The following is a 115,343-nucleotide window of genomic DNA, read 5'->3' as shown; positions in this document are numbered from 1 at the left end:
ATCCGGAAACCGGAGTATTGATTACTTTTCCATCTGGTGTTAGTAATACATAATGTGGTTGAGAATTATTATTGAAATTCACCTGTTGGAATAAACTCCATCTGTCTCCAATAGTTTTCACTTTTTTTACCTGTCCGTCACCCAAATCAATTTTAGTCTTTTGTTCTTCAGGTAATTCTTCTTTGTCATCAACGTATAGAGAAGCAAGAACGATATCATTCTGAAGAATTGGTAAAATGTCTGGTTCGCTCCAAACAAATTCTTCCATTTTTCTACAATTTTCGCAGCCGTATCCTGTGAAATCTATCAAAATAGGTTTGTTCTCTTTTTTAGCTAATTCAACAGCTTTGAAGAAATCATGTTCAGGGTGCATTCCTAAAATTCCGTCTTTTTCATCATGTAAATAGCTTACATTCAAAGGAGGTAAAATACCACTTAATAGTTGAAGTTTAGGACGCTCAGAAGGAATTAATCCTTGCACTAAATAAACCACAAAACCAATTCCAAGGACTCCTAAAGCTTTTCTGGTTAATGAAATTTTAGGTTTTTTATCATCATGCGGAAATCTGATTAATCCGAAAAGATATAACACCAATCCGATAGTAATGATAATCCAAATAACAATGAAAAGCTCTCTTTTTAAGAAGAAAGTTTTAGAAACTAAGTCGGCTTTTGATAAGAATTTTAACGCTAGAGCCAATTCTATAAAACCTAAAACTACTTTCACCGTGTTCATCCAGCCTCCGGATTTAGGAAGACTTTGTAATGCTTGAGGGAATAATGCCAACAAACCAAAAATTATAGCCCAAGCTAAACCAAAACCTGCCAAAGCAAAAGTTAATAACATCGGAACGTTCGCTGAACCTGTTACTGCACTTCCTAATAAACTTCCTAAAATTGGTCCTGTACAAGAGAATGAAACAATCACCAATGTCAGAGCCATAAAGAAAATACCGATAATTCCTCCTGCTTCTTCTGCCTTTGAAGATTTGTTGGCAATTGAACTTGGTAAAGTAATATCGTAATATCCGAAGAAACTTCCGGCAAAGAAAATGAATATGATAAAGAAAGCAATATTCAACCAGACGCTTGTCGAGATTTCATTGAAAATATTTCCTGCAATTCCATCAATAATATGGAAAGGAACACTTAATAAAATGAATATCAGAAGAATGAAAAATCCGTATATTAATGCATCTCTTTTTCCTTTTGCTTTATTTTTGCTTCCTTTTGTAAAGAACGAAACGGTTAACGGAATCATTGGGAAAACACAAGGTGTCAATAAAGCAATCAAACCACCAATGAAGCCTAAGAATAAATATGTCCAATAATTTTCGTCGACTTTAGTAGAAGCAGTTCCACAATCTGTCAACGGTTTTTGAAAATCGATTGACTCAATTTTCAATTGTTTTGGGTCTAATGATGAAGTTTCTGTAATAGTGATCTCTCCTTTTTCAGGGTTTTTAACAACAGTTTCAACCTTAATAGGAGTTACAATAGAATCTTTTGCTGTTTCCGCGTCGGCTGCTGGTTTATCTGGAGTAATAACTCCTTTTGGAGTAACAATTTTATTGAACTCTAATGTATTTGGAGCTAAACAAACCCTGTCATCACATGTTTGATAGGTAATTTCAGCAACTACATCTCCGGGTTTTGTAGCATCTTTTAGTTTGAATTTTTGTTTAAATCCTGCGGAATTGGAGTAATAAACGATTGTTCCTCCAAAAGCTTCAGAAAATTCTTCATGTTTTTTACCAACTTCGGTAAATTTTCCAATCAGTTCGATATTTTTCCCGGAAACTTTATATTCCGTAGGAATTCCTGTATCTTCAGGGATATCTTTGGAATAAATATGCCAACCGCTTTCCATGGTTGCATTCAACACGGCTTCATATTGATTGTTTCCTAATTCGTTGATGGTAAACTTAAACTTTACAGGATTTTTGATTTGGGCATTAATTCCTGTGGCTAAAAATAGCAGAATTAATAAAAACCAATTTTTGAACTTCACTTTACTTTTCATAAAAAATTTTGAGAATTTTGTTTGTTTTCTCATCCTTTGCATTTCTTCTGTCTTGTCTGTATGGTATAATTCCAAGTACGGAATCTTTATTATCGGTCAGAATCCAAACTTTTTGTCTTGCTAAAATAGATAATTTTTCGTCCCTAAAAAACTTACCTACTTTCTTTTTCCCTGAAAAACCTGAAGGATAAAACTCATCACCATCTTTTTGCTTTCTTAATTTCAATGGAAACCGAATTTTTTCAGCATCGAAATCCCATTCAAAGTTTTTATTGATTTCTTCAATGTTTTCGATAGTGTCTTTAAGATTAATTGAAATCTGATTTTCGGAAAAGTTAAAATTTTCAATCAGTAAAACTTCAGTTTGACTTTCTTTTTCTTCATTTTTATTAATAAAAATTAATTCTTCACGATTGATAATTAGTTGATAATCTTTAGAAAAAAAAGAACTTCCGTTTTCTGCCCTGAAAATTTTCGGGATTTCTTCCTCCTGATTAAAACCGTATTTTTTTAAAATTTCAAACTTTACAAAATCACTTTCCTCATTGAGCCCTTGTTTTGATAAGATTTTATGCTCTTTGTTAAATATGGTGAGGCGATTTTCTGTCTTTTCAATCTGTTTTTGAACAAAATCTTTGGTTTGATTCAAGTATGATGTACTTTTTTTAAAGTTTTCAAGAAAGTGCTCATTGGTTTCCAAGAGTTTCGGGACAATTTCAAGTCTTATTTTGTTTCTTAAATAATCACTTTTTTTATTGGAAAGATCCTCACGATATTCAATATTGTTTTCTTTTGCAAACTGATAAATTTCTTGTTTTGTAAAATTAAGAAGCGGACGAAGTGTCTTGTTTTCGTTTACCGGAATTCCGCTCAATCCGTTAATCCCAGCTGCTTTGGAAAGATTAATAATGAATGTTTCCAATTGGTCATTCAGGTGGTGTGCGGTAACTAAAAATTCCAGATTTTCTTTCTCTTGAACTTGTTTGAAAAAATTATATCTTAATTCTCTCGCCCAAAGCTGAATTGAGTTTTCGGGTTTGTTATCTTTTTCCGAAACCTGATACAAATGAAACCTGATGTGGTTTTTCTCGCAAAAATCCTGCACAACTTTTTGATCTGCTTCAGAGTCTTTTCCTCTAAGTTTATAGTTGATATGTGCAACCTCAAATTTATAATCAAAATATAGAAATAATTCTGCCAAAACCATAGAATCAGCACCTCCGCTCACGGCTAATAAGTAGGTGTGATTTTCAGGTAAATGGACTAGGTTTTCTAATTGGTTTTTGAAACTTGACTTCTTCAACATATGTGTTGATAATTTCTTTTATGCAAAGATACTCCATATAATTCAATTGAATTTTGCTACCTTTGGCTCGTCTAAAAATGATTATTTATGAAAATTTTTAAAATCTTAGCAGTTTCTGCAATGGTGTTGGGGATGACATCTTGTGTAAGCAAAAAGCAATATGATGCTTTAAGTTCAAACTATAAGCAATGTATTGAAAATATTGGAGAAAGACAGAGAGAAATCCAAGATTTGAAATCTCAAAATTCTACATTGACGGGAGAAAATAACTTATTGAAAAGTCAGCATGATGCCTTAAAATCATCTTTGGATGCTTGTTTATCAAATACAGGAAAAAGCTCTGCAAATATTGATAAATTGGTTAGTGAAATCAACGCTTCAAATTCTTATATCAAACAATTGATTTCTAGTAATGCTAAAAACGACAGTTTAAACCTGGCTTTATCTAATAAACTAAAAAGATCTTTGGACAATGTAGCAGATGATGATGTACAAGTGAAAGTGTTGAAAGGTGTTGTAATGATTTCATTGTCGGATAAAATGTTATATAAAACAGGTGATTATAATGTATTGCCTGCTGCTCAGGAAGTTTTGGGTAAAGTGGCTAAAGTTATCAATGATTATGATAAATATTCGGTACTGATTGAAGGTAATACTGATAACGCTCCTCTGAATTCTGCAAATTTACCAAAAGATAACTGGGATTTATCTGCTCTTAGAGGTACTGCTGTTGCGAAAGTTTTACAAACTCAGTTTGGAGTTGATCCTGCAAGAATTACAGCAGGTGGACGTTCTGAGTATAATCCTAAGGCTACAAATATGAGTGTTTCCGGAAGAGCGGAAAACAGAAGAACGGAAATTATCATTATGCCTAAACTTGATGAGTTTATGAAATTAATGGATATAGCTCCAAAGAAATAATTTCATTCTGAAATAAAAAACAAAATCCCGGAGAAATTCGGGATTTTGTTTTTTTGATCAAATTAATTCTTCTTTTTTCAATAAGGAAATAATTCGTTGTAAAAATGAATTGGATATTTGGGGATTAGTTTTTTTTGAGGTCGAAATCTCTGTACTTTTTGAGTTTTTTGATTTCTGTGTAACAATCATTTTTTTCATCGTTTATTGTTTTTACCCTCTTAATGTTCAAATTCCTTGTTACAAAGATAGAAGCATTAAAGAAAAAAAACATCCGTATTTTTACGGTATTTCGAGTGGGGATTTTACGGATTTGATTATATTTAAGTAAATTTGAATAACAAAAAAATGTAGAATGAGCTTTTTTGAAGAAAAAAATCCTGAAATGGATAGATACTTGGAAAATCATGCGTCTTCCGAGCCTGAGATTCTAAAAAAACTGAGAAGAGAAACTTATCAGAAAACAACGCAGCCTCACATGATTTCGGGATACCAGCAAGGAAGGTTATTAACGATGGTCTCTCAAATGATTCAGCCTAAAAATATACTCGAAATAGGAACTTTTACAGGATATGCCACACTTTGTCTTACGGCAGGTCTTGCAAAAGAAGGTAAAATAACCACTTTGGATGTAAATGAGGATTTAGCATATTTGCCTAGAAAATATTTTGCTGAAAGTGAATATTCTGAGCAGATTGATTTTAAACTTCAGGATGCAAAGGAGTTTTTGAAGAATACGGATGAGTTTTTCGATTTGGTTTTCATTGATGCGGATAAAGAAAATTATGTTGAGTATTTTAAACTTATAAAGCCAAGAACACAGTCAGGTGCTATAGTGATGTTTGATAACGTTTTATGGTACGGAAAAGTTTTGGAAGAAAATCCGAAGCAAAAATCTACACAAATTATTAAGGAATTGAATGATTTGGTGGCAAAAGATGAGGATTTTGAAAATCTTATTTTACCTTTGCGTGACGGAGTAAACCTGCTTCGTAGAAAATAGCTCAAATACTAAAAGGTTTTGAGATTTAGAAATTTAAGAAGCAAACACTTAAATTTCTTACTACCTAAATTGATAACATGAATAAAGGAATTTGTATTGTTACGGTTGCGCCGGTTCGTGCCGAGTCTTCTGATAAAGCAGAAATCGTTACAGAAATATTGTTTGGTGAAAGTGCGGATATTTTGGAAGTGAATAAAAACTGGACCAAAATAAAAATGCATTACGACGGATATGAAGGTTGGATGGATACAAAACAACTAAAACCTGTAACAGATGAAGAACTGGAAAAAAGAAAAGTTACTATCATTACTGAAGATTTTTCTTCTGTCTTGATGAATGACGGTAAAACTTTGCTTTCAATGGGCTCTGAAGTTGAGTTTCCTGTTGTGGCATCAAGAAGAAGCCATGATGTGAGAGAAAGCATTGCTTTAACGGCTAAAGAGTTTCTAAACGTACCTTATTTGTGGGGCGGAAAAAGTTTTTTTGCAGTAGATTGTTCTGGTTTTACGCAATTGGTTTATAAAGTTCATGGGATAAAATTACCAAGAGATACTTATCAACAAGCTGAAGTGGGGGAGCCTTTGACGTTTGTTGAAGAAAGTCAGCTAGGAGATTTGGCTTTTTTTGAAAATGAAGACGGAAAAATTATTCATGTCGGAATTATGCTTGAAAATCAGAAAATCATTCATGCTTCTGGTAAAGTGAGAATTGATACCCTTGATTCTACAGGAATTTTTAATAAGGAATTAAATAAACATACTCATAAACTAAGAGTGATAAAAAGTATTATTTAATGAAAACGTCCGGCATTTTATTAATTGTAAATACCGTTTTACTTATCGTAATTTGGGCTTTTATAGGGATAAAGTATACTGAATTGCCGGAGATTATTCCTACTCATTTTGATTTTAGAGGAAATGTAGACGGAGAATCTGGGAAATCTTCAATATGGATTTTACCATGTATTGCAACATTTATTTCTTTGCTTTTTTCAATCCTTTCTAAAAATCCGGATTCACCTCTTCTGAATGTTCCTCAAAGTTTTCGAAATAAGAAAACTATTGATTTGTATATGCAGTCTTTATTGTTTCCAATCATGTTACTGTTTTTAGACATTACTGTAGAAAGTATTCTTGTAGCACAAGGAAAACAGAAAGAGTTGAGTAATGCCGTATTTTATATTCTGGGATTATTGTTTATTGTAATAGGAGTTGCTTTTGTAAAAGGATTCCAGCAGGGAAAAACTCAAAAATCTGATAAATAATCAATATTTTTTTAGGTCAAAATTGAAATTACTATACAACATATTTGTAAATCTTCTCATTTTCGGAATGAAAGTTTTTTCCTTATTTAATGCTAAAGCTAAGAAAGGCGTTGAAGGAAGAAGGCAATCTTTGTATTTAGTAAAATCAAAATTCACAAAATCTGATAAGGTAATTTGGATGCACGCCGCAAGTTTAGGCGAGTATGAACAAGGACTGCCCGTGTTGGAACAATTGAAAAAGGAATTTCCTTTACATAAAATTTTAGTGACATTTTTTTCTCCTTCAGGATATGAAAATGTGGTTAAAAAGAATCATATTGCAGATGTTATATGCTATTTGCCGTTTGATAGAAAGAAATTGGTGAAAGAATTTGTTTCTCAATTCTCGACAGAGTTATTTTTTACGGTAAAGTATGATTATTGGTATAATCTTTTGAGAGAATTAAAAAATCAGGGAGCAAAAACGTATGTCATTTCTGCTTTGTTTTATGAAAGTCAGTCTTTCTTTACATCTTACGGAAAGTGGTTTGTAAAACAGTTAAATAAAAATATTGATTGGTTTTTTCATCAGACGCAATTCTCTTATGTTCTTGCAAAAAGTATAGGTTTGGTTAATTCTTCCGTTACCGGAGACACAAGATTTGACAGAGTGAAGCAGTTGCGAGAAAGAGACAATCATGTAGATTTGGTTGAAGATTTTATTGGCGAAGAAAAAGTAATTGTTTTTGGGAGTTCTTGGCAGGCAGAAGAAAAAATCGCGGAAGAAATTTCGGAGAAAAACCAATCTGTAAAGCTGATAATTGCGCCTCACGATTTGAAAAGGGTTCAGAATTTGAAAATGATGTTTCCTGGTGCAATTTTATACAGTGAAATCAGTTATTCGTTATTGATAGATTCCCCATCGAATGTTTTGATTATTGACAGTATTGGTTTGCTTTCAAAATTGTATTCTTATGCAGATATTGCAGTTGTAGGAGGAGGTTTTCATGATGCCGGACTTCACAATATTCTGGAAGCTGCTACTTTTGGAGTTCCTGTAATTTTCGGAAACAAATACAAAAAAAATCCTGAAGCAGATGAGCTTATTTCTGTGGAAGGAGGAAAGGCTTTTGAAGATGGTAATTTAGCCTCAAATTTTGCGCTTTTTCTTCTAAATGACAGTGAAACATTAAAAATGATGTCTGAAAATGCTAAAAAGTTTGTTGATGACAAGCCCAATTCTACTGAGCTTATTGTAAAGAAAATTTTATCTTAAAAATCCTTGGTTTTTAATGTCTTTGATGATTAAATCAATATTGTCCGGAATATTTTCGCATTTCAACCAATTGAAGTCAAGACCGTTATTGATGCAAAGTTTTTGTAAATAATGATTACTTTCAGTTTTTTTATGAAATTCAGAAAGAAACTCATCAATTTCCATCCAATAGTCTACATCTAGTTTTTTTACTAATACTAAAGTCTTGAAAACCTTATTGATGATATAAATATATAGCTTGTAAACATTATCTAATCTTTGAGTACGAAGGTCTTCGTTGTAATCTAAAATTTTATTTATCAATAATAAATTTAAAGTTACATCTCCGAATTTATCTGTGGTGATTTTCACGTGTTCCGTAATCTCTGCACTTATTTTACGGATGATACCCAGAAAATATTTTTGATTTCCTATGTATTTTGAAGCCAAAAGAACTTTTTCCGAAATAATCTCTTCCATTGCCTCTCTTTTATCATCTGTTGTTTCTTCGTCGATGAGTTCAAAATATAGTTTTTTAGATAAAAGTTTGTCTTTTTTTAATAATCTGAAAATCAGACGGTCTTTTTCTATGGAAGAAAAATTACTAAGGGCTGTTTTAAATTCTTTTGAGTACTCCATCAGTTGAATAGTTTGGAATATTTTAAAAAGCCGTTCATTGCCCAATTTGCTGTATAATACAAAGATTTTAAGGTAGAAAATCCCATGAAGTCTTTATATACCAAATATTGATCAACAATAATATTCTTCTTTTTTCTGGAGACACTGTTCTCTCGCATTCTATATTTTGCAAGAGTTTGTTTTACGGGATGTCCTTCCGGAATTTCTTTCAATAAGTTGAGCCACATTACATGATCTTCACGTTTGCTTTTCACAGGAAAGAAAAATTTACCGACTCTTTTGGTGTCGTACATGGTAGAAACCGGAGCTAGTCTGCAGGTTTTCAAAAGATTTGAAAAAGTTACGATTTTATCCGCTTGAAAATCTTTCAGGATAGGTTCCATTGTATGCTCATCACATCTGGAGTAGTTGCTGTAAACAAGTTCTACATTATGATTTTGCATATAGTTGGTCATTGTTTCTAAATATTCTGGATACCAAAAATCATCGGAATCTAAAAAGGCAATATATCTTCCTGTGGCTCTTTCCAGACTTTTATTTCTTGCATTTCCCGCTCCTCCGTTGGTTTCAAGAACTTCTAATTTTATTCTAGGATCGTTATATTTTCGGATGATTTCTACAGTGTTATCTTTAGATAAATCATCAGTAATAAGCCACTCCCAATTTTCATACGTTTGATTAAGAACAGATTGTATGGTCTCTTCTATAAATTCAGCGGAGTTGTAGCAGGGTGTAATAATGGAAACAAGGTCTTTCATTTGTGATGCTAAATTATAAAAATTTCTTTTCGTATAAATGCCAAGATGCGATTCCTACTCCTATTACGACAAGCATACATATTAATCCCATAAAATAAGGATTGTAATTGACGAAAAGTCCTAAAGTTGCAAATACTCTGATGATTGGGAAATGGAAAATGTATATTCCGTAGGTGAAATCACCATATTTTCCGAAATTATTCAGGAATTTGAAAGAGTAAGCAATATAAAGAACAATGATGCTTATCATGATTGGTGAGAATAGTTTAATTTTAAAAATCAAATCAAACCAAACAGTTATAAGCGCAATAACGATAAGGATATTTTTATATTTTATGAATTTTTCAAAATTAAAATAGATAAGCATTCCACCAATAAAATAACATAATGCTCCAGGAATTTGCCTTGAAATTTCTACCTTTCCGCTCATCTCAAAATAATTAAGATATAGTAAAGAAAAGAAATAGAATATAATTAAGCTTATGTTTCTGTATTTATTGTTTTTTCCGAAAAAGAGAAAAAGAACAGGGACTAAAAAATAAAAACACATCTCTATTTTTAATGTCCAAAGTGCACCATTCACAGCACCATTTCCAAAGACTCCTGGGAGATTCGGAGCCATAAAGTTCATAAATATGGAGTTCCAGAAAAGATATTTGTAAGTTTGAGGGCTGCTAAAATATTCTGCAAAAGAAACGGTGCTTACCAAACTTAGTAATAATGTACATAAAATTACAACCAATAAATAGGCGGGAACAATTCTGTTTATTCTTTTTTTTATGTATCTCTTTAAAGAAGTTGTTCTTTCATAGCTTCGCGCAATAAGAAAACCACTGACAACGAAAAAGCCAAAGACAGCAACTTCTACAGGGCTGTGCTTGAGGATAGCTAAACTTTCAACATTACTCAAATAGCCCAAATGGCCAACGAAAACAATGAAAGCGAGGAGAACACGAAGGAAATCAAAATTATTTTTCGTTATGTCTTGCATTTGTATTTGTATATTTTCAGCAAAAATAGCTTTTTTTACGGAAGTTTTCAGTAGGTCTGCAAAAGCAAAAGGATTTTATCGTAATTCTTAGGAGTAAATTTTTTTTATTAGAGTATAACTTTTTTGAATATCTTTGAAAATGTAAATTACTGCAACATTTTTTATAAAAAACTATTAAATAAAATAAATTAATTATAATTTTAAGGCCTGAAAAATTTGATATGAAGAAATTAGCATTATTATTTGCAGGAGTATCGTTATTAGCAATGAGCGGATGTAAAAACGATGATAACACAGAAACTGTATTTCCATTGGTGGGAAAATGGCAGCCAATAAAAGAAGTAAGAACAGTTGTGGAAATTGGTGAAGATCCTTATTCTGATACAATTGATTATACTGACTGTCAGAAATCTTCAAGATGGGATTTCTTCGAAGCAGGAAACGGAAAAAGAACAGATAGAGAAGAAGTAGGTACTCCGGCAACTTGTTCTGCTGTAGCTGATTATAATTTTAGCTATATATATGATAAAGGAACTAAAGCGATCCAGATAAAATATCAGGGAATCGTAGAACCTGAAAAAGGTAAGGTGACCTATCTTGATGCTAATACATTAAATCTTACAATCGAAGATACTACAGATCCTACCACATATGAGTCTAAAACATATACATTCAAAAGAATTCCGCAATAATTAGCAAAGAATTAAATAATATAAATATAAAAGTCTCATCTTAGGGTGAGATTTTTTTGTTAGGATTATTGTTATAATTAATGAGAATTTAAATTTCTATTTCTTTTAAATTCATTAATTTTGTCAATCTTGTTCTTAAAATCAAGAATCTAACATCTAATATCTATAAAAAAGTGTTTTACGATCATCAGCAGATAGAAAAAAAGTGGCAAAAATACTGGGAAGACAATCAAACGTATAAAACTTCCAATAACACTGACAAACCTAAATTTTATGTTCTTGATATGTTTCCGTATCCATCAGGAGCGGGGCTTCATGTTGGTCATCCGCTTGGGTATATTGCGTCAGATATTTATGCGAGATATAAAAGACATCAGGGGTTCAATGTTCTCCACCCGGTTGGTTATGATAGTTTCGGACTTCCTGCTGAACAATATGCAATTCAGACAGGGCTGCATCCTGCGATTACAACGGAACAAAATATTTATAGATATGAGGAGCAATTAAGAAAAATTGGTTTTTCTTTCGATTGGAGTAGGGAGGTAAGGACTTCAGACTCTTCATATTATAAATGGACACAGTGGATTTTTATTCAATTGTTTCATTCTTGGTATAATAAAAATACAAATAAGGCAGAATCTATAGAAACCTTAATCAAACATTTTGAAGAAAAAGGGACAGATGGATTAAATGCCAATCAAAACGATGAATTAAATTTTACAGCAGAAGAATGGAATTCTGCTTCTGAAATTGATAAAGAAGATATTTTATTGAATTATCGTTTAGCGTACAGAGCAGAAACTACGGTTAACTGGTGCCCTGCATTGGGAACTGTTTTAGCTAATGATGAGGTAAAAGACGGAAAGTCTGAAAGAGGAGGTTTCCTTGTTTTTCAAAAGAAAATGATGCAGTGGAGTATGAGAATTTCTGCATATTCTGAAAGATTGTTGCAGGGCTTAAAAACTTTGGACTGGCCGCAACCTCTTAAAGATTCTCAGGAATATTGGATCGGAAAATCTCAGGGTGCGCAAGTTAGATTTAATGTGGAAGGTCATGATGAGGTTGTTGAAGTGTTTACAACAAGACCTGATACAATTTTCGGAGCAACTTTTATGGTTCTAGCTCCTGAAAATCCTTTAGTAGAAACTATCACTACGGATGCTCAAAAAGCAGAAGTAGATACCTATATTGAAGATACTTCCAAAAAAACTGAACGTGATAGAATGGCTGACGTGAAAAACGTGAGTGGAGCTTTTACTGGAAGCTATGCGATCAATCCGTTCAGCGGAGAAAAAATGCCAATCTATATTTCAGATTACGTTTTAATGGGCTACGGAACAGGAGCTGTAATGGCTGTTCCTGCACATGACGAGCGTGATCACAGATTTGCAAAGAAATTTAATCTTGAAATTAAAAAAGTTGTAGAAACTGAAGAAGATGTTCAGGAAGCTTCTTTTGATTCTAAAGATTCGGTTTGTGTAAACTCAGATTTCCTGAATGGATTAAATTATAATGATGCAAAATCAAAAATAATTTCTGAAATCGAAAATAAAGGAATTGGTCACGGAACTACCAATTATAGACAACGTGATGCAATTTTCTCAAGACAACGTTATTGGGGAGAACCTGTTCCTATATATTATAAGGATGGGATGCCTTACACGTTGCCAACTTCTGTGTTGCCTTTAGAACTTCCGGAAGTTGAAAAATATTTACCGACAGAAGATGGAGATCCGCCGTTAGGAAATGCAAAAGCTTTTGCTTGGGATGAAGCAAATCAAAAAGTGGTAGATACTGATTTGATTGACGAAAAAACTGTTTTCCCTCTAGAATTATCTACAATGCCTGGTTGGGCGGGAAGTTCTTGGTATTTCCTTAGATATATGGATCCTAATAATGATGAGGTTTTTGCTAAAAAAGAGGTTGCAGATTATTGGGGACAAGTAGATTTGTACATAGGAGGTAGCGAGCACGCAACAGGACACTTGTTGTATTCTCGTTTCTGGAATATGTTCTTAAAAGATAGAGGATATATTAATCAGGACGAGCCATTCCAAAAGTTAATCAACCAAGGAATGATTTTGGGAATGAGTGCTTTTGCGTATAGGATAGATGGAACAAATAAATTTGTATCTAAAAATTTAGCGAAAGATTATCAAACTCAACAGATTCACGTTGATGTGTCTTTACTAAAAGGAACTTCTGACGAATTAGATACGGAAGCATTCAAAGCTTGGAGACCAGATTATGCAGATGCAGAATTTATTTTAGAAGATGGAAAATACATCACAGGTCGTGAGGTAGAAAAAATGTCTAAGTCTAAATACAATGTTGTAAATCCTGACGATATCTGTGAAGAATATGGAGCAGATGGATTAAGATTGTACGAGATGTTCTTAGGCCCTCTTGAACAATCAAAACCATGGAACACACAAGGTCTAAGTGGTGTTTACGGATTTTTGAAGAAATTCTGGAATCTTTATTTTAATGGCGAGATTTTTGAAGTTTCAGATGAAGAACCTACAAAAGCAGAATATAAAGTTTTACATACATTAATAAAGAAGGTTGTTTACGATATAGAAAATTTCTCTTTCAATACTTCTGTATCTTCATTTATGATAGCTGTAAATGAACTACAAAAAATAAAATGTAACAAACGCAATATTTTAGAACCATTAGCCGTTATCATCTCTCCTTATGCTCCACATATCTGTGAAGAACTTTGGAGTTTATTGGGGCATAATGAATCTATAGAATTTGAAAAATTCCCGGTTTTGAATGAGGATTATCTGGTAGAAGACGAAATTGAATATCCGGTAAGCGTAAATGGTAAAATGAAGTTTAAAATTTCACTTTCTGCTCAGCTTTCAGCTAAAGAAGTGGAAGATTTGGTGCTTCAAGACCCAAAAATGCAACAAATTTTGGAGGATAAATCACCTAAAAAAATCATTGTTGTGCCTCACAGGATTGTGAATATAGTAATTTAAAAAAAAATTAACATTGGTAAATTGAAAAAAATGAAGGCTTAATTTTTTTGATTTTTTAATGTAATTGTTAAAATTGAAAAAATTAGATAATATTTCTAAAAATAATTATAATATCGGAATTGTATTAAAATTTGGTTGTCAAAAAAAAATAAAATGTTTATTTCAGACTCTTGCATTTTAATTAATTTTGCCTTTAATTTACACCCTGTAAAAAATTTAAAACAATATAATTTAGTTAAATATGGAAATGAATGTTTCAAAAAATGATGAGCAATTAGTTGCTAGAAAGACGGGAGGGTTAAACCCAGCTATTATTATTCCTATTTTATTAGTAATAGGTATTTGTATTTGGTTATTCGTTTTAGGTAACCCAGGTAATTTCAAAGCAGATCCAAGGTTGGCAGGAGCTTCAGTAGCTTTTTCTGATGTTGAATCAAAAGAAATGCATCCTGAAGGTTTCTTAGGAATGATTTATATGGGAGGGGTTATTGTACCGTTGCTTATAACATTCATGATTACGGTTATCGTTTTCTCTTTTGAGAGATATTTCGTTCTTAGCAAAGCTTCAGGTTCAGGAAACGTTGATGCTTTTGTATTAAAAGTTAGAAGTTTATTAAACGAAAACAGAGTTGATGAAGCTTTAGAAGAGTGTGACAGACAACAAGGATCTGTAGGTAACGTAGTAAAAGAAGGTCTTACTACTTACAAGGCTTTAGCTCACGATACAACTCTTAATAAAGAGCAAAAAATGGTAGCTCTTAATAAAGCTATTGAGGAGGCTACAACTCTTGAGATGCCAATGTTAGAAAAAAACATGATGATTCTTTCTACTTTAGGTACTGTTGCAACGTTAGTAGCACTTTTAGGTACAGTAATTGGTATGATTAGAGCGTTCTTCGCGTTAGGAGCTGGAGGAGGTACTCCGGATGCTGCTGCGCTTTCAATTGGTATTTCTGAAGCCTTGATTAATACTGCTTTAGGTATTGGTACGTCTGCTGTAGCGATTATTCTTTATAACTTCTTTACTTCTAAAATTGACGGATTAACTTATAAGATTGACGAAATCGCAATGAGTATCCAACAGTCTTTTGCTGAGTTCCACTAAGAGTTTTTCAATAAACTTTGCGTGATTTTTTAGAAGTTTTATTATAATTATTATATAAATTAATGGCGAAAATTAAACCAAAAAGACACGGGGTAATTACGGATATGACGGCAATGTGTGACGTTACATTCTTACTACTTACGTTCTTTATTATGACCACTCAGTTTAAAAAACCTGATGTGGAGCAGATCAAACCGCCATCTTCAATATCAGAGAAGTTGCTTCCTGATGCAAGTTTGATGACTATCAATGCTACACCAGACGGAAAGTTTTATTTCCAGCCTGTAGAAAATGCGTCAGAAAGACTACAGCTTTTAGATAATATGGGTAGAAAGTACGGCGTTACTTTTGACAACAATCAAAAAGCTGCATTCCAAAAAGTACAAGCAATTGGAGTTCCTATGAACCAATTAAAAAGCTTCTTGGATTTGCCAGAAGATGAGCAGAAAAGTTACAAGAGTCCTGTAGGGATTCCTATGGATAGTACAAATAAACAATTAGTAGATTGGGTAAAAGAAAGTTTGAACGTTAATCCTGAATACAAATTAGCTATTAAAGGTGACGTTACTACTAAATATCCTAAAGTTAAAAGTTTATTTGAGGGTTTAAGAGATATCGATTTTCTTAAATTTTGGTTGATTACATCACAAGAAGGTAAACCTAATGAATAATATCATTTAGAAATGGCAGAAGTACAAGTACAGGATAAGAGTGCCAAAGGTGGCAAAGTCCGATCTAAAAAAAATAATCCCCGAGTTGATATGACTCCAATGGTGGATTTGAATTTCTTACTATTGATGTTCTTTATGTTTACTTCAACTTTTAGTAAACCTAATGTGATGGATTTGGGCCTTCCGGCAAAACCGAAAGATGAAGATAAGAAACCACCTCCAACAGAAATTAAACTTTCCAACTCTATTTCTTTGTTATTAGGTAAAGACAATAAGGTTTTTTGGCATCAGCAAGATAATACATCTTTAACTGACCAAAACCTTAATGAAACTACTTTCGATAGAGAAGGAATTAGGAAAGTAATTGAGCAGGCAAAAGCAAATGCGGCAGATAAAACTAAATTTACTGTTATTATCAAGCCGACTGACGATGCTGTATATAAAAACTTTGTAGATATTCTTGACGAAATGGCAATTACTAAGAGTGAGCAGTACGGTGTTACTGATTTAAAACCTTGGGAGAAAGCTATTTATGATAGAAAAGTAGGTAACTCAGGTGCTGTGGCTCCTACAAAGTAATTTAAACCATAAAATTGTAGATCTATGGCAGATGAAAATGCATACAATTCGACTCCTACTTTAGATGAGATTGTATTTGAAAATAGAAATAAGGAATATGGTGCGTACGATTTAAGAAGTCAATACCCTAAATTATTGACAAAATCTTTTATCATTGGGACATCTTTATTTTTAGTGGCTGCATTATCTCCTTTTATCTATCTCACAATTAAAAATCTGAATGCTGCAGACAAGAAAGAAGTAAAAGCAGATTTAGTTGAGATTATTCAGGAAGATAAAATTATTGAGACGCCAAAAGAAGAAGAACCACCACCACCTCCACCACCACCAAAAGAAGAGGAAAAAATTGAAATTATTCAGAATGTGGTTCCGGAGCCTGTAAAAGCTCCAAAAATTGAAACACCACCACCACCAATTTCTAAGCAATTGGAAACAACGACTGGTCTGGTGAATCAAGAAGGTGTAAAAGCTCCGGCTTATACGCCACCACCACCACCACCTTCTACAGGAACTAAGACTTCAACAGTTGAAGTTAAGCCTCAGGTGAGTGATACTCAGGTTTATACCGAAGTAGAGCAAACTGCGGAATTCCCAGGAGGTATTAATGCTTTCAGAAACAAAGTTTCTAGTAATTTTGATACTTCTTCTATGAACGGAGATGAAGGAACAGTGAAAACTGAAATTACCTTCGTTGTTGAAAGAGACGGTAGTATTACTGACGTTAAAGCTAGTGGCGGAAACTCAGACTTCAATGCTGAAGCTGTGAGAACGATTAAGTCAATTAAAAATAAATGGACTCCTGCCAAAATTAATGGTCAATCTGTGCGTTATAGATTCAGATTACCATTAACAATGAATTTTGAAGGATAAGATTTATCTTTAAATAATTAAAAAAGAGAAGCATTTGCTTCTCTTTTTATTTTTTTTGGTATTTTTGTTAAATGATGTTCAACTGGTTATCCCTAGTTACGGGATTTTTTTATATCGTTTTAGGAGTTGTAGTTATTATCTACAAATTCTTTTTCACAATTTTAGAGCCTATGGTTGCTTATGCCTTGGGAGGACTTCTTATTTTGTATGGGGTTTTCAGAATTTATAGAGCAATTTTGAAAATTAAAAATTCTGGTAATGAGGAATAGTATTAAATTGATAATACTATCTTTCATTAGTATTATTGTCATAGGTTGTAAAAAAGAAAATCCGTCTGTTTCCTATAATAAAGGGAAGCTTACAATTCTTACGGATGAATCTTTTAAAAGTGTTACAGAAGCTTTAGCGGAGGGATATATGATTAATTATCCTGAAACCAAAATTGATGTAGTTACTAAAAAGGAAGATTTAGGTTTTCTAGATATTTTGAATAATAAAGCTAAAATAGCTGTAATGTCTAAGGAGCTTAATCCTAAAGAAATTAAAGCCTATGAAGATGGAGTAGAATTAAAATTTTTACCAGCTAAATTTGCTGCAGATGCTGTGGTTTTTGTAGTTCCTAAAGATTCTCCCAAAAACTTTATTACTTTAGATGAGATTAAAAAAGGGTTAGAATCTGAAAATAAAGAATTCATTTTTGATGGAGCTAATTCCAGTAATCTAAACTTTGTTGCTCAAAAGCTTAAAAAAGAACCCAAAGAACTTAAATTTTCTGTTATTCCAGGAAGTAAAAATATTATTGAGGAGCTTGGTAAATACCCGAATAGAATTGGAGTTATTGGTTTGAATACCTTTAGTCGCCCATACGATAAAGAATCAGAGCGATTAAGAGGTATGGTGAAAATATTGCCTGTCCAAAACAATGGGAAACTATACAATCCTGATTTTGAAAATTTACGTGAAATGAAATATCCATTCACCAGAGTACTTTATTTTTTAGTAAATGAAGGGAATTTCAATATAGCAAACGGCTTCATAAGATTTTCATGCACACAATTAGGGCAAATGATTGTTCAAAAAGAAGGGTTGCAGCCCTATAATCTCTATAAAAGAGAGGTTCAAATGCGTTAAAAAATATTAATTTAATATTTTTACCCTAATAATTATACTATTTTGGTCTGAAAATTGTCTATTGTATAAAACTTAATTTAGATTTAGAAATATAAAATGAAAGATATAATGAATATGAATGTAAAGAAGATTGCTTTTGGAGCAGCTGTAGTGTTTTTTGCCAACTTTGCCTCTGCGCAAACCCTACAAGATGGTATCAACAGTATTGATAGTGATAAATTTGCTCAAGCAAAAACTAATTTTACTAATATGATTGCTACGGCACCTACTGCTGAAAACTATTTTTATTTAGGAAATACTTTTTTAAGACAAGGGGAGCCTGATTTTGCTAAAGCTACAGAAAACTTTAATAAAGGTTTAGCTGCCGATTCTAAAAGTAATTTAAATAAAATTGGTTTAGCTGCTGTAAAACTAGGAAAAGGAGATAAGTCTGCAATCGCTGAAATTCAGAAAATTGTAACTGATTCAAAAGAGAAAGATGCGGATGTACTTTTCAGAGCGGCAGAAGCTTTAACTTTATTTGAAAAAAATAATTCTCCCGATCTTGCTATTCAGTATCTGAATAAAGCTATTGAAAGAGCTCAGAAGAAAGAAGTTCCAGCATATTATTATTATACTTTAGGTGATGCTTACAGACTAAAAAGACTTCCAGGAGATGCAATGTCTGCATATGATAAAGCTTTGCCTTTAGCTAAAAATAAAGCGTCTGTATATACAAGAATTGGTACCTTATGGATGGCTGCTCAGCAATGGCAACAGGCAAAAACAAGTATAGAAAAAGCAATCGCAACTGATGCTACTTATGCACCTGCATATAAAGCTTTAGCAGCTTATGATATCAAGTATCAGCAAAATGCTAAAGCAACGCAAGATTTAATTAATTATACTAAATATGCTGATGAAGATCCGTATACTCAATTAGAAATTTCTAAATTGTACTTCACAAACGAAGATTATGCGAACTCTAAAACAGTATTGGATAAAATCTTTGATAAAGTAGATGACCCTATTAAGTTCAAACTAAGAGCTTATCAATTATATTCAGAAGGAAAATATTCTGATGCTAAACAATCTATGGATACTTTCGTTTCTCAGGCAGATAAGTCTAGAGTACAACCTGCTGACCAAGGCTTACAGGGGCTTATTGCAGCTGGTTTAGCTAAAGACGAAAAAGATGCTGCTAAAAAATCAGCTTTAATGTCTGAGGCTCAACAGAAAATTGCTTTGGCTAAAGCGGCTAAAGATGAAACAATGAAATGGGATATGGAACTTGCTAACATCGCTGGAGGTGGAGCTTCTCAGTCTGCAGCAGATTCAGGACCAACTAACCCAGCTATTGAGGCATTAAAAAAACAAGTTGCTGCAAATGCTCAGGATTCTGATGCTTTATATAAGTTGGCGAGTGCTTATCAAGATGTTAAAAACTGGAACGGAGCAATACTTACTTGGCAAAAAATGATAAACGTACTTCCTGATTGGGCACCTGCATACTACAGTCAAGGATATGCTTATCAGCAAGCTGGTAATAATGATGCGGCTAAAGTTTCTTACGAAAAATATATTAGCACTGTAAAACCTACGGAAATTGAAGCTAATAAGCAAACTTTATCTTATGCTTATTTTGCGGTAGCTTACTTGTCTAAAGATTCTGATATTGCGAAAGCAAAAGATTATGTGGCTAAATCTTTACAGCTGGATCCTTCTTATCAGGATGCTGTAAAATTAAATGCAGAGATTAATAAATAATTTAGAATTTAAATTATAAATATAAAACTTCCCATTCTTAATGTTTGGGGAGTTTTTGTTTTAATAACTATCTTTGATATATGAAAACAGATATACTTGCTTTTGGAGCACATCCTGATGATGTAGAATTAGGTTGTGGAGGAACAATTGCTAAATTGGTTTCTGAAGGAAAAAAATGTGTTATTGTTGACTTGACGAGAGGTGAGTTAGGAACAAGAGGTACTGACGAAACAAGAAAGATTGAAGCAGGAAATTCAGCGAAAATTTTGGGAGTTTCTGCTAGGGAAAATTTAGGTATGAAAGATGGATTTCTTGTGAATTCTGAAGAGTACCAAACGAGAATCGTGAAGATGATCCGCAAATACCGTCCGGAAATTGTATTAGCCAATGCAATTGATGATAGACATCCAGATCATGCAAAAGGAGCTAAATTAGTATCCGATGCTTGTTTTTTAGCGGGTCTTAGAAAGATTGAAACAGTACTGGAAGGTGAAAACCAAGATGTATGGAGACCAAAACATATTTTTCATTATATCCAATGGAAAGATATAAAACCCGAATTTGTTGTTGATATCTCTGAATATCTTGACCAAAAAATTGAGGCGTGTATGGCATTTAAAACTCAGTTTTATGATCCAACTTCTAAAGAGCCGGAGACTCCGATTACTACTAAAGACTTTTTTGAGAGCTTAACTTACCGAGCACAAGATTTAGGAAGGCTTTCGGGAGTGACTTATGCTGAGGGATTTACGTCTGAGAAGTTAATTGCAATGAAAAATTTTGATGGAATAGTTTGGTAATTAAAAATTCTTTGCTATATTTGCACACGCAAAACGGTGGTTGTAGCTCAGTTGGTTAGAGCGTCAGATTGTGGTCCTGAAGGTCGCCGGTTCGATCCCGGTCATCCACCCTAAAAAGTACACTGTAAAAGTGTACTTTTTTTGTTTATTATATTATTAATTTGAACTTTTTATTGTAATGTGAACTTAAGTTTAAGGCACAAAAAAAGCATCATTTTTCAGATGCTTGTGTTTTTAAGATATTTTTGGCTTAAACTTCGTCGTCAGAATCTATTGTATAAGATTTGCTTTTGAAGTCTTTATCATGTTTTTCTGATATTACATCCTCACCCTTTTCGTTAATGATGAAATCTGTGGACTCATTAAACATCTCCTGAAAACTTTTGAAATCTTCCTTATAAAGGTAAATTTTATGTTTCTCAAATGTAGCCTCTCCATTCTCTCCGAAGTTCTTTTTGCTTTCGGTAATTGTAAGATAGTAATCTCCTGCTTTCGTCTCGCGCACATCAAAGAAATAAGTTCTTCTTCCTGCTTTTAACACCTTGGTGAAAATTTCATTTTCATGGCGTTCCTTGTATTCACTCATTGTTAGATATTTTTTAATCTTGTTAAGAACAAATATAAAAGTTTTCTTTTAATCACAAAATTTTTTTTATGATTTATTTAACAATTGGGAATGAAACAGCTAAGCAGTTACGGAATTGGTAATTTCTGTAAGGTTGAGTATTTTGTCTGCTTTTTGTGCGCTAGACTCTCTGTGTGTGATAATTATGGATGTTGCGTTATGGATTTTTTTATCAATATTTTCTAAAATATTTTGCTCTGTTTCGGTATCTAAAGCGGATAAAGAATCATCAAAAATGATGATGTTTGGGTCTTTAATCAGTGCTCTTGCGATACAAATTCGTTGTTTTTGACCCCCCGAAAGCATCACACCTCGTTCACCAACTAGAGTTTTGTATTGTTCTTTAAATTCGACTATATTTTTGTCAACGTCAGCAATTTTTGCATACTCAACTACTTTTTCGTGCGAAGGATTGTCAATAGCAAAACCAATGTTATTTTCGATAGAGTCAGAGAAAAGATAACTTTCCTGTGGAATATATCCAATAAAGTTTCTGTAATTTTCTAAGTTGTGTTCTTTTAGATTTTTTCCGTCAATTAATATCTCTCCTTCTGTAGGGTCAATTAAACGGCATAAAAGAAGAGCAATGGTAGATTTTCCGCTTCCTGTTTTACCCATAATTGCTAGAGATTCTCCTGCCTTGATTTTAAAACTTAAATTATCTAAAGCTTTAATTCCTGTATTAGGATATACATAAGAAACGTTTCTGAATTCGATATCACCTTTAATTGGGTAGTTTTCAAAATTTGTATTAACGATTTCAGATTTTTTATCCATAAATTCATTAATTCTCTGCATAGAAGCTTCAGCTCTTTGATTAACGGATGTTACCCAGCCAACCATTGAGAAGGGGAAAATTAAGGTATTTATATACATGAAAAAGTCTGCGATTTTACCAATACTTAGTTCTCCATTAATGTATTTTTGACCGCCAATTAAAATAATAGCAACATTTAATAATCCTATTACAAATAAAATAATGGTGAAAAAATAAGCTTCCGTTTTCGCTAAATCTAAAGCCTTATCTTGATAATCATTGACTTTTATTCCGTAATTTTTTTTGATATAATTTTCCCTTGCAAAGAATTTTATAACCCTGATTCCGGAAAAACTGTCTTGTACGAAAGTTGAAATCGCAGATTGGCTTTTCTGCATAACTTTCGATTTTTTATTGATAACAGAACTTACTTTATAAATTAAATATGATAAAACGGGAAGAGGGAGCAACGTCCACAATGTCATTGATGAATCTGTTTTTATCATATAAATACTTGTGATAAGAACTAGAACAATTAAATTGACAACATACATTACACCTGGTCCCAGATACATTCTCACAGCAACTACATCTTCGCTTAATCTGTTCATTAAATCTCCAATCGTAGTTTTCTTGTAATCGGTAAGAGATAGTTCCTGATAATGTCTGTAGATTTTATTCTTTAATTCATATTCAATTCTTCTTGATGCTACAATAATGGTTTGTCTCATCATAAAAGTAAAGAATCCCGTAAGTAAAGAACATCCTACAATAATTCCGACATAGAATAATACTTGTTGATTAAATCCCAGTTGCCCACCTTTTGTGAGCTCATCAACAGATTTTCCTACAAACTGAACTTTATATGTATTAAAGAAATTACTGGCAATAATAAATAGCAACCCCCAAAATAATAGTATTTTGTGCTTCCAAAAATAAGGGTTTAAGGTTTTTAGTGCTTTCATAAAGTTTTGCGAAATTACGAAAATGTCATCACACTACGAATTTCATAAATTTTAAATTTTGTATCTTTGCACTCATTAAAAGCTCTTTGAATGTTAGGAAGAAGACAAATCCGTGAAAAAGTGGTGCAAAGTGTGTATTCATACTACCAGAATCCTGTTAAATTTGATGTTTTAGAAAAAAACATGTTTGCTGGAATAGAGAAAATCTATCATCTCTATATCTATCAGCTTAACTTTTTGGTTGCGTTAAAAGAATTAGCTGAAAACCAAATAGAAATCGGGAAAAATAAGTACATTAAAACCGATGCTGATATCAATCCAAATCAAAAATTTATCAATAACCAAGTATTAATTAAGCTTGAAGAAAATCCTGAGAGATTATTTTTTACTGGTCAACACAAACAATTGAAGTGGGATTTGCATGATGATTTATTGGTGAAAACTTTTCAAAGAATTACTTCTGGGAAACGTTATCAGGATTTTATGAAGGAGGACGGATATTCTTTTGAAAGTGACCAAAAATTCATAGGTAAGTTATTTTTAAGATATATTGCTGAAAATGAAGATTTTCATGATTATCTGGGAGATAAAGAGCTTTCTTGGTATGATGATATTCATATTGCCAACTCAATGGTTCAAAAAACCATTGGTTTTCTGAAAGAAAATGAAGAAAGCAGAACTCTGATCAAGATGATTAAAGATGAGGATGATAAGACTTTCGCTATGAAGCTTTTAAGAAATACATTAGATAGTTGGGAAAGTAATGAAAAGAAACTAGAAGAAAGGCTGGAAAACTGGGATTTGGAAAGAGTTTCTTTAATGGATAAAGTAATTTTAGCCACTGCGTTATCGGAACTTGATAATTTTCCTTTTACACCTTCAAGAGTTATTATTAATGAATATATCGAGATTGCGAAAGTATTTGCAACCGATCGTTCAAATATCTTCATTAACGGAATTTTAGATAAATATTGTAAAGATCAAAATAGAATTTAACATGAAAAAGACGCTATCAATTATCGCTTTGTCAATCATAGGTTTGGGTTTGGTTTCTTGTAAAAAAGAAAATAAAGAAACTCAAAATGCAGAAGCTTCTGTTATAGATTCTGCTTCTACAGCAACTCCTATTGATTCTGCAAGTGCGCCGGTTTCAGAAGATACTACGCCTGCAGCTCCAGTTTCTAATCAGCCAACAACATCTGTTGCTTTATCTGAAAGCAATTTCGATTTTGGAAATATTAAAAAAGGAGATAAAGTAGAGCATGTTTATGAAGTTACAAATACAGGGACTAATCCGCTTGTAATTTCTGAAGTAAAGCCAGGATGCGGATGTACAGCACCTGATTTTACAAAAGAGCCAATTATGCCAGGCAAAAAAGGAAAAATTACTTTGCATTTTGATTCTACAAACTTTGACGGAAACGTTCAAAAATATGCTGATGTCTATGCTAATGTAGATAAAGCTCCTATTAAATTAACATTCACAGCGAATATTCAACCATAATTTAAATGAATATGTTAACAATTTTTTTACAAGCACAGCCTCAAGGTGGTTCTTCATCGATGATGTTGATAATGATGGGTGTGATGTTTGTCGGGTTTTATTTTTTAATGATAAGACCTCAAATGAGAAAACAAAAGCAGGAAAAAAACTTCCAGGAAAATTTGAAAGTAGGTACTAGAGTCGTTCTTACTTCTGGTCTTCACGGAAGAATTGCTCAGGTTCAGGATGATGGTTTCGTAATTGAAACATTATCAGGAAAGTTGAAGTTTGAAAAAGCTGCCGTTTCCAGAGAGTTTACAGAGGCTCGTTTTGGAGATAAAGCAAAAGCTGCTGACAAGAAAGAAACAGAAACTGAAAGTAAATAATTTTAGTTTTTAAAATATTATTGGCTTCGGCGGTGAACTTTGTTCACCGCCGAAGTTTTTTATTATCATGAAAGTTGGAGGGTTTCTGTTATCTTTGTGAAATGAATCAAAATTTAAGCAAAACCGTACTTATTTTAGGTGCTAATTCTGATGTAGCAAAGCAATGTATCAAACAATACGCTAAAAAAGGATTTTCAGTTTTAGCAGCATCTAGAGACATAAAATCATTGGAGTTATTTGTAAATGAAAACAATTTAGCTTCAAAAGTAAATGTTTTATTTTTTGATTCTGTAGATTTTGATTCTCATCAAGAATTTTATAATAGACTTTCTACAAAACCCAGTATTGTTGTTTATGCAGCAGGTTTTTTAGTTCAAAATGAACAGGCGTTTGTGGATTTTAAGTCAACTCAACAGATGATGATGGTAAATTATATGGGTGCCGTTTCTATTTTGAACATCATTGCGATGGATAAAACAAACAGAAATTTAGAAAGAATTATTGGTCTTTCATCACTTTCGGGGGTGAGAGGAAGGAAAAGTAATTTCGTTTATGGAAGTACAAAGGCTGCTTTTACAACTTATTTGGCAGGTTTGAGACAGGAATTAGCTTCAAGAAATATTAAAATAAATGCTTTGGTAATCGGCTATATCCGTACAAAAATCAATGAAGGTTTACAATTGAATGAGAACCTAATCATGGAACCAGATTATGTTGCAAAATATATTGTTAACGCTGGAAATTCTTTTACCATTGTTCCGAATTTTAAATGGAAAATTATTTATTGGATTTTGAAACTTTCTCCAGAATTTTTAGTGGCAAAGTTGCCATAATAGAAATAAAAAAGCGGAGAAAAATCTCCGCTTCTAATTTATGATTTTAAATTCAATTGTAATTCCAATTCATCAAGTTGCTCATCTGCAATCGGAGCAGGAGCATCAATCATTACATCACGTCCCGAATTATTTTTAGGGAAAGCGATATAATCTCTAATCACTTCATTTCCGTCTAAAATAGCAACCAATCTATCAAAACCGAACGCTAATCCTCCATGTGGTGGTGCTCCGTATTTAAAGGCGTTCATTAAGAACCCGAACTGAGCTTCTGCTTCTTCCGGAGTAAATCCTAGCAAATCAAACATTTTTGATTGTAAATCTTTATCAAAAATTCTGATAGAACCTCCACCGATTTCGTTTCCGTTCAATACCATGTCGTAAGCATTAGCTCTGGCTTTTCCTGGATCAGTTTCCAATAAATGAATATCTTCTGGTTTTGGAGAGGTGAAAGGGTGGTGCATTGCGTGATAACGTCCGCTTTCTTCATCAAATTCCAATAACGGGAAGTCAACTACCCAAAGTGGTGCAAATTCGTTTCCTTTTCTCAATCCTAAACGGTTTCCAAGCTCCATTCTTAAAGCAGAAAGTTGAGTTCTAACTTTGTTTTCGTTTCCTGAAAGAATCAACATCAAATCTCCTTCTTTAGCCCCGAATTTTTCGATAATTTTTGCTAAATCCTCCTCGTTGTAGAATTTATTTACAGAAGAAGTTTTTACTCCATCTTGCTGGAATTTAACCCATACCATTCCTGAAGCTCCGATTTGAGGTCGTTTAACCCAATCTACAAGCTCGTCTATTTGTTTTCTTGTATAATCTGCACATCCTTCAACATTAATTCCTACAACTAATTCTGCCTCATCAAATATTTTAAAATCTTTTCCTTTTACTAATTCGTTCAGTTCAACGAACTCCATTCCGAAACGGATATCCGGTTTATCGTTTCCGTATTTCTGCATCGCATCAGCAAAAGTCATTCTTGGGAAGTCTCCAAATTCCTGACCAGTAATATCTTTCAATAAAGTTTTAGTCATTCCTTCAAAAACATTCATGACATCTTCCTGCTCTACGAAAGCCATTTCGCAATCGATTTGAGTAAATTCAGGCTGTCTGTCTGCTCTTAAATCTTCATCACGGAAACATTTTACAATCTGGAAATATTTATCCATTCCTCCAACCATCAATAGTTGTTTGAAAGTCTGTGGAGATTGTGGTAATGCATAAAATTGTCCAGGACTCATTCTGCTTGGAACCACGAAATCTCTTGCACCTTCCGGAGTCGATTTAATTAAAACTGGAGTTTCAACTTCAATAAATCCGTTGTCAGAAAGATAATTTCTAACTTTCTGAGCCATTTTGTGACGGAAGATCAATTTATCTTTTACAGGGTTTCTTCTAATGTCAAGATAACGGTATTTCATTCTTAATTCTTCACCACCGTCTGTTTCATCTTCAATAGTAAAAGGCGGAAGTTGAGATTCATTAAGAACTGTAAGTTTTTCAACTAAAATTTCGATTTCTCCGGTTGGTATATTGGGGTTTTTGCTTACTCTTTCAATTACTTTTCCCGTAACCTGAATGACAAATTCACGCCCCAGTTTTTTAGCATTTTCCATCAATTCCGCTGTAGAACGGTCTTGGTCGAAAACCAACTGTGTAATTCCGTAACGATCTCGAAGATCTATCCAAATCATAAATCCTTTATCACGAATGGTTTGTACCCATCCTGAAAGTGTAACTTCTTCATTAAGATTTTTTAGAGATAATTCTCCGTTTGTGTGCGATCGAAACATAATTATTTATTTAAAGTTCAATGTTTAAAGTTCAAATCTGAACTTTAGATTTTTCGTTTGCAAAGATAGGATTTTTGCAGATTTTGGGCACAAAAAAACTTCCAATAAGGAAGTTTTTGATTTATTTTTAGTTTAAAATTATTTTAAAACTGCAGCAAATTCAGGATGTTTGTATTTCGCTGAAAAATCTTTTGCTGTTTCTCCGCTATTGTTTTTAGTATTTTTATTAGCTCCTTTTTTTATTAGTGCTTTGCCTAATTCTACCTTACCGTATCTGGCTGCAACCATTAAAGGAGTTTGATTGTCACATGATTTATTTATATCAACACCACTGTTTAGTAAATGGTTAAAAATATTTTTCCTCTCATATTTTATACTATAAGAAAGAAGACTGTAAGAATTTTCTTTTACGGCAAAACATTTGTCGTAATCTTCTTTTGAAAAGGCAGTTTTGAAAGATTCTACTTTATCAGATTGAAAAGCCAGCATTTGTTCTTTTGAAATTTCCTGCGCAAAAAGGGAGTTGGCGAAAAGAAAAAATCCAAATACTAAAGTTGTAGAGATTATTTTTTTCATAAAACATTATTTTTAAGAATATACAAAGCTAATTTATTTTTTTGATAGTTTTTGCCAAGTTTTGATCAGATTTTATTTTTTTTTCTGCTTTAAAGTTAGTAAAAGTGTTACTTTTTATGAAAAATAGGATAATAAGTTTATGAAAATTTTAATAACCATATTTTGTGATTTTAATACATCTTTTTTAAATTCGTAGAAACAACAAATACTTAATACTTAATTATTATGGGAAAAGGAGACAAAAAATCAAGACGAGGAAAGATTAATTCAGGAAGTTATGGTAAAAGAAGGCCTAGAAAGAAGTCAAAATTAATTGTAGCTTCAGAAGAAAAATCTAAAAAGTAACTAAAATAAAAAAGACCGAAGATTTCTCCTCGGTCTTTTTTATGGGCATAAATTATTTTTATTTTCCTCCTAAAAGATTTCCAAGGATGCTTCCTAATCCTCCTCCTTGTTGTTGGTTTCCACCACCGCCAAGTACGCTTCCTAGAATGTCATTCAAAGGATTTCCTGAAGATTGAGATTGGCCTCCTCCAAGAACGCTTCCTAAAATGTCATTTAGAGGGTTTGATTGTTGAGCTTGAGCTTGGTTTGAAGCATTTCCAAGAATTCCGCCCAGTAAATCTCCTAAACCTCCTGCTCCAACATTACTTTGTTGTTTTTCTTTTCCGATATATCCCATGATTACCGGAGCCAACATTGCTAAAATAGGTCCGATTTTATCAATTGATATTCCTGTATTTTGTGAAAGTTGATTTTCTACAGTTTGTTTTTCTCCACCAAAAATGTGACTTAAAATAGAACCACCTTCAGCTTGTCTTGCTTCTAGTTGTGAAGAATCATTAAGAATACTTCCGTCGTGGTCTCTATCTAGGGCATTATTTAAAGCTTCAGCTTCGTTAGAATCTTGAGATTTTTTTCTAAGATAAGAAATAATTAGTGGTGCAGCTACAGCGAGTAAGGCAAGAACCTGATTTCTGCTGATACCAAATTTGTTTTCTGCTTGTTGTGCAACTTCGTTACCAGTGTTTCCTGTAAGCAAGTCGATTAAACTCATAGTTTGTGTTTATTAAATTGTTAAGAAATTCAAAGTTATCAAAAAATATACCCAAAATGTTTTTTTTAAATCAGAAATTAATGTTAAAGTTTTCGGATTTCTTCAGGTGATTGATATTTAGATTTAATCATTATTAATTCTTTAGCTGCTTTTGTCATCCATTCCATTCTGTCGGGGGATTTTCTATTGTCAATTGTGAACTCTAAAATCCCTACATTGTTGTTCATCCAAGGGAGTAAATAGTAATTTAGCCCTCCTTTATAGTTTTTGGTTTCATTAAGTTTTAATCCTTGCGGTGTATGGAAGGCTATTTTGAAACTTAATAAATAAAAGAGAGGAATTAGAATGCATGAGTAGGAAAGTGTTTTTACATATTTTTTTAGACTTAAGCTATAAAAGCCAAATGCTATAAAAATAGTCACTATAAAATTGAATGGAATGAAATAAACATAATTGTCAGATACTGCAAAAACACCTGCGAACCCAAAAATAGGTAATGAGGCTAAGCTAAGGAATATGAATAAATTGAGATTGTATTTATAGATTTTTATTAATCCAATAATGAAAAATATTATAAAATACCAAAAGTTATAAATAAGATAGCCAATTCCTACAAAAACGTTTTTTAAAATGCTTTTTAATTCAATATGTTGAGCAATGGTTCCTGATGAAAATATGCTTGTTAAGGGGTGTTTATTAGCAATAGCCAAGATGAAAAGTCCGAAAAATAAGGTTCCTAGGACTAAGGAAGATAAAATTTTAATTTTTAAGTTTTTTGATTTATAAACTAAAAATAAAAAAGAAGGAATCATTAGTATATCCTGAATGTGAACCCAACAGCCAAGACCTAAAAAGAGTGCTGAATAAATTAAATTTTTTGTGTTACCATCAATTAAAAATTTTATGCAAAACCAAATAAATAAACTTACAAATAATAGATTATATGTATAGACTTCTAAACCTTCAGTGTTTCTCCAAAAAGAGAAACTAAAACCAAAAATTATTGTACCAATAATAGAGTAGAAGTGGTTATTAATGATTTTAAAAATAATATTATAAAGAACAGAAAGTGAAAGGCTTGCTGATATGATTGTTAAAAACCTTCCGATTTCAACACTTTCAATATCAGGGGCAATTTTTTTCAAAAAAATCAATGTGTTAATAAAAAGAAAGTGAGTATGTGTAGTAGATGAGGGAATGAATTCCATCTTTTCAGTTTCTAATACAAAGCCTATAGAGTCTCCAAATGGGATTTTTGAAAAACTTCCTAAATAGTATATTATGGTAAAGGAAATAAATAAAAGTAAAGCAATATAATATTTATTCATGCTTAATTTTTCAAAATAGGAACATTTGAACATGCTTCACCGAACATTAAGGATTTTACTATTGGTTTTAATTGCTCTACCAATTCAATATAAGCGTTTTCTGGAATTTCCTTATCTGAACAGCCTTTTACCAAAACTCGTTTTCCTCTCATATTATCAAAATCATGGCTTTGGATAGCATTGTGCATTAAAATGACTTCCAAATCTTCATGGTTTCCAAAAACTATTTTTTTAGTAACATCTGTAAGTTTTGCTGTAATTAAAAAGTATGCCCAAAGAGGAACAATTGTGTCTGCAGAATTATAAATATAAACATAAGAGTCCTTATATTCATCGACATTAATAGCGGCAACTTTTTCTCTGAAGTCTTTTTCCTTCAAGACCATTTCCATGAAAAGAAATTCTTTAAGATCAATCCCTTTTCGTTCTCCTTTGGGAATCAAACTAGAAAGGTCAAAATTTATCAAACCACTTTCTGCAACTTTATTTTTTATTTCAAATTCTTCTGACATATTTTTATCATTATCTTTGAGCAAATTTACAAATTAAGATTAACAAGATTTTAATTTGTTCTCTATCCTTAACATAGAAATGAAATATTATATTATCGCAGGTGAGGCTTCTGGAGATTTACACGGAAGTAATTTGATGAAAGCTTTGAAACAGAAAGATTCAAACGCGGAATTTAGATTTTGGGGAGGTGACTTGATGCAGGCACAAGGCGGAACATTGGTGAAACATTACCGAGATTTAGCGTTCATGGGTTTCATAGAGGTAGTGATGAACCTTAAAACGATTCTGAATAATATTAAATTTTGTAAAGAGGATATAAAAAATAATAAACCCGATGTTTTGATTTTGGTAGATTATCCCGGTTTTAATTTAAGGATTGCAAAATTTGCCAAAGAATTAGGAATTAAAGTCGTTTACTATATTTCTCCTCAACTTTGGGCCTGGAAAGAGGGAAGAGTCGAGATTATTAAAAAATATGTGGATGAAATGATGGTGATTCTTCCGTTTGAGGAAGATTTTTATAAAAAACATGGAGTTCATTCTCATTTTGTAGGGCATCCTTTGTTAGATGCCATTTCTACGCTTCAGGATATCAATGTTGAAAATTTCAAATCAGAAAACGGGTTAAACGAAAAGGAAATCATTGCACTTTTGCCAGGTTCCAGAAAACAGGAAGTTGAAAAGATGCTGGAATTAATGCTTTCTGTAAGACCATATTTTAAAGATTACCAGTTTGTGATTGCAGGTGCGCCAAGTCTTCCGAAAGAGTTTTATGAAAAATATGTAGATGAGAATGTTCACTTTGTTTCTAATAAAACTTACGATTTGTTAAGATGTTCAAAAGCAGCTTTGGTTACTTCCGGAACGGCGACTTTAGAAACAGCATTGTTGAATATTCCTGAAGTTGTTTGCTACAGAGGTAGCAAAATTTCTTATGCTATTGCGAAAAGATTGGTGAAAAACATAAAATACATCTCTTTGGTCAATCTGATTATGGATAGAGAAGTGGTGAAAGAATTGATTCAGGATGAGCTTAATACCAATAATTTGGTTGAGGAGTTGAATAAAATTCTTGAATCTGAAAAAAGAACTGAAGTTTTGAAAGATTATGAACTTCTAAGACATAAGCTTGGTGGAAAAGGAGCTAGTGAAAAAGCAGCAGAAGTTATCTTGAAAGTTTAAATGAAATTTTTAATTTTTTAGTAAAAAATCACGCTCTTTATTTAAGCTTTAGTTCAATAATATTTCGAAAAATTGTAAAATTTGTGTTAGTGAAATGTCTGATTATTTGATATTTTGGTGACATAAAAACACAATTGAACAAACAACCTCTATTTATCCTTGCGATTTGTTTTATTCTTGGAATTTTCTTTCAGGATTATTTTGTATTAGATGAAAATTACATCTATGATGTAATTGTTCTGTGTTTTTGTGTTTTAATTTTTACATTTCTTAAATCTTTCTTTTTCTATAAAATAAGACCATATTTACTTGGTTTGATGTTCTTTGGAGTGGGTGTTGTTTTACATTTTTACAACACTTTTTCAAGTCAAAATACTTTGATTTCTCAAAATGAAACAATTGTTTTTAAACTATCAAAAAAACTGAATTCAAATGAGAAGAATAGGAAGTATGAAATTATTTCTCAGTTGAGAAAAGAAACTTTTGATGCTGTTTTGTATGTTTCTAAAAATGAAAAAGAGTTAGATTTTAAACATTATTATAAAGCAAAAGTTTATATAACGAAGCCAAAATCTCCAGAATATGATTTTCAGTTTGATTATGCAAAATATCTCAAACGAAAAGGTATTGAATACCAATGTTATTTGTCAGGCGAACTTTATTCTGCTAAAAGAGATGATTTAAATCTAAACGAAAAATTTTCCCAAAAGAGGTTAGATGTTCTTCAGAATATTGATGAATCTACGATGTCATCCAAAACAAGAGAGTTTTTAAAGGGAATTATTTTGGCCGACCGAACAGAAATTGATTCTCAAACCGTTCAGGATTTTAATAAATCTGGATTGGTGCATTTTTTGGCGATTTCAGGGACACATATTGTTGTGATTTTCGGGATGATGTATTTTTTATTGATGAAAATATTTCCTGTTAGATTTAGGAAGTATGCAATCGTTTCCAGTTTGATTTTTATTTGGCTTTTTACTGTGTTCATTGGTTTTGGAAGTTCTGTAGTTCGTTCCAGTATTATGTTGAGTGTTTACTTTATCTATGTATTGTTGCAAAGAAAGCCAGATTTGTTACATTCTTTGGCTTTGTCTGCTTTTATTATTTTGATTTTTGATACTCATCAACTTTTTGATGTGGGTTTTCAGTTAAGTTTTCTGGCTGTTCTTGGAATTTTTTGGTTGAATCAGCCTATTTTAAAATGTTTTCCCAAACAGGATAATAGGTTGAAAAAGATAATTTTTAATACCGTTTCGATTTCCATTTCCGCCCAGTTGGCAACACTTCCTTTAGTATTGTATTATTTTCATCAGTTTTCTTTTATTTCGATAGTCGCTAATTTTTTTATCGTTCCTTTTTCGGAAATAATTATTGTTTTTTCATTTGCAGTGACAGGCTTAATGGCTTTTAAAGTTGATTTTGATTTCATTAATGCTGTTTATGATTTTATAATTCAGGTTTTACTGAAAGTTATTCACTGGTTTGCAGATTTTGAGATATTGTTTTTTGATCGAATTCCGATGAACCTTACAGAAGTTTTCTCATTACTTTTGATTGTTTATGTTTTAAGGTTTGTAATTTTAAAAGTAGATATTAGGAACACTACAGGACTAGTAATTTCAATTTTTGTTTTTTTTATTTTAAGAATTGGCTTCGACTGGTATGCTCATCAAAAGTCGGAAGTTTTAATTCATAATTTTAACAAAACCCAATTGTTTTCTGTGAAAGAAGGAGGTGCAGCTTGTTTTTGGATTAATAAAAACACAGACATAAACAGGATTAAGCAATTTATTATTAATCCGTATAGCTCTACAAAACGTCTTGATAAAGTGGAAATCAAGATTCTTCCTCCATTGACTCAAAAAATTGTTTATAACGGAAAGGTTTACGAAATAAATTAATCTTGATATTTTTTTCTTTCTTTTATTTACAATGTTTAAAAATGTTATTTAGAAAGATTACAAACTGACTAATTGTGAGATTTCTCACTTTTTGATTTTGTTAACATTTCTTAATTTTGTGGGAAATTCAAATTTAAACTTATATGGCAGGTTTAACGAGTTCTACGATAGGTAGAAAATATGCGATGGCATTATCAGCTATGTTTTTGCTGGTTTTTCTTATACTGCATTTAACAACAAACTTATTATCTGTATTGCCTAACCGCGATATTTTTAATACAGCCTCTACTTTTATGGGCTATAATCCGTTTGTTCAGATTTTAATGCAGCCTATTCTTGGTTTTGCTGTGATTTTCCATTTTGTAATGGGATTCGTATTAGAAATTAAGAATAATAAGGCGCGTCCTGTAAAGTACGCTGCAAACAATGCTGCTGTGAATTCTACATGGATGTCTAGAAATATGATTATTTCTGGAGCGGTTGTGTTAGCATTCTTAGCTTTACACTTATATGATTTCTGGTTACATGAAATGAATTATAAGTATGTTGAAGGAATTGCTCCTGATTCAGAACGTTTTTGGCCTGAGCTTCATGAGAAGTTTGCTGATCTTTGGAGAGTGGTAATCTATGTGATTGCTTTTGTTCTGTTAGGATTACACTTGGCTCATGGTTTCCAGTCTTCATTCCAGTCAATTGGGGCTAGACACCCAAAATACACTCCAGTAATCAAAGCTATTGGAAAGTGGTATTCTATCCTTATTCCGGCAGGTTTTATTTTTATCGCAATTTTTCATTTTGTAACTCAATAATATCAATATACTAATTATGAGTAAATTAGATTCTAAAATTCCAGCAGGTCCTCTTAAGGATAAATGGAAAAATCATAAAGATCATATGAACCTTGTTGCACCAAACAACAGAGATAAGATTGATATTATTGTTGTAGGTACAGGTTTGGCAGGAGGTTCCGCTGCAGCAACTTTAGCAGAACAAGGATATAATGTAAAAGCATTCTGCTATCAAGATTCTCCGAGAAGAGCTCACTCTATTGCAGCTCAGGGAGGAATTAATGCTGCTAAAAATTATCAAGGTGATGGTGACTCTACCTACAGATTGTTCTATGATACAATCAAAGGTGGGGATTACCGTGCAAGAGAAGCTAACGTTTACAGACTAGCTGAAGTTTCTGCAAATATTATCGACCAATGTGTTGCTCAAGGTGTTCCTTTCGGGCGTGAGTACGGAGGTCAATTAGATAACCGTTCGTTTGGTGGAGTTCAGGTAAAAAGAACTTTCTATGCAAAAGGACAAACTGGTCAGCAATTATTATTAGGTGCATATTCTGCAATGAGCCGTCAAATTGGTAAAGGTAGAATCAAAATGTACAACCGTCATGAAATGATGGATCTTGTAATCGTTGACGGAAAAGCAAGAGGTATTATCGCAAGAAATCTTGTAACAGGTGAAATCGAAAGACATTCTGCTCACGCAGTTGTAATTGCTTCAGGGGGGTACGGAAACGTATATTTCCTATCTACAAATGCAATGGGGTCAAATGTTTCTGCGGCTTGGAAAATCCATAAAAAAGGAGCTTACTTCGCTAACCCTTGTTATGTGCAGATTCACCCGACTTGTATTCCTGTTCATGGTACTCAACAATCTAAGCTTACCTTAATGTCTGAATCACTTAGAAACTCAGGAAGAATTTGGGTCCCTAAGAAAATTGAAGATTCAGTTGCAATCAGAGAGGGTAAATTAAGACCTGAAAATATTAAAGAAGAAGACAGAGATTATTATTTAGAGAGAAGATATCCTGCATTTGGTAACTTGGTTCCAAGAGACGTTGCTTCTAGAGCAGCTAAGGAAAGATGTGATGCTGGTTTCGGTATCGAAAATAATGATACTAAAGAAGGAGTTTACCTAGATTTCTCTACAGAGATTATGAAAAAAGGAAGAGAAGCTGCTATTGAAAAGCATATTCATAATCCTACAGATCAGCAAATTTATGATTTAGGTAAAAAATGGGTAGAGGAGAAGTATGGTAACTTATTCGTAATGTACGAAAAGATTACCGCTGATGATCCTTATAAAACTCCAATGAAGATTTATCCTGCAGTTCACTACACAATGGGAGGTGTTTGGGTTGATTATAACCTTCAATCTACTATTCCGGGATGTTTTGTAATCGGGGAGGCTAACTTCTCTGACCACGGAGCAAACAGATTGGGAGCTTCAGCATTGATGCAAGGTTTGGCAGATGGATATTTCGTACTTCCTTATACAATTGCAGATTATCTTTCTGCAGATATTAGAACAGGAGCAATTCCTACAAATTCAGGTGCGTTTGATGAGGCTGAAAAAGGAATTAAAGATAAGATTGATTTCTTCTTAAATAATAAAGGAACCCATTCAGTTGATTATTTCCATAAAAAATTAGGACACATTATGTGGAATAAAGTAGGTATGGGAAGAACTCCTGAAGGTCTAAAAGAAGCTATCAAGGAAATTGAAGAAGTAAGAAACGATTTCTGGAAGAATGTAAAAGTTCCGGGAGATAATGATGGAATGAATACTGAACTTGAAAAAGCATTCAGAGTTGCTGACTTCTTAGAGTTGGGGCAGTTAATGGCTATCGATGCATTACATAGAGAAGAGTCTTGTGGTGGGCATTTCCGTTGGGATCATGCAACTCCGGATGGAGAAGCGGAAAGAGATGACGTTAATTACAAATACGTCGGAGCTTGGGAATATCAGGGAGGTGATATCAACGCGGAAGTGTTGCATAAAGAAGAGCTGATATATGAAAACATCGAGGTTAAAACTAGAAGTTACAAATAATCTCCAACCTATAAATATAACATTATGAGTGCAAAAAAAGGCTTACATCTTACGCTGAAAATTTGGAGACAAAAAAATAATAAATCTAAAGGTCAGTTTGAGACCTATAAAATATCGGATGTTTCTACAGATTCTTCATTCTTAGAAATGTTAGACATCCTTAACGAAAATCTTATTAACGAAGGAAAAGAGCCGATCGCTTTTGATCACGACTGTCGTGAGGGTATTTGTGGTATGTGTTCTCTTTACATCAATGGTAGAGCACATGGTCCGGATACAGGTATTACAACTTGTCAACTTCACATGAGAATGTTCAAAGACGGTGAAACTATCGTTATTGAACCTTGGAGAAGTGCTGCTTTCCCGGTTATTAAAGATTTAATGGTAGACAGAAGCGCATTTGATAGAGTAATGGCTGCAGGAGGTTTCGTTTCGGTTAACACTTCAGGAAATACTTTGGATGCGAATGCAATTCCGGTTCCTAAAGAAGATGCAGACAAAGCAATGGATGCTGCTGCTTGTATCGGATGTGGAGCTTGTGTAGCTACTTGTAAAAATGGTTCTGCAATGTTATTTGTAGGAGCTAAAGTTTCTCAATTTGCTCTTTTACCTCAGGGTAGAGTAGAAGCTAAGAGAAGAGTTCTGAACATGGTAAAAGCAATGGATGAAGAGGGATTCGGAAACTGTTCAAATACTGGTGCTTGCGAAGTAGAATGCCCGAAAGGAATTTCTCTTGAAAACATTGCCAGAATGAATAGAGAGTATATGTCAGCTTTTGTTGATCAGGGATAAAATTGATTTAATATATCAGAAAAAATCGTCTCCTCTTAGGATGGCGATTTTTTTTAGTTAAATCTTTCTTAAAAGTACTATTTATTTGTATTTAGTATATTGAAAAACTTATTTTTGTTTAATTATAAAATTCAAAATGAAAAAATATCTTTTATTGTTTATCATCGCGGTTTTTGCGATGTCTTGCTCTAAAAAAGTAGAAGTAAAAGGAAAAATTACTAACGGATCTCCATTAGAGAGAATCGAATTTATTGAAGCTTCGGGGGTTGCTACGTTACCGCTAGCTAATATTGGTGTTAAAAATGACGGAACTTTTTCTGGAAGTTTTGAAGCGCCAAAAAGCGGAATGTATATGATTTCTTATGGAGGCAAGAACAACTTAATTTATTTAAAAGCAGGTCAAAATCTGGAAATTTCTGGAAATGGAGCTACATTCCCAACGGAATATGTAATTACAGGTGATGCTAAGAAAAATAATGATTTCTTTACTGCTTCTCAGAAATATCTTGCCAACTATGCTCAGACAGTGAATATGAATGAGCTGATGACAAAAGATGAAGCTACATTTATAAAAGGTATTCAGAAAGTTGAGGCTGATGTTAATAAAAATATTGATGAAAATGCCAAAAAGTTTAATCCTGATAATGAAGTGATTAAATGGAAGCAAAATGATATTAAAGCGACTTTACTTTCAATAATGTCTCAATTCGAAATGATGAAGAAGCAGATGTCTGGTAATCCGTCTTTCAAAGTTGCTAAAGTTTTTACTGATTATGAAAATAAACTTCAGGAGAATAAAGACGCATTGCTAAAAGAACACCCGGTATATAGACAGTTTCTTTTATCAAAAATGAGTCCTGATTTCCAAAAATATGCTGAAGCAAAAAGTAAAGGAAAAACAGATGTTACTACTTCAGAATTATTCAACGAATATTTGAAAGGGAAAAAAGATGTTTCTCAGATAACTAAAGATTATCTTTTAGCATTTGTAATGGCTCAGTCTGATATTCACCCAGGTTCTCCTGTTAAAACGATTGATAAAATCAAAAAAATCATTGACGAGGATATCAAAGATGCTACGATTAAAAAAGATTTAAGCCAAATTCAATTAGCTGTAAATGGTTTGAAAATAGGTGAAGTTGCACCAGATGCGTCATTAACTAAAGCAGATGGAAAAGCATACAAACTTTCTGAAAATAAAGGAAAACCTTATATGATTGCTTTTTATGCTTCTTGGAATCCATATATTGGTGAAGCTACAGTTCCTGTATTAAAAGAAGTTGTGAATTTTTATAAATCTAAAATGAACTTTGTTTTTGTAAATGTTGATGATACTAAAGATCAATTCGTTAAAACAAGCAATTCTTTATTAAAAGGAATCACAGGAACGAATGTTTATGCAGAAGGCGGATTAAATTCTGATATTGCTAAAAAATATGCAGTATACGGATTCAAACTTCCTAACTTTATTATTGTTGATAAGGATGGTAAAATTGCTTCAAGATCTTATGTAAACTTAGGAGAACAAGAGCTAGTTGAGATTTTAGATAAACAAACAGGGCTTTCAGCGCCTAAAGTAAATCCAAATGTACAAATGCAGGCAGGATTCGGTCCAGATCCGGCAGTTCAGCCTGCTCCGCAAGAGCCAGCAAAAGCTCAACCGGCTCAGACGAAATAATAAACTTTAACATATATAGAAAACCTTATCTTCGGATAAGGTTTTTTTTATTGTATTTTTGCAAAATGTAACCTGGAGGTTATTCATATAGAAAAAATAGAATTTGCTTAATGAGAAAGAAGAAAAATAAAAATATTATTCTTGAAAATATAAAATTAGTAACTGCGGGAGCTAAAGGTGTTGCAATCGGAAAAACTGAAGAAGGGAAAACTGTCTTGGTCTCTGGTGCAATTCCTGGTGATGTTGTTAATGCAAGAGTGAAAAAGTCTAAGTCTAAATATTATGAAGCCGATGTTTTAGAGCTTGTTCAAAAATCTCCTTACAGAGTAGATCCAAAATGTGTTCATTTTGGAGTTTGTGGAGGTTGCAAATGGCAAAATATGAGCTATGAAAAGCAGTTGGATTTCAAACAGGAAGAAGTTTATAATAATATTAAAAGAATTGGTGGGATTGATGATTTTGAAACCGTTCCGATTTTAGGTTCTGAAGAACAATATTTTTATAGAAATAAAATGGAGTTTTCATTTTCAAATTCTAGATGGCTTACTCAATATGAGATTAGTTCTGAAGAGAATTTTGGAAGCAGAGACGCTTTAGGATTTCATATTCCGGGAATGTGGAGCAAAATTCTTGACCTTAAAGAATGTTTTCTGCAAGAAGAACCTTCTAATTCTATAAGACTTGCCGTAAAAGAATATGCTGTTAAAAAGGGATTAGAATTTTTTGATGTAAGAAATCATGAAGGCTTTCTAAGAACCTTGATGATGAGACAGAATTCTAAAGGTGAATGGATGGTACTTTTCCAGCTTTACAGAGAAGAAAAAGAAAATAGAGAAGAGCTTTTTGAGTTTTTATTAGGTAAGTTTCCTCAAATTAAGACTTTGGTGTATGCTATCAACCCGAAACAAAACGATTCAATCTACGACTTAGATATCAATACTTATTTCGGGGAAGGTTTTTTAATGGAAGAAATGGATGGCTTGAAGTTTAAAATAGGACCGAAATCTTTCTTTCAAACCAATTATAAACAAGCGTTGGAACTGTATAGAAAAACCCTAGAATTTGCTGATTTGAAAGGTGATGAAGTGGTTTATGATTTGTATACAGGAACAGGAACAATCGCTCAATATGTGGCAAGAAATGCAAAACAAGTAATAGGTATTGAATCTGTTCAGGAAGCAATAGATGCAGCAATTGAGCATGCCGAATTGAATGGACTTACCAATACAACGTTCTATTGCGGAGATATGAAAGATATATTCAATGATGAATTTTTGGCAAATCATCCAAAAGCAGATGTTTTGATTACTGACCCGCCAAGAGACGGAATGCATCAAAAAGTCGTGGAGCAAATTTTAAAACTTTCTCCGGAAAAAGTAGTGTATGTAAGCTGTAATTCTGCTACTCAGGCAAGAGATTTGGCTTTGATGAAAGAACATTATACTTTGGTGAAAATCTTACCGGTAGATATGTTTCCGCAAACCCACCATGTGGAAAATATTGCATTATTAATTAAAAAATAAATTTAATTAAGTTTGATCTCCAAATCTTAGATTGAAAGATTAGTTTCAGTCTGATTGAATACAAAATAAAAATATGTAAATGAAATATTTTAAATTTTTCTTTTTAATAGGCTTTTTAAGTTTTCTTGCATCCTGTGGTGGAGATGATGATATCTGTGAAAGTGGGGAAGGTACACCGAGAATGAAAGTTTCTTTTAAAAATATAGATAATAAAGAAGTTACCTTAGATTCGATATATGTAGCAGTAGATTATGGTTCCGGAAAAGTACAGCTTGGAGGAAGCAAAAGCTCAACTTCAAGATTGATTCCTTTAAGAGTAGATGATTCTCCTTACACAGATGTTTATTTTAGATTGACAAAAGACGGTAAAGAATCTCATGTTAAAGTAAATTACACAACTAAATCTATCTATGTTTCGCCAGGTTGTGGTGTGAAAAAGACTTACGAAAACTTAAATTCAGAATTAATAATTCCTAATCCTGTTCTATCGGTTGAGAACGGACAAAACTTTATAGAGAATGAAGACAAGACTAATCTATACCTTATTTTTCAGTCTTTGTAGTTTGTTGAGTTTAGCTCAGGAAAACAAAGAAGAAATCAAAAAAGAAAAATGGAAATATGAACCCAATTTTATGGTTGGTGTTGATGTTCTTAATTTAGGAGTTTCATTCTTTTCGGATAGAATGTTGTACCAAGGATTTATTTCATCAAAAGTTAAAGGAAATATTCATGGTGTCATTGAAGCCGGGTTTGAGAAAAATGTTTATCAGAAAAATGGCTATGATGCAAAAGTAAATGGTCCTTTTCTGAAATTAGGAGCTTTTTATATGCTTGCAAAAGATTCTGAGAATGAGTTCAACGGATTTTATGCAGGAGGAAAAATAGCAGGTTCTTTTTATAATCAGGAATATATGTCTGTTCCTGTTCGAGGCTTTGGAGGAAGTAATTCATCAGTAGCTTTTCCTTCTTCCTCACAATCATCTTATTGGGTAGAAGGTGTAATTGGAGGAAGAGTGCAGCTTTTTGAATCTAATTTCTTTATTGATGTAAATCTTCAGCCAAAATATCTTCTCTTTACAACAAAACAAGAAGATATTCAGCCCATGATTGTTCCGGGATTTGGAAGAAGCTCTTCTAAATTTAATATGGGCTTTTCATGGAATATCGCTTATAAGTTTTAAAAATTAATTTATTGCATTAGATAATTATATATATTATAATTGTTTTTTTTGCTTTGAAATGATATTTATTTAAAATATTGAGTTTTTTTTTGTTATAGTATTTATGTTTATTGTGTTTATTGTAATAAAGATGATTTAAAATGATTATATTTGGTGGAAATTATAATTAGTTTATATTTATGAGAAGACTACTTACCACTTTAATGTGTACTTTAGTAGGGGGGGCTGTATTCGGACAATGGACGCAAACCTCTTTTAAAAAAGTAGACAGTAACAAAAAAGGGACTACTCTTACATCACAACTTTCTGGTGTGAGAGATAATGGGTATTATAAATTGGACTTAAATTTATTAAGGTCTCAGTTAAAAAATGCCCAAGAAATGGGAGCAAATTCAAAACCGGTTGTTATTTCTATTCCAACTATAGATGGAAAGATTGAAAAATTTAATGTATATAGTTTTCCGGTAGTTGTAAAATCTCTGGCAGAACAATATCAACTAGGTTCCTATATTGGAGCAGGGATCGACGATCCTACTAAGACTGTGAGATTCTCACTATCTCCAAAAGGCTTTAATTCAATGGTTATTAAAGATGGAGTATATGAATTTATTGATCCGCAGGCTAGTGATAGAAGTATTTATGGTGTTCATCTTAAAACTGTAAATACAGGTAATAAAAGCTTTGTATGTAGTACAATTGAGAGTCCTTCTGCTGTAAAAGATATTGAAAGATTATTAAAAAATGGAAAATCTTTTACAAATCAGCCAAATGTATATTCTAAATCTTCAGATAAGAAGTATAGAACAATGCGATTGGTAATATCAGTTACTGGTGAATATACTCAATATCATGGAGGAACTATAGCAGGTGCTCTTAGTGCAATTAATGCTACAATGTCGAGAGTAAACGGGGTTTTTGAAAAAGACTTTGCATTACATTTAAATGTACAGGATTTCCAGAATGTAATTTATACTAATGCTGCAACAGATCCATATTCTGATGCTGTTAATATGGATAACTGGAATGTAGAATTACAGCAAACACTAACAGCAAATGTTCAAAATACTAATTATGATATTGGTCATTTATTTGGAGCTTCGGGAGGAGGTGGAAATGCGGGGTGTATTGGATGTGTTTGTATAAACCCTGCTTCTGCAACAGATACAGCAAAAGGTTCTGGATATACTTCACCAGGCGATGGTATTCCTGAGGGGGATAATTTTGATATTGATTATGTGGCACATGAAATGGGACATCAATTGGGAGCAAATCATACATTCTCTCATAAATTAGAGGGTTCGGGTGTTAATATGGAACCTGGTTCCGGTTCTACCATTATGGGATATGCCGGTATTACAGGTGCAAATAATGATGTTCAGCCTCACTCAAATGCGTATTTTCATATTGCAAGTATTGACCAAGTTCAAGAGAATTTAGGATTAAAAACTTGTGATGTTGAAATACCTATTGTAAATAACCCTCCTGTTATTTCGGATTTGCCAACATATAATATACCTAAAGGAACTGCGTTCGTATTAACTGCCTCAGCTACAGATCCTGAGAATGATCCTATTACTTATGCTTGGGAAGAAGTGGATAATGCAAAAGTAACTATCAATAAAAATAATTTAGGTAATACTACTTCAGGTGCATCATTTAGATCAATGGTGCCTTCAACAAATCCAACAAGGTATTTTCCTCGTTTCACATCTGTAATGAATGGTGTTCTAAATAATGCAAACAATAATTGGGAAGCAGTAAGTACAAGACCAAGAACTACAAATTTTGCAGTAACCGTGAGAGACAATAATCCAAATATTTATGAACAGCAGTCTAATTACAAAATACAGACAGTTATAGTTGGTGATAATGGACCGTTTAGATTAGCTAACCAATATGTCAATGTAAACACACCCTCTCCAATTCAATGGATTGTAGCAAATACAAATGTAGCACCTTATAATGTTACAAATGTTAAAATTGATTATACTACTGACGAGGGAGCGACTTGGAATGTATTAGCGGCTTCTACCCCTAATGATGGTTCTGAAGATTTTACTTTCCCTTCTTCTTTAAATGGTCAGGTTATTAAAGTAAGAATTTCTTCAATAGGAAATATTTTTTATGCAGTGGGGAGTGTAACTGTAGCGCCTATTGCTCCTTGTAGTAGTGCTGCGCCTACAAATATTGTGGTAAGTAATATTTCAAATTTCTCTGCAAGTGTTTCTTGGATGTCTTATACAGGAGCTACTTATAAAGTTCGATATAAAAAAGTAGCAGCGAGTGTATGGACTGAGATTGATACAAATGTACCATCGGTCAATTTAAATAATTTATCTGATGGTACACCATATGAGGTGCAAGTTGCTTTAGTATGTGGTACTAGTGTAGGAACGTATTCAGCATCGACTAATTTTACAACACCGGCAGTAAGCTATTGTGCAGCATATACAATAGATGCAAGCTATGAATATATTTCAAATGTTACATTGGCAAATGTAAATAACAGTTCTGGTGGAACTCCTTACTCTAACTTTACTACATCTACTGGTCTCCAGATTAATTTAACTAAAGGAACAACTTACCCAATTTCTGTTAGCATTGCTAATCCAGACTATGATGCGGTAGCCGCATATATAGACTTTAATAAAGATGGTATGTTTGATGATAGTGAAGTTGTTTTAAACTATCCTGTAGGTATTCCTAGTGCTCCTATTACAGGTTCAGTTGTTATCCCGAGTAATGCGGTTGAGGGAACTCCGTTAAGAATGAGAGTGGTTGTGTTTTATGCAGGAAGTACAAATGCAGGTTTATACTTACCTTCAGATTACATGTGTGGCTTAAACTTCCAATATGGGGAGGTAGAAGATTATAATGTTGTGATTTCTCCAGCTGTTTTAGCTACTAATGAAAATACTAAAAAAGACAACTTTGGTATTTATCCAAATCCGGTAACAGATGTTTTAAATGTTACTAAAGTTTCAAATAAAGCAACGTATGAAATTCATAATACTGTAGGGCAGATTGTGAAGAAAGGTGTTATAGAAAATAATAAAGTAAATGTTGCAGAGCTGTTAAGAGGTAATTATATTATCTCAATAAAAGATAATAATATTTCTGAAAACTTTAAGTTTATTAAGAAATAAAGAAAATAGATTTTTATATTAGTAAATCCTCATGTTTTTCATGGGGATTTTTTTTTATTTATGATCGATTAAGTTGAATATTGTGATGTTTTTATAAAAAATGGCAAATATTAATAAATTAAAAACTGAAAATGATTAGATTTGTATTGTTAATATAATATATAGAGAAGCGTATGAAGAAAATTTTTACTTCTTTCTTTCTCATTTGTTTGTTTGTGATTACCAGTGCACAATGGAATCCTACAAAATTCAATGGAGAGAAAATTAGAGAAAGTTCTGAGATTAAGAACTATTATTCTCTGGATATTTCCCTATTAAAGTCTCAATTGGCTAGAGCGCAAGAAACAGGACCCACTTCAAAACCTGTCACGATTTCTTTGCCAACTTTGGATGGGAAAATTGAAAAATTTGCCGTTTATAGTTACCCTGTTGTGGTAAAAGAACTGGCAGAGGAATATCAACTAGGCTCTTATGTAGGCGTAGGGATTGATGATCCCGGCAAGTATTTAAGATTCAGTTTGGCTCCCAATGACTTTCAGTCAATGATTGTTAAAAACGGGAAATCTGAATTTATCGAGCCTGTTGATAAAGATAAAACAGTTTATGGAGTGCACCCAAAAACTGATAAAAGCAAAGATGGCTTTTTATGTTCTATGAATGAAGGAACGCTATCTAAACAAGAGATAGCTAACCTTTATGATCATGGTAAATCATTTGTAAATCAGCCAACCAACTTTGCAAAGTCTTCAGATAAGAAACACAGGACATTGAGATTGGCTATGTCGGTAACAGGTGAATATACTCAGTATTTCGGAGGAACTGTTGCAAATGCGTTGACTGCAATTAATGCTACCTTAACAAGAGTAAACGGTGTTTTTGAAAAGGATTTTGCAATGCATTTAATTTTGCAGAACTATCCTGCTGTAATTTATACAAATCCTGCGACAGATCCTTACTCACCTGCTGCTACTGGTGCTGCTGGAGCTTGGAATCTTGAATTGCAGCAAACACTTACAGCCAATGTAGGTAATGCAAATTATGATATAGGGCACCTTTTTGGAGCTTCTGGAGGTGGAGGTAATGCAGGATGTATTGGTTGCGTTTGTATAAATCCGGCTAATGCGAATGACCAACAAAAAGGCTCTGGATATACTTCTCCTGGAGATGCAATACCTCAGGGAGATAATTTTGATATAGATTATGTTGCTCACGAAATAGGGCACCAATTAGGAGCAAACCACACATTTTCTCATTCATTGACGGGGCAGTTTGCTGCAGCTTTGATAGAGCCAGGTTCTGGATCTAGTATTATGGGATATGCAGGTATTACAGGTGCAAATACAGATGTTCAGCCACATTCGGATGCTTATTTTAATGCTTATAATATTAAGCAGGTACAAACAAACTTAATAAGTAAAACTTGTGATGTTGAAACTACAACTACAAATAATCCTCCTGTAATTGCAGCTTTACCAACTTATAATATCCCTAAAAGTACAGCTTTTGTACTTACAGCTTCAGCTACAGACCCTGAAAATGATCCTTTGACTTATACTTGGGAGCAACAAGATGCTGCTACAGTTATAGTTAATAAGACTAATCTAGGAAATACAACTTCAGGTGCGACATTTAGATCAATGCCACCCACGACAAGTCCTTCAAGATATTTTCCAAGATTATCATCAGTTTTATCTGGGGTTCTAAATAATTCAAACAATTTATGGGAAGCGGTTTCTACTATTGCCAGAACAACAAAATTTGCTGTAACGGTAAGAGATAATAGCCCTGTAGCTCATGAGCAGCAGACTCAGACAGCAGAACAAACTATTATTGTTGGAAACGATGGACCTTTTAAGGTTAATACGACTTCTGTATATAATAATGGCCCAACAACTGTAACTTGGGATGTTGTAAATACTACGGCAGCACCATATAATGTTGCAAATGTAAAAATTGATTATACTGCAGATAATGGAGCTACTTGGAATACAGTTTCTGCAAGTACTGCAAATGATGGTACAGAAGCTGTAGACTTTGGAGCTTTAACTGTTGGTGCAACAATTAAAATCAGGGTAAGTGCAATAGGAAATGTATTCTATGCTGTTAGTACAGCAACTGTAGCAACATTAACAGTTTGTACAAGTGCACCACCAACAGGTATTGTAGTCTCTGGTATTACTCAAACACAGGCTGTTATTACATGGAATGCTGTGGCTAATGCAACGTATGTTGTACAATATCGCCCAGTAGGAAGTGCAACTTGGCAAACTATTCCTGCTACAACGAATACAGTTACACTTATTAATCTCACTGATGGAGTTCAATATGAGGTTCAGGTTGCTAATGTGTGCTCAGGAACTCAAGGTAATTTCTCGGGTTCTGTAACCTTTACAACATTAGGACTTACTTACTGTACAATGCAGTCTAGTGATTTCTCAGATGAATATATTTCTAACGTTACCGTAACTCCTACCGGAGCTGCTGTTATGAGTAATACTTCTGTAGGAAGTACTTATACAGATTATTCTAATACTCCAAGTGCTTTGGTAAATTTGGTTATTGGCTCTGCTAATAATACGATTTCAGTTTCTAAATTCTGGACTGGGACTACCTTTAGTGAAGCAGTGGGTGTTTGGATTGACTTTAATAGAAATGGAACTTTTGAGGCGAACGAGCAGATTATGAACTCTGCAGCGAGTACAACAACTCCGGTTACTGCAACATTTACTGTTCCTGCTACAGCTTATAACGGACCTGCAACGACCAGAATGAGAGTTGCATTGAGGTTTAGCTCCTCACCTGTAATGTGTACAAGTTATACATTTGGAGAGGTTGAAGATTATGCGGTAAAATTAATTCAGCCAATTCCTTGTACAAGTAATGCTCCTTTAAATCTTACGGTGACTAACATTACAGCTACTTCAGCTTATGTAATGTGGGATCCTGCAAGTGGTGCTACTTATGTATTACAATATAGAAAAGTAGGAGATCCTACATGGCAAAACGTACCGTTAACAACAAATGCTTATACAATAAACAATTTAACTGAACAGACTCAGTATGAAGTACGTGTAGCTTATGTTTGTTCTGGTACTCAAGGAACATTTACTAACCCGTATCAATTTACTACTCCTGCTGTTACATACTGTAATATTACAGGAACTAGTAGCAACGGACATATTTCAAATGTTACTATTTTACCTACTAACTCATATGTAATGAGTAATACTACGACAGGAAATGGATATACAGATTATTCTGCTGATCCTGCCAAATTAGTAACATTAGTACGTAGCTCAACAAATAATAGTATTTCAGTTTCTAAGTCTTGGACAGGAACTTCGGCTAGCTTAGCAGTGGGAGCTTGGATTGATTTTAACAGAAATGGTGTTTTTGAAACAACGGAAAGAGTAATTAATACTACAGCGAGTACAACTACTCCTATTACGGCAACATTTACTGTTCCTGCAACTTCATATAGCGGTCCTCTTACTCTTAGAATGAGAGTAATTGTTTCGTCATCAACTATTAGTGACCCTTGTGTGAATATTGCTAATGGTGAAGTTGAAGATTATGCAGTTAAAATTATTGATTTGCAACCTTGTGCAACGGCAGCTCCATCTCCAATAATTGTTTCAAATGTTACGGGATCTACAGCTTTAGTTTCTTGGATAAATTCAACAGGTGCTACATATGCTTTAAGATATAAAGCAACAGCTTCTGCTACATGGATTACAGTAAATCCAGCAACAAATCCTTACACAATTATTAATTTAAATGCTTTAACTCAATATGAGGTACAGGTAGCTACAATTTGTGGAGGAACTCAGGGAGCATGGTCTGCTTCAGTAAACTTTACAACACCTGCACTTACATATTGTAACTCAGGCACAGCTACTGTTACAGAAGCTTGGATTAGTAATATAACAATGACGCCTACAAGTTCTTCTGTAATGAGTAATAATTCTGCTGCAAGTACTTATACAGATTATTCTACAGATCCAACCAAGTTGATTACCATGGCGCGTAATACTACTGGTAATGTACTTTCTGTAGGAAGAACATTTACAGGAACCGGTACGTATTCTACATATGCGTGGATTGATTTTAATGGAGATGGAGTTTTCAATAACACTCCGTCTACTACAGCTGGAGGAGAAAGAATTATGAATTTATCATATTCTCAAACATCTCCGGTTACTGCAACTTTTGCTGTTCCTGCAAATGCTTATTCGGGAACAAATAATGTGAAAATGCGTGTTATAGTATATTTCCTTACTCCTACAGATGCATGTTCTGTACTTACAAGTAATGGAGAAGTTGAAGATTATGCAATTAAATTTGTAGATATTCAGCCTTGTACTACTGCAGCACCTTCAAACATTACAGTTTCGAATATTACAGCTACTACGGCTAATGTTTCATGGCTTGCAGCTACGGGAGCAACTTATGTATTAAGATACAGACAAGTAGGAACTCCTACATGGACTACAGTAGATCCGGTTCCAGCTCCAGGAAATAGTTATACAATCCCAGGTCTTACGGAACAAACTCAATATGAAGTTCAAGTGGCAACAAGATGTAGTGGAACTCTGGGAGCTTTCTCTCCATCTACAATATTTACAACTACACCTATTACGTATTGTAATATGACAGGTACAGGTACGAATGATCATATTGCTAATGTAACGATGACTTCTGCAAATGCAGGTATTCCTCCAATGAGTAATACATCTGTGCAGACAAATTATATTAGTTATACAACTCCTGCTACGTTAGTTAACCTAGAAATTGGTTCTACAGGAAATAAAATTTCTGTTACTAAAGGATGGACTGGTACTACTCAAAGTGATGCGGTAAGTGCTTGGATTGACTTCAATAGAAATGGAGTCTTTGAAGCTAATGAGCAAATATTATCGTCTGCAGCAAGTACAACTGCTACTGTTTCTAATACATTTACTGTACCAACAACAGCTTATAGTGGGCCATTGACAACAACAATGAGAGTTGTTTTGAAACGTACAAGTGCTCCTGTAATGTGCCAAAATGCGGCGAATGGAGAAGTTGAAGATTATGCAGTAAAATTAAGACCTTGTGCAACGACTACACCAACTAATGTTGTAATCAATACAATTACTCATAATTCGGCTTCTGTTAACTGGACAGCTGCAACAAATAACGTGAGTTATATTGTACAATATAGAGTTTTGGGTAGTACAGCTTGGACTTCGGTGGTTGCATCAACGCTCATCGGTAATATTCCATTACCATTAACGAACCTTACGCCAGCAACTACTTATGAAGTTCAGGTTGCGGCAGTTTGTGGTAATACTCCAGGAACGTTTACGCCGATTAAAACGTTTACAACAAGATGCGATCCTACCCCTCCTAATGTTGCTGTTAGTAATGTTACAACAAATTCTGCATTGATAACATGGACTCCTTTAGCGGCAAACTCTACATATGTAATGAGATATAGAGTAGTAGGTACTACAGCTTGGATTACGGTAAACTTACCAAACCCACCAGCAAATACTTACACATTACCAGGTCTTGATCCTTACACAACTTATGAGGTTCAGATAGCAAATATTTGTACAGGTGAAACAACTCCTAATCCATGGTCTAATCCTAAAGTATTTACAACGGAAAGAACATGTGAATTGCCTCCTCCGGGATTAACGATAACTAATCTTACTCCAACAACGGCGGTGGTTGTTTGGGATCCTTTCCCTGGAGCAACTTATATTCTGAGATATAGAAAAGTAGGTATTCCAAGCTGGACAAATGTTCCTGTTTCTACAAATACTTATACTATAACAGGATTGTTAGAGTTAACGAAATATGAAATGCAGGTAGTAAATGTGTGTAACGGAACACCGGGAACTTATAGTCCACCTTACTACTTTACAACACCTACAGTTATTTACTGTCATATGCAGTCTCAAAACGGAACTTCAACTTACATTTCAAATGTAAAAGTGAAGCCTAACGGTAAACCAGAAATGAATAATACTTCTGTAGGTTCAACGTATTCAGACTACACAGGAAATCCTGCTAAGTTTATTGAATTAATTCAAGGTTCCACAGGAAATCAGATTTCTATTGAAAAGAAACTGTTAGGAGCAAATGGAGATGCAGGATTAGCAGTTTGGATTGACTTCGACAGAAGTGGAACATTTGATATTAATGAAAGAATTCTTGCAGTGGCACCAAATCAGACGACGCCTATTACAGGAACGTTTGATGTACCTGCAGATGCATTTGTAAGTTTGTCAGACTACAAATATGTAGTGATGAGAGTAGCATTACAGAAAGGAGGAATTCCTGTGAATTGTACAAGTTTTACAGATGGAGAGGTTGAAGATTATACTGTAAGAATTTCAAAAAATCCTGTGGTAAACACAATCAACCAGACAGACATCATGATTTACCCTAACCCGGTAAGTACAGTATTGTATGTTAAGAATATCAGCAAGAAAGCAAATTATAAGATTTATAATGCAGCAGGACAGGTTGTTTCAAGCGGATTAATCTTAAACAATGCGATTGACGTAAGAAACTTGATAAATGGAGTTTATGTGATAGACATTGACGATGTTCAAGGTAAGGCACAGAAGAAATTTATCAAAGAATAACAATCAATTATTTACTTTACATAGAATAAGCTCTCAGAAATGAGAGCTTATTTTTTTGAAATAAAAAACTCGTTGGAAACTGTTTCCAACGAGTTTTTGTTTTATTCGATATCAAAAATTATTTTTTCTGTTTGTTCTTTTAAATCTTCCAGATTGGTGTTATTGTAGATAATGTAATCTGCTAGTTTTATTTTATCTTTTTCAGGCATTTGCTTTTCCATAACAGCTTCTACTTCACGATATGTTTTGCCATCTCTATCCATCACCCTTTTTGCCCGAATATTATCTTCGGCGGTTACTAAAAGAGATTTATAGCATTGTCTGTTTAATTTTAATTCAAATAGCAAAGCTGTTTCCTTAAAAATCAGGTATTTTGTTTGTTTTTTTACCCAATTTTCAAAATCAATGCGAACAGCAGGGTGTATAATTTCGTTTAGTTGCTGAAGTAAATCTTTGTTATTAAAAACTTTCTGAGCAACAAATTTTCTATCATAAATACCATCTGTGCTGTATGCTTTTTCTCCTAAAAGAGCTTTGATTCTTATTTTTAAATCTTCGTCGTCATTAACAATCGTTTTTGCTCTGTCATCTGAATAATAAACAGGAAATCCGAACTCTTCGATGAATTTCGCAACTGTACTTTTTCCTGATCCAATTCCACCCGTTAAACCAATGATTTTAGGTGTCGATAAAGGTTCTGGTTCTGCTTTTGGGGTTTCTGAATGCAATTCTTCCATATTTAAAAATTAATATCCAAAAACATCATTAAAACTAAACGTTTCATCAAGTCTCACACCTTTTTCTGTCATTTTAAGACTTGCCAATTCATGGTGAGCATCGTGTTCAAAGAATAATAGATATTCATTATCGATACATTGTTTCAAAAATTTGCCTTTTTCTTCCAATGTTAAAAGCGGACGGGTATCGTATCCCATTACATAAACTTGATTGATGTGTCCTGCGGTTGGTATCAAATCAGCGGCAAAAACAATTGTTTTTTCCTGATACTGAATAACCGGTAACATTTGCTTTTCGGTATGTCCGTCAACAAAAATTACATCCATTTTCAAGTCAGGTGCAAAGCCATAATTTCCGGTTGTAGGAAGTGGTAAAAAGTTTAATTGTCCGCTTTCCTGCATCGGGATAATATTTTCTTTTAAAAAACTTGCTTTTTCCCTTGCGTTAGGTTCTGTTGCCCATTGCCAATGATTTTCGTTGGTCCAGAATTGAGCATTTTTGAAAGCAGGTCTGTACCCTGTTCTGTCATCATTCCATTCAATAGCTCCTCCGCAATGGTCGAAATGAAGGTGAGTAAGAAATACATCGGTGATGTCTTCTCTTACAAAACCATATTTTTTTAAGTTTTTGTCTAAATTATCATCTCCCCAAAGAGAGTAGTGTCCGAAAAATTTCTCGTCTTGTTTATTTCCAAGTCCGCAATCAATTAAGATTAGTTTTTTTCCGTCTTCTACGAGAAGGGAACGTGTTCCCAGTTCTATCAGATTTCTTTCGTCTGCAGGATTAGTCTTTTCCCACAGACTCTTTGGGACGACTCCAAACATGGCTCCACCATCTAGTTTGAATTTCCCACATTGTATTGGATATAGCTTCATATAATATTAAGTTTTATAATGTATTATTTTTCTTTAATAATTTCATTTTATCAGCAATTTTTCTTCCATTTTCATCTCCATTTTCAAGGTTTGAAATGATATTTAGGAAGTCATGCTCTTTTCTGTTTTGCGAAAGCTTTTGTTTAATAAATATTTCCGTTGGGATAATTTTCAATCCCAAAGCCCCTTTCATTTCCTTTTCGACAAAGTCTTTTCCCATATCTTTCACCATCACAGGGCATTTTTGAAACTTTTCATATTTGTAAGTCAATTTCTCTAAATGATTATATAATTCTTCAGAATTCATCAACTCGACTTTTCCATAAATCTGAACAGCTTCATAGTTCCAGGTTGAAACATTGATATGGTCATACCAACTACTTGAAATATAAGTATGTGCACCCAAAAAATCACAAAGAACTTCATCTCCGTTTTTCAAAACTTTTGCTTGTGGATTCGCTCTGGAAATATGTGTTTCAATATAAGCATTTTCAGAATTATCTTCATTCAACATCATCATTGAATGGGTTGCCCGGATTTTATCAACGGAAGAAATTAATAAAGCAAAGGAATTTTCTCTGATAATTTCTTTCATCAGATTGATATCTTCACTCTTATATAATTTAGGAATAAACATAAACTTTTAAGCCTTAAAAAAGCTCTCCAGGATTTTTAGGTTTTGAAATATTCAAGTGTTTATAGGCTTTTTCTGTTACTTCTCTACCTCTTGGAGTTCTGATAATGAAACCTTCCTGAATCAAAAAAGGTTCATAAACTTCTTCTAATGTTTCAGGGTTTTCAGCGATAGATGTAGCTAGTGCAGAAATTCCTACAGGTTTTCCTTTGAAGTTTTCAATCATCACTCTCATAATTTTATTGTCCATTTCATCCAAACCATATTCATCTACGTTTAATGAATCAAGAGCATATTTAGTAATATTAATTTCAATTTCTCCATTGCCTTTTATTTCGGCAAAATCACGAACTCTTCTTAGTAGAGCATTCGCAATTCTTGGTGTTCCTCGGCTTCTTCTTGCAATTTCTATTGCTGCATCTTCGTAAATTTTTACACCTAAAACTCTGGCGCTTCTAATGATAATCATAGACAAAAGTTCAATTGTGTAATATTCTAATCTGCTTTGAATTCCAAATCTTGCCAACATAGGTTTTGTCAACATTCCGCTTCGAGTTGTTGCTCCTACCAATGTAAAAGGATTAAGGCCAATCTGAACACTTCTTGCATTCGGACCGGTTTCAAGCATAATATCAATTTTATAATCTTCCATTGCAGAGTATAGATACTCTTCTACAACAGGAGATAATCTGTGAATTTCATCAATGAAAAGCACATCATTCTCTTCAAGATTAGTTAAAAGACCAGCCAAACTTCCCGGTTTATCCAATACAGGTCCGGAAGTAACCTTACAATTTACTCCTAGTTCATTCGCAATGATATTTGCCAAGGTGGTTTTACCTAATCCGGGAGGACCATGTAGTAAAACATGGTCAAGCGCTCCGCCACGTTTTTTGGCAGCGTTTACAAAAACTTCAAGATTTTCCAGTGTTTTTCTTTGTCCTGCGAAATCTTTAAAACTTTGGGGACGAATTTGTTCTTCCTGTATAAGCTCTTCGCGGGAGTAATTATCTTTATCTGGATGTAAAAAATCAGGCATTAATTCAATTTCATTTACCTCAAAGATAGGAAATTTAGGTTAAGGCAAAGGATGAGATTGACGAAAAATTAAGATTTGAGCAGAAGAGATATTTTAAGTAATTTTGAGAAGAAAAATTTTAATCAAAAAAGACATTAGGTCTTAACGAAATATAATGAAATTAATAGGTCCTTTCAGGCAGGTTGTGACACTTGCTAATCTTCCGTTAAGAGGAAAACTTTCTGATGAGCAACTAGAAATTATTGTTGATGGAGGAATTTTAGTAAATAATAACAAAATTGAAAAAATTGGAAATTTCGAGACATTAAAATCTGAAAATCAAGATTTGGAGATTGAAGCGATTGAAGGAGAACAGGTTGTTCTACCCGCTTTTGTAGATTCGCACACCCATATTTGTTTTGGAGGAAACAGAGCAAATGATTTTGCAATGCGTAATGCTGGAAAAACTTATCTTGAAATTGCAGAAAGCGGAGGTGGAATTTGGAGTTCTGTTCAGCATACAAGAAATGCATCTGAAGAGGAACTTCTTAAAACACTGCTAGAAAGAATTGATTTTTTAATTTCTTTAGGAATCACAACCATTGAAGTAAAAAGCGGATATGGTTTGAATGTTGAAAATGAGCTTAAAATGCTTCGAATCATTAAAAAGGCACAGGAGCAAACGAAAGCTACTTTAGTTCCGACTTGTCTTGCAGCACATTTGAAACCTAAAGATTTTGAAGGAGGCAATAAAGAATATTTGGATTATATTGTAACTGAAATTTTACCAAAAGTAAAAGAAGAAGGCTTAGCAAAACGTGTTGATATTTTTATTGAAAAGTCAGCATTTCAGCCTGAAGAAAGTAAAGATTTTTTACTTAAAACTAAAGACTTAGGTTTTGAAATTACAGTTCATGCAGACCAATTCACTCCGGGAAGTTCAAGAATTGCAGTTGAGGTTGGAGCAAAATCTGCAGACCATTTAGAAGCAACAATTGACGATGATATTGATTTTTTAGCTCAATCAGATACTGTTGCCACAGCTTTGCCTGGAGCAAGTTTAGGGTTGGGAGAAAAATTTACTCCTGCTAGAAAATTATTAGATGCAGGAGCAATTGTAGCTATTGCCAGTGATTGGAATCCAGGTTCTGCACCGATGGGTAATTTAATTACTCAGGCTTCAATTCTAGCAACATTTGAAAAGCTCACTACAGCAGAAATTTTATCGGGAATTACTTTCCGTTCTGCATTTGCTCTTGGTCTGGAAGATAGAGGAAAATTAAAAGAGGGAATGAAAGCAGATTTTGTAACTTTCAAAACTAACAATTTTCAAAATGTTCTTTATAACCAAGGCAGTTTAAAGGCAGAGAATATTTATATTGACGGAAATAAGATTTAAAATAACCATATAATAAATGATGGAAAACATCTGGCAAGGAAGATTAGACGGTGAAGAACTTCTTTATCACAGAATATTTCAGCGAGTAAAAGAAGAGAATAATTATGATTTAATTTCAACTAATGATTTCGTTTTACATGGGTTTGCTGTTGATGAGGGAGTTCGTAGGAATAAAGGTCGACAGGGTGCAAAAGATGCTCCTTGTATTATTCGAAAGAATATGGCTAATTTTCCTGTGATTCGTCCTGATTTTTCATTACTTGATTTCGGAAATATATATTGCAATGACGGAGATTTGGAAAATACTCAGAATAATCTTGCAAAAAATGTTTCTAAAGTTTTATTAAAAGGAGGTAAATCATTGGTTTTAGGAGGAGGTCATGAAGTTACTTATGCCCATTATTTAGGTGTGAAAACAGCTTTCCCGGAACAAAAAATCGGAATCATAAATATTGATGCCCATTTTGATAACAGACAACCGGAAAATGGAGTAGGAGCAAGCTCCGGAACCGGTTTTTGGCAAATTGCCCAGGAAGGTGAAATCAATTCTTTGCATATAGGAATCCAGAGAAACTCAAATACATTAAAATTGTTTGATACAGCTCATCAGTACGGTATGAAATATATTCTAGCAGATGAATTGTTTTTTGAAAATCTTCCTTCGGTTTACCAAAGAATCGATGATTTGTTGGCTAATGTAGATTACGCTTATCTTACAATTTGTATGGATGTTTTCAATGCATCCATTGCACCGGGAGTTTCGGCTTCTGCATATAACGGTATTTTTGCGGATGCTACTTTTATGCTTTTTTACAGACATATTTTAAAGAATAAGAAAGTTGTAGCCTTAGATGTAGCAGAAGTTAATCCGGTTTACGACATACAGGAAAGAACAGCCAGATTGGCCGCATGTCTTGTGAATGAATGGTTTATGCCTTAACATAAAAATTAGATTCTATCAATAGAGAAAATCATTATTTTATTTAATTATAGGGAACAAAATTTGTTGCTATCACAATGCTTTTAAATAAAGGCATTAATAAATTCATTTTTTGAATTTAAAACAGAAATTATATTATGGAACAATCAATTGAAAATAAACTTATTAAAGCTGATAAGGTATTTTCAGAATGGAGAAAAGTGCCATTCGAACAAAAGCAAAAACTCATTGCAAAGGCTGCGGAAATATTGAAGAATAATTCCGCGAAGTTTGGTAAAATCATTACAACTGAAATGAATAAGCCGATTTCACAGTCGATTGCTGAGATTGAAAAATGTGCTTTAATGATGAATTATTATGCGGATGCGGAAAATGTATTGCAACCTGAGAAGATTGAATCACAATATAATTATTCTGAAGTAAGGTATGTGCCTAAAGGCGTAATTTTAGGCGTTATGCCTTGGAATTTTCCTTTTTGGCAAGTACTTAGGTTTGCTACTCCTGCTATTTTGGCTGGAAATACAGTTGTCTTGAAACATGCTTCTATTTGTTTTGGAAGCGGAAATGCAATAGAGGAAATTTTATTGGAAGCTGGTTTTCCTGAAGGCGTATTCCAAAATCTTGAGGTAGGACATAAAGAGGTAAAAGAAATCCTTGAACATGATGCTATAAAAGGGGTTAGTTTAACAGGAAGCGGAAAAGCAGGAGGTGAAGTTGCATCAATTGCTGGTTTGAATATCAAAAAATCTTTGCTTGAGCTTGGCGGAAGTGATGCTTTTATTGTTTTAGACGATGCAGATTTCGATGAAGCGGCAAAGGTTGGAGCTAAAGCAAGACTCCAAAATTGCGGACAAACCTGTGTTGCCGCAAAAAGATTTATTCTTGACAGCAAAATCGAGAATGAATTTTTACCAAAACTTGTTGAAGAATATAAAAAATACATTCCTGCTAATCCAATGAATAGGGATACAAAAATTTCAGGAATGGCAAGACCGGATTTAGCTGATGAGTTGGAAAATCAATTCAAAAAAGCATTAGAAAATGGGGCTGAAATTATTATTCCTTTGGAAAGAATTTCTGAAAATGAATTTAATCCTGGATTAATAAAAGTAAAAGAAGGAAATCCTATTTTGCAGGAAGAGCTTTTTGGTCCGCTTGGAATGGTGATGATAGCTGAAAGTGACGAAGAAGCTCTGGAAATGGCAAATAATATTCCTTTTGGTCTTTCAAATTCTGTTTGGACTAAAAATAATGACCGCCAATTATTTTTTATCGAAAATCTTGAATCAGGTACGGTAAATATAAACAGAATGACAAGTTCTGACCCACGTTTCCCTTTTGGTGGAACAAAGGCTTCTGGATACGGAACGGAACTTTCTCTACTGGCTTTAAAAGAGTTTGTTACGGCAAAAACAATTGTAGGAAACTAAGAAATGAAAAAACTCCCGAAATTTTCGGGAGTTTTTTTATATACTTACAATATCCTTAAATCGTAGTCAATCTCAATGTATTGGTCTTTCCTCCTTCATAAGATGGAGTAGCATTGATGTTGATTACAAAATCTCCAGCTTCTATAAATCCATAATTATGAGTTAGCATATTAACCTGAATAATTGTTTCATCCGTTGATTTATTCATATCATAATAATAAGCATGAACACCCCAAAGAAGATTCAACATTGTAATAACTCTTTTATTTCCACTATAAACAATGATATGAGAATCTGGTCTGTGAGCAGCTAATTGAAACGCTGTATAACCAGAATGTGTTAATGTAACAATCGCAGAAACATTTGTTGTTTTAGCAATTCTTACAGCAGCAAGACATACTCTGTTTGTAATGAATCTTTCATCGATACAATTATAATCTTTTTCAATAGGTTCGTTTTTGTGTTGGTAAAAATGTGTCATTTCAATGTTTTTCACAATTTTAGCCATATTTTCAACTACTTGAACCGGATATCTCCCCACAGAAGTTTCTCCTGAAAGCATTACTGCGTCAGCTCCGTCTAATACAGAGTTAGCAACGTCATTTACTTCTGCTCTTGTAGGTGTTAAACTGTTAATCATCGTTTCCATCATCTGAGTAGCGATAATTACAGGTTTAGAATAGAATCTTGCTTTTTCAACTAACGTTTTCTGAATAGCAGGAACTTCTTCCATAGGAACTTCTACTCCTAAATCTCCACGGGCAACCATTAACCCGTCACACTCAAGAAGAATTTCTTCAATGTTTTTTACCCCTTCTGGTTTTTCAATTTTAGCAATAATCGGAGTTTTAAATTCACCTTTTGGATGTTTAGCTATCAATTCTTTCAAATCAATAATATCTTGTGCATGACGTACGAAAGAAAGAGCAATCCAGTCAACTTCCATGTCCATCATGAAGTTGGCATCCTGAATATCTTTTTCAGTAAGAGCAGGAAGAGAAACGTTTGTATTAGGAAGGTTTACTCCTTTTTTAGAACTTAGTGGTCCTCCTTGGATTGTTTTTGCTTTTACAGTGTCTTTTTCGTTAGTTTCAGTTACTTCCAAAACCAATTTACCATCATCAATTAAGATTCTTTCTCCAACTTTCACGTCTTGAGGAAATTGTTGGTAGGTCATATACACTTTAGTAGAATCTCCCTCCATTTTTTCGTTGGTGAAAGTAAGAATGTCTCCAGGGTTAAGATAAGAACCTTCTTTTACAACTCCTACTCTTAGTTTCGGACCTTGTAAATCTCCCAAAATACCTACTGAGAAACCATATTCTTTATTTAGTTCTCTGATGATTTCAATATTTTTACGAACTAAGTCATAATCTGCATGTGAAAAATTTATCCTAAAAATATCAACACCTGCTTTCATTAACCCTAACATCACTTCCTTTGACGATGAAGCCGGACCGAGTGTTGCAATAATTTTTGTCTTCTTTAAATACTTATTCATAATACTGGATAATTTGATAAAGTTCTTCCTCAGAACCTAATGTATAATCTTGAATTGGAAAAACAAGATTTTCAGGGAGCAAAATTACAGAAAAATCAGGAAACTGCTCCGAAGTATGCAAAATATATTGTACTTCTGTCTGATTATTTAATAAAAATTTAATATTTTCTTCTTCAGTAAAGAGTTCGGTTTGTAGTTTTTTTTGATTACTTTCAATAGATTTATTTGAAATGAAAGTAAAACAAGTCTTTGTAAACTTGTGATAGGCCTCAAATCTGGAGAAAAAATAATCGTAATAATCTCCATGAAAAACTAAATCCTTTTTTCTAGAAAAGTTGAGGTCGTTATGTTGATTGATTTTGAAAAAAAATTCATGATCAGGTACATTTTTTACTAATCTTACCAATCCGATGGTAATATCTTCAAATTCTATATCGTCTAAATCATAAAGTTTTTGAATTTCCAAGTATGTTTTCTTTTTTATTTAAAATATAAAATGCTCTCTGTGCTGCTTTTTCCTCTGCTTTTTTCTTTGAAGTTTCAGTGGCATTGGCGATTTTTTCATCTCCGAGCCATACGTGACAACGAAAGACTATCGTTTTGTTTGCTTGGATTTCTTCACAAGTTTCGTACTTTATATTTACTTTTTTCTTCTGGCTCCATTCCAATATAAGACCTTTGTAGCTTACAATCTTGTTTTCAAGCTTATTAATCTCAGTTGGAGTCAAAAGCTTTTCCAGAATGATTTTTCTACATGTATCATATTGAAAGTCTAAATAAACTGCACCAATGAGAGCCTCAAATAAATTTCCGGAAATATTTTCGCCTAAAGCTACAGATGTTTGCTTTTGCAATAGATCTGTAAGTTTTAGATCTTCTCCTAATTTATTAAGATTCTTTCTGTTAACAATTTTAGATTTCATCTGTGTCAGGTATCCTTCATTTGCTTGAGGATAAGTTTGAAATAAATGACACGATATAACTGTACCTAAAACGGAGTCTCCTAAAAATTCAAGTCTTTCATAATTACTATTACTTTGATTTTTAGAAGAACTTTTTAAAGAAAAAGCCTCACGGTAAAGTGCAAGATTTTGTACCTCGGCACCCAACATTTTATGTAATTCGGTACAAAGGAAATAATCTCTCTCCGTTAATTTTCTTTTTCTTTGTTTGAGAAGGAATTTAGAAAAGTATTTCTGTAACTCCATTCAGTAAATTTAGATTTTCTTAAATAGAACGCAAGCATTGTGCCCACCAAACCCAAAAGTATTACTCATGGCTACTTTTACATCTTTTTTTACAGCGTTGTTGAATGTAAAATTCAGTCTGCTGTCAATATTTTCATCATCAGTAAAATGGTTGATGGTAGGAGGAACAATACCATGAATAATAGTTCCTAACGCAGCAATTGCTTCAATAACTCCGGCTGCACCTAATAAGTGACCAGTCATTGATTTTGTAGAATTTATCTGAATGTCGAAAGCGTGTTCTCCTAGTAATTTTGAAATTGCATTAGATTCTGCAATATCTCCTAATGGAGTAGATGTACCATGCATATTGATATGATCTACTTCATTAGCAGTTAAGCCTGCATCTTCTAAACAGTTTTTCATTACAAGATAAGCGCCTAAACCTTCAGGGTGAGGTGCTGTCATGTGATATGCGTCTGCACTCATACCTCCTCCTTTCAATTCTGCATAAATTGTTGCACCACGTTTTACCGCATGCTCATATTCTTCAAGAATAATACATCCAGAACCTTCCCCCAATACAAAGCCATCTCTGTCTTTGTCAAACGGTCTTGAAGCTGTTTTAGGGTCATCATTTCTTGTAGAAAGAGCCATCATTGCATTGAATCCGCCAACGCCACTAGCTGTAACGGCTGCTTCTGAACCTCCGCATACAATAACGTCTGCTTTTCCTAGCTGGATAAGCATTTTGGAATCAATTAAAGCGTTTGCTGAAGACGCACATGCAGAAACAGTAGTATAGTTTGGTCCATGGAAACCATATTCAATAGAAATATGTCCAGGAGTGATATCTGCAATCATTTTAGGAATAAAGAATGGATTGAATCTCGGAATTTCCGTATTTGCCCATCCTAAAACTTCAGTTTCAAAAGTCTCCAGACCTCCGATTCCTGAACCCCAGATTACACCAACTCTGTTTTTATCTACATTGTCTTCAATAATTCTTGAGTGTGCTACAGCTTCTTTAGCTGCAACAAGCCCAAGCTGGGTATTTCTATCCATTTTTTTAGCTTCTTTCTTATCGAAATGGTCTAACGGATTGAACCCTTTTACTTCGCAAGCGAATTTTGTTTTGAAGTTTGTGGCATCAAAAAGAGTAATCGGAGCAGCGCCGCTCTCACCTTTTACAAGATTTCCCCAGTATTCTTTTGCATTATTTCCAATCGGTGTTATTGCTCCAAAACCGGTTACAACTACTCTTTTTAATTCCATAAACTTTGTTTAATTTCTTTTTTGTTGAAGAATATTATTTATTTACTACTTCCTCGATATAAGCGATAGCGTGTCCTACAGTAGTAATTTTTTCAGCTTGATCATCAGGGATTTGAATGTTGAATTCTTTTTCAAATTCCATGATTAGTTCAACTGTATCCAATGAATCAGCTCCTAAATCGTTAGTGAAGCTAGCTTCAGGAGTTACTTCTGTTTCTTCAACGTCAAGCTTATCAGCGATGATAGCTTTTACTCTTGATGCAATGTCTGACATAGTAAATTATTTTTTTAATTGTTAGATGGTGCAAATATATAAAATTCTTTACGATAAAACATTTTTTTAGTCTTTTTTGTGGGCTGGGAATACTTATTTTGAGGTTTGAATGTTTAGTGTTTTAGTTTTCAGTTGGTTATATGTATTTAATTTTAAGTTGATTTTTTTAATAGAATGTGTTTTAAATTGATTTGAAAAAATATGGACATCATATACTATAATATATGTAAAGAGTTGAAAGAGTCTTTTTTTGTTGAAAAAGAAAAAACCATCTTAACAAAGATGGTTTTAGTGGAGTTGGAGGGATTCGAACCCTCGTCCAAACAAGCAATACATAAGCTTTCTACATGCTTATTCTACTATTAGTTTTCGACTGAAAGCAGAGAGTAGACACCCAACTTTCAGCTTATCTTCTGAGGTTTTCGAGTTTTAGCCAAAGCATCTAAAACCTTATTTCCGCATTCCTATATCCCAGAATCAAACGCCGCAGAACAGAGCATTTGTGGAATATCTTGCTCCCTTACTAAAATCTTCGGGGAAACGCTTGATCTACTATACTTCGATATTAAGCTGCAAGAGCGAACTCTTCGTTGCCAGTTAAAATTTTGTAGCAAGGGATTATAGAGATCGCGCTACGGTTCTCTGCATGCTTACTTACCCATTGATCTTGCTGTCGAAACCAGTCAACCCCGTTGAGAAAGTGAATGCAAAGATAATGCTTTTGTTTAAATATGATTAATATATATTATAGATAATTACAAATAAGTAATAATTGACAGATATATTAAGTGTAATAGGCTTATTTGCTATTTTGAAATATTGGATTTGAATATAAATTAATTAAAATTTTGTGGTTTGATAAAAAAAACATACTTTTGCAATCCAAAATGAGATGTAAAATATGTTAATAATTCCAGTAAAAGATGGAGAATCCATCGATAGAGCGTTAAAAAAATATAAAAGAAAATTTGATAAAACTGGTACAGTTCGTCAGTTAAGAGCTAGACAACAGTTTATCAAGCCTTCTGTAACTTTGAGACAAGCTAGACTTAAAGCTGCTTATAAGCAAAGAGCACTTAGCAAAGAAGAACAGGCTTAAGAATTTTCTTAAACTTATACTAAATTCACTTCTTAAATTCTTATATTTAGGAAGTGAATTTTTGTTTTATAATCTAATGTGATATGTTAGATAAATTTTTAGACTATCTACAGTTCGAAAAGAGGTATTCTCCTCATACAATTACAAGTTACAAAAAAGATCTTGAAGATTTTTCCCGTTTTTATCTTAAAACAGAGTGCTCCGAAGATATTTCAAAGGCGGATAAGAAAATCATTCGAAATTTTATTGTTGAGCTGAGCGAAAATAATATTTCGAAAAGAAGTATTAATAGAAAGTTGTCTTCGCTTCGTAGCTTTTATATTTTTCTTTTGAAAATAGGAGAGATTAAAGTGTCTCCAACTGAAAGTATTTCTTCTCTGAAGTTTTATCCTGAAAAACAAATTCCGATGTCTAAGGAAGAGATGCAAAAACTAAATGATAATGTTTTTGATACGGTTTATGATGTTTTAGATAAGTGTATTATGGAGATTTTGTATCAAACGGGGATTCGTAAAGCGGAACTTTGTGGCTTGGTGTTCGAAAATGTTAATTTAGGAGGAAATGAGCTGAAAATAATAGGAAAAGGAAACAAAGAAAGATATATTCCTATATCCGAAGATTTAAAAAATCTACTTACAGCTTATTTAGAAGTAAGAAAACCATTAGATGGGTATAAATCATATTTTTTTGTCAATAAAAAGGGTAAAAAACTCACAGAAAAATTTGTTTATATGGTGGTTAATAAGTACCTTAGTCTTATAACAACGAAAGAAAAAAGAAGTCCTCATATCCTTCGTCATAGCTTTGCTACGCACGTTTTGGATAATGGGGCAGAGATATCGAAAGTAAAGAAGATATTAGGACATTCTAGTCTTGCAAGTACACAAGTATATACGAATGCTAATATTGAACAATTGAAAAAAGTGTTTAATCAGGCTCATCCAAGAGCTTCAAAAAATGACGAATTATGAAGATTACAGTACAATCAATTGGTTTAACTCCACACGAACCACTAGAAGCACACATCGAGAAAAAAGTAAGCAAACTTGATACATTTTATGATAAAATTCAGGAATGTAAAGTGTTTTTGAAGGTAGAAAATAGTTCTGATAAGGCAAATAAAACTGCTGAGATTATTTTGGCGGTTCCGGGAGACGACATCGTAGTAAAGAAAACTACTGCAACATTTGAAGAAAGTTTAGACCTATGCGTTGATACTGCTAAAAAGCTACTAATCAAGAAAAAAGAAATGGCATAGAAAAAAAAGTAAAAAAAAGTTATTAAAAAATTTGAGAATTCAAAAAAACCGTTCTATATTTGCACTCGCAAAAAGGGAACAGCGTTCTTTTGAATTCTTTTTTAAAATGCCTCCATAGCTCAGTTGGCCAGAGCACGTGATTTGTAATCTCGGGGTCGTGGGTTCGAATCCCTCTGGAGGCTCCATTTTAATATAAACATGAGGGGAGATTCCAGAGTGGCTAAATGGGACTGACTGTAACTCAGTTGCTTCGGCTTCGTAGGTTCGAATCCTGCTCTCCCCACATTTTATATTAGAGAAAAAGTTGCATTATTAAAGGATTTTCCTTAAGTTTGCACAGCGTTACCAATAGTTTTGGAAACAAAATTGCGGAAGTAGCTCAGTTGGTAGAGCGTCAGCCTTCCAAGCTGAATGTCGCGGGTTCGACCCCCGTCTTCCGCTCAAAATTATCACACTTTTTTAGCGTGATTTTTTTTTCACTACTGAAATGATGTAGAGTAGAGTTTCTCACAGACTTCAGTCCAATTATTAAAATTGCCTCCATAGCTCAGTTGGCCAGAGCACGTGATTTGTAATCTCGGGGTCGTGGGTTCGAATCCCTCTGGAGGCTCCATTTTAATATAAACATGAGGGGAGATTCCAGAGTGGCTAAATGGGACTGACTGTAACTCAGTTGCTTCGGCTTCGTAGGTTCGAATCCTGCTCTCCCCACATTTTATATTAGAGAAAAAGTTGCATTATTAAAGGATTTTCCTTAAGTTTGCACAGCGTTACCAATAGTTTTGGAAACAAAATTGCGGAAGTAGCTCAGTTGGTAGAGCGTCAGCCTTCCAAGCTGAATGTCGCGGGTTCGACCCCCGTCTTCCGCTCAAATAAAAATCACGCTTTTTAGTGTGATTTTTTGGTTTAAGCCGACTTAGCTCAGCGGTAGAGTGCTTCCTTGGTAAGGAAGAGGTCACGGGTTCAAGTCCCGTAGTTGGCTCTCATTATAATCCCGAGTTCTTCGGGATATTTTTTTTCTAGATCACATCTTTTAAATAAATATATATTAAAATTTAATTAAAAGTACCTTCTGTTCATTTAGCTAGCTTTAGTGTCATTAAAAATTTCGCTAAATTCGTTTAAAATAAATCCTGATGAATATTCTTTTATTGGAAGATGACCTTATTCTTTCAGCGGAACTATGTAAGTTTTTAGAATCAAATCATTTTACATGTGATAAAATTTATGATGGGGAAACTTTCCTGCGTCAAATTAAAAACAGTACTTATGATTTGTATTTGTTGGATATTAATGTTCCTAAAATAAATGGATTGGATGTCTGCCAAACGATTCGGTCATTTGATAAAAACACCCCGATTATTATTATTTCGGCTTACGGAGATTTGTCAGATAAAAAAGATGCGTTTACCAGATTGGCAGATGATTATTTGGTAAAGCCTTTTCAGTTTGAAGAATTGCTTTTAAGAATGAATTCTTTACTGAGAAGAAAAGCTCCATCTGATACTACAGATCAGGATATTATCAGAGTAGATGATTTGATTATTAATAAAACCGAACAGAAAGTCTACAGAGGAGGAAATGAAATTGCTCTTACCTTAAAAGAATTTCAATTGTTGGTTTATTTGGCGGAAGCCCAGGGAAGAACAGTTTCTAAGCAACAGATTACAGAGCATGTTTGGGAACATAATTTCAATACAAATACCAACACTGTTGAGGTTTATATTAATTTTTTGAGAAAAAAAATTGATAAAGACTACAAAATTAAACTTATTCATACGCGTTCCGGCTTTGGATATTATTTAAGTCCGTTATAGAATGTCTTTGAAAAGAAAAATAACACTCAGTCTCAGTATTACTTTTTCATTGCTTTTAGGTATTGTAATGATTGTTATTTATATGTCTTTTAATGATTTCAGGAGAGATGAATTCAAAGAAAGATTTAGACAAAGGTTGGAATTTACTTCACATTTCATAGCAAAATCTAAAAACTTTGAGGAAGAAGCCTCTGTTTTTTTTAATGAAAATGCGGATAATATTCTTTTAAATGAGAAGATTTTAATTTTTAACGACCAAAAAGAGCTTATTTATAGTACAATCAAAGACCGTAATGTTATTTGGGACAATTCTTTGTTGAAAGAGCTGGATGAAAAGAAAATTATTTATTCCGAAAAGACAGTTCCTGAGATTTATGCAGCACTAAAAACTATCAATGGAGAGAATTATTATATCCTTACAAGTGCTTTTGATACCAACGGAACATCAAAACTCATTTACTTAAAATATCTTTTAATTGCAGCTTATGTAATGAGTACGTTGCTTATTGCATTTTTTAGTTATTCTTTCATGGGTAAATTTCTTCGTCCTTTAGAAGATTTGAATAAGGAAATTTCGGAAGTTACAGCGCATAAATTAACAACACAGGTTCCGGTTAGAAATTCTAATGACGAAATTAATGTTCTTGCACAATCTTTTAATACCATGATTGCAAGATTGGATGATGTTTTTCAATCGCAGAAGGATTTTACGGCAAGTGCCTCGCATGAAATCAGAACACCGATTACCAGAATGGCTTTTCAGCTCGAAAATTTAATAAAACTGGAACAGCATTCCCCCGAAACTTTATCATCCTTAAAACAGATTCAGAAGGATGTCTATCAGTTATCGGATTTAACCAATTCGTTGTTGCTTTTAACAAAGTTTGATAAAGAAAATATTCAGAGTATTTATGAAGAAGTAAGAATTGACGAAGTGATTTTTGAATCTTTTGAAACTGTGGAAAAAAGTTATCCTCAGCTTAAAATGGATTTTTTGATTTCTGAAAATACTTCCGAAAATGCTTTATTGACTATTAACGGAATTCAGTCGTTGCTGGATATTGTTTTTATTAATTTATTTAAAAATGCAGCGATATACTCAGATGATAATGAAGTAAACGTTTTGATTACAGAAACTGATGAAAACCTTGTGATAGATGTAGTTTCTCACGGAAATACTATTCCGGAAGAAGAACAGACGAAATTATTTGAAGCTTTCATGCGTGGAAATAATTCTCAGAATATTTCGGGCTCTGGTCTTGGTCTTAGAATTGTCAAAAGAATTCTTGAATATCATGATGCGCAAATTATTTATATTTCCCCTGCTGAATTATTGAATAGGTTTAGTGTGATTTTTAATAAATAGATTGTCATATTAAAGGGCGTTCTATGCCCAATTTCAAATAAATTTAATTTTTTTTTAAGGCTACTTTAAGTTCGTTTTAATTGTGTAGACGCAATTTTGCTTCATAAAAATCAAAATATGAACAAAATTGCAGGGCTGTGTATTGTCATTTCCTCATTGATGACGGCGCAACAGCAAATGACGCTTTTGGATTGTGAAGAGGCTTTCCAAAAGAACAATTTACAACTGCTTGCCGAACAATACAACATCAATATAGCTGATGCAGATATTTTGCAGTCCAAAATATGGGAACTTCCACAGCTTAGCGGACAAATCAATATGTATAATCCTGAAGGGAAAAAAGTATTTGATGTAGGACATGCAAAAGGAGCTGAAATTACCCAATTAATTTACATGGGAGGCAAAAAGAAGAATGAAATTGCCTTTGCAAAATCAAATAAAGAACTAGCCCAACTTCAGTTTTCTCAGCTTTTGGTTGATTTGAAAACTCAGCTTCACACTACTTATTACAATCTTTATTTTGAAAAACGAAAGCTGGAGAATACCAATAGACAGCTTGGATATATGAATGAACTTTTAGCGGCTTATAAAATACAGTCAGCGAAAGGAAATGTTTCTCTCAAAGATGAGGTTAGACTTCAAAGTATAGTGATTCAGTTGAATAATGATAAGCTGAGTATCAATAAAAATATCATTGAATTAGAACAAAATTTAAAAGTTTTAACAGGAGTTTCGGATGATATAGAACCGTTGTTTTCTGATACGGAAATAAAGGAAATTCTTCTGACTCAACCTTTTGGAGATAGTGAAGAACTAAAAGAAAAAGCACTGGGAAATAATGCGGATTATCAGTACAATTTAAAGCTTATAGAAAACAGTAAGCTATATGCTCAATGGCAAAAATCGTTGAATGTTCCCGATATTAATGTTGGGGCAGGATGGGATCAGAATGGGGGAACTTTTAAAAATGAAGTAAACCTAATGATAGGTATTCCTTTGCCTTTATGGAAAAGCAATCAGGGAAATGTTGAAAAAGCCAGGTATATGATTCAGCAGAATCAAAAAAATGCAGAATTTCAAAAATTGAGCCTTGAAACTAAAGTTCAAGCTGCCTACAAAACCTGGAAAACACAATATGATCAATTGGCTGAAATAAAATCTACCGATCTCAATAATATGGATACAATATACAATGGTATGTTGAAGAATTTCAGAAAAGGTAATATAAGTCTTATAGAGTTTACGGATTTTATGGATAGTTACAGGGAAACGGCTCTCCAGATATATGATATGAAAAATGCTGTAATACAATCTGCAGAACAGCTTAATCAGTTAGTACAAACCAAAATCTTCTATTAAACCATGAAAAAATATATCATTCCTATAATAATTGTTTTATCTGTTTTGTCTTGCAATTCAAAAGAGGAGAAAAATGTACCACAACACAAAAAAGGTTTTGAACTTAGCAATACGATGTTAAAATCAATTTCTTTAGCAAAAGTTGAAAAGAAGTATATAGAAGATGACTACAATTTCTACGGTAAAATCTCTGCTGATAAAAACAGCTATATCGATGTTTATCCTTTAGTTGGAGGAAATGTTCTCAGCGTAAATGCAGAATTGGGAGATTACGTTAAAAAAGGTCAGGTTTTAGCCACAATTAGAAGTACGGAATTAGCAGAAATTCAAAAAGATGTAAGCGATGCCAAAACAGATTTGGTTGTTGCCCAAAATAACCTCCGTGTTGCCAAAGAAATGTACGAAGGAAAATTAAATACCGAAAGAGATGTCCTAGAAGCTAAAAGTCAGCTGAAAAAAGCACAAGACCAGTTGCAAAGAGCAAGTGCCGTAAGTACAGTTTATAATGTAAAGAAAGGGAATATTTATAGTGTTGTTTCTCCAATCAGTGGGTATATTGTTCAGAAAAACATCAATAAAGATATGCAGTTGAGAAGTGACAGAAGCGAAAATATTTTTGATGTTGCTAATACTACAAAAGTTTGGGCTATAATGAATGTCAACGAATCTGATATTGACAAAATAAGTTTAGGAATGAAGGCTCAGGTTTCTACTTTGTCTTATCCGGATAAAGTTTTTGATGGAAAAATCGACAAAATTTTTAAAATAATAGACCCTCAAACCAATGCCATGCAAGCGAGAGTGGTTTTAGATAATGCCAATGGATTGTTAATTCCTGAAAGCAAAGCGACAATAAAAGTAACTAATTTTGAGAATGAAATGGCATTGGCAATCCCTTCCAAATCGGTGATTTTTGATGATAATAGAAGTTTTGTGGTGGCTTATAAATCAAGAACCGATGTAAAAGTTAAAGAAATAAAAGTGTTGAAGCAGGTAGGAAATATTACTTATGTTGCTGAAGGTTTGTTGGAAGGAGAGCAAGTTATCACCAACAACCAGTTGTTGATTTATCGTTCTTTGAATAGTTAATTAGGGTTGCAATAATTAAAAAGAATCAAAATTTCCTTCAACGACTTTTTTAGGTCATTAGAAATCTATCATGAATAAATTCATTAAAAATATAATAGCTTTTTCGTTAAAAAATAAAGCATTTACCTTCATTTGGGTGGCTATTTTGGCGGTTGCTGGTTTTATAAGTTTCAAAAATATGCCCATTGAGGCTTTCCCAGATGTTACCAATACCCAAATTGTTATCATTACGCAATGGAACGGAAGAAGTGCTGAAGAAGTTGAACGTTTTGTAACTACACCTATAGAATTGGCTATGAGTCCGATTCAGAAAAAGACAAGCGTGAGAAGTACAACCATGTTTGGACTCTCTATTGTCAAAATTCTTTTTGATGATGGGGTAGATGATACTTTTGCACGAAATCAAGTCAATAATCAATTACGAACAGTGAGTCTTCCCGATGAGGTGGAGCCAGAAGTTCAGCCTCCTTACGGGCCAACAGGCGAGATTTTCAGATATACATTACAGAGTAAAACGAAAGATTCCAGAGAATTATTAACATTACAAAATTGGGTAATCGATAGAGCTTTGAGAGGAGTTCCCGGAGTTGCCGATATCAATGTTTTCGGAGGGCAGGAGAAAGTTTTTGAATTAAGTATCGATCCGAGAGCTTTAGATAAATATAATTTAACACCACTTCAAGTCTATGATGCAGTCACAAAAAGTAATCTAAATGTAGGAGGTGATGTCATCGAGAAAAACGGACAGGCGTATGTGGTGAGGGGAATAGGTTTGGTACAATCAATTACTGATATAGGTAATATTACGATACAAAATGATAGTGGAAATCCTGTTTTGGTTAAAAATGTGGCAAATGCTCACGAAAGTTCAATGCCAAGAGTCGGTCAGGCGGGTCTCAATAATCAGGAAGATACAGTAGAAGGAATTGTAGTGATGAGAAAAGGAGAAAATCCTCGTGAAGTTTTGGTTGGAGTAAAAGAAAAAATAAAAGAACTCAACGAAAAGATTCTTCCGAAGGATGTGAAGATGGTTACTTTTTATGACAGAGATAACTTAATGGATTTTACGACGCATACCGTAATGCATAATCTCATTGAAGGTATCGTTCTTGTGACGGTAATTGTTTTGATTTTTATGGCAGATTGGAGAACGACTTTCATAGTTTCTATCATTATTCCGCTTTCCTTATTGTTTGCTTTTCTATGTCTGAAAATGGCGGGAATGAGTGCAAATCTTCTATCTTTAGGAGCTGTAGATTTCGGAATTATTATAGACGGAGCCGTCGTCATGGTAGAAGGTCTTTTTGTAATGCTCGATCATAAAGCTCATAAATACGGAGAGGAAAAATTCAATAAATTGGCAAAAGGAGGATGGATAAAGCAAACAGGAACAGGGTTGGGAAAAGCTATTTTCTTTTCAAAATTAATTATTATCACTTCATTAATCCCGATTTTTTCTTTTCAGAAAGTAGAGGGTAAAATGTTTTCTCCATTGGCTTTTACGCTAGGTTTTGCGTTAATGGGTGCTTTAATTTTTACATTGACTTTAGTTCCTGTTCTTTCACATATTCTTTTAAATAAAAATGTAAAAGAAAAAAACAATCCGTTTGTAAACTTTTGGGATAAGATTGTTTTAAAAGGCTTCAACTATACTTTTAAATATAAAAAAATGAGCTTAATTGTTGCTGTTGCATTTATGACAGTCACATTGTTCTCAGGAAAATTTTTAGGTACAGAGTTTTTACCACAACTGAATGAAGGCTCTCTTTGGATAACAGCAGAAATGCCTATGAGTTCTTCACTAAAAGAATCATTAAAAACAGCAGATTTGTTAAAAAAAGATATTATGAGTTTTTCTGAAGTTACAGATGTTCTTGCTCAGACAGGAAGAAGTAATGACGGGACCGATCCTAATGGTTTTGGATTTGTACAATTTGCTGTAAATCTTAAACCAAAAGAAGAATGGAAACGGAAAATCACCAATGAAGAATTGATAGAAGAGATAGATGAAAAACTGCGTAGTTACCAAGGTATAACATTCAATTATTCTCAGCCTATTTCTGATAATGTGGCGGAAGCTGTTGCAGGGTTTAAAGCTGAAAATGGAATTAAAATCTATGGAGATAATCTTCAAACATTGGATGAGTTGGCAGAAAAGATTTTAAACGAAATTAAAGATGTTGAAGGAGTAAAAGATGCCGGAGTTATCAAAAATATTGGTCAGCCGGAAGTAAGCGTGATGTTAGACAGAGATAAAATGGCGGCATACGGAGTCATGCCTGCAGATGCACAAGCTGTTTTGGAGATGGCTTTTGGCGGAAAAACGGTTTCTGAAATGTTTGATGGTGAAAAGAAATTTCCTATTCGACTTCGTTATTCCCAAGAGTATAGGAAAGATGAAAATGATATTGCAGCTTTAATGGTTCCTACGCAAGATGGAACAAAAATTCCGTTAAAGGAAATTAGTTCAATCGTTAAAGACAACGGGGCAGCTTTTATTTATAGAGATGATATTAAAAGATATATAGGGATAAAATTCTCAATTCGTGATCGTGATTTGGGAAGTACGATTGCAGATGCTCAAAAAGCTGTTTCTAACATTGAGCTTCCGGATGGGTATTCTGTCGGCTGGACTGGTCAGTTTGAAAATCAGCAAAGAGCTTCAAAAAGATTAGCTCAAGTGGTTCCGATAAGTATTTTAGGGATTTTCTTCTTATTATTTATCCTTTTCGGAAATATGAAAGACTCTCTTTTAGTATTAGCCAATGTGCCTTTTGCTTTGATTGGAGGAATCATTGCATTGCATTTGACGGGAATCAATTTCGGAATTTCAGCAGGGGTAGGAATGATTGCTTTGTTGGGAATCTGTATTCAAAACGGTGTCATTTTGATAACGGAGTTTCATCAGAATGTAAAAAGCGGATTGACTTTGGATGATTCTATATTAAATGGGGTGAAGTCAAGAACAAGACCTGTAATTATGACTGCTCTTATGGCTTCAATAGGTTTGATGCCTGCTGCTTTGTCTACAGGTATAGGTTCGGAATCTCAAAAACCATTGGCAATAGTTATTATCGGAGGGTTAATTACTGCAACAATATTAACCTTGCTGATTTTTCCAATCATTTTCTGGATTTTTAACAGAACTAAAAAATCTCAGCAGTTTTAATCATATTTGATAAATAATATATCAAAAAGGGTTTGGAACAAATTGTATTTCAGGCTTTTTCATAAAAGGTTTTATAAAGTTTTTTCAATCAAGAAAAATTTGTAAATTTGCAATCTCAATACATTGAAATATAAGGTCTGTACTTCATTGGATTTGAATATTGAAACTTTTTTTCATAAAAAGGTTTTAGTATTTAAAAATTCATTATATTTGCACACCGAAAATTTGAAAAACAATAAATAAATAATTTTAAATCATGGCAAAGGAAACGTTTAATCGTAACAAACCACACTTGAACATTGGTACTATTGGTCACGTTGACCATGGTAAAACTACTCTTACAGCTGCTATTTCTGCTGTATTAGCTAGCAAAGGTCTTGCTGAGAAAAAAGACTTCTCTGCAATTGACTCTGCTCCAGAAGAAAAAGAAAGAGGTATTACTATCAATACAGCTCACATCGAATACGAAACTGAAAAAAGACACTATGCTCACGTTGACTGTCCAGGTCACGCCGACTATGTTAAGAACATGGTAACTGGTGCTGCTCAGATGGATGGAGCTATCGTAGTATGTGCTGCAACTGATGGTCCAATGCCTCAAACTAGAGAACATATCCTACTTTGCCGTCAGGTAAACGTACCAAGAATCGTTGTTTTCATGAACAAAGTTGACATGGTGGATGATCCAGAATTGTTAGAGCTTGTTGAAATGGAGCTTAGAGATTTATTATCTACTTATGAATTTGACGGAGATAACTCTCCAGTAATTCAAGGTTCTGCTCTTGGTGCACTTACTGCTGCTACAAACGGTGATTCTGAAGATAAATGGTTTAAGACTGTTGAAGCTTTGATGGATGCTGTTGATACTTGGATTGAAGAGCCAACAAGAGATACAGATAAGCCATTCTTGATGCCAATCGAAGACGTATTCTCTATTACAGGTAGAGGTACTGTAGCAACTGGTAGAATCGAAGCTGGTGTTATCAACACTGGAGATCCAGTTGATATCGTAGGTATGGGTGAAGAAAAATTAACTTCTACAATTACAGGAGTTGAGATGTTCAGAAAAATCCTAGACAGAGGTGAAGCTGGTGATAACGTAGGTCTATTGTTGAGAGGTATTGAAAAAACTGACATCAAGAGAGGTATGGTTATCGCGAAGAAAGATTCTGTGAAGCCACACAAAAAATTCAAAGCGTCTGTTTATATCCTTTCTAAAGAAGAAGGTGGACGTCACACTCCATTCCACAACAAATACCGTCCTCAGTTCTATGTAAGAACTACTGACGTTACAGGTGAGATCTTCTTACCAGAAGGTGTAGAAATGGTAATGCCTGGTGATAACTTAGAGATCACTGTAGAATTGTTACAACCAATCGCTCTTAACGAGGGTCTTAGATTCGCGATCAGAGAAGGAGGTAGAACAGTTGGTTCAGGTCAGGTTACTGAAATCTTAGATTAATATCTTAAAAATATAAAAGCTTCCGTAAGGAAATTCTTTACGGAGCTTTTTTAACTACGGGCATCGTCCAATGGTAGGATACCGGTCTCCAAAACCGTTGATCAGGGTTCGAATCCTTGTGCCCGTGCAAATATAAATTATGAGTTCATTTATCGATTTTTTAAAAGGTTCTTATAACGAATTCAGACATAAAGTTGAATGGCCAAAATGGGCTGATTTGCAATCTTCTACAATTGTAGTAACGATTGCAACAGTTATCTTGTCATTATTTACCTTTGGAGTTGATGAATTGTTTTCTAAAGCAATCAGCAACATAATAGGAATGCTAATTAACTTGTTCAATTAACAAAAGTATTTTCCCATAATGAGCGAATTGAAATGGTATGTGCTGAAAGCAATCAGCGGACAGGAAAATAAAGTGAAAAACTATATTGAGACAGAAATCAAACGTTTAGGGTTTGAGCAGTACGTTACTCAAGTGGTTATTCCTATGGAAAAGGTTATTCAGATTAGAAACGGAAAAAAAGTTCCTAAAGAAAGACCATATTATCCTGGATACTTAATGATTGAAGCTGACCTAATGGGGGAAATTCCTCACGTTATTAAGAATATTCCTGGGGTTATTTCTTTCTTGAGTTTAACGAAAGGAGGTGATCCTGTTCCTATGAGAAAATCTGAGGTTAATAGAATGCTTGGTAGAATGGATGAATTGTCAGAATTTGCTTCTGATGTTGAGATTCCTTATGTTGTAGGAGAAAACGTGAAGGTAATTGATGGACCATTTAATGGATTTAATGGTACTGTTGAAAAAATTCTTGAAGACAAAAAGAAAATTGAAGTATCTGTACTTATATTTGGTAGAAAAACTCCAATGGAGCTTAGTTACATGCAAGTAGAAAAAGTATAATAAATACTTTATATAAAATATAAGACTATATAAATAGTGAGAGTCGAAGAGCAATCTTCGACTTTTTTCTTTTTTAATTATTTGTTCTGTGATGTTATTTTACTTATTTTGTTGTTTTTTTAAATTAATTAAATTATTTTGATTAATATTTTAATTGATATTTACTATTTTTGCGAAAATGTTTGTTTTATGTCTACTTCTAAATGGTCTGATCTTGTTTTGGCACAAAGTTCTTATGTGAAGAATGATACTTCAGAAGATTCATCTTTGATATCAAGTTATTTTTTCTTATTTGATTGTTTTGAAAATAAAATAATTTTTTCAAACTCTTCTTTTGAGGTTATTACTGGATATAAGTGTGCTGATTTTACCTTAGATTTTCTTTTGTCAATTATTCACCCAGATGATTTGGATTATTTTTTCGAATGTGAAAAACGAGGTCTGGAGTTTACCAATAAACTAAGCTTTAATGAGCACTTTAAATTTATACTAAACTATACTTATAGAATTAGAATTTCTGATGGTACATATATAGGAATTAGTCAACAGTGTAAAGGAATTGAGGTAAATACAAGAGGTCATCTTACCAAGACATTGGTTAATCATAGAGTTTTACCTGAATATACAACAAGACAGGATAGTGATTATAAAATTTTTGATAAAACTAAGAATATATTCGTAGATGCAGATAATTGTTATAACCTTACTAAAAGAGAGCTAGAGGTTGTGCATCTGGTTGGTGAAGGGCTTTCGAGTGAACAGATTGCTGATAAACTATTTTTAAGTAAAAATACTATTATCACGCATCGAAGAAATATTCTTAATAAGACCAACTCTTCCAGCTTTCTTGAGCTTCTCAAAAAAATGAGACTTGATTTTACTATGGGGTGATTTTTTGAAATTTTTTATATTTAAAATGAGGTTGGAATAACATTTCTAACCTCATTTGTATTTAATAATCCTTAATTCACTTTAGGTGTATTCTGGATTTGTGGGAATAAATTGTAATTTTTATTTCTTTAATTGTGGTTGTGTTTTTAGAATCCTGATGGTAAAGGTATACTATATTGTCTATTGCTTCCGTCTGTTGAATTTATATTAACTGTTTTATCTGTAATATCTTGCTTAGTTATAATACTTCTGTAAGCCATCAGATACATATTTATATTGAAGGATGTATTTGATGGAGTAGATAAATCTACAAATATACTTTTTGTAAATCTGCCTTTAATATGCCAGGTTTTGGTATTGTAGTCTCTATAAACTAAAAACTCAGGAGAGCCTTGTCTTGTATTACTTGATGTATTGTCTAGTACTACAGATGTATTACCAGTTTTATTGGTTATTGAATAATTATGTAAAACAAGTACATATTCAGAGATGCTTATCTTTGTATCATAATCTTCTAAGCCTGTTTTTGGAACGTTCGTGAATGTAATTGGGAGATAATAAAATAATGATGAGTTAGCATTATATGTTCCTATGTTAGCAGAGTTTTCATTTCCAGCCAAATATGCTCCTCCTGAAACCTGAGGCTGAGCAGGTTTTCTTAAATATAATTTTTTTGTATACATGCTTCCTGCTACATCTAATGTTTCTCTTGGAGTTGCTGTCTTGATTCCTACCTTTGTACCTTGGGATAATAATTTATTATATGAGAAAAAGATAAGTATAATTAAAATGTATTTCATAATTAATTTGATTATTGTAGTGCTTGAGGAGTAGAAGTTGAAGTGGAACTATAGGTAGGGGATGTTACTTTTCCTGAAATTGTTCCCCAGTCTTTTACTAATGATCTTTCATATACTACTAAAGAAAATTCCCAACGCCCTTTTGTTGGGTTGTTATTTAAGGCTACTGAGTTAGCTCCTTTAAAAGCCATATTTACAGCATAAACAGGAGTGACTACTCCGCCAATTGTTCTGTTTATAGTTTTTACTTCTGTTGAAAATGTTCCGTAAAGTCTTTTGGAAGGAGAGGAAAGTACCAAAGTAGATGTTGTAGAAGCTCCTAGAAATACAGCATCTGTGATTGCTACAACGTATTTACTTGTGGGTAAATTTGTGCTTAAATCCACAATTTGGTGTGAATCTACATTGCTAACTATTACTTTATATTTATTAACAGGGGCTACGTTGCGTAAGTTGATATCAAGCAGCTTTAGTTCTCCTTTTGGAGTTGAATCTTCGGATCTTACCAGAAGAAGGTTGGAGTTGATTGGGGCATCAGTGATATTATTTATTTTCATAGAACCATCTACAAGAGTGTTACCTTCTACATCGAGAGTTCCTTTCGGGGTTGTTGTTCCTATTCCTATCTGTGCTACACATGTTGTTGTGCTCAATAATAGTATGGAGCAAATTAATGTTTTCATTTTTTATCTTAGTTAATCTTTTATTGGAGAAGTGGGGTGGTTGCTGACTTTGTTTCGTTATTGTTCATGTTGACGTTGACATGAGCCATTAAGTTTGCTTGTGAGCGGTCAAATGCAAGAAGGTTAAGAGTCCATTGGCCGCCCGTTTCGTTTGGTTTGAAGCTGTCATAATCAGCTTTTAGAACCCAGGTATTGGTAGTTGGGTTTATTTTAGCAAATATTTGTGGTACAGGTGTGTATTTTGTGTCGGAACTATTGAAAACAGGGAGATTAAAACCAAAAGATGATATTACAACAATGTATTTAGACGCATTTATTTTTGTATCAAACTCGTTAATCCAGTCACCATCTGAATCGTCTGTGTCAATTTTGAACTGAATAAAATTTAAAGTAGCTGCAGTATCCTGTGTGTCAGTTAAATAGTTATACGAAGTGATTTTATTGTCTGGAGAAGGAGATTTAATCAAGAAAGTGTATTTTTCGTTGGTATCAAGCTTGGAAAAATCATTTTCTATATGAAGGTCATCTACCTGCAAATTCCCGTTTATATGCAGTTTTTCTTCAGGATTAGGTGTGTTTATACCTACATTTCCTTGTTGAGCACTGCATAAATTGTAAAACATAATCAAAAAAAATAATTTGAATTTTTTCATATAACTTATTTAATTTTAACTTATTATGAATAATAACTCGAATATTTTTTTTCTTCATTTATTGTGTGTGCAAAAATAGATTAAGTTATCAGCTTGTGAAATACTTACTTGCAGGTATTTTATTGATTTATATGGGTGTAGTACAGTATTTTATGTTTGCTGTAAGCTGCTATTCTATAAAAGGTAATTTCATAAAACTCTTGAATGAGCTCTATGTAGGGTAAAGGGGTAGTGTTGGTGTTCTGTGCGTGGGATATTTTATTGATTTGTTTACAAAGAGAGTGTTTGAGAGTGTCGCTTTTAGATGGGGATGATTAGATTTCTTTTGGGTGATAGATAATGAGAGGTGATTATAGAACTAATTAGCTATGTGGATTAAGAAAAGCGTGTGGTGGTAGGTGAAAGAAGTGCTTTTATGATGAAAGATGGTTTTTATAGTGATGATATAAAATAATAATGGAGGGAAGAAATCTCCCCTCCACTATCTGGTTAAAAAGTAGAAATTTATTTTAATAGTTATTAGTTATATTTATAACAAGTTCCCTGCTTTTTAGATGAAGAACCTGCCATTTTATCAGATAATAACAAAATGAATGAACATCTTGCGTCTGCAGCTTCCATTTTAAGAACCTTTTCTGTTCTTTCATCTTTTCCGTTTCCGGTTCTGAAGTTTGCCCATCCTGTTTTAGCTTTTAATGGTTCACCTTTTTTAAGACCCGCAACAAGTTTTTTTGTCTTCAAGGATAATTACTTTTCTCCAGTCTTTGTCATCTGTGATTTCAATTTTTTCAGAGATATCCTCAATTCTTGTACTTTTTCCGTAGAAAATTTTGTTTACAGCATATTTACTTAAAGTGTTGATGGTTTCTTCACCTTGATAGGTGTATTCTACTGTGAATTCATCTACTCTTTTCACGTAACCTTCTACGATTTCCCCATTGTGTTTGTAGATTTTATCTACTTGGCCAAATGCTAGCATTGACATTGCTAATGCTACAAGACTAAGTGCTCTTTTCATGGTTTTTATATATTATTTTATTATAAGTTGAGTTTGTTCGGCATCTATTGTTAAAGTAGATTTTAGAGGAAAAGATTCTACTAATCCATAATAGTCTTTAAGGTCGTAAGTTTTATTACGAAGAACATTCATTAATTCAGTTGTATTGTCGAAAAATATTTTCTTGCCAGTAGCCTTTTTTACAATTGAAACATATAATGTTTTATAGTTCTTCTTAACTTCTGTGGTTTTTTCTAAATCTTTCGCTGCGTCAGCAAAATATTTAGTTCTTTCAACATTGTTGGTTACTTTTATATTATTAATGTTTTTGCCTTCTGTGGTGAGCTGTATGTTGTAGGTTTTGCCGTCTATTGAAGCGTTTTCGTAGTCTATTGTAAGGTTTCCGAAGTTGTCATTTGTTTTTGTTGACTTAATTTTAAAGAAATCTTCAAACTCATTAACTCTATTTCCTAAAAAGCCACTTAGATTTTCATGATTAACAGTTTGGGCATTACTTATTATTAAAAATAATGTGATTATTAATGCGAAAGTTTTCATTTTATAGTTTTATCGTTTTTTGCAAAACTATAATAAATGGTTTCTTTTGAAAATACTTATAATTAGGTATTTTTAAAATCTGATGTTTTTGGAAAGATTTTTTTTAATTTTTGTTTCAGTTTTTTTTAAGCCTTTGTAATTAAAATATAAGGTATATTGTGAAAAATGATAGCGTTTAAGTATTATTCTGGAAATCTAAAAAAAATAAAAATCTGAATCTTTCTAAAAATCAATCATTAACGTTTGCTATTTCAAAAATATTTCATAATTTTGCAGTCCGAAAAGTAGGTTATTCTAAGGTGAGAATAGATAACTTGCTGAATAATAAATGCTTCCAAACTCATTAATTATTCAAACTTAAAAAATAAAAAATGGCTAAAAAAGTCTTTAAAATGGTAAAACTTCAGGTGAAAGGTGGCGCTGCCAACCCTTCTCCACCAGTAGGTCCAGCATTGGGTTCTGCGGGTGTGAACATCATGGAGTTTTGTAAGCAATTTAACGGAAGAACTCAAGATAAGCCAGGACAAGTTTTACCTGTAGTAATTACAGTATACGAAGACAAATCTTTTGAATTCGTTATTAAAACTCCTCCTGCAGCAATCCAGTTAATGGATGCGGCTAAAATCAAGGGTGGTTCTGGAGAACCAAACAGAAACAAAGTGGGTTCTGTATCTTGGGATCAAGTGAAGAAAATCGCTGAAGACAAAATGGCAGACCTTAACTGCTTTACAATGGATTCTGCAGTTTCTATGGTTGCAGGTACTGCTAGATCTATGGGATTAAGAGTAACAGGAACTAAACCAACTTTTAACGCTTAAAACTAATAGAAATGGCAAAATTAACTAAAAAGCAAAAGGAAGCTTTAAGTAAAGTAGAAAAAGGAAGAATCTATAACCTTGAAGAAGGTTCAGCTCTTGTAAAAGAAGTGAACACTGCAAAGTTTGATGCTTCTGTAGATATCGCTGTAAGATTAGGTGTAGACCCAAGAAAAGCAAACCAAATGGTAAGAGGTGTTGTATCTCTTCCTCATGGAACTGGTAAAGATGTTAAAGTTTTGGCTTTAGTAACTCCAGATAAAGAAGCTGAAGCTAAAGAAGCTGGTGCTGACTATGTAGGTCTTGACGAATATTTACAAAAAATCAAAGACGGTTGGACTGATGTTGACGTTATCGTTACTATGCCGGCTGTTATGGGTAAATTAGGACCATTAGGTAGAGTATTAGGACCAAGAGGTCTTATGCCAAATCCTAAATCAGGAACTGTAACTATGGAAATTGGTAAAGCAGTAACTGAAGTGAAAGCTGGTAAAATTGATTTCAAAGTTGATAAATACGGTATTATCCATGCTGGTATTGGTAAAGTATCTTTCGATGCTGCTAAAATCAAGGAAAATGCTCAGGAATTAATCCAGACTTTGATTAAAATGAAACCGACTGCTGCTAAAGGTACTTATGTGAAGTCTATTTATTTGTCTTCTACTATGAGCCCTGGTATTGCAATTGATACTAAATCTGTTAACTAATAATAATCCTTAAGACAATGACAAAAGACCAAAAAGTTGTAGCAATACAAGAGATCAAAGACTTGCTTCAGGATGCAAAAGTAGTATATGTAGCAGATCTAGAAGGGTTGAACGCTGCTAAATCTTCAGATTTCAGAAGACAAGCTTTCAAACAAAATATTAAAGTAAAAGTTGTTAAAAATACACTTTTACAAAAAGCAATGGAGCAGATCGAAGGTGTAGATTACTCTGAGATGTTCCAGACTTTCAAAGGAAACTCTGCTATTTTGATTTCTGAAACGGCTAATGCTCCTGCGAAATTAATCCAAGGGTTTAGAAAGAAAGAAGAAAAGCCTGCTTTAAAGTCAGCTTTCGTTCAAGAAACTTTCTATGTTGGTGACAATAACCTAGACATGTTGGCTAACATCAAGTCTAGAGAAGAAATGATCGGTGAAATCATCGGATTACTTCAGTCTCCAATTCAAAGAGTTGTTTCTGCTCTTCAAAATAAACCTGAAACAGTAGAGGCTAAAGCTGAAGAAGCTGCTCCTGCTGTGGAAGAAACTGTAGCTGAAGCTCCAGAAGCTGCTGCAGAAAGCACTGAAGAAACTCCAAGTGCTGAATAATTACACTCAAAAAATTAAATAAATAATCAACAAAAACATTACAACAATGTCAGATTTAAAAAATTTAGCTGAAACGCTAGTAAACTTAACAGTAAAAGACGTAAACGAATTAGCTGCTATCCTTAAGGATGAGTACGGAATTGAACCAGCTGCTGCTGCTGTAGTAGTTGCAGGTGGAGCTGCAGGAGGTGATGCTGCTGAAGAAAAGACTGAATTCGATGTAATTCTTAAGTCTGCAGGTGCTTCTAAATTAGCTATCGTTAAACTAGTAAAAGATTTAACTGGTGCTGGTCTTAAAGAAGCTAAAGATATCGTAGACGGTGCTCCTGCTCCATTGAAGCAAGGTGTGTCTAAAGACGAAGCTGAAGCTCTTAAGAAGCAACTTGAAGAAGCTGGTGCTGAAGTAGAATTGAAATAATTCTAGTTTACCTTAAAAATATGAAGCCTGAGCAAATTGCTCAGGCTTTTTTTATGTTCAGATTATTTTAAATGATTAATTATTATTAACTGTATTTAAATATTTTTATGTCTTAAATATGCATATGTAATTATTATTATTGAATATTTAAAATTAATAGCCATTAACTGTGTTGTATTTAAGTATTTTTAAGTTTACATGAAATTTTAATATTAAAATATTGTTTTAATTAAAAATATACTATATTTGTACACGAAAAACACATATTTATTTTGAAAAGGGGTTGTTTCTTTTCTAAATTAATATTTCGCATACTTCATATGTGTCATATTGAATGAAGAGAATCTTAAGAATGGTCTTTATTGGCACCATGTTAGTTATTAATACAAATCCTTTCAAACAAATATTTTTATAAAATTCAACAATAGCTCAAGTTGAGATTTGAACTTGTGGATAGGTTGGGTTTAAGATTGTTTACTTTTTTTAACTGAATATAGATTTGGTGTAAATAAAAAAGTTTTGTTTAAGTGAAGGAGATGAAAATTTTAAAACAAAAAGGTTTTTATTGAAGTGTATTATTAAAAAATGACCTATATGTAAAATAAAGAGACAAAATGTAATTTATGATTTTACAAATAAATTAACTTTTTTAGAGCTCTTTGTTATTTATTAGAGGTAAAGGTGCTTTCGTCGGGATTATTTTAATTGATTTTTTTTGCAATAGGAGCTATTTCGCTTGTAACTAAGTGAAATATTTTTGGCTGTAAAAAAAGCAAACAGAATAAAAAAATTACAAATACATTACAAATGAAAAACAGATTATGGACTTTTGCCATCTTACTTTTAGGAGGTAGTTTAGCTATCGCTCAAGTTGGCATCAATACACCTCAGCCGCAAGCTACATTTGATGTTGTTGGGGCTCCAGATGTAACCGGTAAGCTGGATGGTATTATTGCACCTAGAATTACGGGTGATAAATTGCGGGCAAAAACTTATACGGCAGCTCAAACTGGGGCTTTAGTGTATGTTACTGCGGCGGATACTACTCCTGCATCTCAGACTGTGGATGTGACTGCGGTAGGCTATTATTATTTTAATGGAACAAAATGGATAGCAATCTCTCCGGTTGATTGGCATACGACAGGGAATACAGGTACTACACCTACAACAGCTACATTGGGGACTTCAATTTCTACTGGTGACTTTCTTGGAACATCAGATTCCAAAAATTTAGTTATCGCAACGGGAAAAAATGTCAAAGGAATTTTGGATGTTAATGGAACATTAAGAGGAGGAAATGCAAACGATGGGACTGTTGTTTCTGCTCCATATGCTTCATTTGCTTGGGGGTCAAATAATACTTTAACAGATAGTTCTTCATCTAATGTAGTATTAGGGAAAGATAATAATGTAGCTTCTCAGGGGGCAAATTTTCCCGGAGCAGCAATTGGCTCAGGGAATAAGATTACAAATGGTGCTAAAGCATTAGGTAATAATAATATTATTAATGGAGCCAATCAATTTGCTGTAGGGAATGGTAATAGTGCTGTTTCGGGAAGTACAACAGGTATTGCTTTAGGAAATGATAATATATTTTCAGGGTTTGTATTAGGAACTAGCAATAATGTAACAAGAAGTAATTATGCCTTTGGAAATGCAAATGTTATTACAGCATCAGGAGGAGGTTCTATGGGGATTGGTTTTGGAGCTTCGGTATCAGTAGATGCTCAAACGGTATATGCTAACAGTACTCATGCATTTTTAGGGAAATCTAACGCTGCAACTACAGTTGTAGGTGTGAATATGTTACCTACGGCTAGTTCTGGTAGTGGAGCGGCAATTCAAATGAAAGGGTTTGCTTCAGCAGCTAATGCAACTTGTACTTCTTCAGATGAGGGATCAATTAGATATAACTCTACAACTAGAGTACATGAAGGTTGTAATGGAAGCAATTGGAAAGCTTTATATTAAAATAAATAGGATAGAAAACGAATTACTTTAACAAAAAAACAAAAGAAAGAATGACAAAAAAATTATTCGGGAAATTTGCGTCCATGCTTCTGATTATAATGATATCAGGAAGCGTATTTGCGCAAAAAGGGTACGAGCCTATCCGTGGGATGGGGGTTGAAGCGAAACCTGTTAATAATTCAGGTATTTGTTTAGGTTGCTACAATGGAAGTATGAATCCTGTAGTAAATGCAGACCTTAATGATAAAGTAAGCATGGGTAACTTTGCAACTTTAGTAAGTGGTAATGGGATATCTGTTAAAAATACAAACACTACTTATCCGGCAGGATATATTACAGGTTTTAATGTAGATTTGGGAACAAGTGTTTTAACGGCAACTTTCTTAAGTTCATTAAAAATCAGTACATACAAAGCTGGTGTTTTACAGGAGTCTACTACAAGCTCTACTTTGTTATCAGTTCCTGCTTTTGGTGGAACAAAAAACAGAATTTTCCTTCATTTCAAAACATCTAGAGAGTTTGATGAAGTGAGATTGTATCAAATTAATACATTGTCATTGTTTGGTGCGATGAATGTGTATTATGCATTTGCATTTGATCCAACAAAAGTGCCGGTAGATAATAATGGAATTTGCGATGATATTATTGCCGGAAGTGGAGTTGATGGTAATGTATCGGGAAGTAGTAGCTTTATAGCACCTCTTTCTTATGTTGCAAACAGAGAGAGAATAGGAGATGGAGATAAAAATTCTTATGGAACGATTATGCTTCCTGCAGGATTATTAGGGTCTTATTCTGTGGGTGTTTTAGATAAAAATCAAGTTTATCCTGCGGGTAATAGAACCGGATTTGTAATTTCTCCTGATGATGAAGGAAAATTATTAAGTGCTGAGTTTTTGAAAAATATTACTATTGAGACTTATTTATATGGCGAATTACAAGATTCTAAAACACTATCTGATGGAGGAGGTTTAATCAATGTTAAAGTTCTTGGATTTGGAACTGGAAAGCAAAAACTTACGCTTACTACGACAAAACCATTTAATGAGGTTCGTTTAAAAGTGTCTCAAACACTAGGAGTGAATTTAGGTTCTCTTAAAGTTTATTATGCATTTGAAGAGCCTGTAACTTGTGAGTGTGATGATAAAATACAAACTAGTGGTTCTGCGGTTTCGGGAAATGTTGTAAGTGGGGCAAGTTGGACTTCTGGTCCTGGTATATTCGGACTTATTTTGTCTAAAATGGTAAGCCCTGAAGCAATTGTAGATACTAATAAATCTAACTATGCTACGGCAACTATTCCTGCTGCTTCTTTGTTGAGTATTTTCTCTGCATATGTAACTGTAGGTACGAACGAATTGCTTCCTAAGAATACATTTGCTGGATTTACTTTGGAAAAAGCAGCTAACCTTGCTGGGATAAGTGTTCTTGAAAATATTACTGTAACATTATATAACGGTAATACGTTAACTGATGTTTTCACAGGTACAGGAAGTCTTTTCAGTGGAAACTTCTTTACAACAGATTCTAATAAATTTTATGTAGGAGGTAAGGCGACAAAACCATTCAACCGTATGAAAATTACTTTCTATAGTGGTACAGGTGTTCGTATTCCTCAGAATTATTATATCTATAATGCATTTGCAAGTAAAGATGATGATAATGATGGTGTGCCAAATTGCTTTGATCTTTGTGCAAACGGAAATGATAGTATCGATAATAATGGTAATGGTATTCCTGATTGTGCAGAAGGGTGTACTGCTGTAAATGATAAATCTCCAACAATCGATACAGATGGTGATGGTATTGTAGATGCATGTGATCTTGATTCTGACAATGATGGTATTTTAGATGCTGTGGAAGATTTAAATAATGATGGATTGTTTGAAAATGATGATAACGAAGGAGATCTTTTTGTTATTTCTACATTAGGTGATGGTGTGCCAAATTATTTAGATTTAGATTCTGATAATGATGGAATATTAGACTTATTTGAATCTGGAATTCCTACATCGGTAATCGATCAGATTGATACAGACCATAATGGTATTATTGATATAGGTGTTGCTGTAGGTAAAAACGGAATTGCGGATATTTTAGAAACTTATCCTGATTCAGGAGTGTTGAAGTATTCTGTTAAAAACACAGACGGAGATAATGATTTTGACTTCATTGATCTTACTTCAAACGGTACTACTTTCGATTTATATGCAATCGGTAAAGGTAACTTAGATACGTTAGGAGCTGGATTTATCTCTAGAATTAATGATCAGGATAAAGATGGTATTCAGGCTGTAGTAGATACTGATCTTGAGAAAAGAGGTGCTCCGGAATCTCCTATGTCTCCTTACGCAGTATTCGCTAAAAATGCTGGAGCGAAAGTGACGGCTGATAAAGCTACTGATATTGCGGCTGTGGCGGCAGATATTAAAGTTTATCCTAATCCTGTAAAGGCTGGTGAAAATCTTAATATTAAATCTGCTGAAGAAGGAACTTATACAGTATTCTCTGCTCAAGGGCAATTGGTGAAAACTGGTAAGTTTACAAGTAATGCAGAGGTGAATACATCTTCATTGCCTACAGGTTTATATATTATCAAAATAGAAACTAAATCAACTGTAAAATCTTACAAAGTTTTAGTAAAATAAATTAAAAACTTTTTCTACAGAAAGACCATCCGAAAGGGTGGTCTTTTTATTTTAGAATATTTATGTATTAAAAATGATTGTGTTTAATAATGGATTTGGAATATTCTTTATATCTCTACCTCTTTTTTTTATAATGTTAATTAAGAATAAAGGCTGATAATTGGACAAAATTTTCTTTGTTTAATTTCTGTTCTTTCATAAATAAGTCAATTTCTTGTCAGCTTATTTTAGGACGGAGCACTTTAAGAATATGAAGCCTGAACAATTTGTCCAAGTTTTTTTTGGTTTTAAATTATTTTTTAAACCATTAATTAGTGACAATAGTGTGTTGATGTTTTTGAATATTATATATGTATATATGTTTATGATAATCTATTTTTTGTTTTTGTTTGTAGTAAATGACAATTAAATTTTATATATTATTAAAAGCATATAATTTTTTTCACCAAAATGTGATTTTTCATTAAAAAAAATTATATTTGTAACTGAAAGACACATTTGATAAATTTTGAAAATTAATTATATTCTTTTCTCACATTATATATTATGTTCACTTAGTGTTCGTAGTAATGGGGGTTCTTAAAGACGTTAATTTGTTGAAGGTTTCTTGTTGTTGGTTTTCCTTTTTATTAGAAAGTGTTTTTTTTGTTAAAGTATTATAGTAGAGCTTAAGTTGAGATTTACGCTGATTATGTTTGTTGTTCTAATGAATAGTTTAGTTCACTCTTAAGTCAGGTTGGTAAATAAATTGAGTCATTATATGATACGGATTGTGATTTTTTTGAAAAAGAGATATAGCTTATGTAGAGAAGATTGAGTTCTTTTCCTAGTAGATTATATTTTATGTTTTATTTATGGGATTAATAGAGTAAAACACGATAGAATTTTACAGTATAAATAGATTATTCACCTGTCAATAAATGGAGTAAGAGAGATTATCAAGAATTTAACAACAACAAATACATCTTTAAAATGAAAAAAAAATTATGGGTACTAACGGTAATGTGCGTTGGGATATTTCATGCAAATGCACAAGTTGGCATTAATACAATTCAACCAAAGGCAACATTAGATGTTGTGGGAAGTCCAACGGTTTCTACTGTGTTGGATGGAATTATAGCTCCAAGAATAACGGGAAGTGAACTAAGGCAGAAGATTTATACTGGGGAACAGGAAGGCGCTATTGTATATGTGACGGTTGCAGATTCTGCTCCAGCAGGGCAAACAATTGACGTAACCACATCAGGGTATTACTATTTTGATGGTTCTAAATGGGCGAGAATGATAGGAGAAAAAGCCGGTACAAATTGGCGAATTGTGGGGAATCTTGACAGTGAAGTGGTTACTTCTGCAGAGGTTTTAGGTACTGCTCCGGTTTCTAAAAATTATATTGGAACAAAAGGAACGTCTGATAATTTTGTAATTGTAACAGGTAATAAAACCCATGCGGTGCTTGATACTTCAGGAGGCTTAATGGGTGGTGGTGAAAATGCATCTGTATTGTCTTGGGGAAGTGGTAATACTATAAACTCTACTTCAAATAATATAGCATTGGGTCGAAATAATAAAGCAGAAGCTACTGCTGCTGACTTTCCGGCTGTTGCTATTGGTCAGGAAAATACGGTTACAGGAGGAGGAAAAGTTTTCGGAACGGGTAATACGGCTAATTTATCAACTAATTATGCTTTTGGGGCAAATAATAAAACAGGTAGTTCTGCTGCGGTAGCGGTAGGATATGCTAATGATGCTTCTAAAGGAGGGTATGCATATGGATCAAATAATGTTGTTACTACAAATAATTATGCTTTTGGAAATGGCATGAACATTAGTGGTACTGGGAGTTCAATGGGGATAGGATTTAGTGGAAAAACAACAAAAGGAGATCAGACATTGTTTGCTAATAAGACTCATTATTTTATGGGGCAAGCAGAGGAGGGTACTCCTTTTACAGATGTTGGGATTAATGTAGATCCAAGCACTTCAAATATTGCAGATTTGGAAATAAGTAAGGGGATTCAGATAAATACAAATACAAGTACTTCACAGATTACACATGGTTCAGCCTGTTCTTCGTCTGATGCAGGGACTGTCGTTTATGTTGAATCTGGTAGTAGTGGTTCTTTTTTGGGATGTAAAAAATCGGGAAGTTCTTACACTTGGGCTAGTCTATAAATGAAAAACTTTAGATACATGTAAATACATTTAATTTTTAAAAAACAAAAAAATGACAAGAAAATTATTTGAAAGATTGGCATTGGTGTTTATGACACTGGTTATGTCTGTGTCTGCGTTAGCGCAGGGGTATGTACCGATTCGAGGTATCGGAACGGAGGCGAAAGCTTTGAAAGGAGGGTTGATTTGTGTAGGCTGCTATAGTGGAAGCCTTACTCCTCTAATAGATTCAAATTTGGATAATAAAGTAAGTATGGGGAACTTTTTCACTTTTGTAAGTGGAAACGGGGTTTCTGTGAAAAATACAAACCATACTTATCCAGCTGGGTATATTACAGGTTTTAATGTCGATTTGGGAACTAGCCCTTTAACGACTAATTTCTTGAGTTCATTAGTAATCAGTACGTACAAAGCTGGGGTTTTGCAAGAGTCTAGTTCCAGTACTTCTTTGTTGGCAGCTCCTGCTTTTGGGGGTACATATAACAGGATTTTTTTTCATTTTAAAACATCTAGAGAGTTTGATGAAGTGAGAATGTATCAAATCAGTAAAACTTCATTATTTGGAAAAATGAATATCTATTATGCCTTTGCGTTTGATCCAAATAAGATGCCTTCTGAAAATAACGGTATTTGTGATGACATTATTGCAGGAAGTGGGGTAGATGGTAATATATCTGCAAGTAGTAATTTTATTTCACCTCTTTCGTATGTTGTAAACAAAGATAAAATAGGAGATGGAAATAAAAATTCTTACGGATCAATTGTTCTTCCTGTTGGGGTGTTAGGATCTTATTCAGTAGGTGTTATGGATAAGAGTCAAGTTTATCCTGCAGGGAATAGGGCTGGGTTCGTTATTTCTCCTGATGATGAAGGGAAATGGTTGAGTTCTGAGTTTTTGAAAAATATTAGTATTGAAACTTACTTATATGGTAAGTTACAGGATTCTAAAACATTATCTGATGTCGGAGGTTTAATCAATGTTAAAATATTAAGTTTTGGTTCTGCTAAACAAAAGCTATCGCTTAAAACAACAAAACCGTTCAATGAAGTTCGTTTAAGAGTATCGCAAACGTTGGGTGTAAATTTAGGAAGTCTTAAAGTATATTATGCATTTGAAGAGCCTGTAACTTGTGAATGTGATGATAAAATACAAACTAGTGGCTCGGCAATTTCTGGAGGTCTGGTAAATGGATCAAGCTGGAATTCAGGTCCTGGGATATTTGGTCTTATTTTGTCTAAAATGATAAATCCAGAAGCGATTGTAGATGCTAATACATCTAATTATGCAACGGCAACTATTCCTGCTGCTTCGTTATTGAGTATTTACTCTGCGTATGTTACAGTAGGTACGAATGGTTTGCTTCCTAAAAATACATTTGCCGGATTTACTTTAGAAAAAGCAGCGAACTTAGCCGGAGTGGGGATTTTAGAGAATATTACGGTTTCACTCTACAATGGTAATATTTTAACTGAAACTTTTAAAGGTTCAGGGAGTCTTTTTAGTAAAAATTTATTAACAACTAATTCTAATAAGTTTTATGTGGGAGGTAAGGCTACAAAACCGTTTAACCGCATGAAGATTACTTTTTATAGTGGTACAGGTATTCGTTTTCCTCAAAATTACTATATCTATAATGCCTTTGCAAGCAAAGATGATGATAATGATGGGGTGCCAAACTGCTTTGATCTTTGTCCTAATGGGGATGATAGTATTGATGAGAACGGAAATGGTATTCCTGATTGTGCGGAAGGATGCTCTGCTGTGAATGATAAATCTCCTATAATTGATTCAGATGGAGACGGTATTGTTGATGCGTGTGATTTAGATTCTGATAATGATGGTATTCCGGATTCTATAGAAGATCTTAATGGAAATGGTAAATTTGAAGATGATGATATTGATGGAGTATATGGTCCTGTTGAAGTATTGGGTGATGGTATCTCTAGTTATTTAGATTTGGATTCTGATAATGATGGAGTTTTAGATTTATTTGAATCAGGTATCCCTGTTTCAATAATCAATCAGATTGATAAGGATAAAAATGGCGTTATAGACAGCAATGTTCCTGTAGGAAAGAACGGAATTGCGGATATTTTAGAAACTTATCCTGATTCTGGAGTTCTTAAGTACCCACTTAAAAATACAGATGGAGATGATAAGCCGGACTTTATAGATTTGGACTCAAATGGAGTTGAATTTGATTTGTATGCAATTGGTAAATCTGATTTAGATGATTTGGGAGCTGGATTTATTTCAAGAATAAACGATTTGGATAGAGATGGTATTCAGGCGGTTGTGGATACTGATCTTGTTAGAAGAGGGGCTCCGAATTCACCGCTTTCTCCGTATGCTTCTTATTCTAAAACCTCTACCAAGGTAGATACTGATAGAGCGTCTGGGGTTGTTGAGGCGGCTAATGATATTAAAGTTTATCCGAACCCTGTAAAAGCTGGTGAAAATCTTAATATTAAATCTGCTGAAGAAGGAACTTATACAGTATTCTCTGCTCAAGGGCAATTGGTGAAAACTGGTAAGTTTACAAGTAATACAGAGGTAAATACATCTTCATTGCCTACAGGTTTATATATTATCAAAATAGAAACTAAATCAACTGTAAAATCTTACAAAGTTTTAGTAAAATAAATTAAAAACTTTTTCTACAGAAAGACCATCCGAAAGGGTGGTCTTTTCATTTTAGAATATTTAATGTCTTAAAAATGAGAGTATTTAATTTGTGAATTAATAATATTCTTTGTATCTTTGCAACTCTTTTGGCGCGAAAAATTGTTTGTAAATCTATAAAATACTGTGAGTCAACTCTTTCATGGAAATGAAGGGGGCTTTCTCGTATGTAGATGTTATGGCAAGTCTTGCCTAAAAGAAATAAAAATATTTTGCATTACGCTGTGAAAAGATATACCAGTGTTGCAGTTAGAAGTTGATTAAAAGACTTTTATAATGTAAATCAGGAATAAAGACCGATAATTGCGCCAAAATTTTCTTTATTTAATTCTTGTTTTATGTTTAAATATCTTTTATTTCTTCTGATATTTTTTTAATCAAAATATTTTTTAACCCTTTCTTAAAAGTTTTATGAGTAAAACAACAGCAACAACTAGGGGGAATCAGAGAGTTAATTTCTCTTCAGCGAAAGGAAAAATTATTACACCGGACTTTTTGGATATCCAAATTCAGTCTTTTAGTGAGTTTTTCCAGCTAGATACCCTTCCTGAAGACAGAACAAACGAAGGTTTGTATAAGACTTTCCAGGAGAACTTCCCGATTACCGATTCTAGAAACCAATTCGTATTGGAGTTTTTAGATTATTTGGTAGATTCACCACGTTATTCTATTGATGAGTGTGTGGAAAGAGGATTGACGTATTCCGTACCTCTTAAAGCAAGGCTTAAATTGTATTGTACAGACCCTGAGCACGAAGATTTCCAAACTGTGGTTCAGGATGTATATTTAGGACCGGTTCCTTACATGACACCTAGTGGATCTTTCATCATCAACGGTGCTGAAAGAGTTATTGTTACGCAGTTACACCGTTCGCCTGGTGTGTTCTTCGGACAAACTTACCACGCAAACGGAACTAAACTTTACTATTCAAGAATTATCCCTTTCAAAGGATCTTGGATGGAATTTACAACGGATATCAACAGCGTAATGTACGCTTATATCGACCGTAAGAAAAAATTACCATTAACTACTTTATTGAGAGCTATCGGTTATGAATCTGATAAGGATATCCTTCAGATTTTCGATTTAGCTGAAGAAGTAAAAGTTTCTAAAGCTGCCCTTAAAAAAGTTGAAGGAAGAATATTAGCTGCGAGAGTTTTGAACACTTGGTTCGAAGATTTCGTAGATGAAGATACGGGTGAGGTTGTTTCTATTGAAAGAAATGAAATTATCTTAGATAGAGAAACTGTTCTTGAAAAAGAACATTTAGATCTTATTCTTGATGCTGGTGTGAAGTCTATCTTGATTCACAAAGAAAATTCTAATGAATTCTCTATCATCCAGAATACATTACAAAAAGACCCTACTAACTCAGAAAAAGAAGCGGTAGAATATATCTATCGTCAGTTAAGAAACGCAGATCCACCTGATGAAGAAACTGCAAGAGGAATTATTGAAAAATTATTCTTCTCAGAGCAAAGATATTCTCTTGGGGAAGTTGGTCGTTACAGATTAAATAAAAAATTAGGTCTTAATATTCCAACTACAACTGAAGTTCTTACAAAAGAAGATATCATTGCTATTGTAAGACACTTAATTGAATTGGTAAACTCTAAAGCAGAGGTTGATGATATTGATCACTTATCAAACAGAAGAATTAAAACTGTTGGTGAGCAATTAGCAGGTCAGTTCGGAGTAGGTCTTTCTAGAATTGCAAGAACAATTAAAGAAAGAATGAACGTTAGAGATAACGAAATCTTTACTCCTCTTGATTTGGTTAATGCTAAAACGTTAACATCAGTAATCAACTCATTCTTCGGAACAAACCAGCTTTCTCAGTTTATGGATCAAACCAATCCATTGTCAGAAATTACGCACAAGCGTAGACTTTCTGCACTAGGACCTGGTGGTTTATCAAGAGAAAGAGCAGGTTTCGAGGTTCGAGACGTTCACCATACTCACTACGGAAGAATTTGTCCGATTGAAACTCCGGAAGGACCAAACATCGGTTTGATCTCTTCTTTAGGTATTTATGCTAAAATCAATACTTTAGGTTTCATCGAAACTCCATATAGAAAAGTAGAAAACGGAAAAGTAGATTTACATGCAGATCCTATTTATCTAAATGCAGAAGATGAAGAAGATAAAGTAATTGCACAGGCAAACGTTGAGTTGAATGATGAAGGTAATTTCGAAACTGATAGAATTATCGCTAGATTAGATGGTGACTATCCGGTTGTAGAGCCTTCTGAAGTTAACCTAATAGATGTTGCTCCAAACCAGATTTCTGGTATTTCAGCTTCATTGATTCCGTTCCTAGAACATGATGATGCGAACCGTGCATTGATGGGATCAAACATGATGCGTCAGGCCGTTCCTTTATTGAAGCCACAAGCTCCAATTGTAGGTACAGGGCTTGAGCAACAAGTTGCAAGAGATTCTAGAATTTTGATCAACGCTGAGGGTACAGGTACTGTAGAATATGTAGATGCTGACAAAATTGTTATTAAATATGAAAGAAGTGAAGACGAAGATTTAGTATCATTCGAATCTGCTACTAAAACATATAACCTTACTAAGTTTAGAAAAACTAACCAAAGTACAACTATCACATTGAGACCAAACGTAAGAGTAGGTGATGTGGTAGAAAAAGGGCAAGTACTTTGTGATGGTTATGCTACTGAAAACGGAGAATTAGCTCTTGGTAGAAACTTAGTGGTTGCCTTCATGCCTTGGAAAGGATACAACTTCGAGGATGCGATCGTAATCAATGAAAAAGTTGTTCGTGAAGACTGGTTTACTTCAATTCACGTAGATGAATATTCTCTTGAAGTTCGTGATACCAAATTGGGTATGGAAGAGCTTACAGCAGATATTCCTAACGTTTCTGAAGAAGCTACTAAAGATCTTGACGAGAACGGTATGATCAGAATCGGTGCTGAAGTAAAGCCTGGTGATATCATGATTGGTAAGATTACTCCAAAAGGAGAATCAGACCCGACTCCGGAAGAAAAACTTCTTAGAGCTATCTTTGGTGACAAAGCTGGTGATGTAAAAGATGCTTCATTGAAAGCGGATTCATCATTGAGAGGTGTTGTTATCAACAAGAAATTGTTCTCTAGAAATATTAAGGATAAAAAGAAAAGAACTGAAGAAAAACTTAAGCTTGAAGAAATTGAAAACACTTACAAGGCTAAGTTTGATGAGTTGAGAAATACATTAATCGAAAAATTAAATACTCTAGTATCTGGTAAAACATCTCAAGGTGTAACTAACGATTTAGATGAAGAAATTATCGGTAAAGGTGTGAAATTCACTCACAAATTATTGACTTCAGTTGAAGATTATGTAAACGTTAGCGGTTCCGACTGGACGGTTGATAACGATAAAAATGAATTAATCAAGCAATTAATTCATAATTATAAAATCAGATACAATGATATTCAAGGAGTTAAAAACCGTGAGAAATTTGCAATTTCAATCGGAGATGAGCTTCCTGCAGGTATCATGAAATTGGCTAAAGTTTACATTGCTAAAAAACGTAAACTAAATGTAGGAGATAAAATGGCGGGTCGTCACGGTAACAAAGGTATCGTTTCGAGAATCGTTCGTGAAGAAGATATGCCATTCTTAGAAGACGGAACACCAGTAGATATCGTATTGAATCCACTTGGGGTACCTTCTCGTATGAACATCGGTCAGATTTATGAAACTGTTCTTGGATGGGCAGGTCAAAAATTAGGATTGAAGTTCGCGACACCTATCTTCGACGGAGCTACTCTTGAGCAAATTACTGAATATACAGACAAAGCTGGTCTTCCGAAATTTGGTAATACTCACCTTTATGACGGTGGTACAGGAGAAAGATTTACTCAGCCAGCTACAGTAGGGGTAATTTACATGTTGAAATTAGGACACATGGTTGATGACAAAATGCACGCACGTTCTATCGGTCCTTATTCATTGATTACTCAGCAGCCATTAGGAGGTAAAGCTCAGTTTGGAGGTCAGAGATTCGGAGAGATGGAGGTTTGGGCTCTTGAAGCATTCGGAGCGTCTAACATCTTGAGAGAAATCTTAACTGTGAAGTCTGATGACGTGATTGGTAGAGCAAAAACTTATGAAGCAATTGCAAAAGGAGAATCTATGCCAGAACCTGGTATTCCGGAATCTTTCAATGTATTACTTCACGAGTTACAAGGTCTTGGACTTGATGTAAGACTTGAAGAATAATTTTAAATTTTAAATTATAAATCTTGAATAGAAGTATTCAAAGAGTTAATCTAAAATCTAAAATCTAAAATTTAAAATCTAACAAATGTCAAATAAAAATAAATCAAGTAGATTTAATAAAATAACCATCGGTTTAGCTTCTCCTGAGTCTATTCTTCAGGATTCAAGAGGGGAGGTTTTAAAACCGGAAACTATTAACTACAGAACGCATAAGCCTGAAAGAGATGGTTTGTTCTGTGAAAAAATCTTCGGTCCTATCAAGGATTACGAATGTGCCTGCGGAAAATATAAGAGAATCCGTTATAAAGGTATCGTTTGTGACCGTTGTGGTGTAGAGGTTACAGAAAAGAAAGTAAGAAGAGAGAGAATTGGGCACATCAATCTTGTTGTTCCTATTGCTCATATCTGGTATTTCCGTTCTTTACCAAACAAAATCGGTTACCTTTTAGGTATTCCTTCCAAGAAATTGGATATGATTATCTATTATGAAAGATATGTAGTTATTCAACAAGGTATTGCTAAAAAATTAGATGGTTCTGATTTTGAAAGCATGGAATTCTTAACTGAAGAAGAGTACCTAGATATTATGGAAACTCTTCCAATTGAGAACCAATATCTTGATGATTCTGATCCAAACAAATTCATCGCTAAAATGGGTGCTGAAGCTGTTGAAGAATTATTAAAGAGAATTGATCTTGATGCTCTATCTTTCGAATTGAGACACAAAGCTCACAATGAAGGGTCTAAACAAAGAAGAACAGAAGCTCTTAAGAGATTGAACGTTGTAGAAGCATTAAGAGGTGCTAATACAAGAATGATCAACAGACCAGAGTGGATGATTATGCGTGTGCTTCCTGTTATACCACCAGAATTAAGACCATTGGTTCCATTGGATGGAGGACGTTTCGCAACTTCAGATTTGAATGACCTTTACAGAAGAGTTATTATCAGAAACAACCGTTTGAAGAGATTATTGGAGATTAAAGCTCCGGAAGTAATCTTGAGAAACGAGAAGCGTATGCTTCAGGAATCAGTAGATTCATTATTCGATAATACAAGAAAATCTTCTGCAGTAAAATCTGAATCAAACAGACCATTGAAATCTCTTTCAGATTCATTGAAAGGTAAGCAAGGTCGTTTCCGTCAGAACTTATTAGGGAAAAGGGTTGATTACTCTGCGCGTTCGGTAATTGTTGTTGGTCCAAACTTACAGCTTCACGAATGTGGTATTCCTAAAGATATGGCTGCGGAACTTTACAAACCATTTATCATTAGAAAACTAATTGAAAGAGGAATTGTAAAAACGGTAAAATCTGCAAAAAGAATCATTGATAGAAAAGAACCTGTAGTTTATGATATCCTTGAAAATGTGATGAAAGGTCACCCTGTTCTACTGAACAGAGCACCTACGCTTCACAGACTGGGTATTCAGGCTTTCCAACCTAAGATGATCGAAGGTAAGGCAATCCAGCTACACCCATTAGTAACAACAGCCTTCAACGCCGATTTCGATGGTGACCAGATGGCGGTACACTTACCGTTAGGTCCTGAAGCGATCCTTGAAGCTCAGTTATTGATGTTAGGTTCTCAAAATATCTTGAACCCTGCAAATGGTTCTCCTATTACAGTACCTTCTCAGGACATGGTTCTTGGTCTTTATTTCATGACTAAAGAATTAAGCTCTACAGAAGATATGAAAGTGAAAGGTGAAGGTCTTGCATTCTACTCTCCAGAAGAAGCAGAAATTGCTTATGCTGAAGGAAAAGTTTCTCTTAACGCTAAAGTAAGATGTAAACTTCCTATCAAAGAAAACGGAGAATTAGTAACAAGATTGATTGAAACTTCTGTTGGTAGAATTTTATTTAATCAGATTGTACCTAAACAAGTAGGATATATCAACGAATTATTGACGAAAAAGTCATTAAGAAACGTTATTGGTAGAATCCTTGCAGATACAGACTTCCCTACAACAGTGAAGTTCTTGGATGATATGAAAAACTTAGGTTATTCAAATGCATTCAAAGGTGGTCTTTCGTTCTCTCTTGGTGATATTGTGGTTCCTGCTGAGAAAAAGCAGATGATTGCACAATCTATCGAAACTGTGGATGAAATTAGAGCTAACTATAACATGGGTCTAATTACAGATACAGAACGTTATAACCAGGTAATTGACGTTTGGACTAATACCAATGCATCATTGACAGAAATGATCATGAGCAGAATGAAATCTGACCAAGGTGGTTTCAACTCTGTATATATGATGCTTGACTCTGGAGCGAGGGGTTCTAAAGAGCAGATTCGTCAGTTATCAGGGATGAGAGGTTTGATGGCAAAACCGCAAAAAGCTGGATCTACCGGCGCGGAAATCATCGAAAACCCGATTCTTGCAAACTTTAAAGAAGGTCTTTCTATCTTAGAATACTTTATCTCTACTCACGGTGCTCGTAAAGGTCTTGCGGATACCGCTCTTAAGACTGCCGATGCAGGTTACTTAACGAGAAGATTGGTAGACGTTGCACAAGACGTTATCGTTACAGAAGATGATTGTGGTACTTTAAGAGGTACTGAAGTTACTGCACTTAAGAAAAATGATGAGATTGTTGAAAAAATCTCTGAAAGAATTTTAGGTAGAGTTTCTCTTCATAATATTTATGATCCTGAAACAGATGAATTAATTGCTGAAGCAGATCAGGTAATTACAGAAGAATTAGCTAAGAGAATTGAAGAAGCTGGTATAGAAGGTGTTGAAGTTCGTTCACCACTGACTTGTGAAGCTAAAAAAGGTATCTGTGCTAAATGTTATGGTAGAAACCTTGCAACAGGTAAGATGATTCATATGGGTGAAGCGGTAGGTGTAATTGCAGCACAGTCAATTGGGGAACCAGGAACTCAGCTTACGTTGAGAACTTTCCACCAAGGGGGTACCGCAGGAAACGTATCAGAAAACCCTTCAATCGTAGCAAGAAGAGATGGTATCGTTGAAATGGATGAAGTAAGAACTATTACTTCTGAAGATGAAAATGGTAATACTGCTGAGGTAGTAGTATCTCGTTCTACGGAATTCAGATTAGTTGCTGATAATGATGCAAGAACGCCATTAATGGTAGCTAACGTACCTTACGGTTCGATATTATCTGTAAAACCAGGTGATAAAGTGAAGAAAGGAGATGTTATCTGTAAGTGGGATCCGTATAATGCGGTTATCATTGCAGAAACTTCTGGTAAGGTAGAATATGAAGATATTATCCAAGGGGTTTCATTCCAATTGGAGATTGACGAACAAACAGGATTCGAAGAGAAAGTAATCTCTGAATCTAGAAATAAGAAGGCTGTACCTACATTGAAAGTAGTAGATTCTAAAGGAGTTGAGCAAAAAGCATACAACTTACCTGTAGGAGCCCACTTGATGGTAAACGATGGTGAAAAAATTAAGGCTGGTAAAGTCTTAATCAAAATCCCAAGAAAATCTGCTAAGGCAGGGGATATCACCGGAGGTCTTCCGAGAGTTACCGAATTATTCGAAGCGAGAAACCCTTCAAACCCAGCGGTTGTTACTGAAATCGACGGGGTAGTTTCTTACGGAAAAATTAAGAGAGGTAACCGTGAACTTATCGTTGAAGCTAAAACTGGTGAAAGAAAAATTTACTTAGTAAAACTTTCTAATCAGATTTTGGTTCAGGAGAATGACTTCGTGAGAGCAGGTTCGCCACTTTCTGATGGTTCAATTACTCCGGACGATATCTTAAGAATTAAAGGTCCAACAGCGGTTCAGGAATACTTAGTAAATGAAATTCAGGAAGTTTACCGTTTACAAGGGGTAAAAATTGATGATAAACACTTTGAAATTATCGTAAGACAGATGATGACTAAAGTAGAAATCGTTGACGGAGGTGATACTCAATTCCTTGAAGGTGCTTTAGAACACAAATACGATTTCTTAGAAGAAAATAACAGAGTATTTGGTCTTAAAGTAGTGGTAGACGCTGGAGACTCTAAAGAATTCAAGCCAGGACAAATGATTACTGCAAGAGAATTAAGAGATGAAAATTCTAAATTGAAACGTGAAGACTTGAATTTAGTGGAAGTAAGAGAAGCATTACCGGCTACAGCAACACCTGTACTTCAAGGTATTACAAGAGCTGCTCTTCAAACTAAATCATTCATGTCTGCGGCATCATTCCAGGAAACAACTAAAGTTCTTAATGAAGCTGCGGTAGCAGGAAAAGTAGATTACTTAAGTGGTCTTAAAGAAAATGTAATTGTAGGACATAGAATTCCTGCAGGTACGGGTCTTAAAGAGTATCAAAATGTAATCGTAGGTTCTAAAAAAGAATTTGAAGACCTTAACTAAAATTAATGATTCGGAAATTTGAGGTTTGAGATTATTTTTATATTTTCACAACCTCAAAATTTCGAATAAAAAAAATAATTTATAACAATGGACAACAATCAAAATCCACAAGACGGAAACATCAACATCGAATTAAACGAAATGGTAGCTGCTGGAGTATATGCAAACTTAGCATTAGTAAACCACTCTCCATCTGAATTCGTTGTAGATTTTATCCAATTAATGCCAGGTGTACAACAAGCTAAAGTAAGATCAAGAATCATTCTTGCTCCACTTCACGCTAAAAGAGTTCTTTCAGCTCTTCAGCAAAATATCTCTAACTACGAACAACAATTTGGTGAAATCAAAGAAGTTGAACCTTTCGTATTAGGAGGAAACAACGTACAAGCTTAAGATTTTTCTTAATATAAAATAAGAATACCTCAATATTATTGAGGTATTTTTTTTGTAATAATAAATTTTAACAATTTTTCGCTAAGGTTTTTATTGATTCTTTAAATGTTTTGAATATTGTTTGTTTTGTTTTGAAATTAACAATAGTTTTCTGTTTTTTTTATATTTTTTGCATAATGATTGATTATATTTGCTGAAAATATCAAAAAATGAAGCAATACTATATTTTTGCAGTATTACTATGTGCAAGTGCAAATATACAGGCACAAAAGAATAATACACTTCAGGCCGATCAGAAACGCTTACAGGATTTGTATAATAGATATGAGAAAGGTCTTAAAAAACAACATAAGCTTGAAAAAGCAGCAGGAATTCCTCCTAATTTATATAATGAAGAGGATTATAAGAGAACAATGGATCCTGTTACAGGACGAACTAATTTTGAAGGACTTGTAAAAGTAAATAAAGATATCACGGAAGGGAAATATGCTCCTACTAAACAAATGTCTTTTATTTCAGGGGCAAACTCTTCAACGGCAAAAATAGTAAACGAACCTTGGATTGAAAGGGGACCTTATAGTGTTGGGGGAAGAACTAGGGCAATAATGTTTGACCCTAATGATCCTACAGGTAAAAGAGTTTTTGCAGGAGGGGTTTCGGGAGGACTTTGGGTAAATCAAGATCCTTCAATAAATTCTAATGAATGGACTCCATTAAGTACATTTTGGGCAAATACATCTGTTGTTTGTATGACTTATGATCCTAATAATCCGCAAATTTTATATGTTGGCACAGGAGAATCAGCTACAGGTGATGCGGTAGGTTCAGGGATTTGGAAATCTACTGATGGTGGAACAACTTGGTCTCAGATTTTTACAATACCAGTGACTTATGCTTCTAATGGTGTTCGAAATGGGAATTTTTATATCAATGATATAAAAGTAAGAAATAATGGTGGGGTTTCTGAGGTTTATGCTGGAGTAAGCGGTGCTTACATTGGTATTACATTTAACGACGGATGGCAGGGACTAAGTCAGGCAGGTTTATATAAGTCAACAGACGGAGGAGCCACATTTACTAAAAACAGTAATTTATTAGCATTAAATACAACTACAGGACTTACTAGTACAACTGGGTATTCTATTCAACAGATAGAGATTGGGGCTAATAACGCTGTTTGGGTTTCGACTAAGAGTTCACGATTCTCAAATATAGATTCAGGGGGTAGGATTTTCAAATCTACTGATGGAGAGATATTTAATGAAGTATATAATGTAGGAAGTGCAGCTTCAAGAGTAAACTTTACATTGTCTAAGACTGATGCTAATAAGGCATATGCTTTTATGCAAGGAGCTACTTCTTCTGAGCCTATACGTATTGCTAGAACTACAGATGGAGGAGCCACTTGGCAGGCTACAAATGATGCTTCACCAGTAGTAACATTGCCTGTTGCTACAGATACAAGCATTCCTGCAAATGATTTTACAAGAGGACAATCTTTTTATGATTTGGTAATTGCTGCAGATCCTCAAAATGATAATACGGTATACATTGGAGGGATTGACTTGTTTAAATCCACGAATGGGGGGGCTAGTTGGACTCAAATTTCAAAATGGTCTAATAATAATAATATGGCTGCTTTGCAGGTTTCGACTGTACATGCGGATCAACATGCAATAGTCTTTAATCCTTTTAATAACTATGCTACAAATCAGATGATGTTCGGAAATGATGGAGGAGTTTATTTTGCTGCTAATAAAAATAATATAGCTACAACTACAGGCTTTGCAGCAAGAAATACAAGATATAATGTAACACAATTTTACAGTGCTATGTTAAATCCTACAAAAACTCCAGCTAATGAAGAACTATTGGCTGGTGCACAGGATAATGGATCGTGGTGGTTGTATGGAGCACCACAAGCTAATAATTTCTTGACTAGTCAGGCTGCAACTTCTGGTGATGGGATGTATACAGAATATGATGATCAGGATAACTATGAAATTTCTAGCTACACTAATAATTATCATTATTTATTGACAAATTCTGCATATTATTTGATATCAAGTGCTAATAGAAGTTTAGGACATTTTGTAAATGAAATAGCTTTAGATAGGATAAATGATGTATTCTACTCATATCGTTCAGGATTAACCCTTTTTAGAACGAGTGGATTATCTGCTACAGCTACATCATTTACGAATAACGTTGTTACAGTAGGAACAGCACAATCTGGTGAACAGATTTCTTGGATGAAAGTTTCTCCTTACACAACAGCTTCTACAACTTTATTTGTAGGAACAAACTTAGGGCGAATTTTCAAAATAACGAATGCTAATACAGCCTCTTATGTTTCTACTGCTATTACCTCTCCTGCAACGGGAACAATTTCTGATATAGAATTTGGTGCTAGTGAAAATGAAATTATTGTGACATTGTCCAACTATAATATTACAAGTGTATTCTATTCTATTGACGGAGGATCTACATGGCAAAATAAAGAAGGGAATCTTCCTGATATGCCGGTGAGAACGGTATTAAGAAATCCCGATGATCCAAATGAAGTGATTTTAGGTACAGAAATGGGAGTTTGGGGAACAACAAATTTCCTTTCTAGTTCTCCAACATGGGCATCAATTTCAGGAAACATAGGAAATGTAAGAGTTACGAATCTTGACTACCGACCTTCTACCAAAACGGTTTTGGTTTCTACCTACGGAAGAGGAGCATGGACGACACAGAATACAACAACTTTAGCAACAGGTGAAGTGAGTTCTAAGAAAGATATGACTAGAATTTATCCAAATCCGTCGAAAGGAATTTCACATTTAAGATTTGATAGCTCTAAATATAATACGGTAGATATTAGTATTTTTGATGGTTCAGGAAGATTGGTATACAACAAGAAAGATGTAAAGTCCGACGAAGAGTTTGGGCAAAGACTTACACCAGGGAATTATGTATTGAAAGCTGAGTCTAAAGGGCAAATAGTATACAGCGGGAACTTTTTAGTGTTAGGGAAAGTGAAGGCTGATGGTGATGATGATTAAAATATGAGCAATCAATTATTTGTAATAATATTCTGGATGCTGGCGTTTTCTTGTAAAGCGCCAGTTTCCTCATTATATCAGGATAAAGTATCTTTAATTTCTGCAGAAAAAACAGATTGGTCTGGAGGTAGAGCTGGTGTGAGAGGAGCAATCTATACAATAAAATTAAAAAAGAAAAACAGTAAAGATATTGTTATAATAAAATCTTTAAAAGCAGAAGGGGAGAATATCAATTTTACTCAGCTTAATTCTGGAAATGTGATTACTGTAAAGGGTAATTTACAAAGTGAAAATCAGATAGATAATTTTGAAAATATGCCTTCTGGTGCTCCCATCGGAAATAAAGAACACCCTCAAAATCTTAATTCAAAAAATAGTTGGATAGAATATACTGTAAAAGATTCTAAGAAACTTTACAAACTTGATATTCCAAAATTTACCTCGGTTGAACCAGTAGGAGATTTAATTCCTCAAAGGCAATAACACTTTATATTTTTGCATAAAAAATTATTCTTTATATTTTTATTTCTTCCTTTAATCGTATTATTTATTAATATGATTCATCCTTTTATTGCCTTTATTAAAAAGGATGTATATGAAAAGACACAGTATAACATTTTAAAACATAAGATTGATAAATCTGCCACAATTTGCTTCTCTGAAAAAGATTTACTGGAAGCAGATTGGAAAGAAGAAAAAGAATTTGTACTGAAGGGGTTTTCTTATGATGTTATCAATATTACTATGGTAAATGGAACCAAATATTATAACTGTTATATAGACAAGAAAGACTTGGTGATTAATTCATTATTAAGGTTTTCAGGCTTTTTTACGATTAAAACTAAACGTTCCTGGAAAAATTTTGAAATACCTTCACGTGTAAAAAAACGTATAAAAACCTCTAATTCTCTTATTACCTGTGAGTTGAGAGAGTTAAATTCATTCAATTTATTTTATCTAAAATTAAAACTAAAGTATTTTAAACGATTAGAAAATACACATTATTTGTCAATAACAGTTCCGCCTCCGGAAATGATTTTCTGTATAAGTAAATAAACTGTTTAAGACAATAATTAATTTTTTAATCAATGAAACAATATATATGTATTGCGGCTGTATTATGCTGCACAATTGCGAATGCTCAAAAGTCTTCTGAGGGCACAATAGAGGAAGTTGCTATACAAGGCAGAAAAAAAATAAAACAGGAACGAGCAGAGTTTAAAAGACACGGACAATCGGTAGAAACTCTTTCTGAGGAAGAACTGAATAGAAATAACCCTGCAGCAATTGATCAGACATTGTCAACAATGCCGGGGTTGCAGGTAGATAAACGAACAAACTTCGGAGGGCAGAGATTGGTTGTCCGAGGATATGGAAATGACCAGAAATTTAATAACTGGGGAGTAAAAGCATATTGGAATAACATGCCATTGACAACAGCGGAAGGTGTCACGGTTTTGGACGATATTGATTTTGCGTATGTGAATAATGTTGAGGTAATAAAAGGTCCTGCTGCAACAATGTATGGAGGTGGTGTCGGTGGAGTGGTTCGTTTTTATACGCGTCCTGATTTTACAAAAGGTGTCTCTGTTTCAGAAAATATCTTGGTCGGGGCTTTCAAAACATTTCAGTCACGAACACAATTAAATGTTGCAGATGAAAACTATTCAGTCAATGCAGCCTATGGACATCTTGAAACCGACGGTTACAGACCAAATGGAGGAGGATTGAAAAACTTTTTTAATGTAAACGGAACTGTTAAACTTGGAGAAAATGATCAGTTAAGCTTTTTTGGAAGTCAGGCATATTCTTATGAACATACTTCAGGGCAGATTTCTTATGATGATTATTATGCAGGAATTGATAATGGAAATCCGGCATATATCCGTAAAGACGCTGGAACAAAAATAAAATCTACAAGAGTAGGCTTAAGTAATTCGGTAAATATTCTTCCGAATCTTAGGAATTACACTACGTTATTCTATTATAACGGAAATACGGAAAGTATATCTGCAGGAGCTTATGGAGTAACAAGTGCTCCAAATATAGGATTACGTTCTACATTTACTTTAAAAAACGAATTTAAAGAGTTTGAAAATAGGTTAGATTTTGGAGCAGAAATTCAAAATTCAATGTCTACCACTTCTAGTTACCGTTTTACTGGTTCTGTTACAGATCCTTTACAGACAACAGGAATTGGTGGAGCTTCGTATTTTAAGTATAATAATAACCAGGCAACTTATTTTGTGATAGATTATTTAACGTACAAACCTTGGGAACTGACTTTGCTTGCTGGAATAAGTGCAAATAAAACCAATTACGACAGAAAAGATCTTTTTGCTACACCCGATCTTATTGCGGGGCATAAAGATCTTTCTTTTGGAAAACAATTTAAAACAGCTTATACACCGCATTTTGCTTTGCAGAAAGAATGGAAGCATCAAATTTTTAATCTAAGCTATAGTGAAGGGTATAATTCTCCTACAGCAAGTTCATCATTTATTGGTGGAACTGCAAATATGGTTAATGATAATCTCCTTCCTGAAAAAGCAAAAATGGTTGATTTCAGTGTACACGGATTATTGTTTGATACAAAATTTGATTATCAGATTTCTGTTTTCAATATTAATTATGAAAATAAACTTACGCAGTTGTATAGTAACAATAATACTTATACATATTGGGCAAATACAGGAAATCAAAAAAATAACGGACTGGAAGTCAGTTTGGGATATCAGTATAAGAATGATAACGGATTTATCTGCAGAATAGTTCCTTTTGCTAATTTTTCTTATTATGATGCGAAATACAAAGATTTTCAGACCGTCATTGCGGGAAAGATGCAGAATTATACACATAGGTCTGTTGTAGGTGTTCCAAGAAACAAATATGCAATTGGTTTAGATTTGTATACAAAACCGGGTTTCTATCTTATAAATACATATAATTATTTAGGAAACGTATATGCGGATTTTGCAAATACCAATCTGGTGAAGGGTTTTGGTTTGCTTAATTCGAAAATAGGTTACAAAAAATCTTTTGGAAAGTTTGATATTGATGCTTATGTAATGGGTAATAATTTAACAAATCAAATCAATTATACATTTTTGTTTTTAGGGAATAGTATTAATGACTCTGATGCGAATGGTTATCCGAAAGGTGTAGCAACGGATCTTAATCCTGGTCCTAACAAGGCCTATTTCTTTTATGGGCTGAATCTTAAATATAGGTTTTAAATTATCATAGAAAATAGCTTTATAATTTATGAAGCTATTTTTTTTAATAGATTCTGAAATATTTTCAATTACTATTTAGCTTGTTTTTTTAAATTTGTTTTTAGGTATAATGTAAAAGATATGGAATATAAGCAGTTTATTTTTGATAAATTCGGTTTTATGGGTGTTGATTTTTTAAATGAAATTGATAAAGTTGCAATATTTACCAATGTTGATGCAAGAAATGAAATTATAAGAGAGGGTCAAAAAAATCGATTTGTGCCATTTTTGGTAAAAGGGTTGATTAGGGTTTTTACATTAAATGACGGAAGAGAACTTGTTTATTACTACATAAGAGCAAATGATAGCTGCTTAATGACATTTTCATCGATTTTTACAGATTATATAAGTAGAGTTTATGCTGTTGCAGAAGAAGATTCTGAAGTGATGTTAATTCCGATTTCTGTTATTCAGAAGTGGTTGATAAAATATCCGGAAATCAACAAAATTTTTTACTATGAATATGATAAACGTTTTTCTGATGTTATGAACATGGTAAATGACGCTGTTTTCCATAGGCTTGACAGACGAATCCTTAATTATATTAAACAGCAGATTGCTATTACGGGGCATAATCCAATTAAACTTACACATAAAGAAATTGCAAACAATTTGGGTACATCGAGGGAAGTTGTAAGCCGGGTTTTGAAAAAAATTGAAAATGAAGGTGAGGTCTTTCAGAGTAAAGAAGGAATTTATATTTGCGAAAATGTTAGGCGTGTCTAATTTATGGATTTTTAATTGAATTTAAATTATGATTGATAATAACAATTTTATTGGTGACTTTTGTCACGTGCTTTTGAATTGATAACGTGATAAGTTTGTTATACAAATAAATAAACTAAAATTTGTATGACAAGAACTTTCTTATTTCTGTTAGTGTTCGCGTCAATTCTTACCTATTCTCAGGAAGACTTGTTAAAGGATATTGACACAATTAAAACAAACAAAACAACCCAACCGGCTTTCAAGGCATTACAGATTGTTACGGGACAATCCACAAAACTTTCCGCGAAAAACGAATGGTATATAGTTGTTGCGCACCGTTTTGGTGATATAAGCAAAGGGTTTAAAGATTTTTTTGGCTTAGATGATGCATCAACAAAATTAGGCGTTATTTATGGTGCTACCGATGGGCTTTCTTTTAGTCTTTCAAGAGAAACTCTTATGAAAACTTTTGAAGCAGGAGCGAAGTACAGACTGGTTGAGCAAAGCGAAAATTTTCCGGTTGATATTGTAGGGTATAATGTAATTGCCATAAATACGGAATTGGATAAAGATAACTATCCTCACCTTAAATTTAGCGACAGGCTTTCCTATCTCACACAGGCTTTAATTTCAAGAAGATTTAATGATAGATTTTCTTTGCAGGTGACGCCTTCTTATGTACACAAAAATCTATACGAACCTACTGTTGAAGATAAAAATCAGTTTCTGACTGGTATTGGAGGTCGTTATAAAATTTCTAAAAGAGTTTCTATCAATGCTGAATATTTCGTGAATTTTGATAATCATAGTTTCTATAAAAATCCATTATCAATTGGGGTGGATATTGAGACGGGAGGTCATGTTTTCCAGCTCTTATTTACCAATTCTCAAGTCAATTCAGATATTGGATACCTTACCAATGCTACAGGAAAATGGGGGAAAGGACAGGTTTTCTTTGGGTTTAATCTTTATAGAGTTTTTTAAAATGAAAAAAATACTTTACATATCATCATTAATTACCTTGTTGGCTTGCGAGAGCAGAACCTATGAAGAGATTTCAGAGAATGTACCTGTTGTTGAAAAGGTAACTTATTCCAAAGATATTAAACCCATTATAGATGCAAACTGTATTGTTTGTCATTCAGCAGGAGGACAGGCTTCTTTTCAACCTTGGACTGGTTATAATCAGGTAAAAATACATATTGATAATATTTTAGACAGAATTCAGAGACAGAACGGAGACCCTTTAAAAATGCCGAAAGGAGGTTCTTTATCTCCTATGCAGATTAATATTTTCATAAAGTGGAAAGCAGATGGTCTTCCGGAAAATTAAGTAACACATAAAAATAGAAAATATGAAAAACTTAATATTGATTATAGTTGCATTACTGTTCAGTAATCTTACTTTGGCTCAAAAATATAGCTCTAAAACAGGGAAAATAACGTTTGAAGCATCTGTTCCTTTATTTGAAGATGTTTTTGCTCAAGATGATAATAATGTGATTGTTTTGAATGTAGATACAGGAGATTTGGCATCAATTTCAATAGTGAAAAACTTTCATTTTAAAACAAAATTAATGGAAGAGCATTTTAATGAAAGCTATGCGGAAACAGCAAAATATCCGAAAGCTACTTTCACGGGAAAGATTTTAAATTTTGATAAATCTAAACTCTCAACAAGTCCTCAGAAATATACAATTCAGGGAAAGCTAAATTTTCATGGGGTAGAAAATCCTGTGACCTCCAATGCAATGATTTATATGAAGGATGAGAAAATTTATATGCAGGGTAGTTTTGTGGCAAAGGCGGTAGATTATAAAGTGAAAATTCCCAAAATGGTAATGAAAAAAATTGCCGAAACTGTAAATGTAGAGTATAACTATATATTGGTAAAACAATGAAAAAAATAATCTTAATAATAGGCTTTTTTATAAGTATTTCATTAACGGCTCAGAATACGACAAAATCAATTTATGATGTGGCAAGAAGTGGAACGGTTGCTGAAGTGAAAGAGCTGATGAAGCAGAATCCGGATATTATAAATCAAACTAATGAACACGGTTTTTCACCTCTTATTTTAGCATGTTACAGAGGGAATTCTGATGTCGCAAAATTCTTGATGGATAATGTAAAAGATATCAATTATAAAAGTCAGGAAGGAACTGCTTTAGCCGGACTTTCTGTGAAATACAATAAAGAATTGGTGGAATATATTCTGAAGAAAAATGCCAATCCGAATATAGAAGATGCTACAGGTGCTACTCCTTTATTTTGGGCTGTGAAATTTGGGAATAAAGAGCTTACGGAATTATTGCTTAAGCACAAAGCAGATAAAACCATCAAAGATTCACAAGGAATGACTCCTTTTGAATATGCATTACAGACAAATAATAAAGAAATTATCAATCTTTTAAAAAATTAAAATATGAAAAAACTTTTACTCACATTTAGTTTGGCTCTTGCAGGTAATGTCGGAGCACAGTTTTCTTCGGGAACAGTAAGTCTCGGCACAACAGGAATGACAGTAAAGTTGGATACTACGCCAACTTTAGCTACAATCACTGTTACTGGAGCAGATACATCTTATCTGGGAATAGGGTTCGGAGCGTTAGGAGAAGGTATGGGAGCTGGAAAAGACGGATTTATTTATAACTCTACCACGAATAGAGACTATTCTTTCAGTGGAGTAGGAAATACACCTACAGCTGATGCGTCCCAGGATTGGACCCAAACATCAAATACAACTTCGGGAGGAATTAGGACTGTAATAGCAACGAGATCTCTTGCTGGTGGAGCAGGTGATACTGCAATTCCGAATGCGGCTGGTACAATTGATATCTTCTTTGCAAAAGGCACGGCAACAGCATTGTCTAGCGGATGGCATGGTGCAGCAAATAGAGGTTATGCAACATTAACAATGGCTGCAACTTTAGGAACAAATGAAGTGGATTTAGCAAACAAAAAAGTGATACTTTATCCAAACCCCGCAAAAGAAATCGTTAATTTCAAAAATGCAGATAAAATCAAAACTATAGACATTTATGAAGCTTCAGGAAGAAAAGTGAAATCTATAAAATTTGACGGAGAGAATGTTAATATTAATGATTTGAAATCAGGAAATTATTATTTTGAGATTACACAAAAAGACGGAACATTGTCATATGAAAAATTAATAAAAGAATAAATGGAAGCCGCTGAAAAGCGGTTTTTTATTTACATCTATTCTAAAAAATGCTTTTAATGTTTTTTTAACTAAGGAAACTTTTATGTAAAAAGTACAGGCTGTAACTTTGAGGAAATTTTTAAAATGAAGCAAGGATTACACTTTCTGCTGTTGATTTTTTCTTTAACAGTTTTTGCTCAAAAAGGAGATGTTGACACTACTCAGATAATTATTCCCAATAGATACAATAGTGTCGAGGCTCAGACAAAGCCTTATGTGATAATGATTTCTACAGATGGTTTTCGTTATGATTATGCTAAAAAATACAATGCAGAAAATCTTTTGAAGTTATCAAACGAAGGAATTCAGGCAAAAGCGATGCTTCCAAGCTATCCAAGTATTACTTTCCCGAATCATTGGACTTTGATTACCGGATTGTATCCTTCTCATCATGGTTTAATCGATAACTTTTTTTACGATTATAAAAGAAAAGAACCTTACGCAATGAGCAATCGAAAAAACGCTGAGGATGGAAGCTGGTACGGAGGGATTCCTCTTTGGGGATTGGCGGAAAAACAGGGAATGGTTTCTGCTTCATTGATGTGGGTGGGTTCGGCAAGTGATGCGGGAGGGAAAAGACCTACTTATTATTATCCTTATCATGAAAAATTTTCACCTTCAGAAAAAGTTGATAAAGTAATTAATTGGTTGAAACTTCCAATGGATAAAAGACCTCATTTTATATCTCTTTATTTCCCTGAAGTTGATGGAAGTGGGCATCATTTTGGTCCTGATGCAAAACAAACGGAAGAAGCTGTTCATTTGGTGGATAAAGCAATAGGAGAATTGGTACAGAAGGTGAATGATTTGGGCTTAAAAAATGTAAATTTCATTTTTGTTTCAGACCACGGAATGATAAAAGTAGATGGCGGAAATCCTTTGGAAATACCTGAAATGCTTTTCAATAAAGACAGGTTTGATTTTTACAACTCGCAGACTTTATTAAGGGTGTATGTTAAAAACCCGGAAGAGGTAAAAAGTGTTTATAGAGAATTGAAGTCGGGAAAAACCGATGATTATGAGGTTTATTTGGATAAAAAGCTGCCTAAATATCTTCATTTCGGAGCAAGAGATGATAAATACAATAGAATAGGTCAAATATTATTAATCCCTAAAGCACCCAAAATATTTTTAGAAAAAGGAAAGAAAACTTCGGTCGGAAAACATGGCTATAACCCGAGAATAGTTCCTGAAATGAAAGCGACTTTCTATGCGTGGGGAGAAGAGTTTAAGACTAATTTAGTTATTGATGAATTTGAAAATATTAATGTTTATCCGTTAGTTGCAGAAATTTTAGGATTGAAAATTGAATATCCGATTGATGGAAAATTAAAAGTATTAAAGAATATTTTAAAAGAGAAACAGTAAATTGAAGTATTAAAAATCGTTTATCTTGGAATGACATCACAACAAAATATTGAAACACATACTTTTCAGACACCTTTTGGGAAAATTTTAGCTTTAAAAGAAAACAAAATTCTTAAGGTCAGAAGTATTCGTTATGCTCGTTCAGAACGATATAAAAAACCGGTTCCTGTTGAGCCTTCAGATTCTGAATTTATTTTTCCGGAAAAAATTCCGGTTTGTCCTCAGGTGATTAGTCCTTTGATTGAGCGAATGATTGCACCAACGGATATTGAAAGCTATGAAGTTGAGGAGTCTACTCAGTTTCTTTCTGTTTATCGTCCTGAAAATTGCAATGAAAACGAAAAAATTCCGATTGTTGTATGGATTCATGGTGGTTCTCATGAAATAGGCTGCGGAGATGTCTCAACGGCAGACCCTACGGAATGGGTGAAAGAGCAGAATATTATGGTTGTCACCGTTTCGTATCGTTTGGGTTTGTTTGGCTTTTTAGGTGGAAATGAAAACAGACCTCCAAATTTAGGGTTGATGGATGTGATTGAAGCCTTGAAATGGATTAAAAATAATATTCAATTCTTTGGCGGAAATCCTGAAAACATTACGCTTCTTGGGCAATCTTCCGGTGGAGATCTTATTGCTCATTTGATGTTGTCTGAAGGGATGGAAAATTTATTTCAAAGAGTAATTATTCAAAGTGCACCTTTGGGACTTCGTCACAATCGTCAGAAAATGTCGGCTGAATTTTTAAAGAAAACAGAGCATCTAAAAGATGAAACAGATGTTTTTAAAATGATGGATGATTACAGAAATTTTGTTCCTTCAATTGCAAGATATGGTTTGAAGGCAGCAATGCCTTTTGGCTTACAGTATGGTTTTTATCCGTTGTGTAAAGAAAATGAAGCAGTGGGAAAGTGGAAGCAAAGTGCAGGTAAAATAGATGTGTTGATTGGCTTGAATGATGATGAAACAGCTTTGTATTTAAAAACTTCTGAGCAGCTTAATAGATATTTAAGCAAAGGATTAGGCAAAAAGATATTGAATAAGACAGTGCGACTGACTACCGAAACAATTTACGGAAAACCTGCGAAGATTTTTGCTGAAAATTATGCTCAGGCAGGAGGTAATGTATATTTGTTCAGAATTCACTCAAAACTGAAAACTAACTATTTAGGTGCGCCTCATTGCATAGATTTACCTCTGATTTTCGGAAATGAATCTGCATGGAAATCTGCAGAATTATTAAAAGATATTCCTTGGGAATATATTGATAAAAACGGAAAGAAAATTCGTTCGCTTTGGGCAGAATTTGCCTCTAGTGGGAAAATTTCAAGAGATTCTGAAATTCCTGATATATTAGAGTTGAGAAAAATTTAGTTTAAATATTGATTTGTTTGCTAAGTTCTTAATCTTCAAATTCTTTAAACGGTATTTT

General features: G+C 33.6%; 97 protein-coding genes, 9 tRNA genes and 1 other RNA gene (2 of these 107 running past the window's edge). 78 read left to right on the top strand and 29 right to left on the bottom strand.

Features of this window, described 5'->3' with window-relative positions:
* On the bottom strand, nt 1–2,023 hold the 5' portion of the coding sequence (locus OH806_RS03290) for a protein-disulfide reductase DsbD family protein (protein WP_264742234.1). Its footprint begins 68 nt before the window's first position; only the first 2,023 of its 2,091 coding nucleotides appear in the window; it begins with the start codon at nt 2,021–2,023; its stop codon lies off the left edge, out of view.
* On the bottom strand, nt 2,013–3,329 hold the full coding sequence (gene tilS, locus OH806_RS03285) for a tRNA lysidine(34) synthetase TilS (RefSeq protein WP_264742233.1): 1,317 nt from the start codon (nt 3,327–3,329) through the stop codon (nt 2,013–2,015). The genes OH806_RS03290 and tilS overlap by 11 nt, the downstream gene beginning before the upstream one ends.
* 87 nt (nt 3,330–3,416) lie before the next feature.
* Here tilS and OH806_RS03280 point away from each other — a divergent pair, with 87 nt between their 5' ends.
* The 5 genes from OH806_RS03280 to OH806_RS03260 all read left to right on the top strand — a co-directional run bounded on the left by OH806_RS03280 (nt 3,417) and on the right by OH806_RS03260 (nt 7,769).
* The gene (locus OH806_RS03280; RefSeq protein WP_264742232.1) at nt 3,417–4,250 is read left to right on the top strand and encodes an OmpA family protein; all 834 of its coding nucleotides are present in this window, start codon (nt 3,417–3,419) and stop codon (nt 4,248–4,250) included.
* A gap of 352 nt (nt 4,251–4,602) precedes the next feature.
* A complete protein-coding gene (locus OH806_RS03275; protein ID WP_264742231.1) occupies nt 4,603–5,250 on the top strand; it encodes an O-methyltransferase in 648 nt (215 codons plus the stop codon).
* Between the two features lie 77 nt (nt 5,251–5,327).
* Complete coding sequence (locus OH806_RS03270; protein WP_264742230.1) at nt 5,328–6,044, top strand: C40 family peptidase; 717 nt, start codon at nt 5,328–5,330, stop codon at nt 6,042–6,044.
* Complete coding sequence (locus tag OH806_RS03265) at nt 6,044–6,514, top strand: DUF1648 domain-containing protein (protein ID WP_264742229.1); 471 nt, start codon at nt 6,044–6,046, stop codon at nt 6,512–6,514. Before OH806_RS03270 ends, OH806_RS03265 begins: the two co-directional genes overlap by 1 nt.
* A 22-nt stretch (nt 6,515–6,536) precedes the next feature.
* On the top strand, nt 6,537–7,769 hold the full coding sequence (locus OH806_RS03260; RefSeq protein ID WP_264742228.1) for a 3-deoxy-D-manno-octulosonic acid transferase: 1,233 nt from the start codon (nt 6,537–6,539) through the stop codon (nt 7,767–7,769).
* Here OH806_RS03260 and OH806_RS03255 read toward each other — a convergent pair.
* Genes OH806_RS03255 through OH806_RS03245 form a run of 3 tightly spaced genes read right to left on the bottom strand, consistent with a single transcriptional unit; the run spans nt 7,761 to nt 10,136 of the window.
* Complete coding sequence (locus OH806_RS03255; protein WP_264742227.1) at nt 7,761–8,387, bottom strand: deoxyuridine 5'-triphosphate nucleotidohydrolase; 627 nt, start codon at nt 8,385–8,387, stop codon at nt 7,761–7,763. The two genes, OH806_RS03260 and OH806_RS03255, sit on opposite strands and share 9 nt — an antisense overlap.
* Complete coding sequence (locus tag OH806_RS03250) at nt 8,387–9,145, bottom strand: glycosyltransferase family 2 protein (protein WP_264742226.1); 759 nt, start codon at nt 9,143–9,145, stop codon at nt 8,387–8,389. The genes OH806_RS03255 and OH806_RS03250 overlap by 1 nt, the downstream gene beginning before the upstream one ends.
* A 13-nt stretch (nt 9,146–9,158) precedes the next feature.
* Complete coding sequence (locus tag OH806_RS03245; protein WP_264742225.1) at nt 9,159–10,136, bottom strand: acyltransferase family protein; 978 nt, start codon at nt 10,134–10,136, stop codon at nt 9,159–9,161.
* Between the two features lie 221 nt (nt 10,137–10,357).
* Here OH806_RS03245 and OH806_RS03240 point away from each other — a divergent pair, with 221 nt between their 5' ends.
* The 11 genes from OH806_RS03240 (at nt 10,358) to OH806_RS03190 (ending at nt 20,827) form a co-directional block, all read left to right on the top strand.
* Nucleotides 10,358–10,828, top strand: a complete 471-nt coding sequence (locus tag OH806_RS03240; protein ID WP_264742224.1) for a hypothetical protein — start codon at nt 10,358–10,360, stop codon at nt 10,826–10,828.
* Nucleotides 10,829–11,001: 173 nt separating this feature from the next.
* Entirely contained in the window at nt 11,002–13,815 is a 2,814-nt protein-coding gene (leuS, locus tag OH806_RS03235) for a leucine--tRNA ligase (protein ID WP_264742223.1), read from the top strand.
* A 241-nt stretch (nt 13,816–14,056) separates the two neighbouring features.
* Entirely contained in the window at nt 14,057–14,920 is an 864-nt protein-coding gene (locus tag OH806_RS03230) for a MotA/TolQ/ExbB proton channel family protein (RefSeq protein ID WP_264742222.1), read from the top strand.
* Between the two features lie 62 nt (nt 14,921–14,982).
* The gene (locus OH806_RS03225) at nt 14,983–15,591 is read left to right on the top strand and encodes an ExbD/TolR family protein (protein ID WP_264742221.1); all 609 of its coding nucleotides are present in this window, start codon (nt 14,983–14,985) and stop codon (nt 15,589–15,591) included.
* A gap of 12 nt (nt 15,592–15,603) precedes the next feature.
* Nucleotides 15,604–16,170: an ExbD/TolR family protein gene (locus tag OH806_RS03220; RefSeq protein WP_264742220.1), complete on the top strand. Its 567-nt coding sequence runs from the start codon at nt 15,604–15,606 to the stop codon at nt 16,168–16,170.
* Nucleotides 16,171–16,194: 24 nt separating this feature from the next.
* Entirely contained in the window at nt 16,195–17,040 is an 846-nt protein-coding gene (locus tag OH806_RS03215) for an energy transducer TonB (protein WP_264742219.1), read from the top strand.
* 71 nt (nt 17,041–17,111) lie between these two features.
* Nucleotides 17,112–17,309 (top strand): C4-dicarboxylate ABC transporter, encoded by a 198-nt coding sequence (locus tag OH806_RS03210; protein ID WP_406567581.1) that lies wholly within the window; start codon nt 17,112–17,114, stop codon nt 17,307–17,309.
* Complete coding sequence (locus OH806_RS03205; RefSeq protein ID WP_264742218.1) at nt 17,299–18,171, top strand: PstS family phosphate ABC transporter substrate-binding protein; 873 nt, start codon at nt 17,299–17,301, stop codon at nt 18,169–18,171. Before OH806_RS03210 ends, OH806_RS03205 begins: the two co-directional genes overlap by 11 nt.
* Nucleotides 18,172–18,267: 96 nt before the next feature.
* Nucleotides 18,268–19,917: a tetratricopeptide repeat protein gene (locus tag OH806_RS03200; protein ID WP_264742217.1), complete on the top strand. Its 1,650-nt coding sequence runs from the start codon at nt 18,268–18,270 to the stop codon at nt 19,915–19,917.
* An 80-nt stretch (nt 19,918–19,997) separates the two neighbouring features.
* Entirely contained in the window at nt 19,998–20,717 is a 720-nt protein-coding gene (gene bshB1 / locus OH806_RS03195) for a bacillithiol biosynthesis deacetylase BshB1 (RefSeq protein ID WP_264742216.1), read from the top strand.
* A 36-nt stretch (nt 20,718–20,753) separates the two neighbouring features.
* Nucleotides 20,754–20,827: transfer RNA gene (locus OH806_RS03190), tRNA-His, on the top strand.
* 140 nt (nt 20,828–20,967) lie between these two features.
* Here the strand turns inward: OH806_RS03190 and OH806_RS03185 are convergent.
* Nucleotides 20,968–21,303 (bottom strand): DUF3276 family protein, encoded by a 336-nt coding sequence (locus tag OH806_RS03185; RefSeq protein ID WP_034679055.1) that lies wholly within the window; start codon nt 21,301–21,303, stop codon nt 20,968–20,970.
* A gap of 99 nt (nt 21,304–21,402) precedes the next feature.
* Nucleotides 21,403–23,064 carry an ABC transporter ATP-binding protein gene (locus OH806_RS03180; protein ID WP_264742215.1) on the bottom strand — a complete coding sequence of 554 codons (1,662 nt, stop codon included), beginning with the start codon at nt 23,062–23,064 and terminating at the stop codon, nt 21,403–21,405.
* A gap of 90 nt (nt 23,065–23,154) precedes the next feature.
* Between OH806_RS03180 and OH806_RS03175 the strand changes: the two genes are divergently transcribed.
* From OH806_RS03175 to OH806_RS03160, 4 genes are all read left to right on the top strand, one after another.
* Nucleotides 23,155–24,060 (top strand): transcription antitermination protein NusB, encoded by a 906-nt coding sequence (locus tag OH806_RS03175; protein ID WP_264742214.1) that lies wholly within the window; start codon nt 23,155–23,157, stop codon nt 24,058–24,060.
* A gap of 1 nt (nt 24,061) precedes the next feature.
* On the top strand, nt 24,062–24,568 hold the full coding sequence (locus OH806_RS03170) for a DUF1573 domain-containing protein (protein WP_264742213.1): 507 nt from the start codon (nt 24,062–24,064) through the stop codon (nt 24,566–24,568).
* An 11-nt stretch (nt 24,569–24,579) separates the two neighbouring features.
* On the top strand, nt 24,580–24,933 hold the full coding sequence (yajC, locus tag OH806_RS03165; RefSeq protein ID WP_264742212.1) for a preprotein translocase subunit YajC: 354 nt from the start codon (nt 24,580–24,582) through the stop codon (nt 24,931–24,933).
* A gap of 101 nt (nt 24,934–25,034) precedes the next feature.
* Nucleotides 25,035–25,766 (top strand): SDR family NAD(P)-dependent oxidoreductase, encoded by a 732-nt coding sequence (locus tag OH806_RS03160; protein ID WP_264742211.1) that lies wholly within the window; start codon nt 25,035–25,037, stop codon nt 25,764–25,766.
* Between the two features lie 38 nt (nt 25,767–25,804).
* Here the strand turns inward: OH806_RS03160 and aspS are convergent, their stop codons facing one another.
* A complete protein-coding gene (aspS, locus tag OH806_RS03155) occupies nt 25,805–27,559 on the bottom strand; it encodes an aspartate--tRNA ligase (RefSeq protein ID WP_264742210.1) in 1,755 nt (584 codons plus the stop codon).
* Between the two features lie 138 nt (nt 27,560–27,697).
* On the bottom strand, nt 27,698–28,135 hold the full coding sequence (locus OH806_RS03150; protein ID WP_264742209.1) for an ankyrin repeat domain-containing protein: 438 nt from the start codon (nt 28,133–28,135) through the stop codon (nt 27,698–27,700).
* A 225-nt stretch (nt 28,136–28,360) separates the two neighbouring features.
* Here OH806_RS03150 and OH806_RS03145 point away from each other — a divergent pair, with 225 nt between their 5' ends.
* Entirely contained in the window at nt 28,361–28,480 is a 120-nt protein-coding gene (locus OH806_RS03145; RefSeq protein ID WP_264742208.1) for a 30S ribosomal protein THX, read from the top strand.
* 58 nt (nt 28,481–28,538) lie between these two features.
* Here the strand turns inward: OH806_RS03145 and OH806_RS03140 are convergent, their stop codons facing one another.
* From OH806_RS03140 to OH806_RS03130, 3 genes are all read right to left on the bottom strand, one after another.
* Complete coding sequence (locus OH806_RS03140) at nt 28,539–29,192, bottom strand: DUF937 domain-containing protein (protein WP_264742207.1); 654 nt, start codon at nt 29,190–29,192, stop codon at nt 28,539–28,541.
* 83 nt (nt 29,193–29,275) lie between these two features.
* On the bottom strand, nt 29,276–30,520 hold the full coding sequence (locus tag OH806_RS03135) for a protein O-mannosyl-transferase family (protein ID WP_264742206.1): 1,245 nt from the start codon (nt 30,518–30,520) through the stop codon (nt 29,276–29,278).
* A 2-nt stretch (nt 30,521–30,522) separates the two neighbouring features.
* The gene (locus OH806_RS03130) at nt 30,523–31,032 is read right to left on the bottom strand and encodes a DUF2480 family protein (RefSeq protein WP_264742205.1); all 510 of its coding nucleotides are present in this window, start codon (nt 31,030–31,032) and stop codon (nt 30,523–30,525) included.
* Nucleotides 31,033–31,111: 79 nt separating this feature from the next.
* Between OH806_RS03130 and lpxB the strand changes: the two genes are divergently transcribed.
* The 11 genes from lpxB to OH806_RS03075 all read left to right on the top strand — a co-directional run bounded on the left by lpxB (nt 31,112) and on the right by OH806_RS03075 (nt 51,915).
* Nucleotides 31,112–32,215, top strand: a complete 1,104-nt coding sequence (gene lpxB / locus OH806_RS03125; RefSeq protein ID WP_264742204.1) for a lipid-A-disaccharide synthase — start codon at nt 31,112–31,114, stop codon at nt 32,213–32,215.
* A 134-nt stretch (nt 32,216–32,349) separates the two neighbouring features.
* Nucleotides 32,350–34,119, top strand: a complete 1,770-nt coding sequence (locus OH806_RS03120) for a ComEC/Rec2 family competence protein (RefSeq protein ID WP_264742203.1) — start codon at nt 32,350–32,352, stop codon at nt 34,117–34,119.
* A gap of 143 nt (nt 34,120–34,262) precedes the next feature.
* On the top strand, nt 34,263–34,928 hold the full coding sequence (locus OH806_RS03115; RefSeq protein WP_264742202.1) for a succinate dehydrogenase cytochrome b subunit: 666 nt from the start codon (nt 34,263–34,265) through the stop codon (nt 34,926–34,928).
* 16 nt (nt 34,929–34,944) lie between these two features.
* Entirely contained in the window at nt 34,945–36,957 is a 2,013-nt protein-coding gene (locus OH806_RS03110; protein ID WP_264742201.1) for a fumarate reductase/succinate dehydrogenase flavoprotein subunit, read from the top strand.
* A 24-nt stretch (nt 36,958–36,981) separates the two neighbouring features.
* Nucleotides 36,982–37,749 (top strand): succinate dehydrogenase/fumarate reductase iron-sulfur subunit, encoded by a 768-nt coding sequence (locus OH806_RS03105; protein WP_264742200.1) that lies wholly within the window; start codon nt 36,982–36,984, stop codon nt 37,747–37,749.
* A 136-nt stretch (nt 37,750–37,885) separates the two neighbouring features.
* Nucleotides 37,886–39,427, top strand: a complete 1,542-nt coding sequence (locus OH806_RS03100; RefSeq protein ID WP_264742199.1) for a TlpA family protein disulfide reductase — start codon at nt 37,886–37,888, stop codon at nt 39,425–39,427.
* A 110-nt stretch (nt 39,428–39,537) separates the two neighbouring features.
* Nucleotides 39,538–40,950, top strand: a complete 1,413-nt coding sequence (gene rlmD / locus OH806_RS03095) for a 23S rRNA (uracil(1939)-C(5))-methyltransferase RlmD (RefSeq protein ID WP_264742198.1) — start codon at nt 39,538–39,540, stop codon at nt 40,948–40,950.
* Between the two features lie 79 nt (nt 40,951–41,029).
* Nucleotides 41,030–41,512, top strand: a complete 483-nt coding sequence (locus OH806_RS03090; protein WP_264742197.1) for a hypothetical protein — start codon at nt 41,030–41,032, stop codon at nt 41,510–41,512.
* Entirely contained in the window at nt 41,469–42,131 is a 663-nt protein-coding gene (locus tag OH806_RS03085; RefSeq protein WP_264742196.1) for a DUF6048 family protein, read from the top strand. The genes OH806_RS03090 and OH806_RS03085 overlap by 44 nt, the downstream gene beginning before the upstream one ends.
* Nucleotides 42,132–42,310: 179 nt before the next feature.
* Nucleotides 42,311–45,277, top strand: a complete 2,967-nt coding sequence (locus OH806_RS03080) for a reprolysin-like metallopeptidase (RefSeq protein ID WP_264742195.1) — start codon at nt 42,311–42,313, stop codon at nt 45,275–45,277.
* A 173-nt stretch (nt 45,278–45,450) separates the two neighbouring features.
* Nucleotides 45,451–51,915: a GEVED domain-containing protein gene (locus tag OH806_RS03075; protein WP_264742194.1), complete on the top strand. Its 6,465-nt coding sequence runs from the start codon at nt 45,451–45,453 to the stop codon at nt 51,913–51,915.
* Between the two features lie 101 nt (nt 51,916–52,016).
* Here the strand turns inward: OH806_RS03075 and coaE are convergent, their stop codons facing one another.
* The 4 genes from coaE to ruvB are packed head-to-tail and all read right to left on the bottom strand — an operon-like array spanning nt 52,017 to nt 55,201.
* Nucleotides 52,017–52,652, bottom strand: a complete 636-nt coding sequence (coaE, locus tag OH806_RS03070; protein WP_264742193.1) for a dephospho-CoA kinase — start codon at nt 52,650–52,652, stop codon at nt 52,017–52,019.
* A 9-nt stretch (nt 52,653–52,661) separates the two neighbouring features.
* Nucleotides 52,662–53,528, bottom strand: coding sequence for an MBL fold metallo-hydrolase (locus tag OH806_RS03065; RefSeq protein WP_264742192.1), 867 nt, complete (start codon nt 53,526–53,528; stop codon nt 52,662–52,664).
* A 13-nt stretch (nt 53,529–53,541) separates the two neighbouring features.
* Complete coding sequence (locus tag OH806_RS03060) at nt 53,542–54,165, bottom strand: FMN-binding negative transcriptional regulator (RefSeq protein ID WP_264742191.1); 624 nt, start codon at nt 54,163–54,165, stop codon at nt 53,542–53,544.
* Nucleotides 54,166–54,178: 13 nt separating this feature from the next.
* The gene (gene ruvB, locus OH806_RS03055; protein ID WP_264742190.1) at nt 54,179–55,201 is read right to left on the bottom strand and encodes a Holliday junction branch migration DNA helicase RuvB; all 1,023 of its coding nucleotides are present in this window, start codon (nt 55,199–55,201) and stop codon (nt 54,179–54,181) included.
* Between the two features lie 154 nt (nt 55,202–55,355).
* On the opposite strand from ruvB, the gene hutI reads away from it, so the two are divergent.
* From hutI to OH806_RS03040, 3 genes are all read left to right on the top strand, one after another.
* Entirely contained in the window at nt 55,356–56,579 is a 1,224-nt protein-coding gene (gene hutI, locus OH806_RS03050) for an imidazolonepropionase (RefSeq protein ID WP_264742189.1), read from the top strand.
* Nucleotides 56,580–56,598: 19 nt separating this feature from the next.
* A complete protein-coding gene (gene hutG / locus OH806_RS03045) occupies nt 56,599–57,519 on the top strand; it encodes a formimidoylglutamase (protein ID WP_264742329.1) in 921 nt (306 codons plus the stop codon).
* A 137-nt stretch (nt 57,520–57,656) separates the two neighbouring features.
* Complete coding sequence (locus OH806_RS03040) at nt 57,657–58,949, top strand: aldehyde dehydrogenase family protein (protein ID WP_264742188.1); 1,293 nt, start codon at nt 57,657–57,659, stop codon at nt 58,947–58,949.
* Between the two features lie 55 nt (nt 58,950–59,004).
* Here OH806_RS03040 and pyk read toward each other — a convergent pair whose 3' ends face one another.
* The 6 genes from pyk to ssrA form a co-directional block, all read right to left on the bottom strand.
* The gene (pyk, locus tag OH806_RS03035) at nt 59,005–60,450 is read right to left on the bottom strand and encodes a pyruvate kinase (protein WP_264742187.1); all 1,446 of its coding nucleotides are present in this window, start codon (nt 60,448–60,450) and stop codon (nt 59,005–59,007) included.
* A complete protein-coding gene (locus OH806_RS03030) occupies nt 60,443–60,916 on the bottom strand; it encodes an IPExxxVDY family protein (RefSeq protein WP_264742186.1) in 474 nt (157 codons plus the stop codon). The genes pyk and OH806_RS03030 overlap by 8 nt, the downstream gene beginning before the upstream one ends.
* Nucleotides 60,894–61,658, bottom strand: a complete 765-nt coding sequence (gene rnc / locus OH806_RS03025; protein ID WP_264742185.1) for a ribonuclease III — start codon at nt 61,656–61,658, stop codon at nt 60,894–60,896. The genes OH806_RS03030 and rnc overlap by 23 nt, the downstream gene beginning before the upstream one ends.
* Before the next feature lie 9 nt (nt 61,659–61,667).
* Nucleotides 61,668–62,912: a beta-ketoacyl-ACP synthase II gene (gene fabF, locus OH806_RS03020; protein WP_264742184.1), complete on the bottom strand. Its 1,245-nt coding sequence runs from the start codon at nt 62,910–62,912 to the stop codon at nt 61,668–61,670.
* A gap of 34 nt (nt 62,913–62,946) precedes the next feature.
* Entirely contained in the window at nt 62,947–63,186 is a 240-nt protein-coding gene (locus OH806_RS03015; RefSeq protein WP_002976354.1) for an acyl carrier protein, read from the bottom strand.
* A gap of 289 nt (nt 63,187–63,475) precedes the next feature.
* Nucleotides 63,476–63,877, bottom strand: a transfer-messenger RNA (tmRNA) gene (gene ssrA / locus OH806_RS03010).
* A gap of 210 nt (nt 63,878–64,087) precedes the next feature.
* Here ssrA and rpsU point away from each other — a divergent pair.
* The 20 genes from rpsU to OH806_RS02910 all read left to right on the top strand — a co-directional run bounded on the left by rpsU (nt 64,088) and on the right by OH806_RS02910 (nt 77,603).
* Nucleotides 64,088–64,285 (top strand): 30S ribosomal protein S21, encoded by a 198-nt coding sequence (gene rpsU / locus OH806_RS03005; RefSeq protein ID WP_034687383.1) that lies wholly within the window; start codon nt 64,088–64,090, stop codon nt 64,283–64,285.
* An 83-nt stretch (nt 64,286–64,368) separates the two neighbouring features.
* Nucleotides 64,369–65,256 (top strand): tyrosine-type recombinase/integrase, encoded by an 888-nt coding sequence (locus OH806_RS03000; protein WP_264742183.1) that lies wholly within the window; start codon nt 64,369–64,371, stop codon nt 65,254–65,256.
* On the top strand, nt 65,253–65,543 hold the full coding sequence (locus OH806_RS02995; RefSeq protein ID WP_264742182.1) for an HPF/RaiA family ribosome-associated protein: 291 nt from the start codon (nt 65,253–65,255) through the stop codon (nt 65,541–65,543). The genes OH806_RS03000 and OH806_RS02995 overlap by 4 nt, the downstream gene beginning before the upstream one ends.
* A gap of 108 nt (nt 65,544–65,651) precedes the next feature.
* A tRNA-Thr gene (locus OH806_RS02990) sits at nt 65,652–65,728 on the top strand.
* Between the two features lie 17 nt (nt 65,729–65,745).
* A tRNA-Tyr gene (locus OH806_RS02985) sits at nt 65,746–65,826 on the top strand.
* 85 nt (nt 65,827–65,911) lie between these two features.
* Nucleotides 65,912–65,984 (top strand) — tRNA-Gly (locus OH806_RS02980).
* A gap of 95 nt (nt 65,985–66,079) precedes the next feature.
* A tRNA-Thr gene (locus OH806_RS02975) sits at nt 66,080–66,156 on the top strand.
* A 17-nt stretch (nt 66,157–66,173) separates the two neighbouring features.
* A tRNA-Tyr gene (locus tag OH806_RS02970) sits at nt 66,174–66,254 on the top strand.
* Nucleotides 66,255–66,339: 85 nt separating this feature from the next.
* Nucleotides 66,340–66,412: transfer RNA gene (locus OH806_RS02965), tRNA-Gly, on the top strand.
* Between the two features lie 41 nt (nt 66,413–66,453).
* A tRNA-Thr gene (locus OH806_RS02960) sits at nt 66,454–66,525 on the top strand.
* 154 nt (nt 66,526–66,679) lie between these two features.
* Entirely contained in the window at nt 66,680–67,360 is a 681-nt protein-coding gene (locus OH806_RS02955) for a response regulator transcription factor (protein ID WP_264742181.1), read from the top strand.
* A 1-nt stretch (nt 67,361) separates the two neighbouring features.
* Nucleotides 67,362–68,726, top strand: a complete 1,365-nt coding sequence (locus OH806_RS02950) for a sensor histidine kinase (protein ID WP_264742180.1) — start codon at nt 67,362–67,364, stop codon at nt 68,724–68,726.
* A 117-nt stretch (nt 68,727–68,843) separates the two neighbouring features.
* A complete protein-coding gene (locus tag OH806_RS02945; protein ID WP_264742179.1) occupies nt 68,844–70,085 on the top strand; it encodes a TolC family protein in 1,242 nt (413 codons plus the stop codon).
* 3 nt (nt 70,086–70,088) lie between these two features.
* Entirely contained in the window at nt 70,089–71,174 is a 1,086-nt protein-coding gene (locus tag OH806_RS02940; RefSeq protein WP_264742178.1) for an efflux RND transporter periplasmic adaptor subunit, read from the top strand.
* Nucleotides 71,175–71,244: 70 nt separating this feature from the next.
* On the top strand, nt 71,245–74,343 hold the full coding sequence (locus OH806_RS02935) for an efflux RND transporter permease subunit (protein WP_264742177.1): 3,099 nt from the start codon (nt 71,245–71,247) through the stop codon (nt 74,341–74,343).
* Nucleotides 74,344–74,599: 256 nt separating this feature from the next.
* The gene (gene tuf / locus OH806_RS02930) at nt 74,600–75,805 is read left to right on the top strand and encodes an elongation factor Tu (RefSeq protein WP_264742176.1); all 1,206 of its coding nucleotides are present in this window, start codon (nt 74,600–74,602) and stop codon (nt 75,803–75,805) included.
* Nucleotides 75,806–75,861: 56 nt separating this feature from the next.
* A tRNA-Trp gene (locus OH806_RS02925) sits at nt 75,862–75,932 on the top strand.
* A gap of 12 nt (nt 75,933–75,944) precedes the next feature.
* Nucleotides 75,945–76,151 (top strand): preprotein translocase subunit SecE, encoded by a 207-nt coding sequence (gene secE, locus OH806_RS02920; RefSeq protein WP_027380912.1) that lies wholly within the window; start codon nt 75,945–75,947, stop codon nt 76,149–76,151.
* 18 nt (nt 76,152–76,169) lie between these two features.
* Entirely contained in the window at nt 76,170–76,712 is a 543-nt protein-coding gene (gene nusG / locus OH806_RS02915) for a transcription termination/antitermination protein NusG (RefSeq protein WP_002976412.1), read from the top strand.
* Between the two features lie 189 nt (nt 76,713–76,901).
* Nucleotides 76,902–77,603 carry a LuxR C-terminal-related transcriptional regulator gene (locus tag OH806_RS02910; protein WP_264742175.1) on the top strand — a complete coding sequence of 234 codons (702 nt, stop codon included), beginning with the start codon at nt 76,902–76,904 and terminating at the stop codon, nt 77,601–77,603.
* 146 nt (nt 77,604–77,749) lie between these two features.
* On the opposite strand, the gene OH806_RS02905 is transcribed toward OH806_RS02910, so the two are convergent.
* From OH806_RS02905 to OH806_RS02880, 6 genes are all read right to left on the bottom strand, one after another.
* Nucleotides 77,750–78,403 (bottom strand): hypothetical protein, encoded by a 654-nt coding sequence (locus OH806_RS02905; RefSeq protein WP_264742174.1) that lies wholly within the window; start codon nt 78,401–78,403, stop codon nt 77,750–77,752.
* Between the two features lie 11 nt (nt 78,404–78,414).
* Nucleotides 78,415–79,086, bottom strand: a complete 672-nt coding sequence (locus tag OH806_RS02900; RefSeq protein WP_264742173.1) for a hypothetical protein — start codon at nt 79,084–79,086, stop codon at nt 78,415–78,417.
* A 20-nt stretch (nt 79,087–79,106) separates the two neighbouring features.
* Entirely contained in the window at nt 79,107–79,739 is a 633-nt protein-coding gene (locus tag OH806_RS02895; protein ID WP_264742172.1) for a hypothetical protein, read from the bottom strand.
* Between the two features lie 519 nt (nt 79,740–80,258).
* A complete protein-coding gene (locus OH806_RS02890; RefSeq protein ID WP_264742171.1) occupies nt 80,259–80,480 on the bottom strand; it encodes a hypothetical protein in 222 nt (73 codons plus the stop codon).
* Nucleotides 80,449–80,757, bottom strand: coding sequence for a hypothetical protein (locus tag OH806_RS02885; protein ID WP_264742170.1), 309 nt, complete (start codon nt 80,755–80,757; stop codon nt 80,449–80,451). Before OH806_RS02885 ends, OH806_RS02890 begins: the two co-directional genes overlap by 32 nt.
* A 12-nt stretch (nt 80,758–80,769) precedes the next feature.
* On the bottom strand, nt 80,770–81,294 hold the full coding sequence (locus tag OH806_RS02880; RefSeq protein WP_264742169.1) for a hypothetical protein: 525 nt from the start codon (nt 81,292–81,294) through the stop codon (nt 80,770–80,772).
* 371 nt (nt 81,295–81,665) lie between these two features.
* Between OH806_RS02880 and rplK the strand changes: the two genes are divergently transcribed.
* From rplK to OH806_RS02765, 23 genes are all read left to right on the top strand, one after another.
* Nucleotides 81,666–82,112: a 50S ribosomal protein L11 gene (rplK, locus tag OH806_RS02875; protein ID WP_027375531.1), complete on the top strand. Its 447-nt coding sequence runs from the start codon at nt 81,666–81,668 to the stop codon at nt 82,110–82,112.
* Nucleotides 82,113–82,123: 11 nt separating this feature from the next.
* Nucleotides 82,124–82,816 carry a 50S ribosomal protein L1 gene (gene rplA, locus OH806_RS02870; RefSeq protein ID WP_062697382.1) on the top strand — a complete coding sequence of 231 codons (693 nt, stop codon included), beginning with the start codon at nt 82,124–82,126 and terminating at the stop codon, nt 82,814–82,816.
* A gap of 17 nt (nt 82,817–82,833) precedes the next feature.
* Nucleotides 82,834–83,421 (top strand): 50S ribosomal protein L10, encoded by a 588-nt coding sequence (gene rplJ, locus OH806_RS02865; protein ID WP_264742168.1) that lies wholly within the window; start codon nt 82,834–82,836, stop codon nt 83,419–83,421.
* A 46-nt stretch (nt 83,422–83,467) separates the two neighbouring features.
* Nucleotides 83,468–83,839 (top strand): 50S ribosomal protein L7/L12, encoded by a 372-nt coding sequence (gene rplL / locus OH806_RS02860; protein ID WP_264742167.1) that lies wholly within the window; start codon nt 83,468–83,470, stop codon nt 83,837–83,839.
* Between the two features lie 807 nt (nt 83,840–84,646).
* On the top strand, nt 84,647–85,810 hold the full coding sequence (locus OH806_RS02855; RefSeq protein ID WP_264742166.1) for a hypothetical protein: 1,164 nt from the start codon (nt 84,647–84,649) through the stop codon (nt 85,808–85,810).
* Between the two features lie 50 nt (nt 85,811–85,860).
* Nucleotides 85,861–88,458 carry a T9SS type A sorting domain-containing protein gene (locus OH806_RS02850; RefSeq protein ID WP_264742165.1) on the top strand — a complete coding sequence of 866 codons (2,598 nt, stop codon included), beginning with the start codon at nt 85,861–85,863 and terminating at the stop codon, nt 88,456–88,458.
* Between the two features lie 972 nt (nt 88,459–89,430).
* A complete protein-coding gene (locus tag OH806_RS02845) occupies nt 89,431–90,630 on the top strand; it encodes a hypothetical protein (RefSeq protein ID WP_264742164.1) in 1,200 nt (399 codons plus the stop codon).
* 52 nt (nt 90,631–90,682) lie between these two features.
* On the top strand, nt 90,683–93,274 hold the full coding sequence (locus tag OH806_RS02840) for a T9SS type A sorting domain-containing protein (protein WP_264742163.1): 2,592 nt from the start codon (nt 90,683–90,685) through the stop codon (nt 93,272–93,274).
* A 450-nt stretch (nt 93,275–93,724) separates the two neighbouring features.
* Nucleotides 93,725–97,546 (top strand): DNA-directed RNA polymerase subunit beta, encoded by a 3,822-nt coding sequence (gene rpoB, locus OH806_RS02835; RefSeq protein WP_264742162.1) that lies wholly within the window; start codon nt 93,725–93,727, stop codon nt 97,544–97,546.
* Between the two features lie 85 nt (nt 97,547–97,631).
* Nucleotides 97,632–101,897, top strand: coding sequence for a DNA-directed RNA polymerase subunit beta' (gene rpoC / locus OH806_RS02830; protein WP_264742161.1), 4,266 nt, complete (start codon nt 97,632–97,634; stop codon nt 101,895–101,897).
* A gap of 87 nt (nt 101,898–101,984) precedes the next feature.
* Nucleotides 101,985–102,290 carry a DUF3467 domain-containing protein gene (locus OH806_RS02825; protein WP_264742160.1) on the top strand — a complete coding sequence of 102 codons (306 nt, stop codon included), beginning with the start codon at nt 101,985–101,987 and terminating at the stop codon, nt 102,288–102,290.
* Between the two features lie 209 nt (nt 102,291–102,499).
* Nucleotides 102,500–105,340, top strand: a complete 2,841-nt coding sequence (locus OH806_RS02820; protein WP_264742159.1) for a T9SS type A sorting domain-containing protein — start codon at nt 102,500–102,502, stop codon at nt 105,338–105,340.
* 3 nt (nt 105,341–105,343) lie between these two features.
* Nucleotides 105,344–105,823, top strand: coding sequence for a hypothetical protein (locus tag OH806_RS02815; RefSeq protein WP_264742158.1), 480 nt, complete (start codon nt 105,344–105,346; stop codon nt 105,821–105,823).
* Between the two features lie 72 nt (nt 105,824–105,895).
* Nucleotides 105,896–106,396, top strand: a complete 501-nt coding sequence (locus OH806_RS02810) for a hypothetical protein (RefSeq protein ID WP_264742157.1) — start codon at nt 105,896–105,898, stop codon at nt 106,394–106,396.
* Between the two features lie 32 nt (nt 106,397–106,428).
* Nucleotides 106,429–108,576 carry a TonB-dependent receptor gene (locus OH806_RS02805; protein ID WP_264742156.1) on the top strand — a complete coding sequence of 716 codons (2,148 nt, stop codon included), beginning with the start codon at nt 106,429–106,431 and terminating at the stop codon, nt 108,574–108,576.
* 120 nt (nt 108,577–108,696) lie between these two features.
* Complete coding sequence (locus OH806_RS02800; protein WP_264742155.1) at nt 108,697–109,341, top strand: Crp/Fnr family transcriptional regulator; 645 nt, start codon at nt 108,697–108,699, stop codon at nt 109,339–109,341.
* Between the two features lie 126 nt (nt 109,342–109,467).
* The gene (locus tag OH806_RS02795) at nt 109,468–110,307 is read left to right on the top strand and encodes a DUF5777 family beta-barrel protein (protein ID WP_264742154.1); all 840 of its coding nucleotides are present in this window, start codon (nt 109,468–109,470) and stop codon (nt 110,305–110,307) included.
* A gap of 1 nt (nt 110,308) precedes the next feature.
* Nucleotides 110,309–110,656, top strand: a complete 348-nt coding sequence (locus OH806_RS02790) for a hypothetical protein (protein WP_264742153.1) — start codon at nt 110,309–110,311, stop codon at nt 110,654–110,656.
* 22 nt (nt 110,657–110,678) lie between these two features.
* The gene (locus OH806_RS02785; protein ID WP_264742152.1) at nt 110,679–111,224 is read left to right on the top strand and encodes a YceI family protein; all 546 of its coding nucleotides are present in this window, start codon (nt 110,679–110,681) and stop codon (nt 111,222–111,224) included.
* On the top strand, nt 111,221–111,745 hold the full coding sequence (locus tag OH806_RS02780; RefSeq protein ID WP_264742151.1) for an ankyrin repeat domain-containing protein: 525 nt from the start codon (nt 111,221–111,223) through the stop codon (nt 111,743–111,745). The genes OH806_RS02785 and OH806_RS02780 overlap by 4 nt, the downstream gene beginning before the upstream one ends.
* A 3-nt stretch (nt 111,746–111,748) precedes the next feature.
* A complete protein-coding gene (locus tag OH806_RS02775) occupies nt 111,749–112,507 on the top strand; it encodes a T9SS type A sorting domain-containing protein (protein ID WP_264742150.1) in 759 nt (252 codons plus the stop codon).
* A gap of 123 nt (nt 112,508–112,630) precedes the next feature.
* Nucleotides 112,631–113,914 carry an alkaline phosphatase family protein gene (locus tag OH806_RS02770; RefSeq protein ID WP_264742149.1) on the top strand — a complete coding sequence of 428 codons (1,284 nt, stop codon included), beginning with the start codon at nt 112,631–112,633 and terminating at the stop codon, nt 113,912–113,914.
* A gap of 30 nt (nt 113,915–113,944) precedes the next feature.
* Nucleotides 113,945–115,285, top strand: a complete 1,341-nt coding sequence (locus OH806_RS02765; RefSeq protein ID WP_264742148.1) for a carboxylesterase family protein — start codon at nt 113,945–113,947, stop codon at nt 115,283–115,285.
* 28 nt (nt 115,286–115,313) lie between these two features.
* Here OH806_RS02765 and dinB read toward each other — a convergent pair whose 3' ends face one another.
* Nucleotides 115,314–115,343 carry the final stretch of a DNA polymerase IV gene (gene dinB, locus OH806_RS02760; RefSeq protein ID WP_264742147.1) on the bottom strand. 1,065 nt of this gene lie beyond the right edge of the window, so only the last 30 of its 1,095 coding nucleotides appear in the window; its start codon lies beyond the right edge, outside the window — the gene reads right to left on this strand; it ends in the stop codon at nt 115,314–115,316.

This window comes from Chryseobacterium oryctis, assembly GCF_025971925.1.
GTDB classification, from domain to species: domain Bacteria; phylum Bacteroidota; class Bacteroidia; order Flavobacteriales; family Weeksellaceae; genus Chryseobacterium; species Chryseobacterium oryctis.
The sequence above is the reverse complement of the archived record's forward strand: the minus strand, read 5'-3'. Positions and strand labels throughout refer to the sequence as shown.

Bases quoted from the DNA above. Each gene is read 5' to 3' on its own strand.
- tilS (WP_264742233.1), bottom strand. From the start codon at position 3,329: ATGTTGAAGAAGTCAAGTTTCAAAAACCAATTAGAAAACCTAGTCCAT.
- OH806_RS03280 (WP_264742232.1), top strand. From the start codon at position 3,417: ATGAAAATTTTTAAAATCTTAGCAGTTTCTGCAATGGTGTTGGGGATG.
- OH806_RS03275 (WP_264742231.1), top strand. From the start codon at position 4,603: ATGAGCTTTTTTGAAGAAAAAAATCCTGAAATGGATAGATACTTGGAA.
- OH806_RS03270 (WP_264742230.1), top strand. From the start codon at position 5,328: ATGAATAAAGGAATTTGTATTGTTACGGTTGCGCCGGTTCGTGCCGAG.
- OH806_RS03265 (WP_264742229.1), top strand. From the start codon at position 6,044: ATGAAAACGTCCGGCATTTTATTAATTGTAAATACCGTTTTACTTATC.
- OH806_RS03255 (WP_264742227.1), bottom strand. From the start codon at position 8,387: ATGGAGTACTCAAAAGAATTTAAAACAGCCCTTAGTAATTTTTCTTCC.
- OH806_RS03250 (WP_264742226.1), bottom strand. From the start codon at position 9,145: ATGAAAGACCTTGTTTCCATTATTACACCCTGCTACAACTCCGCTGAA.
- OH806_RS03245 (WP_264742225.1), bottom strand. From the start codon at position 10,136: ATGCAAGACATAACGAAAAATAATTTTGATTTCCTTCGTGTTCTCCTC.
- OH806_RS03240 (WP_264742224.1), top strand. From the start codon at position 10,358: ATGAAGAAATTAGCATTATTATTTGCAGGAGTATCGTTATTAGCAATG.
- OH806_RS03230 (WP_264742222.1), top strand. From the start codon at position 14,057: ATGGAAATGAATGTTTCAAAAAATGATGAGCAATTAGTTGCTAGAAAG.
- OH806_RS03225 (WP_264742221.1), top strand. From the start codon at position 14,983: ATGGCGAAAATTAAACCAAAAAGACACGGGGTAATTACGGATATGACG.
- OH806_RS03220 (WP_264742220.1), top strand. From the start codon at position 15,604: ATGGCAGAAGTACAAGTACAGGATAAGAGTGCCAAAGGTGGCAAAGTC.
- OH806_RS03215 (WP_264742219.1), top strand. From the start codon at position 16,195: ATGGCAGATGAAAATGCATACAATTCGACTCCTACTTTAGATGAGATT.
- OH806_RS03210 (WP_406567581.1), top strand. From the start codon at position 17,112: ATGATGTTCAACTGGTTATCCCTAGTTACGGGATTTTTTTATATCGTT.
- OH806_RS03205 (WP_264742218.1), top strand. From the start codon at position 17,299: ATGAGGAATAGTATTAAATTGATAATACTATCTTTCATTAGTATTATT.
- OH806_RS03200 (WP_264742217.1), top strand. From the start codon at position 18,268: ATGAAAGATATAATGAATATGAATGTAAAGAAGATTGCTTTTGGAGCA.
- bshB1 (WP_264742216.1), top strand. From the start codon at position 19,998: ATGAAAACAGATATACTTGCTTTTGGAGCACATCCTGATGATGTAGAA.
- OH806_RS03185 (WP_034679055.1), bottom strand. From the start codon at position 21,303: ATGAGTGAATACAAGGAACGCCATGAAAATGAAATTTTCACCAAGGTG.
- OH806_RS03180 (WP_264742215.1), bottom strand. From the start codon at position 23,064: ATGAAAGCACTAAAAACCTTAAACCCTTATTTTTGGAAGCACAAAATA.
- OH806_RS03175 (WP_264742214.1), top strand. From the start codon at position 23,155: ATGTTAGGAAGAAGACAAATCCGTGAAAAAGTGGTGCAAAGTGTGTAT.
- OH806_RS03170 (WP_264742213.1), top strand. From the start codon at position 24,062: ATGAAAAAGACGCTATCAATTATCGCTTTGTCAATCATAGGTTTGGGT.
- yajC (WP_264742212.1), top strand. From the start codon at position 24,580: ATGTTAACAATTTTTTTACAAGCACAGCCTCAAGGTGGTTCTTCATCG.
- OH806_RS03160 (WP_264742211.1), top strand. From the start codon at position 25,035: ATGAATCAAAATTTAAGCAAAACCGTACTTATTTTAGGTGCTAATTCT.
- aspS (WP_264742210.1), bottom strand. From the start codon at position 27,559: ATGTTTCGATCGCACACAAACGGAGAATTATCTCTAAAAAATCTTAAT.
- OH806_RS03150 (WP_264742209.1), bottom strand. From the start codon at position 28,135: ATGAAAAAAATAATCTCTACAACTTTAGTATTTGGATTTTTTCTTTTC.
- OH806_RS03145 (WP_264742208.1), top strand. From the start codon at position 28,361: ATGGGAAAAGGAGACAAAAAATCAAGACGAGGAAAGATTAATTCAGGA.
- OH806_RS03140 (WP_264742207.1), bottom strand. From the start codon at position 29,192: ATGAGTTTAATCGACTTGCTTACAGGAAACACTGGTAACGAAGTTGCA.
- OH806_RS03135 (WP_264742206.1), bottom strand. From the start codon at position 30,520: ATGAATAAATATTATATTGCTTTACTTTTATTTATTTCCTTTACCATA.
- OH806_RS03130 (WP_264742205.1), bottom strand. From the start codon at position 31,032: ATGTCAGAAGAATTTGAAATAAAAAATAAAGTTGCAGAAAGTGGTTTG.
- lpxB (WP_264742204.1), top strand. From the start codon at position 31,112: ATGAAATATTATATTATCGCAGGTGAGGCTTCTGGAGATTTACACGGA.
- OH806_RS03115 (WP_264742202.1), top strand. From the start codon at position 34,263: ATGGCAGGTTTAACGAGTTCTACGATAGGTAGAAAATATGCGATGGCA.
- OH806_RS03110 (WP_264742201.1), top strand. From the start codon at position 34,945: ATGAGTAAATTAGATTCTAAAATTCCAGCAGGTCCTCTTAAGGATAAA.
- OH806_RS03105 (WP_264742200.1), top strand. From the start codon at position 36,982: ATGAGTGCAAAAAAAGGCTTACATCTTACGCTGAAAATTTGGAGACAA.
- OH806_RS03100 (WP_264742199.1), top strand. From the start codon at position 37,886: ATGAAAAAATATCTTTTATTGTTTATCATCGCGGTTTTTGCGATGTCT.
- rlmD (WP_264742198.1), top strand. From the start codon at position 39,538: ATGAGAAAGAAGAAAAATAAAAATATTATTCTTGAAAATATAAAATTA.
- OH806_RS03090 (WP_264742197.1), top strand. From the start codon at position 41,030: ATGAAATATTTTAAATTTTTCTTTTTAATAGGCTTTTTAAGTTTTCTT.
- OH806_RS03085 (WP_264742196.1), top strand. From the start codon at position 41,469: ATGAAGACAAGACTAATCTATACCTTATTTTTCAGTCTTTGTAGTTTG.
- OH806_RS03080 (WP_264742195.1), top strand. From the start codon at position 42,311: ATGAGAAGACTACTTACCACTTTAATGTGTACTTTAGTAGGGGGGGCT.
- OH806_RS03075 (WP_264742194.1), top strand. From the start codon at position 45,451: ATGAAGAAAATTTTTACTTCTTTCTTTCTCATTTGTTTGTTTGTGATT.
- coaE (WP_264742193.1), bottom strand. From the start codon at position 52,652: ATGGAAGAATTGCATTCAGAAACCCCAAAAGCAGAACCAGAACCTTTA.
- OH806_RS03065 (WP_264742192.1), bottom strand. From the start codon at position 53,528: ATGAAGCTATATCCAATACAATGTGGGAAATTCAAACTAGATGGTGGA.
- OH806_RS03060 (WP_264742191.1), bottom strand. From the start codon at position 54,165: ATGTTTATTCCTAAATTATATAAGAGTGAAGATATCAATCTGATGAAA.
- ruvB (WP_264742190.1), bottom strand. From the start codon at position 55,201: ATGCCTGATTTTTTACATCCAGATAAAGATAATTACTCCCGCGAAGAG.
- hutI (WP_264742189.1), top strand. From the start codon at position 55,356: ATGAAATTAATAGGTCCTTTCAGGCAGGTTGTGACACTTGCTAATCTT.
- hutG (WP_264742329.1), top strand. From the start codon at position 56,599: ATGGAAAACATCTGGCAAGGAAGATTAGACGGTGAAGAACTTCTTTAT.
- OH806_RS03040 (WP_264742188.1), top strand. From the start codon at position 57,657: ATGGAACAATCAATTGAAAATAAACTTATTAAAGCTGATAAGGTATTT.
- pyk (WP_264742187.1), bottom strand. From the start codon at position 60,450: ATGAATAAGTATTTAAAGAAGACAAAAATTATTGCAACACTCGGTCCG.
- rnc (WP_264742185.1), bottom strand. From the start codon at position 61,658: ATGGAGTTACAGAAATACTTTTCTAAATTCCTTCTCAAACAAAGAAAA.
- fabF (WP_264742184.1), bottom strand. From the start codon at position 62,912: ATGGAATTAAAAAGAGTAGTTGTAACCGGTTTTGGAGCAATAACACCG.
- OH806_RS03015 (WP_002976354.1), bottom strand. From the start codon at position 63,186: ATGTCAGACATTGCATCAAGAGTAAAAGCTATCATCGCTGATAAGCTT.
- rpsU (WP_034687383.1), top strand. From the start codon at position 64,088: ATGTTAATAATTCCAGTAAAAGATGGAGAATCCATCGATAGAGCGTTA.
- OH806_RS03000 (WP_264742183.1), top strand. From the start codon at position 64,369: ATGTTAGATAAATTTTTAGACTATCTACAGTTCGAAAAGAGGTATTCT.
- OH806_RS02995 (WP_264742182.1), top strand. From the start codon at position 65,253: ATGAAGATTACAGTACAATCAATTGGTTTAACTCCACACGAACCACTA.
- OH806_RS02955 (WP_264742181.1), top strand. From the start codon at position 66,680: ATGAATATTCTTTTATTGGAAGATGACCTTATTCTTTCAGCGGAACTA.
- OH806_RS02950 (WP_264742180.1), top strand. From the start codon at position 67,362: ATGTCTTTGAAAAGAAAAATAACACTCAGTCTCAGTATTACTTTTTCA.
- OH806_RS02945 (WP_264742179.1), top strand. From the start codon at position 68,844: ATGAACAAAATTGCAGGGCTGTGTATTGTCATTTCCTCATTGATGACG.
- OH806_RS02940 (WP_264742178.1), top strand. From the start codon at position 70,089: ATGAAAAAATATATCATTCCTATAATAATTGTTTTATCTGTTTTGTCT.
- OH806_RS02935 (WP_264742177.1), top strand. From the start codon at position 71,245: ATGAATAAATTCATTAAAAATATAATAGCTTTTTCGTTAAAAAATAAA.
- tuf (WP_264742176.1), top strand. From the start codon at position 74,600: ATGGCAAAGGAAACGTTTAATCGTAACAAACCACACTTGAACATTGGT.
- secE (WP_027380912.1), top strand. From the start codon at position 75,945: ATGAGTTCATTTATCGATTTTTTAAAAGGTTCTTATAACGAATTCAGA.
- nusG (WP_002976412.1), top strand. From the start codon at position 76,170: ATGAGCGAATTGAAATGGTATGTGCTGAAAGCAATCAGCGGACAGGAA.
- OH806_RS02910 (WP_264742175.1), top strand. From the start codon at position 76,902: ATGTCTACTTCTAAATGGTCTGATCTTGTTTTGGCACAAAGTTCTTAT.
- OH806_RS02905 (WP_264742174.1), bottom strand. From the start codon at position 78,403: ATGAAATACATTTTAATTATACTTATCTTTTTCTCATATAATAAATTA.
- OH806_RS02900 (WP_264742173.1), bottom strand. From the start codon at position 79,086: ATGAAAACATTAATTTGCTCCATACTATTATTGAGCACAACAACATGT.
- OH806_RS02895 (WP_264742172.1), bottom strand. From the start codon at position 79,739: ATGAAAAAATTCAAATTATTTTTTTTGATTATGTTTTACAATTTATGC.
- OH806_RS02885 (WP_264742170.1), bottom strand. From the start codon at position 80,757: ATGAAAAGAGCACTTAGTCTTGTAGCATTAGCAATGTCAATGCTAGCA.
- OH806_RS02880 (WP_264742169.1), bottom strand. From the start codon at position 81,294: ATGAAAACTTTCGCATTAATAATCACATTATTTTTAATAATAAGTAAT.
- rplK (WP_027375531.1), top strand. From the start codon at position 81,666: ATGGCTAAAAAAGTCTTTAAAATGGTAAAACTTCAGGTGAAAGGTGGC.
- rplA (WP_062697382.1), top strand. From the start codon at position 82,124: ATGGCAAAATTAACTAAAAAGCAAAAGGAAGCTTTAAGTAAAGTAGAA.
- rplJ (WP_264742168.1), top strand. From the start codon at position 82,834: ATGACAAAAGACCAAAAAGTTGTAGCAATACAAGAGATCAAAGACTTG.
- rplL (WP_264742167.1), top strand. From the start codon at position 83,468: ATGTCAGATTTAAAAAATTTAGCTGAAACGCTAGTAAACTTAACAGTA.
- OH806_RS02855 (WP_264742166.1), top strand. From the start codon at position 84,647: ATGAAAAACAGATTATGGACTTTTGCCATCTTACTTTTAGGAGGTAGT.
- OH806_RS02850 (WP_264742165.1), top strand. From the start codon at position 85,861: ATGACAAAAAAATTATTCGGGAAATTTGCGTCCATGCTTCTGATTATA.
- OH806_RS02845 (WP_264742164.1), top strand. From the start codon at position 89,431: ATGAAAAAAAAATTATGGGTACTAACGGTAATGTGCGTTGGGATATTT.
- OH806_RS02840 (WP_264742163.1), top strand. From the start codon at position 90,683: ATGACAAGAAAATTATTTGAAAGATTGGCATTGGTGTTTATGACACTG.
- rpoB (WP_264742162.1), top strand. From the start codon at position 93,725: ATGAGTAAAACAACAGCAACAACTAGGGGGAATCAGAGAGTTAATTTC.
- rpoC (WP_264742161.1), top strand. From the start codon at position 97,632: ATGTCAAATAAAAATAAATCAAGTAGATTTAATAAAATAACCATCGGT.
- OH806_RS02825 (WP_264742160.1), top strand. From the start codon at position 101,985: ATGGACAACAATCAAAATCCACAAGACGGAAACATCAACATCGAATTA.
- OH806_RS02820 (WP_264742159.1), top strand. From the start codon at position 102,500: ATGAAGCAATACTATATTTTTGCAGTATTACTATGTGCAAGTGCAAAT.
- OH806_RS02815 (WP_264742158.1), top strand. From the start codon at position 105,344: ATGAGCAATCAATTATTTGTAATAATATTCTGGATGCTGGCGTTTTCT.
- OH806_RS02810 (WP_264742157.1), top strand. From the start codon at position 105,896: ATGATTCATCCTTTTATTGCCTTTATTAAAAAGGATGTATATGAAAAG.
- OH806_RS02805 (WP_264742156.1), top strand. From the start codon at position 106,429: ATGAAACAATATATATGTATTGCGGCTGTATTATGCTGCACAATTGCG.
- OH806_RS02800 (WP_264742155.1), top strand. From the start codon at position 108,697: ATGGAATATAAGCAGTTTATTTTTGATAAATTCGGTTTTATGGGTGTT.
- OH806_RS02795 (WP_264742154.1), top strand. From the start codon at position 109,468: ATGACAAGAACTTTCTTATTTCTGTTAGTGTTCGCGTCAATTCTTACC.
- OH806_RS02790 (WP_264742153.1), top strand. From the start codon at position 110,309: ATGAAAAAAATACTTTACATATCATCATTAATTACCTTGTTGGCTTGC.
- OH806_RS02785 (WP_264742152.1), top strand. From the start codon at position 110,679: ATGAAAAACTTAATATTGATTATAGTTGCATTACTGTTCAGTAATCTT.
- OH806_RS02780 (WP_264742151.1), top strand. From the start codon at position 111,221: ATGAAAAAAATAATCTTAATAATAGGCTTTTTTATAAGTATTTCATTA.
- OH806_RS02775 (WP_264742150.1), top strand. From the start codon at position 111,749: ATGAAAAAACTTTTACTCACATTTAGTTTGGCTCTTGCAGGTAATGTC.
- OH806_RS02770 (WP_264742149.1), top strand. From the start codon at position 112,631: ATGAAGCAAGGATTACACTTTCTGCTGTTGATTTTTTCTTTAACAGTT.
- OH806_RS02765 (WP_264742148.1), top strand. From the start codon at position 113,945: ATGACATCACAACAAAATATTGAAACACATACTTTTCAGACACCTTTT.